Source organism: Tolypothrix sp. PCC 7601 (genome assembly GCF_025677855.1).
Taxonomy (GTDB): domain Bacteria; phylum Cyanobacteriota; class Cyanobacteriia; order Cyanobacteriales; family Nostocaceae; genus Aulosira; species Aulosira diplosiphon.
In genome coordinates this window covers 6,689,892-6,805,234 of record NZ_CP064879.1, presented here as the reverse complement: position 1 = coordinate 6,805,234, position 115,343 = coordinate 6,689,892, and the positions used below count along the sequence as shown (strand labels likewise).

The window sequence follows — 115,343 nt, the reverse complement described above, 5'->3', positions numbered from 1 at the left end:
ACCAAAGCAATTTTCTTATCGGTTAACAGAATGAAAGGCTCATCGAAGACTGCTTCCATCCGTTCTGGGTCGGTAGCGAAGTAGGGAGAAATATAGCCTTTGTCAAAGCGCATCCCTTCGGTGATTTCCAGTTCGGTGGTCATAGATTTCCCTTCTTCTAGGGAAATTACGCCTTCCTTACCTACCTTATCCATTGCTTGGGCAATCATCTGACCGACTTCTTCGTCGTTACCGGCGGAGATGGAACCAACTTGAGCAATAGCCTTGGAATCTTCTACAGGACGAGCGTGTTGAGCAATCTTTTCTACTAAGAAGTTAGCGGCTTTGTCAATACCACGCTTCAATAAAATTGCATTTGCGCCAGCAGCAACGTTCCGCAAGCCTTCTTTCACAATTGCGTGAGCCAAAACGGTAGCTGTGGTGGTACCATCACCCGCCGCGTCGTTGGTTTTAGAAGCTGCTTGGCGAATCAAAGCCACGCCAGTATTTTCAATATGGTCTTCTAATTCAATTTCTTTGGCAATGGTTACGCCATCATTGACGATTTGCGGTGCGCCAAATTTCTTCTCTAGCACGACGTTACGACCTTTAGGGCCAAGGGTAACAGCCACTGCTTCAGCTAGAATATCCATGCCTCGTTCCAGGGCGCGACGGGCGTTTTCGTTGTAGATAATGCGCTTTGCCATAATTGTTAATAGTCCTTTGTCATTTGTCTTTTGTCTTTTGTCATTTGTCCCTTGTCATTTGTCCTTTGTCATTAACTAATGACAAAACGACCAATGATCAATGACCATTACGCAACGACTGCTAGAATATCTTTTTCAGAAAGCAGGACATATTCTTCTGTGCCGAGCTTGACATCTGTGCCAGCGTACTTGGAGTACAGAACTTTGTCTCCAATTTTGATTTCTGGTTCTTGACGAGAACCGTCATCATTCCGCTTACCAGGGCCAATTGCAACTACTTCACCGACCTGGGGCTTTTCCTTGGCGGTGTCGGGCAAATAAAGACCACCTGCGGTCTTTTCTTCAGATGCGCTCACTTTCACGAAAACGCGATCGCCTAAAGGTTTTACTGTAGAAACGCTTAAAGATACTGCTGCCATATTTAATTTCTCCAGAGTTAGCACTCTCAACTCCTGAGTGCTAATTTACCGAAGAGTCGCACACAATGGCAACAATTTTGGGTGTACGGGTTTCCGAACTGCTTGGGATTGGGGGTTGGGGATTGGGGATTGGGGAACTCGGGGCCCCCTCTGGGGATAAGGGGTAATGGGGATTGGGGACTGGGAAAGGATTAACTCTTAACCTTTGTACAGACGCGATGAATCGCGTCTATGCAACTCTTGACAATTTGACTCTTGACCCTTAATTCTTCAGCCTTAATTACACATACTTAAGCATAAATACTTATTAATATTTAATCTTCAGGTTTTTTGCTGTCAGTGATGAATATTTTTATAGGAATGAATTTATTTGCAAAGCGGAGAAATTGTTATAGAACTGTAATCAGGGAGCAGCTCGATGAATAACAATATAGCGATCCAGTACAGCCGTAAAATCCCCAAAACCACTAAATATCTGGGCAATAAACCCCTGGGTAATTGTCTAGAAACTCTTGGATTTGCAAAGATTTAACGACATATTTTCATTTGTTTTAGACAGACAGTTACTAACTGCTGCTGAAAACAAGCTAGTCTGGAATCCTGGGAATACTTAAAAAAGCGACTGAAGCAGCTCAAACTCTATCAGACGCAAAATAGTCGTCCCATTTGCATTAACGAAACTAAAGCTAATTGCTTGCGGGTTTTCGGTTCTAGACGGATAATAGTTGTTTACCCGGATGGTGTCTGGTATCGTCGAGCAAACACGGAAGTGATTGAGCGGATCACACAAGAACACTTGATAGGCAAATTAAGGTGGTGGAAGAATATGTATTTTTAACCCATCCTTTGCCAGAAACTTCTCTGGTTGCTTGTGAACAACTGATAGAGGACTTAACATCCGAAGGATATCGTAATTAGGTAGTAAGCGCTCTGAAGCGGGGGTTGGTTTTGAGCTAGGGTCATCTTCAGCCATTACTGAACTTGTGAATCGGAAGGATTATTATTTAATCAGCGCTTTTTTCACCCGCCACTTTCAAAGCGATATATAATAACGCATTATAATTACTACTGCTCTACGTATCCTTACTGGACTATTGCCAATAAGCTAGTAGTCTCCTAAACAGTGGTTATCACTGATAAGACTTCCCAGAAGCAAAGGCAGGTTAAGTGGGAAAAAAGACAACATCTCAGAATAATCCACCATAGAGGATAAATATACAAGACCTTGATGGACCGAAGCGCGACAAGTGCCACTGCTATGAAAGAGCCCAGCATGAAAGATCACAAACGACTTCTACTGATTGATGATGACCCTAACCTCATCTTGCTGGTGAAGGATTACTTGGAATTCCGGGGATATGAAGTCATCACCGCCGAAAATGGAAGAGAAGCTTTAGAAATTCTAGAGCATGATGTTCCAGATATGATTATCTGCGACGTGATGATGCCGGAAATGGACGGATACACTTTTGTAGAACAAGTCCGGCAAAATGAACGTACTAGCTGGATTCCCGTTCTTTTCCTTTCAGCTAAAGGACAAAGCGCAGACAGAGTTAAAGGGCTAAATAAAGGTGCTGACGTTTATATGGTCAAGCCTTTTGAACCTGAAGAACTCGTAGCGCAAGTAGAATCTTCACTGAAACAAACCATCCGTTGGAAAGAACACCAAGCAAAAGGAGGGGAAAACGGTTCTCGTATCCAAGTTCCCTTCGATGTACAGCTAACTCCAACCGAACTGAAAGTTGTACAGTTCGTAGCTAGAGGTTTAGCTAACCGCGAAATTGCTGAAGAGTTAAACGTCAGTCAGCGTACCGTTGAAAGCCATGTGTCCAACATGTTGGGCAAAACCAATCTCCACAACCGTACTGAACTAGCACGGTGGGCGATTGAAAATCAAATGGCTTAAATAGCTATCAGCATTCAGCCGTCAGGCTTTAGCTGTCTAATTGACTGCTGATAGCTGATAGTTAAATGAGTACTAATCTGCTTGCAGGATGAATTGGCGAAAATTTCTCAATTTAATTCCTCAAATTCTCACATCCAGTTTCCCAACCAATGAATTATGAATTGTGAAGCTGATGATTAAGTTTCGTAACTTTTTTTCATAATTCACTGCTAAGAATAGAGTCCTTACTGGTTGATGCTGGCAACTCTACCATTTGGTGGAACTACTTCCGCTCACCCTCCGCTCCCTAGGTAAAGTGGTAGTTTGTTGATTGCTTGACAGTAGATGATTCTGGCTCCCCACAACATAGCGGCGATTTCTGGATGTTGGGATAGTAGAGAGTATTTAACTTAGGGTAGAAGATAACGGTAGTTTTTCCCTAGTTATTGTCTCGCCAATTTCACCATGCCATAACGAGATTACTAGGATTGAGAGTACATCACCATCATCAGTCCCACTCGCTTGCTTGTATTGAGTTCCAAGTACGCATCTCCTCACCTGAATCGCACTAAGACATTTAGCAAGCGGGTGTTTCTTTCATGATTTATTGATTGGTACTTAGTTTCACTAATGCTATGGGGATTTTGATGGCAAATTCTGTTCCATATTCAGGATGGGATATTAAGGGACTTCCAAGTAAAAAAACATTCCATTGCTATTGTTCACTGTTGAGCGTTGACTGCTGACTGTTAACTGTGAACCGTCAACAGTCAACGAATTGAACGGAATAATTTATTTTTTGGAGTTCCCTAAGTGGATATTGCCATGATGATTCTTAATAACTTGATGGCTAATAGCTAATCCTCGTAATTAAGCGTGATTAAACCAGTAAAGCTTTGCAGGGGGTAAGGGAAATTTTTTTTCCTTTCCTCCTTTTTTATGTGTATAGGTTGGAAGTGCTGTTAGCGGTAGCGGGGCGTTTAGCCCGTGCTGAGTTCTGAGTAAAAATCGCAATTCTACTTGCGTGCAAGGCTTGTGAAACTTGTGTTACCAGAACAGCTTCCTGTGCTGACATAGCGATCGCACTCTATCAGATATATAACTTTCTTAGGTTGGCAAGGTTACCATCCAAGCTTTATCCTAAAAAAACTAAGTATTTGTATTTTTAGGAAACTTATCATAGCATATCTGTGATTTTTCATACCTAAAAAAATACTAAATAACTGATGTAAAACTTCACAGAAAACAACAGTCATTAATTCATAAGTTAATTGTGACTGCTGCCAAGACACCCTTGATGCTTAAAATATGGCTTGGAACAACCTCTTACAACCGGACTTGATTTTAGAAGGTTCCATTTTAAAACTGACACCAGACATTATCCAGCAATATGGATTAAAGGGATTAGTGCTGGATGTCGATGAGACTTTAGTACCGATGAAAATAGGGGCGGCTTCAGCAGAATTACAACAATGGGTAGAGGAAATGCGTGCCTGTGCTGTACTTTGGTTAGTCAGCAATAACCTGAGTGAAGCGCGGATTGGGAGTATTGCCCGTTCCCTGAACCTACCTTATTATCTAGGTGCAGCCAAACCTTCACGGCGCAAAATTAGAGCCGCACTCAAAGCAATGAATTTACCCGTTCACCAAGTGGGGATGGTAGGCGATCGCTTGTTTACCGATGTCTTAGCAGGTAACCGCTTGGGAATGTTTACCATCTTGGTAGAACCAATTATCCATCCCGAAGTAGCTCTGCGCTCTCACCCCATCAGAAACTTTGAAGTTTGGGTGTCTGAAGCCTTGGGCGCTAGCATCAGCCCAAAATACACAAAAATTCACAAAGATTGATTTTTAGTTAAAAAACTAAATCTAAAAAAAACATTAAGGAATCTTTCGCAATGACAAAAATCTGGGATTATAAGTGTTAATAACATGGGGTCAGCCAAAAAAAGACCCTAACGTTTAATAAATACATATAAAACCGTAGAGCGTCAGCCCTCACTAATAGAGGTGCTGGCGCTTTACAATTTTTATTAGTCATTTGTTATTTGTGGCTTGTCCTTTGTCTGATAACAAATGACAAATGCCCTATGCCCCATACCCCATGTCTAAAACCATCGTCGTTAAAATTGGTACTTCTAGTCTGACTCAGCCAGAAACCGGACAGCTGGCACTTTCTACTATTGCGACTTTAGCTGAGACACTATCTGATTTGCAACGCCAAGGTCATCGCGTGATTTTGGTGTCCTCTGGTGCAGTGGGGGTGGGTTGTGCGCGGTTGGGTTTAACGGAACGTCCCAAAGCGATCGCTCTCAAACAAGCAGTCGCCGCAGTCGGACAAGGGCGGTTAATGCGGGTTTACGATGATTTATTTACCACCCTGCAACAGCCAATTGCCCAAGTTTTGCTGACTCGTAGCGATTTGGTGCAGCGCAGCCGCTATCTCAATATCTACAACACCTTTCGCGAACTGCTGGGACTAGGGGTAATTCCGGTAGTGAATGAAAATGATACGGTAGCGGTGGATGAGCTAAAATTTGGCGATAATGACACCCTTTCAGCATTAGTTGCCAGTTTAGTAGAAGCAGATTGGTTATTTTTGCTGACTGATGTTGATAGATTGTACTCAGCAGATCCCCGTTCTGTACCTGATGCTCAACCAATATCTTTGGTGAGTAGTATTAAAGAATTAGCCAAATTACAGATTCAGACAGGTTCTCAAGGTTCCCAGTGGGGTACTGGCGGGATGATCACCAAAATTTCGGCGGCGAGAATTGCGATCGCAGCTGGTGTGCGGACAGTAATCACCCAAGGAAGATTTCCTCGCAACATCGAAAAAATATTACAGGGGGAACCGATAGGTACTCACTTTGAACCACAGCCAGAACCCACCTCAGCCAGAAAACGCTGGATAGCTTACGGCCTTGTCCCTGCAGGAAAATTGTATTTAGATGCAGGTGCGATCGCAGCTATTTCCGAATCTGGAAAATCCTTATTAGCAGCTGGTATCAAAGCAGTAGAGGGAGAATTTGATACACAAGAAGCCGTGCAATTATGTGATAGCACTGGTAACGAAATCGCCAGAGGGCTGGTGAATTACAACAGTGAAGAACTGCAAAAAATTCGCGGTTGTCATTCACGAGAAATCCCTACAATATTGGGCTATGCTGGCGCTGAAACTGTAGTTCACCGGGATAATTTAGTGTTGACTTAGGGGTTGGGCATTGGGCATTGGGCATTGGGCATTGGGAAAAAGAGATTTTCATGTTTGGTTGTGGGTTTTTTCTGTGATGGACTAGTGGTGAATCAATCCAAAATCTAAAATCCAAAATCCAAAATTGACTACTTCTCAATCCAAAAATCCAAAATCCAAAATTGTTCTTGGCTGCTTGATGTTCCTGCCAGAGAGGAAAAGGGAATTCTAGGTTTAAGGAAAACGTCTATACCAAGCAGTCCCTAAACGGATGACTCCACAAAAATCTCATATAGTTCCTCATGTACTCAAGCAAATCGGATGCATTATTGTTTTGGCGATCGCCTACTATGGCATGGCGGAAATCTCACGCCATATAGCTTCTACACCGCAAGATGTGACTCCAGTTTGGCCCCCGGATGGAATTGCTAGTGGGGCTGTTTTGTTGTTTGGTAACTGGATTGGGTACGGTGTGTTGCTGGGTTCATTTTTCGCCAACTTCTGGGCGTTTCGAGATCCTACAAATTTTTTATCTCTGGCGATTTCAACGCTGCCGGTTTTCGTGATTGCGCTCGGCACAACATTGGGAACTATGTTGGGTGCTTTTCTACTGCGGAAAACTACCAATCTTCGCTATCCCTTAGACCATATTCCCGATGTGTTTAAATTTTTGATATTAACCAGTATGGTAGGGCCGACTATTAATGCAACGGTTGGGGTAACTTGCTTGACGTTGACTGGTAAAGTTCCTTGGGCAGTATATTGGACAGTTTGGTTAACCTGGTGGATTTCTAATGTTTCGGGAATTTTTATTGTCACCCCGATACTCCTTAGTTGGGGTCGATTCATTCAACAACACCGAGGTGCGATGCGGCAATGGTTAGCCTCCATTTTCACCTCAGAGATGGGACAATCCCAAGTAGCCTCACACCGTTGCAAATTTTGGCTAATTTTAGTAGATCCAGTGATTCTGATGAGTTTGGTGATTGTCATCACCAAAGTAGCTTTTGGAGATGGATATCACCTGGAGTATATGTTAATTCCCATGTTGATTTGGTCTGCATTTCGACTTGGTCAACCAGGTGCAACGTTATTAACTTTTATTGTGGCTGCGATCGCAGTCCTTGCTACGGTTAATGGCAAAGGTGGTTTTGCACATCAGGATCTCAACCAATCTTTGATGCAACTACAATTGTTTATTGGCGTAATTACACTCACGATTCTTGTACTGACAGCAACAATTGCAGAACGCACACAAGCAGAAACAAAGTTGCGTTTAGCTTTTGCTGAATTAGCCAGTACTAATGAAACTTTGGAATTTAGAGTCCGGCAGAGAACTGAAGAATTAAATGTTAAGAATACTGCTCTAAAGCAAACCCTAGAAACGCTGAAACAGACTCAATTACAGATGCTTCAGAGTGAAAAAATGTCTGCATTGGGTCAGATGGTAGCAGGGGTTGCCCATGAAATTAATAACCCCGTTAATTTCATTCATGGTAACTTAATTCATCTTTCTGAATATATCGAAAACTTGTTGAGAGCATTGCAAGTTTACCAGCAGCACTATCCTCATCCATCTCCAGCCTTGCAAGCAGAATTAGATCAATTGGAATTGGACTTTTTAGAGGAAGATATGGACAAAGTTCTTCAGTCTATGAAAAGTGGTACTAAACGCATCAGTACTATTGTGTTATCGTTACGGAATTTCTCACGCTTGGATGAAGCGGAATGGAAAGCGGTAGACATTCATCAAGGTATTGATAGTACCTTGGTACTTTTACAACATCGATTGCAAGCAACAAGCAATCACCCAGAAGTTCAGCTGATTAAAGACTATGGTGATTTACCACTAATTGAATGTGATGCTGGCTCTCTTAATCAAGTATTTATAAGTCTTTTGAGTAATGCTGTTGACGCATTAGAAGAATCTCATCAGCGGGGTTCATTCATGGATAATTCTGCTAACCTTAATTTCATCAGAATTCAAACTCGTCAAATAGATACAAATCGAGTGATGATTATGATTGCTGACAATGGTATAGGCATCAACCAAGAGATTTTATCTAAAATATTTGACCCTTTCTTCACTACCAAACCTATTGGCAAAGGCACTGGCTTGGGCTTATTTATGAGCTATCAAATTGTCACCCAAAAGCATGGCGGTAATCTTTGGTGTGACTCCATACAAGGTCAAGGGACGAAGTTTGTAATTGAAATTCCTGTTAAGGTAATTCGTAATTCGTAATTTAATTAACGCTCATCCTTAGTGCTGTTAAAAAATCTTCCTCTACATAAGGTTTCGTAAAGTAGGTAGTCGCGCCTAATTGCATAGCCAACTGACGATGCTGATTAGTGCTGCATGAACTGAGCATGATGACTGGGATTTTGGCTAATTGCGAATCTTTGAGACGATAGCTGAGAAACTCAAAGCCATTGAGATTAGGCATTTCAATATCACAAATCACCATTTGCACATGGGGATTTTGCTGTAACTGGGCGATCGCTTCTTGTCCATCTTCGGCTTGCAACACTTGATAACCTTCTCTTTGCAATGTCAAAGATACTATATGGCGCACGCTATGGGAATCATCTACCACCAGAATTGTTGGTTCTCGGTGAATAATTGCTGTGTCTGCTGGATTGAATAATTTAGTAGTGGAGTAAATCTGTTGACTGTGATTAATTGTCTGCTGCAACAGCGCCGCTACATCAATTAATGGCAGTAACTTGTCTTTCCAAATCGTACAACCATAAACGCAACTGGAAAATTCTTGGTCTGTTGGTAAAGGATTGATGACTAACTCTGGTTCTGCAATGAGGTATTGAATTTCTGGTTCTAAAGCCAAAATTTGCTGACCTAAGTTGAGTACTAACATTGGTTCTGGCTGACGATTTCCTAAGGGTTTGGCACTACCGTAACTGAGTAGTTCTGATAGTTGATAGTTAGGAATTACTTGTCCGCGCCAATGCAAAAACCGCTGTCGTTGAGAATAGATAATTTGGTCAGCTTCTGCAACTAAAAGTTCTTCCACGCTGTCGGAGTTGACTGTAAAAACATTCCCATCCGCTACCCAAACAAATAAATTAGCGGTTTTCAGTTTGTGTGGTGATGCTGGATTTTGACTGTTTTGGATGATAACCCCACTCGAATTAGAGGTTCCATTAGCCGCTTGGGGAGCATTTTTATTCAAGATAGATTCATAAGCTGCACGCCAACCAGCCAAAGCTACTTTCCCAATTGTTTGAGCCGCTTGTGGGGTTGTTTGTAGAGTCGCGATCGCAATTTGGGCGATCGCAATGAACTCAGAGATATTGTAGAATTCGCCAAAGCCCAAAAATAAATTTGCCTGTGCGATCAGTTGCTCTGGTAATTTATCAATGTCAGATTCCGCGAGAATTCTTTCTAGGTTTTCTAAAGCCTGAGCCATCTCTGTTGTTGGCATTAACTGAGATACACTTGCCTCTAGATAAGAAGTTTCTAGCACATCCGGCGCTATTTCTAGCTTATGGCTTAACCTAGCCTCTAGATAAGCAAAAATTGGTTCTGCTTTGGCTAAAACGCTGGTTAAATCATCAAATTCTTCTTGAACTTGTGCTGTTAGCAGCAATCGCAAACAATCATTAGCTTGTAAGAGCAAATTTGTTAGCTGCTCGTCAATTACCGCATTTTCCAGCGATATCAACCGAAAAATCTTCTCCAAACGATGAGCTAAGGTATGTATCTCAGTGAAATTCACCTGGTCTGCTGTAGTTTTAACTAACTGAGCAACTCGCACTAGACTACGTATCTTGGGAGCGCTATAGTTATGTGAAAGCTCTAGCAATCCTTCGTGAATTAGCTGTAGAAGCCCTGATGCTTCTTGCACAAAATTTTGAACAACGTTATTTTGTATACCAAAGTCAAGACCCATAGCTTATGCTGGTGTTTTTAACTATGATGATTTAATCAATTTATACTATTTATTTCAGTAGATGCACTTAATCGATTTAGTTGAGAATTTCCAGAAAATAAATTATCCAATTTACAAAAGAGAATCTTTTCTCTCTCCCTCCTGCTTGTTGAGATGCGATTAATCGCGTCTCTGTCCCCTGTCTACAACGTTTGGCAAATTTAGGGGATTGCTAAATCCGATACCTCCTACATTTCCTGTGCAAATATCGTTAGCTGGGCTAAAGAATCAGCCAGTGCTATGGCTTGCTCAGAAGTTTGATTGGCAATAGTAGCTACTTCTAAAATAGATTGATTTACAGAGCTAGAAGTTTCAATTTGGACAGCAGCAGCTTGGGAAATTTCTGCCACCAGAGTTTGCATTTCGATACTTAGTGCGATCGCCTGTTGAAATTTCTGTTGAGTTTGTGCAATCAATTCACTGCTGCTTTGTGCTTGTTCTGTGCTGGATTGCATAGCCACGATCGCGTGATCGCTTTCTATGTGAATATCCGCAACCAATGGTTGAATGTCTGTGATCTCTAATTCTAACTGTTGTACTAAGGAAAGTGCTTTTTGAGCGATCGCGGCAAATTTGTGACCTGCTTCTCCACTCCGCGATGCTTCCAGTGCTGTATGCATAGCTTGCAGCTTAATCTGAGAGATGACATTGCTGATCAGATTTATTTTCTCAGATAGCTGTTGCCAAGGTTCTTCAAGACGGTTAACTCTTTGGGCAGCTTGGAAAATAGTTTCTTGAATAGCATAGATGCTCTCTAAAATTTGGCTCATGGACTGATTTTCGTCCTGTACTGTCTGGCTGATCTGCTGTTCTTGAAGTTCTAGTTTTTGGGCATAATTGACCATTCTCTGAGTCAAATCACCCAACATTTGAGTTTGATTGTAGATAAATTCAATAGATTGCAACTGCGTCAGCGCCACATTTGTCGAAAGGGTTTGCACAACTACATTCCCATTTCTCAGCAGTTCGGAAACCTGTAGCTTGAGTTCTTCGTGTTTTTGAGACTGCTCAAAAGATGTCGCGGTGGCAGCTTGGTATGCTTGATCTACTTGGTTCAACAGCCTGGCGTGTTCCAGAGCAAATCCGACTTGCATGGCGACTTGAGCGAACAAATCAATCTCAGATTTTTGCCAATCACGGGGGCCAGAACATTCATGAGCAATTAATAAGCCATATAGCTGACCATCTTTGAGAATCGGTGCCACTAAATTGGCTGTGACGGCAAAAGGTTCGAGTTGACTCAGGTGACAATCAGTTAAACCAGCTTCATAAACATTGTTGACAGCTTGGACTCGACCTACTTGGTACTTTTCTATATAGCCTTCTGCAAAACAAGGGTCTCTGATAATCGCCCACAAAGCTTTAGGAAAGCCGGGAAGTACTGATTCGGCAATTACAGTGCCATACCAATCTGGATCAAAACCATAAACTATCACGCGATCGGCACTAATTGCTTTGCGGACTTCTTCCACTGTGGTTTTAAGGACATCCTCTTCATTGAGGGATTCTTGAATGCGGCGAGTAATATCTACTAGCAAATGAGTTCGTACAGCTTCAGCATCAATTCGCTGGAGTAGCCGCGCATGGTCGAGAGCAAATCCAACTTGCATGGCAATTTGAGTGAACAAATCAATCTCAAATTTTCGCCAATCACGGGGAGCAGAACATTGATGGGCAATTAATAAACCAAATAGCTGGTCATCTTTAAGAATCGGTGCAACTAAATTAGCTTTAACACCAAAGGGTTCAAGTTGCCTCAGGTGACACTCCGTTAAACCAGCTTCATAAATATTGCTGATCGCTTGCACTCGGCCAGCTTGGTACTTTTCTATATAGCCTTGGGCAAAGCAAGGATCTTTGATTTTGGCTCGCAAGGTTTTAGCAAAACTCGGCAGCACTGATTCTGCAATGACAGTACCATACCAATCGGAATCAAAACCATATACGATGACGCGATCAACGCTCAGAGTCTTGCGGACTTCTTCCACTGTGGTTTTGAGAACATCCTCTTCGTTGAGTGATTCGCGAATGCGGCGGGTAATATCTACAAATATCTGAGTTTGATCGGCTTTGCTCTCTACCTGTTCTAGGAGGTTAGTGTAGTTAAGGACAAATCCTAATTGCGTGGCGATTTGAGCAAACAAATCAATTTCTGACTGCTGCCAAAAGCGAGGTTTTGTACACTCATGGGCAATTAATAAGCCAAATAGTTGATTTTTCTGCAAAATTGGTACAACTAAATTAGCTTTGACAGCAAATCGCTCTAAAAAGTCAACTTGAGCAGCACTGAGCTCGACTTGATTGATGTCATCAATAGCAACGATGTGGCCATTTTGGTATTCTTCTATGTCTTCGCCACCAACGAAGGTAACAGAGACTGTAGTCCGCAAGGTTTTTGGTAATCCGAATCCCACTGATTCGGCAACAAAGGTGCCTTCTCTATGGGGATGAAAGCGAAAGATGGTCACGCGATCGCTATTTAAGGCTGTGCGAACTTCTTCAACGGTGGTTTTGAGAACATCTTCCTCGTTGAGACATTCTTGAATGCGCCGGGTGATATTCATTAACACTTGGACGCGTTCAGTTTCTTGTTCTTGTTTCCAGAGCAAATCTGGCAGCTGTTTTTTGATTAAGCTGATATTTTTCTCTAACACCACCAGTTCATCTTTAGAGGCGATCGCACCCCGAATTCCCGCTTGATCTGGTAGTAGCCGCCGCACAATATTATTAGAAAGGGCCGCCGCATTCAGCAGGGGACGCAAGGCGCGATTAGTCAACAAGACTGCGATCGCACCCACCAACAAAGTTGTTACCCCTGTCCCCATTAACAATAGCGATAACTGGTTTTGTAGCGCCAGTTTAGTTGCTGTTAACTGTTTAATACTTAATGGTTTTGTATAGGAAATCTGCTCGCTAATTTGCTGGCTGCCAATGTAATAAGTTGCAGACCCAACTGCTAACACGGGCAGCATACTAATAGCACAAGACCAAAATGTGGCCTTGGCTTTCAAACTCCAATCTTTCTGTGCCAAACGCTGAGAACTAGGAATTTGAATTATTGTTGGACGTTTTGCACTATCTAAATTCGAGTTCGCTATATCTTGTTGATTACCCTCTAACTGATGATTTTTTTGATGACCTACTTGCTTTTTTGGAGAATAATTAGACATAAATACAATCAGCTTGTGCGGCGAACTTTATACAACAAAAAACATCTGTTACCAGATTCATTTCATCAACATAGTTGGTAGGGTAATGCACTTGTTGCGATTGCTGCTTCGTCAAAGATAGGTCAAAAAAGCGCAACTTTTCCCTGATTATATGGGAGGCTTTTATCCAGAAAGATAGTTACCACAAAGAAGAGCAAATTTGATTTTTCTCATCTGGGTTCAAATAGCTTTATAACTCTTAAGTAGTTTGATTTTTACTTTCTGAACTTACTGCCTCTTTTATAGAGTTAGACGCACCAATTTATACTTATTAGTATTGACTATATTAGTGTTTAATTTACCAGAAGTATATTAAAAATTTTTTTTAATTGTTAATATGCAGCAAGTAGCTTGATAAAGATTTAAAATAAATATATTTATCTCTATCTAAACGATGATCAATTCAAAGCTAATCTCAGTTTAACATTGTTATTTACTAATATTGCTGAGTATAAAAAATGACTTTATATTTTAATAGTATTGTAATGTGTGTGAAAGCAATAGCACAGCACCATGTTTGCTGCTACGTAAGACTATTAAGCGCGCTTATTAAGGCTTAAGTTTTAATACAGTATCAAAGACAAAGGAAAAATATCCTCTGTATGAGGAACTTTCCAGGAATCAATTACTCAATTCCGGCATTGAATATACCAATCAGATTTCTGCTTCCTCAGCCACCTCTGTTCAATCAAGCGATTGTTTGATTTGGAAGTCCCTTATTGCACTAGCACGAAATTATAACCAGTGCTAGAAGCGCAAGGCTTACCTGACTCACAAGGCTCAATCCTGGCTAAAAATACTCCACCTTGGCGCTGACCTGATGCTGAAAACTGAATTTTACCTGTGGCTCCCATTGCAGAAAAATTGGGATTTGATAGTACTTTTTGTAAGCCTTGACGAGTACTATTTTCTTTTAAACCGGCAATAATTACTTGCATTGCATCATAGGCTGTAGCAGTTCGCGGACTGACATCTCCACCCCAAAGTTTTAAGGCTCTATCAGCAAAGGAATTACCTTTATCCATACTCCGGTTAGCATCACGATGCCAAGGTACAGGTACTACCATGCCTTTGATATCGCCTTGCCCAAACTTCAAAATTCTTTCACTGTATAGCTGTTGAGAACCAAAAAGTGTCAGCCTATTTCGATTTGCTTTTGCCACATCCACTGCTACGTTGAGGCTACTTGTACGGGGAATTAATAGTAAAGCTTCTGCGCCATCACTAATAGCCTTGGGAATGACATCATTAGCTCTAAAATTCGCAGCCCCTAAATCGCAATCTGTAGCAGTAACTTTTCCACCTGCTTTAGTGATGAACTCAGTGTATTCTTTAACAATATCTTGATTTAATCTTTCTTGATTTGACCTATCTTGATTAGATGTATCTTGGCTAGTTCTAAATGATGTATCCCGGCAAATAGCTATATTAGTGCGGCGTTCTTTTTTAACAATAAATTCAGCTAAAGCTTGATTGAAAATTTCCCGATTAGGGCTGATATTAAATACATATTTACTATCGCCATAGGCCTGTGCCTGATTTTGTCCCATTTGATTTCTGGAACTTCCCGGAGAAACTCTCACTAAACCATTCTTTTTATAGAGTTCTTCGTTCCGTCCAAAACCTACTACTGCTAACACATTAGAGTCTTTGACTAATTCATTATCTATTTTATCAAGTTGGTCAAAGCTATTTAAATTAGAAATTTCCAGTTGCAATGGTACGCCATTAATTCCTCCACTGCTATTAATTTCATCTTGCGCTTGCGCCACACCGCGTAAAGTTTCTTTAGCCTCATTTAAGCTATTACCAATGGGTACAATTACGCCTACTTTTAATGCTTTAGAGTTACCAATTTTGGCATTATTTAAATAAATTAATGTCTCTGGATCGTTCCGCATAGTTTGCAGCGATGCTTGAAATTTGATAATAGCTGTGCCAAAATCACCAGATTTGACTGCATTCACCCCAGCTTCTTTATTATCTGTTTTATCGGCGGTTACCAAAAGTTTTTCACCCAAACTCATCCATTCTGGAGTAGGTGGGCGTGAGGTTCCCCTGGGAGTAACCATAGAATTTGGTGTAGATTGAATCTCCGGCGAAAATTTACTGACTAAGCCTAAAATTACCGCTACCAGCACTCCAGCAATTCCCAGAGAGGCTAGCAAACGAATATTCTCTTGTTTAGTTGTCATCAATAATTCCTCAATTAATTAAGTTAAATTTATCTGAAAATTGCTTTTACAATAAACCGATATTCAAAAATAATCAGAAATATTTAGACATTAGTTTATTCATTAACTGTGATGTACCCGACAAAATAAATGCCAACAAGCCAGCTAAAATAATTAACAAAAACGCAACTATCAACCCATTAATGCCTGAGCGTAAAGGATTAATAATTTGCCAGCGCTGGAAGATAAACACGATAAATAAATTGGTTATTAGCGCAATTAAAAATAAATAACTCTTCTCAAATACAGGGCGAGATTGAATAAAAATTACAAATCCTAAAATTATCAACCATAACCCCGAACTAATCAACGTAGTTCCTAAAAAACTCAGTAAGACAATAGCTAAAAAAGAACTACCTGTACCTACAATCACAGCCCCAGGTAATAGTTCTGATAGCGATATGTGTGAAACACTTTGGTTAGTTTGTTGGGGAATCCGTCCCCGTGATTGAAATAACTGTTCTGGTGAAAAGATGGTATGTGGTACCTTGGGATTTAAACCTGGCTGAACATTTAAATCTAATAATACTGCCTGAGCAGATTGATAACGTTGCTCGTGGTTTTCTGGCATTAACCTATCGAGAATCAGCCCTAATTCCTGACTAATTGGTTGCGACAATTGACTGCGCCAATTATTAGTCCAGCTAAAACCTTGCTTCATCCATAGTTGGGATGGAGTCACGTTAGTCAGCAGATGAAAACAAGTGATTCCCAAACTATATAAATCGCTAGACGGGTAAGCAGTACCTAACTGCAGTTGTTCTATTGGTGCATAGCCCAAAGAACCGATAATTGTTCCTGGTGCTGTGTTTGCTGCTTCTGTTTTTTGCTTGGATACACCAAAATCAATCAACACTAACTTACCATCATGTTGACGGCGAATAATATTTTCGGCTTTAATATCGCGGTGGATAACTTGTTGTTCGTGGATGGTATTCAGAACAGGTAACAAGTCACTTAATAGCTGACGAATTTTTGTTTCATCAAATACTCCCTGCTGCTTTAACTCCTGCAACAGATTTTGTCCCTCAATCAACTCTTGCACTACATACAGGTAGTCATTTTCTTTAAAGTAAGCTAAAAGTGTGGGGATTTGGTCATGTTTTCCTAACTCTTGTAAGCGTTTAGCTTCTCTCTCAAACAACTCAGTTGCTTTTTTTTGAGCATCGCTACCGCCACCACTGTAAAATTGACCGCGAACTAGCTGTTTAACAACACATTTCTCGTTGAGCTTGTCTATATCTTCTGCTAGATAAGTACGTGCAAACCCTCCTCTGCCAATTGGTTGGATAATACGATAACGATTTCTTAGTAGATACACTAATCCTGTTCCACAGCTTAAACAAAAGTGGGAGCCTTCAGGATTTTGAGGATTTGGACAATCGGGGTTTAGGCAGCAGATCATATAGCTATCGCTGTCATTTTATTAACAACTAAAATATATCTTAAATTCTCTTGTACTCCGGTACTGATCTCTCTTTTACTAATAATTCTTATAGTTTTGCTGTTAAACGATTCCTATGGGATTTTGACAATAGACTCAGTTGCACATTTGCCTATTCGACACTTAAACTTTTAGGGTGCGTAATTTATGCAAAAAATCAACTGGATTTCTATATCTATACAGACAAGAAGACATTTATGATTGTTGCGACCAATCTCTTTTAGTTAGCTAATTTTAATTCTGCTAAAGCAACAGCACCCCATAAAGGCGCATCATCAGCTAAAGCCGCTGAAACAATTTCAAAATCAACTTCTGGTAGTGCTGTTTCTCTTGCTACCTGACGTAAAACTTCCCACCATTGAGTGCCAGCTTTAGTTACACTCCCACCTAAGATAAATAATTGCGGGTTGACTAAGTTTGCTATATTACCTATACCTGTACCTAAAGCCCAAGCAGATTTGCGTAAAACCTCTACAGCTAAATCATCCCCAGCAGCAGCCGCTTGACTGATTAATTGTCCTGTTAATAGTTCTAAATTATCCTCTACCAAACTCCGCAATATCTTTCCTTCCCAGAGTTTCGGCTGTGCTGTTAAAGCTTCCCTGGCATTTTGCACCATGTAGGGGCCGGAAGCCAAACGTTCCACACATCCACGTTTACCACATAAACATACCGGGCCAGCTGGGTCTACTACAATATGTCCAATTTCTCCAGCCATCCCCCCTGTACCGCGCCAAGGCTGACCATTAGCGATCGCTGGTGATAGGCGACGTTCATAACGCAGCCATTGTCGAGAACCAACATTTACCGTTGCTGCGGCTAACTTAGTTCCGCCAAAGTCGAGAGCTAATATTGATGTCATACAATTTTAGATTTTGAATTTTAGATTTTGGATTTGAGATTTTGAATTTTAGATTTTGGATTATTTTTTGGATTTAGCTTGTGCAAATCCATTTATCGCTATCATCTTTTACTTTGAGCAGCAGATCTCAATGATGCTCATGATTGAATTGCTCAGTTTTTTCCGAATCTAAGACTCCATCAATAAACTGTTGCAACCGTTCATAATGGGTTCCTTTCCAATAAATTTGAGCGCAGCTTTGGCAACGATGAAATTCCTGATTTTGTAATTGCACACTTTCAGGAAGTAGATGCATGATAGTTTCCTTCGCTATCGATTCAAGCAAGCCATTGCAACGCAAACATCTTTGAAAGGGTGATACTAACTTAAACAAATCAAAGCGTCGTAGTATTTCTATGATTTGCTGTTGAGGATTTGTGCTTCTAACGTAATAACCATGCGTTACAAGACTACGCATTAATAAACCCTTATCACGTGTCAAAAGAATCCGTTCTTGGCTGTGAGAAACTTCAGCTAATTCTTCATCACCATAATCATTACGATATAAAGTATCAAAACCTAACAGTCTTAAAGATGTGGCTAACTTACCTAAATGAATATCTAAAACAAAGCGAATAATACTCAGTGGTTGCGGACGCACAGAAATACTGGATGTATTTGTCTCAGAGATAGGATAAACATTGATAATGTCTCCATCCTGAACAATATAAGAAAAATCTACATAATTATTATTTACTTCAATAGCATCAACTTCTGGATGGGGAACACCTAACGACTCAATCATATCTTTAATTGAGGCTCTTTCCCCAAAATTATGTATGATTTTGACTCGCCTTTTATTGCGTGGTAAAAAATCGTTTAATTCTGCATAAAAGTGGAAATAAGTAATAGCCATAATGGTAATTGGTAATTGGTAATGGGCAATTGGTAATGGGAAATTTGCGGTATTAGTTACCTCTAATTTATTCCTCTCAGCTAAAACACATCTATTGTGCATATTAAAATTTTATCAATCTCCTTTGGGGTAGGCATCTTGCCCACTGGGTTGATGCAATTTAAACACTGATTAGCTGATACGATTTTTCACAACACTCCGTAACCTTTGATTTCTTGGAAAAATTCTCTTTCCTCACACGAACGAAGTTTAATTACCAATAGGACTTACGCAAAAGTCACGTAATTAAGTCATTACGAGCGCAGCGACATAATCGCCTGAGATTCTGGGATTGCTTCCCTACACTTCGTTCCGGTCGCAATGACAAATTTTGCTTGCGTAAGTCCTGACCAATTACCAATTACCAATTTATCAAGTAGTGTATTCGGCGTTAATTTTCACATAGTCGTAACTCAAGTCACAACCCCAAGCTTTACCAGTACCATAACCATTACCAACGCTCACAGAGATTAATACTGTATCTTCTTTGAGATAAGCACCTGCTGCGGCTTGTTTTAAATAAGCACTCGCTACTGCACGATCAAATGATAGCGGTTGACCATTTTCTAAAAGTAAAAAATCCCCTAGCTTGATTTGCAAATTTTCTTGCTCAAAGGGTACACCTGCACGTCCAGCGGCGGCGGCTATCCTTCCCCAGTTAGGATCGCGGCCAAAAATTGCAGATTTCACTAAGGATGAACCTGCAATAGTTTTAGCGATTTGACGCGCTGAAGTTTCATCATGGGCCCCTGTAACTTGCACTTCCATTAGACAAGTTGCACCTTCACCATCACGGGCGATCGCTTTTGCTAAATGCTGGCATACTGCTGTTAACATCGCTTCTAGTTTTTCCGCTTCTGTCCCCATTTCGATAATCGCTGGAGTGCGGGATTGTCCATTGGCTAAGGCGATTAAGCTGTCATTGGTGCTGGTATCACCATCAACGGTAATGGAATTAAAGCTTCTGTCGGCGGCGCGACTCAACATTTGTTGCCAAAGTGCTGGCGATACAACTGCATCACAGGTAACAAATGCCAGCATAGTTGCCATATTTGGGTGAATCATCCCCGAACCTTTGGCAATTCCACCAATTCGCACCGGGCGATCGCCTATAGTTGTCTCTAAGGCAATGGATTTAGGCACCAAATCTGTAGTGATAATTGCTCCCGCAGCTGCATCTGAGCCTGTTTCTGAAAGTGCAGCTACTAGTTGCGGAATTCCGGCTTTAAGTTTATCCATCTTGATGCGCTGTCCAATCACCCCAGTGGAAGCCAATAACACAGATTCACTAGGGATATTCAAAGCTTGGCCTACTGTCATCGCTGATTCCAAAGCATCAAACCAGCCTTGAGTACCTGTAGCGGCGTTTGCTTGTCCAGCATTACAGAGAATTGCCCGTGTATTCTGCTTGGCTTGTAAGCGTTGGCGACAATAATCTACACAGGCGGCTCTAACTTGACTAGTGGTAAACACACCTGCTGCGATCGCTTCCACATCTGACCATATCAAAGCTAAATCAGGTAATCCCGAAGGCTTTAAACCTGCGGTAATCCCTGCTGCTCGATATCCCCTTGGTGCTGTGATACCACCTGTAATCTCCTGCCAGTCTGCCATGATGATTCTCCCACAACTATCTAATGGCTCGACTGGCGATTATACCAAGTCTTATGTAATTCAAAATTCAAACTTCAAAATTCCATAGGATTGGGGACTGGGGACTGGGGACTGGGGACTTGGGGATGAGGGAGATGAGGGGAAATAACAAACACCAAACACCAAACACCAATTACCAATTACCAAATGACCCTTGACAAATACCAAAAATTGAAAAAGGAGAGCCACTTGGGCAGCTCTCCAGATCATCAGGGTGCATCTATATACCACATCATAACATATTTTTGCTGAGGGGCAATACCCCTTAATCAGGTTTTTATGAAAATATGGTGAAGTTGGCTTTCAGGTTAACACAAAAAATACAAAAGGCAACTACTTTGGCAAATTTTCAAATTATCAGGGTGCATTTACTTAGCAGATGAGTAGATTTTTAACATGAGTGATACTACTTGTTATTAAATGCCTTGATTCAAAATTCTGATGAAGACTCCTGATAATCAGCTACAGATTAGCCAGTACAGACGCGATCGCGTCTAATGTTTTGCCTAGCAGAAATTCTCAAAGATGATACTTGAGTGGTTTCTACTTTCTTTAGAGTTAAGAGACTACTAGTTAAGCTCATCTCACCCCTAAAAGTTCGTGGGCAGAGGAAAAGCTACCAATGCCCAATGCCCTAAGTAAACCTTCCCGCCGATTTTTTGTAATTCACAAAAAAAAGAGAGCTACTTGGGCAGCTCTCCAGGTCATCAGGGTGCATCTATATAACATGAGTATAGCATCTTTGTGGTGATGGGCAAGACCCCCCAATGAAAGTTTTTTGTATAAATTTTTGGCAAATTTTTTGAGGCTGGGTTTGCTCAATCAAAAGCAGCGCTACTTAGATAGCTTTTGAGAGCATGAGCGTATATTGTTAACAGAGTATAACATTTTGGTGGTGAGGGGTATAACCCATCTTCATAATCTCTTGTTATCACATTTTGTAAAGCAACTACCGAACACTAGCGATATCAGAGGGTACAAGCGTGTAGTGCGATCGCCTTAACTCTTCAATGATAATTGACAGCTGACCACAAACCAAAATTTAAACCTGAACCCGAATGCAGAATTGGTAGTATTTAAATGCCGACTTACTTAGGATAAGGAAATAATGCAACGGCTTCATACTGGCAAGTGGCGTGTCAGTATGGAAGAAATAGCGCAGGAGTTAGTGAAGCAAAAAGATGAGCGTCAGCGTCCCTATTCAAGCTATCGAACTTACTCCCGGTAGCCAGATTATGATCTCTAACCTCTCCTGGCAAGACTTTGAGCAAATTCTCACCGACTTAGGAGAAAAGCGCAGTAGTCGCGTCACTTACTACCGAGGGATTTTAGAAATCATGTCCCCACTAGCCTTGCATGAACGTCCCCACCGCATTATTGCCGATGTCGTCAAAGCTATTTTGGATATTCAAGAACGAGATTGGGAAGATTTCGGTTCAACTACTCTAAAACGTCCAGAAATTGCTGGTATTGAACCAGATACTTGCTTCTACATCCAAAACGCTGGCCGAGTACAAGGCTGTACCAATTTGGATTTAACAGAGTATCCACCGCCAGATTTAGCCATAGAGTCTGATGTTACCTCTACAACCACCCTTGATGCTTACGAAGCGATGGGTATTCCCGAAGTTTGGATTTACCGCAACAAACAGTTAAAAATATATCTTCTTTCTAATGAAGGCTATGTGGAAGCTTCCATCAGTCCCATCTTTCCGGATCTACCCTTAACCGAACTAATTCCTCAAATGGTGCAAAAAGCCATTGATAGAGGAACCAGTAAAATGTTGCGCGACTTGAAAAGCCAATTTCGCCAGCTATAAACTTTTAAGAATCAATAGAGTTAAATATTTATGTCTCAGCAATATTCAATTGAAGAAATTCCGGTTAACTTTAACAGAATTATTGAAGAAGTTGAACAAGGCGAACCGATACAGATTACACGGCAAGGTCAGCAAGTAGCAGTTATTCTGTCATCTGCAGAATACGAGAGATTGTTGAATAAAAGCCCTCGTTTTTGGGAATCTGTCACAAAATTTCGCCAAGAAATCATAGAAGAAGGCATCGATATTAATCCCGATGAAGTATGGCAGGATGTACGCGATAAATCTTCTGGGCGTGAGGTGAATCTTTGAGTCTTTTCTTATTGGATACTAACATCATCTCTGAACCATTGAAGTTACAACCGAATCCGACTATTATCTCTATGTTGCAACGGTATCAGGGAGAAGTTACTATTTCCTCAGTTACATGGCATGAATTATTATTTGGTTGCTATCGTCTGCCAGCTTCTAGAAAGCGAGAGAGAATTGAGCAGTATTTGCAAGATATAATTGAACCAAATATTCCCATTCTTCCCTACAATGTCGCCGCATCTGAATGGTTTGCCCTAGCACGAGCAAGGTTGACATTAATTGGTAAACCTCCAGCTTATGCAGATGGATAAATTGCTGCGATCGCTCAAGTGAATAATCTCACTCTGGTAACAAATAATATTTCAGACTATGCAGATTTTCAAAACTTGAAAATAGAGAACTGGTTTGTTATCTAATCAGTTAAGAAAATTAATTGATAACAAAACCAAAAAACTAGTACAGCACGGCGTAAATAGCGCAAAGTTGGCGGTGTCGGTTTCCGTCCCGCCAAACTTTGTAAGAGAAACAGACCATTCAAAATCAACAAAAAACAGAATAATAATTTTGGAGGGGGTTTGGGGGACGCAACCGTCACCCAATCGGGGGTTTGGGGGATTCTCCCCCAATTGAAAGAGCTTTTTTAATCAGTGACAAATCAATCGCTAATGAGCTTAACCTAAGCGTATTGATCTAAAAATATGGCGATCAAAGCAAACTTAGTAAAAATTTCCTATAAAAAATTCCCTCAGAAATTCTGAGGGAGGGTTGAGAAGGAGTCTATGTGATGGGAAAACTATGCAGGGTTAAATTGAGATCTGCGTTGTAGTAGTTGGATAATCGCAGCTTTCTCTAAAATTCCCACGAGTACGCCATTTTCACGAATTACAGGAAGTGCAGAGATTTGTTGTTGTTCAAGTAGCTGAACTACTTCTACTAATGGCTTGTCTGATTGGACTGTGGTAGATTCTGCAATTGGTCGCATTACTTGTTTAACTTGAGTTTCTGACCACTCGGCTGTAGGGATGGTTCGCAAATCATGAGCTGCGATCGCACCTACTAATTGTCCTTCATCATCGGTTACTAAGAAGCGATGCCATTGTTCGCCACTTAAGATGCGTTCATCAGCGAATTCTCTAAGAGTTAGGTTAGCAGAAACAATCGGACTATTTGGGGTGACAACATCCGCAGCAGTTAAACCTGTGAGTTTTTCTTGGACTCTAGCAAATTGCGCGGCGTTACCTGCGTTTTGCAGCAAGAAGAACCCGATTAACAAGTTCCAGATATTCGCAAAGCTACCGAAGAATAGTATGGGAAGTAAACCAGAAGCGATCGCAACCCAACCAAATATCTGTCCAACTCGGCTGGCAAAAGTCACGCCTTTATAAGGATTGCCTGTAATCTTCCAAACTAAGGCTTTCAGTATATTACCCCCATCTAAGGGCAAGCCAGGAATGAGGTTAAATAGCGCTAATGCCAGGTTAACAGCAGCTAACACACCTAATATTGCTGCGAGTGGCCCGGTGGCGGCTGTAGCGTAACCAATACCTGTAGTTAAACCGCAGATTAAGAGACTAACTAACGGCCCTGCGATCGCTACCCAAAAAGCTTCACCAGGGGTTTTCGATTCTTTCTCTAAGCTGGCTAAACCACCAAAGATAAATAATGTGATTGATTTAACATCAATTCCTTGGCGAATAGCTACAAAGCTATGTCCTAATTCATGGGCGACGACAGAGGCAAATAACAACAGCGCTGTCATCAATCCTAGTACTAAAGCTAGTCCTCCAGATAATTGCGGGAATTGCCCCATCAGTCCGCTGCTATAAGTCCAAGTTACTAAACCCAGAACTAAAAACCACGACGGATGGATATAGAAGGGAATCCCAAAGAGATTACCAACGCGTATTGTGCCATTCATGTCGTTCACCTTTGATTTTTGTTTCTAGAGGTTTGCTTTCATTCCTCTTGATGTTTCCAGTGTAACGAAATGTAAACGAACATTAATCTTTCTGTTGGTAGGGGTGTCCGTCTTTATAGGTGCGGTTATTTCGATTTAGCTGTGTTTACAGATGTCGGCAAAGCGTAAAAACCTAAATGATTGCCAACTGGACGTTCCCGCATAGGTAGTTTGGTATGAGCAGGAGCATTTAATATCTTTGCGCCATTAGCTTTTCCCATAACTAGTGTGACTGAACCACCACCATCCATATTGATTGCAGCATCAGCACCTAAATCTATAGCAGTCTTGGTTAATTCAGTGAGAGTCAATCCTTCACTATAGAAAGGTTGTTTGCCATCTACAGCAATTAGCCAGAGTTTATTACCCTTCTGGTTGATTGCTGCTGCTAAACGTGGGTAAGGTTTATTTTCTTGTAGATGAGAAATCACAGGCTTGCCCTCAGTAACTAACATTTCTTGCCCTGCAATGGCTTGAAATGTATCTTTTGGGCATTTGCCATTAGCAAAGATTTGCGCCAGATTATTTTGGGCAAAGCACAGCACAGCCTTATTTTCTTCTGGCTTGGAATAACGATGTCCATTAGAAATGACTTCTCCTAAAGGATAGGAAGGATCGCCGCTATGAGGATAGTAGTCCCAAGGAGATTTTTCATAAAAATGATGGAAATAACTTCCATTTACCGCCAATTGCAACTTAAATTCATTCAGAAATTCTGAGGTAGTTCGGGCGTTAGTTTTTTTACCTTTCTCAGGTAAGCCGGGAGTTACCAAAGGTTTGACTCCCGGCGCGCTCAAGTCAATAGTGACGATATGAAGCATCACTGGACGCATCTGGGAAACAGCGCGACGTTGATACACAATTCCCTGAAACAATACTTGCTGGCGATCGCTTCGGGATGGACGTAAAATACACAACCATCCATAGAACAGTGCGGGTGCTAAAAGCAAGCTAGAAAGACCTGCCAGCAAAAATCTTCTGATGTAAACTTTGTAGCGATGATGCATAGCTCAATTAAGTAACAGCAGTCAATCTCATGTTTATGCACCCCTAATATCAAAATTGCAGTCTATGTAATTCTGACGAAGAAATCTACTAACTAAAGTTATAGTGTTAGCCTAACGTACTGTCTGATAGGTTGTGGTGCGTCAGAAAACTCTCTGCTTTCGTTCCAAAGAGAAAAACTGTACTGGGAGATTTTTCTAGAAATTCCTACCTAAGACACTATCTAGATTTGTTAGTGTAGACATAATGAAAATAGTGCTCATGGTGCTGGCGTAGTTAGGCAACTTCTATCGAGCGGTAAATCGTTATTAAAATTAATACTTAGAGAAAGAATTATGACGGCATTTGAACCAAAAAGCATCCGTTCTTATAGCCAAGAAGAGGTACAGCAGATTCTCCAGTTGGCGATCGCAAGTCATGCTGAAAATATAGATAGAGAATTTTCCTATCAGGAGTTAATAGAAATCGCCGCTGAGTTAGAAATTTCTCCAGATACCTTACAACTAGCAGAACGCGACTGGCAAGTGCAACAGAGCGAAGTGCAACGTCGGCAAGTTTTTAACCTTTACCGCCGAGGTAGATTTAAAAAGCGTTTGGGCAATTATGCGATCGTCAATGCTTTTTTTATCCTAGTTGATTTAATTAGTGGTGGCGGTGTCTCTTGGGCACTGTATATTTTGCTATTCTGTAGTTTCTTGGTGGGGCTTGATATCTGGAATACCTTCCAAACTCAAGGTGAAGACTACGAAAAAGCTTTCCAACGCTGGAATCGCACACACCAAATTAAACAAACTATCAATTCAGTTTTGAATAGGTGTTTTAAAGCATTGCAGACTTAAGTAGTACGGCGAAATTAAAGAGAACTGCTAAGGGCTGTCATTTGTCAGGCTTTCTGATGGCTCATGACTTACTTGGATATCATTAAATATTTGTGGGTGAAGGACACAAGGATAAAAGGCAAAACAAGAACCTTTAACCCTTACCCTTTAACCTTTTCCCCCCAAACCTTGTTGATACTCTGCTGACTCCACCAACTCATAAGTATCTCCCAAGGCTACAGCAAACTTTTGTTCAATAGCTGCTAATTCTTCTAGCGGTATAGCTTGCCATTGCTCTTTTGTTGCCCAACGAATCACAAATATAATTTCTGTAGGATCTTGGGGATTCAGCCAAACTTCTTTACCCAGGAACCCAGAATATTGAGCAAGGGCTGTTGTCCAGATTTCCGCATCCTTCTGGATAAAGATTTCCTGCATCTGGGAAGGAATTTTAAACTTAAGGAATTCTATAACTATGCCCTGCATTCCTTGTATTTGCCAATTTGCCAAAATAGAGTTGTAGGCTAGAGTAACTACGCTTTTAGCATAGCTGATTTGCGTAGAAGTTATAGCAAGGGCTGGCTGTCTTCAAATTAGGGGCTAGGGACTAGAGAAGAGTGATTATCATGTTTGGTTGTGGGATTTGCCCGCGATTAGCTAGTTTTAAATAATTAAGAGGAAGGGAGTATGGATAATAACAATTGGATGCAGCAGTTAGTAATGCTTGGTATTGGCACAACATCTTTAGTAGCTGACAAACTGCGACAAGTCAGTGATGAATTAGTCAAAGATGGCAAGCTGAATCCTGAGCAAGCAAAAGCTGTGATGGATGATATTGTACAGCAGTTGCGATCAGAGCAAGGCACTTGGGAAACTCAGATGCAACGGCAAATGCGTAATATGATGCAAGATTTAGGAGTAGCTCGTCAGTCAGAGGTAGACGAGCTACGGGGTAGAATTGACCGTTTAGAACGTCAAGTGCGGGATTTAGAAAATAAGCTTTGGCGTTAGGATATCACTTTGTGCTTTAAACTAATTTGTGTCCTATTGGTCATTTTTTCCAAACTACCTAAGTAGGGAGGGTTAATTTTGAAAGCAATTATACTCAGCGTTGGATTAATGCTGGCGTGTGTTGTGGTTTTAGTATTAGCGCAAATTGGCGGCAGTAAACAAGACTCTGCCATTGCTGCTAATCTCAGCCAACCAACACCAGCAGCCATAGCTGTCCCTGAAAACAATACCTTGATTGCGAGCAATACTATGTCTGATGCCAATGCTGTCACTACCCCTTCTGGATTGAAGTACATTGAACTAAAAGAGGGGACTGGTGCAACTCCTCAAACCGGACAAAAGGTTGTAGTTCACTACACCGGCACTCTAAAAGATGGTACAAAGTTTGATAGTTCACGCGATCGCAATCGTCCTTTCGAGTTTAATATCGGACGCGGACAAGTGATCAAAGGCTGGGACGAAGGACTCAGTACAATGAAAGTCGGCGGTAGTCGTCAGCTAATTATCCCGCCAGAGTTAGGTTATGGCGCTCGTGGTGCTGGTGGTGTAATTCCACCCAACGCTACCCTGATTTTTGACGTGGAATTACTAGATGTTAACTAGGGATTAGGGACTGGGGACTGGGGACTAGGGACTGGGGATTGAATTCTGTTCTAGCCCCAGTAATCAATTATTTAATAATTACTAGTTAATAATTATTGGGCCTGGCTAGGTTTTTAAACTTTGTAAACTGAGGATCGAATAAAAGTTTAACTGTACCTGTTGGGCCGTTACGGTGTTTAGCTACTATCACTTCTGCAATACCGCGATCGGGACTATCATTATTGTAGTAATCGTCCCTATATAACATGATTACTAAATCCGCATCCTGTTCAATAGAATTATGAACTATGATGTTGTTTGCAATGAAATTATGTAGATTAGGAACTGTTAAATCATAAACTTCTTCTTCCCCATCAGGTTGGATTGCAACGATTTCATCCCAATAAATATCGCTATTAGCTAAAAGATTTATTTCTGCTGATTTGACAACTGTAGCCAGTCTTGAAGCTCTTTCTCGGCTCACATTTTGCTTATAAAGTGTTGTTCCACAATGAGCAACATCAGCTAAAGATTGCATTGGTAAAGCTAGGCGATCTCCTATTTCTAAACTGTCCAGTCTCTTCCAGCCATTAATAGTTAAAAATTTGTGATTACCTGTGGCTCGAATTTTACGCCCTAAACGAGTTTTTAATAAAAATATAGGCTTGACTCCTGTTGAAAAGGCATTACTAACTATTGCTTTTTCTAACTGCATTGTCGCTTCATTTAATGCCAAAACTGAAAAGCCAGATTTGCCTACTAAATTACGAATTGGTACTTGTACTCCAGTATCTGCTAAGGTCACTAAAGTATCGCCAGTTAAACATCCAGATTCTCTTAAATCTGACAGCATTGGGCGTTTATTAGTACGTGCTTCCACCCCTCGACTTAACTGAGATAAAGCAATAACTGGAACCGATAATTCCCGCGCTAAACCTTTTAAAGAACGTGTAATTTTAGATAATTCTTGTACACGGTTATCACCTGCTCCTTCCATCAATTGCAAGTAATCTATCACAATTAAACCCAGTTCCATGCCTTGTTCGGCTTGCAATCGTCTTGCCTGACTACGCATTTGGGTTACTGTAATATTTGGCGTGTCATCAATAAAAATTGGCATCTCTGAAAGCATACCAATAGCGCGGCTTAAAGGTTCCCATTGTGCTTGACTAAGTCTGCCACTTCTTAAATAACCACTTTCAATTCCTGCTTCACTTGCTAATAGACGCTGTACCAGTTGTTCTTTAGACATTTCTAAACTGAAAACAGCAACTGGCATTCTATGAGAAGCAGCAATATTATAAGCAAGGTTCAGGCAAAATGCTGTTTTCCCCATTGCCGGCCTTGCAGCCACAATAATCAAATCAGAACGCTGAAAGCCACTAGTAAGAGCATCTAAATCGTAAAAACTACAAGTAATTCCAGGTAAAGCAATACCTTGATTTCGCTCTTCAATATCCTGAAAATTACTAATTAATGTATCTGAAATATGAACTAATCCTGATTGGGCACGTTCTTGAGTAATGCCAAATACTTTTTGTTCTGCTTGATCTAAAACAATTGGTAATTCTTTCTCTGTTTCGTAACCAAGATGAACAATTTCATTACCAGCTTTAATTAACTGTCGCCGCTGGTATTTATCCATGACTAAGCTTGCTAAAGCGTCAATATTGACGGCTGACACTGTGCGATCTACAAGGGTGGCTAATTTATTTCTCCCGCCAATCCGATTGAGCAAATCGTGATCCGCTAGCCAACTTGTCACTGCTAGTAAGTCTGTAGGTTTACCCTGCGCGTGTAGTCGCAATGCTGCTTGATAAATATCTTTATGGGCGCTAATGTAAAAAGCTTCGGCAACTAAGCGATCGCTGACTCTTCCAATCGCTTCTGGATCGAGCAAAATCCCCCCCAAAATCGCTTCTTCTGCCTCAATATTTTGGGGTGGAAGGCGATCGCTACCATTGCCCTGAAAACTTAGTTCTTCAGCCATAAGCGATGTTCAACTGGCGAGCCAGATTGCTTTGTTACCTTGATGATAAAAAATTGCCAATAATTCGTAATTGTGAATTCGTAATTCTTGATTAGTCCGTAGATGAATTTAGTAACTAGAAATCAGCAAAAATATTTGTCTTGTGACCTCAACAAATCAACTTATTCTGTATCCTAAATAAATTACGAATTACCCTTTGGGTTCGGCAGTTACTTAACTTGGGGAGACCCCAAGACTGTACTGCCTCACAAACTACGAATTACGAATTACGAATTAGTAATTAATTCAGTTAGCTAGCAACAACTTCAATAGTTACTTGTGCGGTTACTTCTGAATGTAGCTTAATTTCAGCTTTGTAAGTGCCCAGGTGGTTAATATCGGGAAGTGTAATACCGCGACGATCAATTTCTTGATTTGTAGCTGCTTGAATTGCATCTGCAACGTCTTGAGCGGTAACAGTACCGAAAATAGCTTCGTTTTCACCAACCTGCTTGGCAATTTTCAAGCTGCTAATTTTTTCTAAAGCTGCTTGTTGTTCTAAAGCTTGTTGTCTCAGCTCTAATTGCCGTTGACGTTCTTGTTCACGACGGCGTTCTACTTGCTTGAGAATACCAGGAGTAGCATGAGTTGCTAATTTTTGCGGAATTAGATAATTACGAGCATAGCCAGGAGCTACATCTACTAAATCTCCTAATTTTCCCAACTTACTCACATCTTGAGTTAAAACTAACTGTACGCGTTTCACCATTGTTTTTCGTTTTCCTGTAGAATCTCATTAACTTGGGGTGCAGCCGGATAGCTCACAGATGTGTAGCTGTATCCCAAGCGGCTTGGTCAATACCCTAAAGCTTACAGATCCTAGCGAATCGCAGGGGGCGATCGCAACTATTAGGGTGCAAAAAAATTGTATTGCTTATAGCGCCGCGATCGCGCGATCTACCAAATCTAGTCCTTGGGAGACTACCGCATTCCGCCAACCCCGATCCGCAGGCACAAAAACTTCCATTAAGCGCTGGCTTGTCGATTCTTTAGATGGGTGATTTGCTGGCGAAAAGAAATGAGCGCGGTTTTCGGCTCGTAATGCCTCCACTACTTGAATGACTGAATAAGTACCAAATTCTGCGGTAAGATACCTGTAATTACATTGGGAAACTTTTGCCTGACACCAATTTCCCAAACCCCCACGAAACTTGTAAGCAACTTTTCTGGCTAGATAAGGTTCCACATAATTCGCACCAAACTTCGCAATTAGCCATTGGGTAGACTCAGACTCCGGCGAATAATCAATAAAAAGTTTATAGGTTGCCTTCTTACCTAACCCTGTATGTAAGTCAATATGTACGACATCTGTGGCATTCCCCATCCACCGAGCAAAATTATTATCCAGAATCTGATAAGTCTTTGAGGGTTGATGTCCGCCAAAAAATAACCCTTGGGGAAAATCATATTGTCCTACTGGTAGCGTGCTGGTTAAAGAATTGATGCCATAGCGGAGAATAATTGCGATCGCCTTTAACAGAAATGGCTCAAACTGAGATGGTGGTGAAGTTGGATTGAAAAAAGCATTTAACTCACCATATTTTGCCGGACTCCCACTATATACTTCGCCAGGTAGCAGAAAATTACGGTTGAGGTCGATATTCTCCTCATTCCACCGCCTGCGCCAAGCAAAGCCGTAAGGATTCAAGGCGTGTAAAAGTAATAAAGCAATCCCTTGGCTTTGGTTCCAATTTACCAGACGCTTCTCTAGCAAAGCACATTGCACAGCCGAACCAAAAAATCCCTCCACGCCATGCAATCCACTAGAGACAACTACAATTTTTTGCGAGTTGGGGTTTCCTAAAAAAGCCACATCAATAGTTAAATCTGCCCCATCTGGCCCTATTTGCTCTATGGGATATGCTTCTAAGCTACATCCCAAAGCTAACGCCGCATCCCGAAACCGCTTCCGTGCTGCGTTGTAATTAGGAGAAAAACCAGCATCATCAAGCATACAAACACCAAAAACCAAACCCCAAAACCCAAATAGCTAAAATTTATCTTTCATCCCCCTGATCCGCGCAAAAGTCTGCACCGGATCGTTACTTTTAGCCGCTGATTGTAGTGTTGGCTGTTCCCAGCGTAAAAAAGGATTGGTACTTTTCTCCACCCCTATCGTTGAAGGAATGGTAGCTTTTCCCTGGCTACGGTAGGCTTTCACTTCATCAAAGCGTTTTTGTAAGTCAGCGTTTTCACCATCAACAGTTAAGGCAAATTGTAAATTTTTTAACGTATATTCATGGGCGCACCAGACTTTTGTATTATCAGGTAGAGAGCGCAGTTTATTTAACGAGTTCACCATTTGTGCAGGAGTCCCTTCAAATATACGACCACAACCCCCTGCAAATAGAGTATCGCCACAGAATAAGTCCCCTGGTTCCCCAGCTACTTCTGGGGGAAAATAGTAAGCAATGTGCGCGCGGGTATGTCCAGGAACGAAGATGACTCCAGCGACGCGATCGCCAAACTGTACATGAGAGCCATCTTCAAGAAAAACTGTTTGTCCTGGGATTCTTCCCCGATCCTCGACTCCAGCATAGACTGTTAGCTCAGGAAATTTTTGCATCAACTGCTGATTACCACCCACATGATCGTGATGGTGGTGGGTGTTAAAAATCGCTACTAACTTAGCGTTAAGTTCGGTTAGTTTCCTGAATACAGGTTCAGCCTCTGCGGGATCGACAGCAGCGGCGATATTTTGCGTGCGATCGTACAGCAAGAATATATAGTTATCCGAGAGTGCTTCCAGACGAATGACCTGCATAAACTCAATTTCCTCAGAGCAGAACATCAGAGCTATTTGTACTAGCTATACGAATTATTTATATTTTGTTCATTTTAGCGGGAAAAATCATGAGACATCAGCGTGAAAAACCGTATTTTCCCGGTGGTGAGGGTGAAGGTACTTATTAAGTAATGAGATTAATCAGTACAATCTCTCTGGAAAGAAGCATAAATGCGACGCTAGATTAATGTTGTTCTTCTTGTCTTACGACAAAAAGAATTTCGGTCATCAGGCATCAACAATATTTGTTTAATTCAAGAAAATTTAATATTTCAAAAATTTTCCTGCCAACCTTTTGCAATACAGAGGTCTAGCAAATATTGTCATGCTCACTTGCATCTATAGGAGATTTATGAATTCCCCAGCCTTGCTTTATCCAAGCATCAGTACCCCAGCAGAAACTGCTGTGAAGAAAATTGTCGATAAAATTATTTCATCAGGCACAATGAGCCGTCAAGACCATACTTTACTGACATCTACTATTTTGGCTAATGGTGATATTTCTGAGGGAGAACGCCGCCTGATTAATCGTGTCTTCGATCATATCCAAACAGGACAACTGAAATTATTGGATTGGTAATAAACGATAAGTAATTCATTATTTTTTCTGAAAGTAATGAAACTAAACCATAAAGTTTAAGATTTAGCGAATGCTTGTTGTTTAAGCAGCAAGCATTCGCTGTTAAATAATAAATATTATATTAATTATGAATTTTGAAAGAGGATTTATTACTATTTTAACAGGAATGTATTCTTTTCAAGACTGCATTCATTTTTTGGCATCTGTGAGAAAATTTCATCAAGAGCCAATCATTATTTTAATTGACCGAGTTCCGCCAATCTTCTACCTTTTCTTAAAAGCTTTCAAAAATGTCATTTTAAAACCTGCACCAGCAAATGAAAATACTGTTTTAGCATCACGAGAAGCAAAATTAGCTTTATATGTAGCTTCGGAATTCCAAAAAACCATCTACTTAGATTCAGATATTTGCTTACTATCACCAATTAATGATGTATTTGAAGCTTTAGAAATGGAAGATTTATTATTAACCGAGGATGTACAGCCTAGTATTATTAAAGCCACAAATTTATTGAGAGGTAAACAGCAAGATATATTAGCAGATGTTCTGCCAACTTTACAAGCTATAGGTTTACCACTTCAGGAAGATAGTATTCAATACAATGGTGGCTTTATTGCTTTTCGCAAAACAGAAATAACTGCCAAATTTTTTGATGAATTCAAGCATTATTTTGAAATTATCAAGAATAATCAAGATAAATTGCTATTAAAAGACCAAGGTGCTTTTGCAGCTGCGATCGCCACTGTTAAACCAAAGATAAAAGTCTTACCTCCTACCTATAACTATCTCAGCAAATGGAAGGAATGTTACAACATTCATGAGGGAATTAAAGTATTGCACTGTACTTACCCTTACCGACCTCAATATGCTAAAGATGTGACTCGCTCTGTTTACACGAGAATATTCGATAAATTAGCTCCACTATTTATGCCAAATCAAATTACTAACCCTTGGCGTACTAAATAATTTTAATTAATTAATTAATAAATAAGTGAAAAACATTTCCCTAGTATCAATAATAGTCTCTGATTTATCAAGTGCTGCTATTATGCGTGCCTACTTGTTAGGTAAAGCTATTAAAACTTTAGATATTGAGGTAGAAATTATTGGTTTTTTATTTGGCAATAAATTATATAGCGATTTACCAGCAGAATTTAAAATCTACCATTTACCTGGAAGCAATTTTCCAGGCTTTGCTCAAGAAATCCGCAAAATTATACCCAAAATTAAAGGAGATATAGTTTATGCAATTAAGCCGAATTTAGCCAGTTTTGGAGTCGCTTTACTAAAAAAAATATCTAGCAAAAAGCCAATAGTTTTAGATATAGACGACTGGGAACTCAGTTGGCATGGTGGTGATGAGTGGAAATATCAACCCACAGTTAAACAATTAGCTAGGGACTTATTTAAACCAGATGGAGCGCTGAAAAATCCTCATCATCCTTTATATATCAAATGGATGGAGAATTGGAGAAATTATGCCGATGCTATGACAGTACATACTCAATTTCTCCAGCAGCGTTTTGGCGGTACTTTAATTCCCAATGGCAAAGATACATCTTTATTCGATCCAACTAAATATCAACCTGAAGACAGCAGAATTCGCTACGGTTTATCTGCATATAAAATTTTAATGTTTCCCGGTGCTCCTCGACCTTATAAAGGCTTAGAAGATGTTCTCATAGCGCTAGATAAAATTAATCAACCTGACTTTAAGTTAGTAATTGTTGGTGGTAGTCCTTATGATGATTACGATCAGCAACTTCAACAAAATTGGGGAAATTGGATTATCAAATTGCCTAATTATCCTGCTGAAATAATGCCTGATGTAGTGGCTGCTGCTCACATTATTGTTGTTCCCCAAAGAGATACACCCGAAACTCGCGCACAATTTCCACTGAAACTTACAGATGGAATGTCAATGGCTAAACCTGTATTATCCACAAAAGTCGGTGATATTCCCGAAATTTTGGGTGAAACTGGTTATTTAGTTGAACCTGCTAACCCAGAGCAAATTGCAACAACAATTCAATTAATATTTGACGATTTAGATTCAGCAAATGTCCGTGGTAGAAAATCACGTGAGCGATGTATAGAAAAATATAGTGTGGAATCTATGGCTTTTCATTTAAAATCAGTAATTTTTCGGTTGTGAATATATCTTTATAGAAAAATTAAATCTTTTTCACAAACTAATATTTTTTTAAATTTCTCTTTTTAAGAAAATACGTATTTACCCTGAAAAAATTGATCATAAATATGAAAATTAGCCAATGTAGTGACATCGGTAATATTCGTGTTAATAATAAATAAATTATGATACGCAGAACTGATGTCTACCAAAAAATTGCTACTCAGATTTGCCAAGCCTTATCCTGGTTTGATTATTTTGACAATAATTTTAGGCTTTTCCGGAGCATTATTTAATGGTATAAGTACAACTTTAATTGTGCCAGTAATTTTAAGAATTGTCGGGCAAGAAGTAGATTTAACCAATGCGCCAAAGCTTTTAACAGCTATTATGTCTCCTTTTGATAAAGTTCCAGAAAATTACCGTGTTGGGGTGATGGCTGGAGCGATTATTTTCACAATATTTTTAAAAAACTTAGCAAATTATACTGGAAGTTTAGCATCTAGCTCTTTAAGCAGAATGCTGACATCAGATATGCGAGAAGCTGGATTAAAGTTATTATTGGACGTTGATATAGATTATTATGCCAAAACAAAAGTTGGCGATTTAATTAATAAACTAGGTGGGGAAATTGGACGTACAGCGAGTACTTTAGGCAGTACTATTAGATTAATAATACTCTCAATTACCATCTTTGTTTTTATTGGGTTATTACTGTCAATATCTTGGGAATTGACAATTATTTCTACACTGTTGCTGTCTTTAGTAACTTTAATCAACCAGTCTGCTATTACTCGTTCTCGAAAGTTTGGCAAGCAGCTGAGTGAAATGTCTAGTGCATATTCAATTTCTTTATTAGAAGTCCTCAATGGTATTCGCTTAGTTAAGTCAACAGGCAACGAATCCAGAGAATTTCAACATATTAAAAAGCTAATTCGTGCGCGTGAAAAGGCAGATTTTCAATCTCAAGTTAACTCAGAAGCGATCGGGCCTTTGAGTGAAGTCATGGGAGTTTCAGCTTTAATGCTGATTGTCTTATTAAGTAAAATTTTCTTTGCCGATCAGATAGTATCTCTTTCTGCTGTACTTTTAACCTATTTATTGGTTTTATTGCGGGTACTGCCATTAATTTCGCAACTCAATTCCATTCGCAGTAGTTTTGCCAGCACATCTACTAGTGTGGACATGGTAAGTGAATTTTTAAGCTTCACTAACAAGCCATTCATGGGCAACGGTGAGCTGACATATACAAAATTAGAAAAGGGAGTCAGTTTTAATTCATTGTCCTTTAACTACCCTGGTCATGAAAAGTTGGTGCTTCAAGATGTGACATTAGATTTACCCCGTGGTAAAACTCTGGCATTAGTAGGCGGTTCTGGAGCAGGGAAATCAACTTTAGCAGACTTGTTACCCAGATTTTATGACCCAGTAGCTGGCTCCATTACTATTGACGGTAAAGACTTGCGGGAATTTGATGTTATATCCCTAAGAAAACGGATGGGGATTGTTAGTCAAGATACCTTTCTGTTTAATGACTCAGTACGAAATAACATTTCCTATGGCAGACCGGAAGCTAGCGAAGAGGAAATTATCGCGGCTGCCAAACAGGCGAACGCATACGAGTTTATTATTAAATTGCCACAAGAATTTGATACCTTAATTGGCGATCGCGGTGTCATGTTATCTGGAGGACAAAGGCAAAGATTAGCGATCGCTCGCGCCTTAGTGCAAAATCCAGAAATTCTAATTCTCGACGAAGCCACCAGCGCCTTAGATACTGTTTCCGAACGCCTAGTTCAAAGTGCGCTAGATGATCTCAGCCGCGATCGCACAACTTTGGTAATTGCTCACCGTCTATCTACAGTCCAAAAAGCCGATCAAATAGCAGTCTTAGATCATGGAAAAGTAGTAGAGACAGGTACCCACGAAGAATTGTTAGAAAAAGGTGGTTTTTACTCGCGCCTCTATTCAATGCAATTTAGCGATCGTCCTGATAAGAACTCGCCAAGGTTAAAAATCCTCAGTGCTATGCGGAAATACTCAGCGCAGGTTACCTATCCTGAGGTCGTTACTCAATACAATCCAAGCTTAGTCCGCATTTCGCACGAAATTCGGACACAACTGAACTCAATGATTGGATTCCTCAACTTATTACTTGAGGAGCTGATAGATGATGTTGAAGAGCGCCACGAAATCATTGAAGAAACCTACAAATCAGCCTGGAGAATTCTGAATATTATTGATATTTTTGACGATATTGTTAACTTGAAAACGAACAAAAGTTTACTTCCAGTTGTTGAGCAAAATCCGAACAGCTTAATTATCCAACCACCAAGTTTGATTCAAATGTCTTATGATTTTCGGACTTCGCTCAATCTTATCCGCAGTTCTATCCGTTCTCTTGCAGATAAAACATCAGCCACCCCAGAAGAGCAAAATCAATTACTATCAGAATCTTATCAATCTTCTATATATTTATTAGATAAATTGGAAAACCTCGAAGATATTATTACTAACTATAGTTATGAATAAAACAGCTTTAAAGAAGCACTATATATTTTTTGTTGGCGAAACCCTACCAAAACCTGAAGCTCATTTAGTGCAATCTACAAATGCAGCTAACGGAGCAGCAAATCTCGGGTACTCAACTGTTTTAGTTTATCCAGAAACACAAATCAAGACTTTAAATCCAGTTAATTTACTGCTGCCTTTTCAACCTCGACCAACACCCATAGAACTGATTAAATATTACAACCTGCATGACAAGTTAAAGGTTGCTCCTTTAGCTATGCCTTGGCCCATTGATAAACTACACTATAAATTTACTAATTCCAACACCATTGCCTGTAAATATTATTTTCCGTTTCATATCCTGCCAACTACCAAACTTGTTCATAGTCGCAACTGGAATTTTGTCAAAGCTGCCATTAAAAATGGTGTGCCAGCAATTTACGAACATCACCATCATGAAGATAAGCAATTTGAGCCGGAAATTATCAATCATCCACTGTTTCAAATTGCAGTTACCGTTGCCGATACCATTCGTGAATCAATGATTAAATATGGTATGCCACCAGAAAAAGTGATTAAGTTACACAATGGCTTTAATCGCTTATTTATGCAGAGACAACCAGAAAAGGCAGCAGAATGGCGTAATAAATTATTACAACAACATTCACATTTAGTAGTCTATGCCGGAGGTTTACGGCAATTTAAAGGTATTGATGTCTTAATTGAGGTAGCTAGCGAAATGCCAAATGTACAATTTGTTTGTGCAGGTGGTAATACAACTGAAGTCGAACATTATGAAAAATTAGCTCAAGAAAAACAAGTTCACAACATTAAATTTTTGGGCTATATCTTGCACCATGAATTAGCATCTTTACTCCAAGCCGCAGATATTTTAGCTCATCCCCATTGTTTAGGAGCAGCTGCAACTTTCACATCTCCATTAAAATTATTTGATTATTTTGCTTCTGGAACTCCCATTATCGCTACAGAAATTCCTTCATTAATGGAATTTAAAAATACCTCAGCTATTGCTGCTTGGTGTGAGCCTGATAATCCGAGAAAATTTGCTGAATCTCTGCAGCATCTTTTAAAAACTCATCCCAGGAAAGTAGAAGGTTATGCCAATAGTATAAATTTCGTTCAGCAGTTTTCTTGGGAAAATCGAGCCGCTAAAATTTTAAGTTACGTTGATAAATCTTTGCTTCCGCCCTTAATTGCTTAAGTACTTTTAATTAATTATGAATATTAAAACTATCGGGATGATTAGCAGCTATCGAGGTCTAGAAAATAGAGCCGATTGGCTGTGGCAGCAAAGTCCCAAGCCATTTGGAATGTGGGGAAATATCCAAATGCGTGCGCCAGAAGTTAAACCAGATTTTCTACTCATGTATCAGTTTGATTTTATCCAACCATCTCCCCAACAATCTTGGTTAGATAAGTTCCGTAAACGTCAAGCAGAGTCAACAACAGTAGATATTAATTCTTTACTTCGTGGTGTGAGTAAAGAAAGAATTATGTATTTATTGAGGGAACCACCGTTAGAGGAAATTATCGAGATTACTAATCGTAATTATCAGCAAGCTCAAAATTATTGTGGCTATGTTTCTGGCCCCGATGACTTTGCTCCAACTCCCGATTATATGCCTGCGATTTGGTACCATTCTAATTCCTTTCAGGATTTAGATGAAATGCCATGCCCTCCGAAAGTTTCTACTTGTAGTTGGATTACTTCTGGAATTAGTCGCACAGCCAATCATCGCCAACGTTTAGAATTTTTACGTTCTTTACAATCAAATGGATTGAAGTTTGATTTGTACGGTCGAAATTTACCTGCATGGGCAAATATTACCGGAGAACTAAGTAATAAATGGTATGGAATGGCACCATATTTTTACAACTTAGCGATTGAAAATTATACTGGTAATAATTGGTATGTCAGTGAGAAACTTTGGGATAGTTTATTGGCTTGGTGCTTACCAATTTACTATGGAGGCCCTGCTGCTGATAAATTATTACCTCCTGGTAGTTTTTTAAGATTACCTAGCTTAGATAAAAAAGGTCTTGCTTACATTCAAGAAGTAACTGCTACTCCCGATGCGTGGTATGCAGCTAAAGATGCGATCGCAGAAGCACGTCAAATCATTTTACATAAACTCAATCTGCTGAATTGGTTATCAAATTTTGTAGCTCAACACTCATAAAATATGAATGGTATTTGCACTCTGGCGAATGATTATGTTTTTGATCAATTGGTAGCTTTACTCAACAGTATTGATGCAATATTAGGTTCTGAAACTCCTGTCTGTATTTATCCTTTTGATGACCAGACACAACGAATTGCTGATGAAATTACTAAGCGACCTAATGTATTTATTTACAATAACCAAGAATCTATAAATTACTGGGATCAATTTATGGTGTCAGCTGCACCAGAAAGATTGAATCGTAGTCAATCCCGACTTTATGGCGCTCATCGTCGGTTTTGTGCCTTTGATGGCCCCTTTGAGAAATTTATATATTTAGATGCTGATACTTTAGTGATGAACTCACTAGCAACAGTATTTCAAAAATTAGATAGTTATGACTTTGTTGTCTATGACTTTCAATTTAAAGATGTTAGTAAAGTATATAATGTTGATTCTCCGCAATTACTAGAAGTTTTTGCCAAAGAACGGATAAATTCAGAGATATTTTGTTCTGGATTTTATGCTTCTAAAAAAGGTGTATTTTCAAAAGAGCAGATAAAATCTCTAATACTGTCTCTGCAAAATGATGAAAGAGACATATTATATCAAGGTGCTGGCGAACAGCCTTTAATTAACTACATGGTGATGAAATCTCACCTTTCTATTTATAATTTTGCTCAACAATTACCATCTCATGAAGTAACAGGATGTTCTGTCGGCTCTAAGCACTTTGAAGAAAAAGAGCATATTCTTTATGACAAAGGTAATCGACTAACTTATCTTCATTATATTGGTGTACCTCCTAATATCCATCAAGCTGTATGTACTGGTGAGAATATTGATTTTCCTTATAGAGATTTATTTCTCTACTATCGCTACTTACATGAGCCAGAAAAACGTCCACTATTTCATGATCACCCTAGACCTTATGACGCTCCACCACCAAATTTATTCACTAGAGCTTTGAGAAAATTAAAATTAATTAACCAAGGATAATTTATGAGTAGGGGAATTTATATCGTTGCTAACGACCGAGTAATGGATAATGCGATCGCTTTACTCAATAGTATTCGATTTTACGATCCGGAAGTTCCAGTTTATCTCATACCTTTTAATGAAAACTATCACAAAGTTGCAGAGAAACTTAGCACTTTACATAATGTCCAATTGTTCCCAAACTTAGAATTGATTGAGCAATTCACCAACCGCATAGGTGAAATATTTGATCGAGATTTTCTGGCTTTACCCAACAAAATGCGTAAGCTGGTAGCATGGTTTGGCCCTTTAGATGAATTTATTTATATTGATACAGATATTGTCGTTTTTGAAAAAATTGCTGACAATTTAGACAAACTTGCAGAAGTCGATTTTTTCTGCTGCGATTATCATCATGCTAATGACAAGTTACGCAACATTTTTTCGCCATTAGTAATAGAACAGCAAATTTTTTCTGATACGCAATTAGAAGATGTTTTTAACAGTGGCTTTTGGGCTTCATGCAAGGGAGCTATTACTGAGCAACAGATGGATGAAACTTTGCGTGAATGTGCTGCTCATCGTGAATATTTCGATTTTACCGAAGGAGTTACAGACCAACCAATTTTAAATTATTTGGTTCTCAAACTTATTGCCAAACGCGGTAATCTTGTGAAAATTCCTGGCGGGGGGCCTGGTAGTTGGGCTGGTTCTCGCAATTTTCAACAGCAAGGATATACCCTCCATGACAGAGGACAACGACTGAAATATCTACATTGGGCGGGAACTAAGATAAAAGCTGGTAGCCCTTATTGGGAATTGTGGGAACATTATCGCTACCTTCATGAGGGGAAATTTGCTTTTATCCCCAAACTCACTCGCCGTTTCTTTCCCTTTGTTGCTACTCGCAATTAATATCAGGAGTACTTTCATGGTAGATGGTATTTATACCCTCGCTAATGATGTGGTTTATGACCAATTAGTTGCTTTACTCAATAGCATTGAAGCTAACGCCGGCAGAAAAATTCCGGTTTGTGTCATTCCATATAATGAGCAGTTAGATAAAGTTAAGGCAGAGGTTGCAACTAGAGATAATGTAACTTTATTTGAGGATTATACTTCTATAGATTACTGGGATAATTTTGCCACACAGGTATGGGAGAACTATCCCAGAGCACAAAAAACTTGGCGAGAATGGGGATTTCCAGAACTCTATCGTCTACCTATGCATCGCAAATTATGTGCCTTAGATGGTGGATTTGATAGATTTATTTATTTTGACGCTGATACTCTATTAATGGGGCCTATTGACTATATATATTTAAAGTTAGATCAATATGATTGGGTAACAAACGATTTTCAGTATAAATCTGATTTGAAATATGTGTTTGATGGCCCATCAGAGTTAATCCAACAGATTTTTCCAACAGAAAAATTACCATCTCATATATTTTGTGCAGGATGGTTTGGTGCAAAAAAACAAATTTTTACCCAAGCCACTTTAGAAAGTTTATTAAATAAACTAAAGTCTGGTGAAGCGGATGTCATGGCTTTAGGAGGCCCTGACCAATCTTTATTTAACTACTTAGTATTGAGAAGTGGAATTTCTTATTATAATTTTGCTTGTCATGAATATGAGAAGGCAACTGGTAATCACTGGAGTTCTAAATTTGATGTTCTAGAAAATGTTCTTTACGACCAAGGAAGAAGGCTAACATACTTACACTATATGAGTATCGGTGCATCAGCTTTTAGTAAACTTTGTGCAGGTGAATATATCAATATTCCGTATCGAGAAGTGTTTTTACATTATCGTTATTTAAAATCACCAGAAACTAGACCACAAAGCTTTAAGCGTCCCAGCTTGATTTTAAAGTTGCAACAAAATACTACAGATTTCTTCAAGCAAAAAATCGCCAATATTAAGCTCAATTATCGCAATTTTAGAGATAGTATCACTTGATAGATAGGATGTCATAGATTGTAAAATGAATGCTCAGTCAGGTGCGTTAGCGTTGGCTAACGCACCTGAAAGATTATAGACTATTATTAGTGGTAATTAGCGGTAATAAAAATTAAAATTATTCAAACTTACTATTCTTAAATAGAGATAACGATAATAATAACCAATAAATTTTTTAAGTCTGCGCTTTATTTTTTGCAATATAGAGCTTTGGCGATATTCAATCGTTTCATGTTGCTGAAAATAAATTAAAGTATCATCTGCATTTGCTTGACCTTTTTTGATTTTCTGCCTTTGCACCCAATCTTTAAAATAAACAATCCCCTGCATAGCATCCCATTGAACTTGTAACCCCGCCTTAGCAGCAGCCATTCCTATTGCATAGCCTTCTGCACCATAAAATCCATTTAACTCACAGTAAAGTGCGATATTGTTCCAGTGTTTGAGAAATTCTATTTCTTTTCCATCTTGCCTCGTAATGACAAATAGCATTTCCATCACAAACTGGATGTTAGTATCTTCTAAATCTAAATCTAGCTTTTTCGCTAACTTTCGCAGAATTTCTATATCTCTACTTCGCTTTGGTTTATATTTATCATTTACTGAATCAATATAAACTTGATTATGCTTGGCAATACTAGTGCAACTTACAGCAGTTATACCAGGCAGCCATGTCATTTCTGATAGAAACTTATCTAATATTCTGATATCTGCATCTACAAATATACAAGTATTAAATAGTGATATAGCTTTGGCAATTACAAATCTTTTATCATGGTAACAACCAATACTCTGCTGCTGATGTTTAAAAGCTAGAACATTAGGATATTTACTAAATTCTTGGGGCTTATCTGTTAAAATAAGTAAATATATGCCTGGTAAATTTTTCTCAATATCTTGAGCCAATAGGAGAGCATGAGAGCGGTATCTTTCACCTAAGGCTAAAGTACAAAAACAAACTTCTTGTTGCTCTTGCTGCATTGGTTTTAAGTTGCTATATAACATACTAAAAGTATGAATTTTTATTGTCTGAGCATCTAACTAAGTATTATTTTTACATAAACAATACATTCATGCTATGGTGATATTACGTATTGTGCAACTATTTTGAAACTTGAATTTTCATTAGTCAGCAATAATAAATATCAAAATAGTAAATATTTAAAAAATTAAATTACTACCCAGTAATTTATCATTTCAGTTAATAAGTAATAATTATCAAAGCCTTTTTTCAAAATGGTATTAGATGATGGGAATTCATTTATAACAAACAAAAATAGCTGCTAGATACTGATGTCTAGCAGCTATTTTTATTAATAGTAGGAGTAAATTTTGCGGTCTCTAAGATAAAGAATCTAAATCCAGAGATTGCATACCTTGGCGTTCTACAAACTCCAGCATACTTCCCAATTGCCACCAAACTAACAAACAAGTGAACAAACTCATTGGCAAGCCAATACCTAAAGCTAGGATTGGGGGAAAGCCAAATATCTCGAAACCGGAACAAAGAAACAGGCAAACACCACCTGTGATGCCCAAAAATGGGACAATCAGTTGCTTCCAGGCGGAAGGCGGTTTGATATTTTCTGCGCTCTTGTTTGGCCATTTCTGAACAATTACTTTTAAAGTACCAGATAAGGCGATTCCAGAAGTTATAGCGATTAATAAACCAACAACTAGTAGGACATACGGTGGATGCAGAGGGTAATAGTACATGAAAACTCCTTATTGGCAGAGAAATTTAAAAGTAATTGTGGTTTGAGTTGTTAGTTTTGGTTTAGTGCTGAATTACCACCAAAAGTCATAAATGATGTTGCTCTTGGTAGAATTGCGGCTGCACCTTCTCTCGATAACTCTGTTAAAAAGCCGATCGCAACATTCAATAAACGATTTGGCTGTAAGTCATCTTTGACTAGGTTCCACAGACGTTGAACTTCTTCTGTATGCAGACGGTCATCTTCCGTGATTGCTAGCACCAATTGCTGACGCAGAAATTTACCTTCTTCAGACAGCAGAAACTGCAGTCCCATTTGGGCTGTAGGTAGCACATCAAAACTGCCGTCGGTACGTGCGATCGCAATTAGATTTTCTAAGCGCTGCCACTGGAATTTACCATCTTTAAACAGCACATTCAGTAACCGTCGGCGTAGTTCGGGAGATTCGCCTGTTAGTAAGCGGCGGGCAATATAGGGATAGCCTACCTCCACAATTTTGAAATTGGGATTGAGACTGAGAGCAATACCTTCTTGGGTAACTAGAGAACGAATAATTAAAGCAAACTTCGCTGGTACCCGGAATGGATATTCATACATCAATTCCGAAAATTCATCGGTAATAGTTTTGAAGTTAAAATCTCCAACATTTTTACCGATGGCGTTGCCTAAGACTGATTCTAATGCTGGGACAATCGGGCAAATATTTGTGTTTGGTGTGAGAAAACCTAACTTTACGAAATCTGCTGCTAAGTCAGAGTAGTCTTTGTTCACCAAATGCACTAATGCATCTACTAGAGTTTCTTTAGTGGTTTCCTCTAGCTGATCCATCATCCCGAAATCTATGTAAGCCATCCGACCATCAGGCATCGCAAACAAATTGCCTGGATGCGGGTCTGCATGGAAAAATCCATGTTCTAATAGCTGTTGCAAACCGGAGGTCACACCAATTTTGATGATGTCCTCTGGGTCTAAACCTGCGGCGCGAATGCTTTGAGTATCTGTTAGCTTGAAGCCGTTAATCCATTCCAGGGTTAAAACACGGCTATTAGTATAACGCCAATAAATACTGGGGACTTTGACGCTGGGGTCGTCGCGGAAATTGTGAGCAAATTTTTCCGCGTTGCGACCTTCATTGATGTAATCGATTTCCTCAAATAACTTGGTGCCAAACTCGTCCACAATTAAGGTGAGGTCGTGACCGAGATTTAGGGGTAACCAAGGCGCTAGCCAAGCAGCCGCCCAGCGCATCAGATACAAGTCTTTGGTCAAAATTGGCCGTAAGTTAGGGCGTTGCACCTTTACTGCGACTTCTTCGCCACTTAGCAAACGTCCACGATACACTTGACCCAAGCTAGCTGCTGCTACAGGTTGAGGTGACAGTTCACTAAATGCTTCTTGAACTGGGCGATTTAGCTCCGCCTCGATAATTCGGTAGGCTAAATCATTATCGAAGGGCGGTAACTGGTCTTGCAGCTTGACTAATTCTTCTAAGAAATCCTTACGTATTAGGTCAGGCCTAGTCGATAGGGCTTGACCAACTTTAATGAAAGTGGGGCCAAGGCGAGTGAGCAGTTCTCGTAATTGAGTGGCGCGTTTACTCTTGTTCTGCTCTTCTAGATTTTGCCATTCATCCCACTTCAAACTAATAATAAATCCAGCAAAAGACCAGATAATTGTCAGTATTCGCCCCCAGGCTAGCCAGGGACGGTAACGATAATAACTAGCGATCGCGTCTGGATTGTAGCGCCTTAGCTGAGCAGATTGATACTGACCCACGCTTTTATTTGCCTCTTCAACTGGGAAATTGACACTTTTTCTTGGTTTCCAAGACTACATAATAAATGCAGGTATAGGATACCGATATTTTTTATAATGCACAATAAAGGCTTACCCATTTCTGAGTAGTTTTTCCGGCTATATTTTGCCTACTTTACTGTTGCGGTTTTGTTATCTTTTTCTTAATTATACTTTAGAAAACTACAAATATTCCTGCTGTGTAAGGATTTTGGGTACTTGTGTAATTTAAAATACAATTTTGTCTGTGGGAGTACTTGGGCATTGGGTATTGGGCATGGGGCATTGGGCATTGGGCATTGGGCATTGGTAATTTATTCTCCCCCTGCCTCTTCATCTCCCTCATCTCCCTCATCTCCCAGTCACCAGTCACCAGTCACCAGTCACCAGTCACCAGTCACCAGTCACCAGTCACCAGTCACCAGTCACCAGTCACCAGTCACCAGTCACCAGTCCCCAGTCCCCAGTCCCCAGTCCCCAGTCACATCTACAGCCACTCTCCGCCGCGGAAACGCCAACGAGGGAAAATGATCCGCATGAGGCTTTGGGAGGAAAAGAACACTGCTAGCCATACGATACTGTAATGCAAAAGAAAAATATGTGGTGGAAGTTCTTCTTTGGGTATGGGGATTGGTAAAAAGCCAAACAGTTTTACACCACAATAAACAAAGATAAATTCCCAAATTCCAGCAAAGAGTTGATAAGCTGCGGGCCAGTCTCTATCCCAACGGAATTTTTGCAGATAGTTATAAAGTACATCCCAACCTAAACCGAAAATGGCAACATAGGTAAGTATCAAGAAATAAACTGAGTTAGGCCCAGGGCCAATTAAACCCATTGCAAAGGGTAATGATACTAATACGCCTACTGTTGCTAATAGTAATAATCGAGTTTGCCAACGACCAAATAATGTGGGAGTCACGTCGCTTCGCTCCGAAGTCAAAAGTCAAAAGTCAAAAGTCAAAATTAACAATACATACAAAGTACTGTCAGCACTTGAATCATACCCATATTAAAAAACTCCACAGGATTGTGGAGCTTTTCGTAAAAATAAATGGAAAATATTGTTTAAACTGCTACAGGGGAATGATAGGTGCTGAGTGCGTCCCAAGTGATGACATCGTCTAGCAAAGCTTGATAACCCAAGGTATTGGGATGGAGTCCGTCGTCACTGATGCGCTTGCGCCACCAGGTTTCACCACGTTCTATCCATTGGTCGAAAATATCGAGATAAGGAATCCGGCGTTGATCGCAAGCTATTTTCGTAGCTTCTTTATAGCGATACTGATCGGCGTGATTGTAGTAGAAACAATCGAGAAAGGGCATTTTGGCTTCATCAACTGGAACCATACCCACAAATACTACAGAACAAAGTTGTTGTGCTTGTTCTAGTAATTCAGCGATTTGAGATTCAAATAAAGCAAAATCTGTATAATTACGTCCATTAGGGCGAGATAACCGCGCTGAATCATTTACCCCTACAGACAAAATAATTAAATCAGGGACACGATTTCGCAGTTCACCCCGATGGCGAAATTCAACTTCTAGCCTTTGGGCGACTTGTTGAGTGCGATCGCCTCTGACTCCCAAGTTATAAAGAATATGGCCGGAACTATTGGGTAACATCCAGTATCGCCTTAGTTGTTCTACCCAGCCTCCTCTTTCCGGATCGCCAAAGCCATAAACTATGCTATCTCCTAGTGCGATAATCTTCAAAGGCTGACAATGGGTTGGTGCTATGGACAGCTGCATTGAGGAAGGTCGCTCGAATGTTTGCATCTTAAAAAGACTTTATTTTATATCTTTACAAGATTCTATACATTTCTACACCATTACAAAGTATATTTCTACTCTCTACTTTGGAAAGAGTTGATGAAGTTGGGGACTTCCAAGTAAAAAATATGCCATCCCTGCGGGACGCTACGCGAACACTATTTAGGCAGGGAAGGGGAATAACTCTTGACTCTTGTACAGACGCGATTCATCGCGTCTCTTCAACTCAGCACTAAATTGGCGACTGATTAAACACCCATTTCAACCACTGGCTAAAAGAATTGAAGGCGTTTAGATGCTTGACTCCTGGCGCACGGGAATTAGCGAGTGCTTCCACAGCGACTAAGGCGGCGTACTGCAAACCCAAGAAACTATCAACTGCTGCATAGGGGCCACCAAGGGTAATTGCGCCAGCCGCATACATTTGACCTTTGGTGTTACGCATTTGGGCTAACTCAAAATTGTTGGCAACAACTAATCTCCCTAGGTGATTAAGTGGTAAGTTGTAATGCTTTACTAGGTCATCTAATAGGGGATTGGTTTGGACTTTGGCATCTAAACCTGTAGCATCAACAATAAAATCAGCCTCCAGCTTCATTTCTCCCAAGCCTTTTTCACGGATGTGGCTAATAGTGCGGTTTTGGCTTCCCCGTTCTACATCCAGCACATCCCCAAAGGTAATTTGATACCAACCTTCCCTTAAACCTTGTTCGGTAATCTGCTGCCAATCATGGCGATCAGCAGTAGTAGTACCACCCCAGTCTGCGAGTAGACTTTTGCGTTCATCAGGAGTGGCTTTTTCTAGCATTACCCGTAGTTCCCCACTCCAACAGGCTTTAGGCCAGTTAAAGGGTTGAAATTCGTAATGATTTTTGACTAAACGTTGGGCTTTTTGGAATTTGTTACCTTGGGGTTTAGGCGATCGCATTAAATGCAAAACTGTAATATTGCGATTTTTCTTGCGTGCCTCATAAATTCGCTGCACAATCCGCGAAGCCACAATTCCCCGCCCGCGCAACAATACAATTCCACCCTGTTGTTCTAGCTGTTGATAAACATGATCATGTTCCTCATAAGCATTCACAACAGCTTTGAAGTCTTGATATTTTTCTCGATAAGCTTGTAAATCTGGTAAAAACTGAATTGCGGGATAACCTGTTGCTAAGTGTAAATAACGCGATACAAAAAAAGCATAATCTCTCGTCCCGCGAGAATAGGCTACGCAATATCTACCATCTGCAGTTTTGCGAATAGCTCTAACTCGCCCATAACGATAAATTTGTTGCCAACCAATGCGTCGGCATTCCCTATCTATAGAATCAAAAACATTACCAGCTCTTGGGGTATAAGTTTCTATAAATGTAGGTTCTGCAAATACTTGCCATAAATACCTGAATGCGGAATTGGGTTTGCCTTGAGTAATATCATGCCAAGCTTCCCGTAAAGCATAACTAGGCCAGCCCCAAATGTTATCAGGGCAAGAATCAGAATTAGACCTTAATCTTTCATATAAAGGAATTTGCGAATTCAAGCAGAGGCGCTTGTATCGTGCATAAGGCTCTGCTTCTAATCCCAAAGCAACAATTTTGTCAGCACGCACACCGCTAATTCGCAGTAAATCAGTCCAAATAAAACTGCCAAGTCCCGCACCAACTGCCAGATAATCACATTCATCCACAGGTAAGCCTGTAGCATGAAGTGCTTGCACGTCAACTTGTTGCGCCTGAAATGCTGGAGGTGGAAAATTACTACCTAGCGGTGTTACAGGCCGTACAGACGGCAAACTAGGATCTGGAATATTGGTATTGGGATTAAAGTGAATAGTTGAAGGTGGGCTAGTAACTGGTGCGGGTGCTAGTGCATTAATACTAAAGTTCACGGTGATCATGTATGGCCCAATTTGTAGGGTATCACCGTTATTCAAAACAGAGCGTGTTTGTCGTTGACCGTTGACAGATAAACCATTGACACTACCTTGATCAATCACCACCAGTTGATTTTGTTCCCAATCAATCAAGGCATGATAGCGCGAAACTTCATTACTATTCAGCAGCATTCGCGAGACACGCTCTCCCCTGAGTTGATCTGGTAACCTAGCGAATTCTCGCCCAAAAGCGATTGGTACACTCAACCTGGGTTCTCGCCGTTCCCCCGTAGCTGGATCATCCCAACTTAATAGAATTTGTAAATTTGGCATTTGGTCTTTGGCATTTAGTGTTTGTCATTGGGCATGGGGCATTGGGCATGGGGCATGGGGCATGGAGTATTAGTCTTCTTGTACGCTCCCCTGCTCCGTCTGCTCCCTCTGCTTCCTCTGCTTCCTCATCTCCCTCATCCTAATGATTCGGTGCAACTAGCACACTAACTGCTGCTGCTAAGGATGTTCCACACCAGGGACAGCCAACTTGCAGATTTTCCGGGGGAGAGACTTTGTGGCATTTGGGACATTCTAAGCCATAAATTCCTGGTGGGGGTGCGGGTGGGTGCTGGTGATATCTCGGTTGCACCTGTGGCTGCTGGTTGATTGGTGGCCATGTAGGCTGGTTACTGACTACTGGCGGGGTTGGTGGTGTCAAAATTGTGGGCGGAATACTGTTAATTAAAATATTAGTGACTCTAAGTTCCATTTGCCCCAATTGGATCATGCTACCTTCTCTTAAAGGCAGTTCACCTTGGGTTAGTTGTTGTCTATCTACTAGGGGCGGATTTTGCGATCGCAAGTTTCTAATGTAAAACTTTTGCTGTTGGCTATTAAAAAATATTTCTACGTGTAAACCTGATACGGTAGGGTTACTGACAACAATGTCGCACCGGAGTGGATCTCGACCGATGCGGACAGTGCCAGGGTTCTTGCTAGGCTGTTGTTCGTAAATATTCTGGGTTTTATCTTGACCTGCATCATGCCACTGTAAAGTTAGTGCATTCATCGTTATAACTAGTAACTTTTATTTAGTTACTTCAACTCCTTTCTGTGCGATTCCTAACACGATTGGGCACAAGCAAGCAAGTGTTTAGAAAAAACTTTAAATCAGATTTGTGTTTAGTTCTAACGCTGATCGTCAAAATTTCTGCATATTTCTACTGATGGGGTCAAAATCTTTAGAGAATCGGGTGGTTTCGTCATAATAAGCACCTGTTAAATCTGCTCCATACAACTTGGTGAAGTTGAGTTTAGCGCCTCGCAGATTTGCTTCATTTAGCTTTACACCGCACAAATTAGCTCTAGTCAAATTAGCGTTGGCTAAGTTGGCTCTACTCAAATCTGCTCCCCAAAGTTTAGCTCTAGCTAGGTTAGCACTACTCAAGTCTGCTCCCCATAAATTTATCCCAGGTAAAGAAGCTCCAATCAGTTTAGCTTTAATTAGGTTGGCAGCAGGAAAATATCTCTCACCAGCAGCATAAAGCTGTTTAATCTTCTCAGCATCCATGAATTGTATTGACCTTTTCACAAGTGGTTGTCATCGCTTTATCTTGAAGATGCTAACTTGTCAGCAATGCGTGTAGTTTCTGGCAGTCGATATTTAGTGGTGCAGCGTAGTACATAGTCGATTGCTGTAGGCAAGCTAATTCGATGACCACTAGAAATATATAAAGGTTTTACGCCTGTGCGCGTGCGTAAAACTGCGCCAATTGTTTCACCTTGGTGTATTAAAGGTTGCCAGCTGCCTTTGGTTTCTGGAACTTCGTCATACTTGCCAATCAATAAGGATTTTGCTACGCCGATTGTTGGCATATCTATTAACAATCCTAAATGGCTAGCTATACCCAGTCTGCGGGGATGAGCTATTCCCTGACCGTCGCAAAGAATTATATCTGGTAGAATTTTTACCTTTTCTAAAGCATCCAGTACAGCTGGGATTTCGCGAAATGAGAGAAAACCGGGAATATAAGGAAAGGAGGTAGGACGGCGCGCTACTGCTGTCTCCACTATTTGCAAATCGGGGAAACTCAGCACTGCTACAGCAGCATGGCTAATTGTACCGTCCGCTTCAAAGCCCATGTCTACCCCTGCAACATATTTAATGGTTTCTGGCAGTTTATCTTCTATTATTGTTTGGTTTCGCAATTTTTCTTGGATTGCGATCGCTTCTTCTAGAGTCTGGGGCCAATCATGTTGTTGATAAATCTTCATAATAAATATTTTACTTAACAAAAATTAAAGGCTATTTTACCGAAATCTCCCTTAGCAACAGTGTAGCTACTGTTGTCATCAACTTAAAATTCTTTGTACCCTTTGGCTAAAGTTAAACTATCAAAATTATTTATTTGTCTCACTGTGAGAATCGGCAAACTATTAACTAGTTTAGGTTTGATAATGTTAACTTACTGAGGTTAGTAATTAGTCAAAAATTACTATTAAAAAATAGCCATGCGTAACCACATCCCAAATCCGGCAAATGCTTTCCAGTTCAGTTCCTATATTGTTGGTGGCATATTTCTATTGATAGTGGCATTTATTTTTCGTCCTTTCACGATTGTAAATGCTGGGGAACGAGGCGTTGTCATGAAGTTTGGTAAAGTCCAGGATCAGGTTTTAGATGAGGGACTGCATCCTATGATACCAATGGTGACCTCAATCAAAAAACTAAGCGTGCGGGTACAGCAAAATACTTTTGAATCAGACGCAGCTTCTAAAGACCTGCAAAAAATTACTACCGAACTAGCTGTTAACTGGCACGTTGATCCAATACGAGTCAATAAAGTTTTTCAACAAGTCGGAGACCAACAACAAATTATTACTGGGATTATTACGCCTGCTGTATCTGAAGTTTTGAAAGCAGCCACAGCCAAAAAAACAGCAGAAGAAATCATTACTAAAAGAACAGAACTGAAAGAAGAGATTGATAGCAATCTCAAAAATAGACTATCAGCTTATGGTTTAATGGTTGATGATGTTTCTCTAGTCAATTTTTCCTTTTCGCCAGAGTTTAGTAAAGCTATTGAATCAAAACAAATAGCTGAACAAGAGGCTAAACAAGCAGAATTTATTGCTAAAAAAGCGACTCAAGAAGCACAAGCAGAAATTAACCGCGCTAAAGGTCAAGCAGAAGCACAAAGATTACAGCGACAAACCTTAACCGCAGAATTATTGCAGAAACAAGCAATTGAAAAGTGGGATGGACGTTTTCCTACAGTGATGGGTGGTAATGGTTCAGTGCCATTAATCAATATTAATCCTAGTAATCTCTCTAGCACGCCAAATCGATAGTTTTGTTTACGATTTGTAGAGACGCGATTAATCGCGTCTCTAACGTCAAAATACAAGGGTGAACGCTACTTTTCATCAATGTCCAAGTGAAATATCGGATAGTGCTCACCCTACAAACATTGTTTCTTTTAGATGGTAGGATGCGTTAGCGATAGCGTAACGCATCCTACGTTTATTTCTAGCGATAAATATTTAACCGAACAAAATATTAGTTCTTCTTTTCTGTTTCCTGTTTTATTTCTCAGCAAACAGTTTCAGAAATCAAATCAAATTTAGCAGATTTTGTAGAGGATGTAACAAACAATAGTGATTCATATTATTCATTACATCCATTACACCATCCATTAACATATTTTCATTGTATTGCCACATAATTGGGCAACAAAGAATCTAGCACATTCTCAATACTACAATCCGATAAATCGGGAATCGATAAAAATCTGTAAGCTTTACTAAAATAACTCTTTGTTGAGTGGTTATAAATGGGGTCGTAATAGCAATCCAATATATCTTGCACTAAAGATTCCCAATTACCAGCATCAATTAATTGATACCACTGACTTAATTTCTCCCAACCACAGCGATTTTTGAGTTTCTCTAGCTTGCGTTTTAAGACATCAGGATGGGTAATTAAGTGGGGATATTCTTGTAACAAGAACTGGACTCTAGCAGCTATTGGTAGTTGAATTTCTACACAATTAGCCTGTCTCATTTTCTGCCACAAGGATTGAGGTAAATATATTTGCCCAATTTTGATACTTTCTGATTCAATCCAAACTACTTGCTGCGGATTAAACTGTTGCAGATGTTGTACTAGGAGAGATTCAAAGTATTTTTGTGAAGGTTGGGATATCGGCTTACCTGGCCATTGTCCGCCCAAAAGAGAACCGCGATGATTAGCTAAACTTTCTAAATCTAAAACTTGTGCGCCACGTTGACGGATTTTTTCTAAAATATGGGTTTTACCAGTACCAGTTAAACCACATAACATCTGATAGTTAAATTGTGCTGGTAAATGTTCTATTTGCTGGCGGACGTAGTTACGATAAGTCTTGTATCCGCCATCAATTACAGTCACTTGCCAACCAATTTGTGTCAGTACCGCAGCCATGCTAATGGAACGCTGCCCACCTCGTCCACAGTACACTAAAGGATGATAGTCTGGGTCTTTAGCAGCAAAGTGCTGGCTGAGATGTTGGTAAATATTTCTCGTTACTAAAGCCGCACCAATTTTTCGCGCTGTAAAAGTGCAAACTTGTTTATAAATTGTTCCGACTTCAGCGCGTTCAGCATCATTCAAGACTGGTAAATTAATCGCGCCAGGAATGTGGTCTTCTATAAATTCACTAGGCGAACGAACATCAATAATTTCACTGTAAGTTTCAGCCCAAGGCAGACGCGTATATGTAACTGAAGATGACATAGTCTTTAAATTCTCGCTTCTTCAATTGTGGCACTCCCATAAGTTTAATGGGGGTATTCTGTACTTAGGTAAATTTAAATGAATCTATGTAAAGTCTCAAAACAAAACTTGGAAGACTTAAAAATCTTGTTTGCAAATACCAAGGGAAAATTTTTAACAGAGAAAATAATTTTTGCGGTTTTGACTTTTTCGGGGAAAGCACAATTGCATCTTTTAAAACTCACTATATAGCCTCTGTTATCAACTATTTATGGTCAGCAAAAGATACTACTGCTAAATTTATTAACATCATAAATAGTTAATGAGGCGATCGCACTTCTGGCTCGGTGATAATAATTGGTAAGAATAGGGCTAACACCAGAAGCTTCGATAGATTATGGAAATTTTAGTGGTGAAATCTAACTAGCGATCGCCAATGGAAATTTAGCAGCTTCAATGAACTAGTTTTAGGATAAAAAACAACTAAAGTCATTGTATCCGTAGTCAGCGATCGCGGTATTAGGGGTCAGACCAATTCTCTCAAAAAAGAAAAAGCTACGCTTCAACAATCAGATTGTATAAAATTTGTCCTAGAAATTTTATACAACTCTACGATTAGCTTCCCAAGCTAACAGAATAGTCTTTCGCTCCAAACCCCAACGATAGCCACCAAGTTCTCCAGACTCGCGAATCACACGATGGCAAGGGATGAGGTAGGAGATGGGATTTTTGCCTACAGCATTGCCAACGGCTCGCGCAGCAGTTGGGAGGCCAATTATTTCCGCAATACTTTGGTAAGTTGTCAGACCCCCAAAGGGGATTCTCAAAAGTGCGCGCCAAACTTGAATCTGAAAATTAGTGCCTTTAACCAAAAGCGTTAAGGGTTTTTGTTCTGTGAAGCTCACTGAGTCAAAAATCAAGTCATGCAATGGTTGAGTTACTTGTTGATTTTGGATAATCTCAGCTTTTGGCCATTCTTGCTGAAGTGTTTGTTGGACATTTGGCTCATCTGTGCCATTTAAAAAATACAGATTGCAAATACCGCGATCGCTCGTAGCGATCAGAGCTTTGCCAAACAGCGTTTCATGAATACCATAGCGAATTTGCAAGCCTGCTCCGGCTGCTTTAAATTCACCAGGGGACATTGCTTCTAAGTTGACAAATAAGTCATGTAATCTTCCCGGACTCGACAAGCCTACATCTAAGCTTAAATCTAGTAAGCTTTTGGTTCGGGTAATTTGTGATTTAGCATATTCAACTGTGAGATATTGCAAAAACCGCTTAGGGCTTATGCCAACCCACTGAGTAAACATCCGTTGGAAATGATACTCACTTAAACCTATGTGCTGGGCAACTGTAGCCAGATCCGGCTGGTGGAGATGGGATTGGCGCATAAATGCGATCGCCTGAGCAATCCGCTGATAATCTCCGCTGTCATGGGCAGTTACAGTCTTCATCGCAATCATCTAGGTTGAATTCAAGAAGTCTTGGCATTCTTCAATTTACCGATGTTGTCAATAGAAAGCCACCCGTTTCTTGCGGTTGATATGCGTAATAATTCTTAAGGATATGTGTAGCCGTTAATCTGCACTCCACCATAAGGCCCAGGTGTGGGGCGAGGAAGAGATATCTGAGACTGCTGTACACCATAATTGCCATATACTGACGAGGTTGAGTTATTGACAACGTTAGGAATTTGAGATGGCGTAGAGTATGGTGAAATGTTGGTGGTTGTAGTCGAACTAACGGATGGTGTCACTGATGTTGTTTGTATTCCATTAGTTAATGTCTGACTGTTATTAAAGTTAGCGTAAGAATTTTGGGGCAAGTTTGTGGCTGTTGGTTGAGAGTAAACTGTACCTGTATTTAAGTTATTGTTAACAGGTAAAGGCTGACTATATATATTGCTAGTGACTGGTGTTGCATTGTTGTTAGAGCTAGTTCCCATCATACTTGTAGGATTGGCAGCACCAGAGAGATTTTGATTGGTTGATGTGAAATTGCTGTAGGCAGAAGTTCCCATGATATTTGTGGAACTAGAAGCTGTGTTGTTGTAACCAGAGAGATTTTGAGTTGGGGCTTGATTAATAGCAGTTTGTAAAGGGCTGATAGTAGCAGGATTTTGATTTTTTTCGCTTTGATTAACTAATGTCATCCCTTGATTCAAAGGGGTGGTGACGCTTGCTGTTTCTTCTAAGGGTGCAGTTACAGATTTAGCACCTAACAAATGACTACCACCATAACCAGACTTCATCTGCAATAAATTTTCGGTTTGTACAACAAAGGGATTGTTATTCTTTGGTGCAGATGTGTCATTTACTGTTGGTAAAACTGGATTTGATTTAGCTTCATTGGTGGTAGAAGATTGTTTACTGATAACATCCTCAAACAGACTGGGGCTATTTTGGGCTGCTGGTTTTTCCGGTGGGAGACTTAAAGTGGCTGCCAAAATAGCTTGTTCATAGTCTTTAATTAACACGGGAAAATTATCAATGTCTGCAACCATAGCTCTGTCTTCATCTGACAGTGCTGAGTCAGAAACTTTTGGCGAGGCTACTTCTGATTGTGACTTACCAGCCAAAACATTTGGATTGGACAAGTATTGCCACATTCCTATCCCAAGCACAACTAAAAAAACTCCTGTACCCCAAAAGCTAGGTCTGCTGAGATTCCGTAACCTGGCTTTAAGATAACGTAAGTATGCCGGGGGATAATTTCGGTTTTGCATATGTTTGGATATAGTAAATTTACTGAATTAGCGATCGCGCTTTGCGTATTTTGTCAGTAGTGCTGTTGTGGGGAAGTTCTGCTTTAAAAGAAAATTCAAACAAAGTTTAAGGATGATTTCATCCTAACTGTTCAATCTTTATGAGTCATTAGTGCTGGACAATTATTCGTAAAAAATTTATCTTCTGCTCATCTGAGTTATGAGGGAGTGACAAATAAACACAGAGGTTGAAAATATTTGGTTACGGTAAAAAAGAAGAACGGGTGAAAGAATTCTTTCTTTTTTTTTCATAAATAAATTGAGAGGCTTAAAACCTTATTGGCAAAGGAAAAAATTATTTTCTTCAACCTTCTTCACCCTACAATCAGGCTTATGCCTTTCTTCGGTCACTTTCGATATCATCAGGAGTTGAAAGCTAGTCTAAGGTTATTGTTGTAGCTGCCTAAAAGACTGCTGAGTTCAAAGTTCAACTGTAAGAATTACTCACCATTCAGCAACGCCACTTGCTTGAAGCCGGGAAACCCGTAAAGGCGCAGTGGTTCTACCCTGCGGGAAGTCGCAGAAGCGTCTACCGCACTCATTACTTAGCAATATTGTGTGCGCTGTCGCCTGGCGCTTGCATCGCATTACTATTTACCAGGAGACTACAGCAATGATGAAAGCTGAAGATATCATGACCAGGAACGTAGTTACCATTCGCGGTTCGGCGACTGTTGCTGAAGCGGTGGGGCTAATGAAGGATAAAGGATTGCGCGCTTTGGTTGTGGATCGTCGTCATGAGCATGATGCCTATGGCATAGTCACAGAAACGGATATTGTTTACAAAGTTACAGCTTACGGTAAAGATCCAAAACAGGTCAGGATTTACGAAATCATGACTAAGCCCTGCATTATCGTTAATCCTGAGTTGAGCGTGGAATATGTGGCGCGGTTGTTTGCTAATACTGGGATTCGTAGAGCACCTGTGATTCAAGGTAAGTTATTAGGGATTATCTCGATTACCGATATTCTGACAAAAAGTGACTTTGTAGAATCTCCCAAAGCCATAGTCTTAGAAGAGAGAATTCAACAAGCGATCGCACAAGCTCGTGGTATTTGTACTGAACAAGGAGCCTATTCTAAAGCCTGCGCCGCCGCTTGGGATGAAGTTGAAGAACTCCAAGCCGAAGCAGCTCACCAAAAAGCTGAAGGTATGGAGTCAGCTAAAGTTTCTTTTGAAGAATACTGTAAAGACAACCCCGAAGCGCCGGAATGTCGGCGACAGTATAAGGCTTGAGGGGACTGGGGATTGGGGACTGGGGATTGGGGATTGGGGATTGGGGATTGGGGATTGGGGATTGGGGATTGGGGATTGGGGATTGGGGATTGGGGATTGGGGACTGGGGATTGGGAGACAAGGAGAGATTACCAATTATTCATGCCCTATGCCCCATGCCCTATGCCCCATGCCCCATTTCCTACCTTTGAGCAACTCGCATTAATAAAAATAACCCTGTTCCCAAGCCGATAAAGTTGGGTAGCCAAGCTCCCATAAAGGGAGATAGGACATTTGCTTGTCCTAAAGCACCAGTAATAAAGCTGAGAAAGTAATAGGAGAAAATTACAATCACGCTAATACCAAAACTGGTACCGCGTCCTGTGCGCTGGGGTATGCTGCCCATTGCTGCGCCTACTAAGCCAAAAACTACACAAACAAAGGGTAAGGCAATTTTTTGCTGAATCCGTACTTCCAATTTCCGAATTTTTTGGCGATCGCCACCGAGACGTTCTACGGCTAGCTGTTCTACAGCTTCGGAAATATTCATCTCACCGTAGTCACGGCTTTTTTCTGCCAAACTTAATGGTGTGCGGGGAAGTCGCAGTTGTTGGTGTTCAAACCGTAAAATGTTGCGATAAGAGCGATCGGGAGATACTAAATAAATAGTGCCGTTATAAAAATCCCAAACGTTTTGCGAACCGTTCCATCGCCCTGATTCTGCTACAACAATTTGGTTTAAACCTTCTTCGGAACGGTCAATAATTGTTAAACCTTTCATCTGTTGACCATCAAATTGGTCAGCATAAAATAAGCGTGTCAGTATCCTGGTATTACTACCATCTCGCTCTTTTACATCCCGATATTCGGGGTAAAAAATATTTTGCTGCTTCAAAATTGGCTTATCTGACTTTAAAGCATTCTGTAAAGTCATATTTGCTTGATAACTAGCAGCTGGTGCGATTTGCTCATTAAACAAAAATGTCAAGCCTGTCACTACCAAACTTAACATTACAGCAGTCAAAACCATGCGATAAACACTTACCCCACAGCCACGTAAAGCAATTAATTCACTCTCGCTAGAAAGACGACTATAAGTCATCAAAGTAGCTAGAAGCGTGGACATAGGAAAGGCTAAAACAATGAAAGTTGGTAGTTTTAATAAAAAAACCTGAAGAGCAATATCTATTGGTAGACCGGATTCTACAATCTTTCTAACTAAGTCAAATACGGCATCAATTGTCACACCAATTGACGAAAAAGCCCCTACACCAAATAAAAATGGCGGTAGCAATTCGCTGGTCAGATAGCGATCCATGAGCGTAAAAGGCATCAGCGAATTGAGGCTATAAAAAGATGTGAGCTTTTTTGATACCATAAGCTAACTTGAGAATGAAATATTTATGTCATTGGGCATTTAATATTGATGATTTAGAATTGATATTTAAATTAATTAAAAACTCTAAATTGGCACTAAATCATTAAGACGAAAAATTTTTGAGCAGCTATTATTGAATATCTATCATTTTAAACTTGGAAGTTATCCCCCAAATAATATTGACGCACGAGGGGGTTGGTATAAAGCTCATTCGCATTACCAAAAGCCAGAATTTGTCCTTCGCGCATGATATAAGCACGATCAGTAATTGCTAGGGTTTCGCGGACATTGTGATCTGTGATTAAGATACCCATGCCGCGATCGCGTAGTCGGGCTACAATTTGCTGAATTTCCGAAACAGCAATGGGATCGACTCCCGCAAAGGGTTCATCTAAAAATAAAAACTTTGGCCCTTCTCTACCAGATGCTAAAGCTCTAGCTAATTCAGTCCGCCGTCGTTCCCCACCAGAAAGTTGAATTCCTTTACTGTTTGCCACTTTTTCTAAGCGAAATTCTCGCAGTAAATTTTGTACTCGTCCCGACCATTCCCAGTTTGGCACATTAGTTTGTTCCAAAACTAGAAGTAGATTGTCTCGTACTGTCAGCTGGCGAAACACGCTCGCTTCCTGGGCTAGATAGCCAATGCCCAATCTTGCCCTTTTGTGCATTGGTAGCGCTGTAATATCCAAATTATCCAGCCAGACTTTTCCTTGATTTGGTTTTTCTAAACCTGTAGCAATATAAAAGGTTGTGGTTTTACCAGCGCCATTTGGGCCTAGTAACCCAACAATTTCTCCTTGGGTAACAGAAAGACTAACACGATTGACAATCTGGCGCTTGCCGTAAGATTTGTGGATGTTCTCTAAGACAATTTTCACGCTAGAGATGCCCCTTGAGAGTAACTACTACTAATTAGAACCTTTGAGTGGTGGGGTTTTTGGGGCAGATCTGGCAGATTGTCCGCCAATTTCACCGTCCTGTACCATATAAATCGACTCTACCTGACGGTTAGATTGCGGTAAAGCCACAAATCTGCCCTCATCAATCAAATATGTCACCTTCTCTGCGCGAATACTATTGCCACCTTGTTGCAAAATATAGACATTGCCACTGAAATCTATGCGGCGTTCCTTGCTAAAGTATTGTGCTTGGGCGGCTGTGGCTTGAATCTGACGCGAAGGATACAACATTTGCACATTGCCACGAGCAGTTACTACTTGACTTTTGGCATCATACTCTTGAACATCCGAGCGAATTGTTAACGGGCGGTTTCCTGTGGATGTTTGAGCAGTAACGGTTTGCACTTGGTAGGGAAAAGCTACTGCGCCAAAGATTGTAGCAGGTAACACCAAGGCTAAGAGTAAGCGCCGGATTTGCGATCGCGGAAATTTATAGGACAGTATCATAGCAATTTACAATTTAGAGTTTTAGCTTGTATTTTAATTATCTCAACTACTTTATCCAACAGTAAAAAATAGCATCTGGACTAATTTCGCATAAATGCTGACGCTATTGACGCTTACCTTACCATTAAGGTTTCGTCCAAATATCTGTTTGTAAAGTCTAATTCCAGAACTTTCCAGATAAATGGCTAACTGGGAAAGGATGAGGGGGATGAGGGGGATGAGGGGGATGAGGGAGATGAGGGAGATGAGGGAGATGAGGGGGATGAGGGGGGATGAGGGGGATGAGGGGGGATGAGGGGGATGAGGGGGATGAGGGGGATGAGGGGGATGAGGGAGATGAGGGAGATGAGGGGGATGAGGGAGACAAATAATTCAAAATTATGACCTGTTCCATGTTTACTTTTGGCTCAGAAAACTGGAAAAAGCGCAGATTTTTGTTAGGGGCTAATTTTTTTTGGGAAATCTAAATTCAGTAGGAAATCAATGTAATCACTAGCTATTTTGTGTTAAATCAAAAAAGCTAAAGTAAATTTTTTGTCAGATTGCGATCGCTAGCAACCTCTAACAGCTTTGAGGATAGAGTCGGTGTGAAATTGTTATTGATAGAGGATGATGAAAGTCTTGCCCAATTGCTCAGAGCCACTCTCATTGCTCAGAACTACCAGGTAGAATTAGCACCAGATGGGCAACAAGGTTGGGATCTGGCGCAAAGTTCCGTTTATGACCTGATTGTACTGGATTTAATTTTACCCAAGCTTGACGGGATCAATTTCTGTAAACGCATCCGGCTACAAAATGGCAATGTTGCGCGATCGCCAAATCAAAATACGCCAATCTTGTTGTTAACTGCACTCGACAGCGTGATGAATAAAGTCATTGGGCTAGATGCTGGTGCTGATGACTATATGGTGAAACCAGTGGATCTCGATGAATTTATGGCTAGGGTGCGATCGCTGCTGCGGCGTAGTTACATTACGCGATCGCCTCTGTTGGAATGGGGTGAATTATGCCTCAATCCTAATAATTGCCAAGTCACTTATCAAGGGCAGCCTATTCTTCTCACAGCCAAAGAGTATGCCATCTTAGAACTGTTTTTAAGAAATCCAGACCATATCTTCAGTGCTAGTTTATTAATTGATCGGCTATGGACGAGTGATGAAGCTCCCAGCGACTGGGCTGTGCGAACACATGTCAAAGGCTTGCGGAATAAATTAAAAAAAGCTGGCGTAGGAGAAATTTTTGAAACGATTTATAAGTTAGGATATCGCCTCAAACGCAGAGAACAGGAAAGCCCCAAAGAACAAGTTGCAACTTCGCCAATTTTGACCCCATCATCACTCACCACATTTATTTCAGATGTGTGGGAAGAGATGCGCGAAACTTATTGCGATCGCCTCATGATTATTCAACAAGCTGTGACAGCATTGAAAAATGGTCAAATTTCCCCAGAATTGCAGCAGGCGGCAGAATATGAAGCGCACACTCTGATTGGTTCATTGGGTAGTTTTGGTTTAGGCGAAGCTTCCCGAATATCACGACAAATTCAGCAGATCCTCACGCAAGCAGAATCCATTTCTTCTTTACAAATCCAGCAACTAGTCCACTTGGTAAGTGCATTACAGCAGGAAATGCAATCAGCCGCAGCTCGAACCCATCCAGCACAGACAAGTGGCTCAAAGGTTGTTCATGGAACTAGCTTGCTGATTGTGGATGACGATGCAGTGCTGGCAAGGCATCTAGCCACGAAAGCCGCAATGCAAGGAATTGTTGTAGAAGTCGCCACAGATTTGCAGCAAGCCGAAAGTTTCTTGGTTGACCAGCTTCCAGATGTGATATTACTGGATCTCAACTTTCCTGGTGCCCCAGGTAGCGGTTTAAATTTTCTCGCCACGCTATATAATCAGCACCCTAACCTACCAGTTCTGGTTTTAACGGCAAAGGAAGATTTTGCCCATCGCTTAGAAGCAGCTAGATTAGGCAGTAAGTTATTTTTGCAGAAACCAATTGCTGCGAATCAAGTTTTAAGAGCTGTTACTCAAGTACTGCAACAGTCAAGCCCAATTCCGCAAAAACTGCTGATTATGGAAGACGATCCGCAAATGTCGCATCTTTTGCGTCATATTTTGCAGCCTTGGGGTTATCATCTGACGCTAGTTGATTCACCACAAAATTTTTGGACAACTTTGGAGCAAACAGATCCCGATTTGTTGATTTTAGATATCGAACTATCTGACTCAACTGATTCTCTATCTTCAACAATTAACGGACTTGATTTATGCCAAGTAATTCGTAATGATTTTCGCTGGCAGAAATTGCCTATTTTATTTTTATCAGCGCATACAGAGGCCGAGATTGTACAGCAATGCTTTGCTGCTGGTGGAGATGACTTTCTTTATAAATCCGCGATCGCAGCAGAACTCTTAACCCGTGTACGCAATCGACTAGAGCAGCGCTAAGGGACTTCTAATTAAGCTCATCCCACCCCTCAAAGGATGAGGCTGAGGCATGGGAAAAGCATCCAATGCCCCAAGTCGGCTTTCTGTCATCAAGGTAAATTATGAAACATTAATTATTTATTAACTTGTGTAAAAGCTATGAAGCCTATAGCTATTAAGTAATGTAAATCTCTTCTGCAAAAAGCTATAGGCTTGAAAATTATGCTTACTCACAGATTCCTCAAAAATTTTTTATATACTCTCGCTTAAATAGGCTCAAAGTGGAACACTTAGATAAATGTCGCATTTTTAAAAATATTTATATCAAACTAAAAAATAGGAGATGATATTAATAATTTAAAGCTATGTTCCAGTAATATTTATCTGAATAATTCATGAAAAAATATATTTATGTTATGTTTTACCACTACTTTTTAAAAGTAAATATATTTTTTCCATAAAATAATCAGCAATATTTAATATTCAATTTTACTTGTATGTATAGTGTATATATTTAGAGTTTATATATGACTAAACATATATGTCATACGACAAAAATTTTTGTCTAACTAGTCATGTGATTATTAACACATTATTAGAAGATGAGCAACATCAAGATAATATGCAAGAAATGAGTTTATATCCAGAGTTTCTACTTCAGATACTTCATGGTATATCCGATCCAGTATTTGTTAAAGACAGCCAACATCACTGGGTATTCCTTAATAATGCCTATTGTCGTTTGATTGGATTTCATGAATCAGAATTAATTGGTAAGTCAGAATATGACATCTTTCCTAAAAAACAAGCAGATAGGCTGTATGAGAAAGATGAATTTATATTTAATACTGGCATAGTTCAGGAAACAGAGGAATGTTTGACCAATTCTGATGGCTTAACTCGTTTTTTCTTAATTAAAAAATCTCGAGTTGAAGATGAATATGGTAATCATTTTTTAGTAGGTATTATTCGTGATATTAGCAAAGAAAAATTGCAATCAGCAAAAGTTTGCTCATCAAAACAAGTATTAGAACAAGTAATAAATAATATCCCTCTCGCAACTTATTGGAAAGATTTTAATTCTGTTTATTTAGGTTGCAATCAACAATTTGCGGAAATTATGGGTAAAGATTGCCCAAATCAGATTATTGGCAAAACTGATTATGAACTAATGCAACAGCAAGACAATGTCAACTTATTTTGGGAGTCAGATTTCCAAGTTATAGAATCCCAAAAACCAGAGTATGGTATTGTCCAATGCTATATAAAAGCAGATGGTAAACAACTATGGTTAGAAACTAATAAAATTACCTTAAAAGATGAACAAAACAATTTCATTGGCATTTTAGTTACTTGTCAAGATATTACTGCGCGTAAAGAAGCAGAATTAGCACTTGCAGAAAAAGTATCCTTAGCTGCATTTCATGTAGCAGTTAATACTGCTATTACTCAAAGCTCTACACTTAAGGAATGTTTGAAAGGTTGTACTGATGCTATAGTCAAACATTTGAATGCTGCTTTTGCTCGCGTCTGGACGTTGAATGCTCAAGAAAACGTACTGGAACTACAAGCTAGTTCGGGAATGTATACCCATATAGATGGGCCCCACAGGCGTGTTCCTGTAGGGATGTTTAAAATTGGATTAATTGCTGAAGAACGTCAACCTCACTTAACTAATGCAGTGTTAGAAGATCCGCGTGTGGGGGATAAAGAGTGGGCAAAGCGTGAAGGTATGGTGGCTTTTGCGGGATATCCTTTAATCTTGGACGGGAATTTAGTCGGTGTAATTGCCATGTTTGCCCGTCATCCCCTAACAGAATTAACCTTGGATGCTTTGAAATTAAGCGCTAATGAGATTGCTTTAGGTATCAAGCGCCTGCAAGCTGAGGAAGCTTTACAAACAAGTGAGGGTAAGTATCGTCATTTAGTGGAAACTTCCCAAGACATGATTTGGTCAGTGGATGACAAAGGATACTTTATCTTTGTCAACCAGGCCGTGCAAACTATCTATGGTTATGAACCAGAAGAAATGATTGGTCGTCACTATAGCGAGTTTGAGCCACCAGAACAAATTCATCAAGGCCTCAATATTGTGCCTCAAACACTAAGCGAAGAGTCAGTTTTCCACTATGAAGCTGTTGTTCTGGCTAAAGATGGTAGGCGGTTAAATTTGTTGTGTAATGCTTGCTTATTGCGAGATGAAATTGGGAATATTATCGGTACCACTGGCACAGCTACTAACATTACGCAACATAAGCAAGCAGAACAAGCCTTACTCCGCAGTCATGCTATATTGCAAGCACAACAAGAAGCTTCCATTGATGGCATTTTGATTATTGATGAGAATCGCTTAGTAGCATCATATAATCAAAATTTTGCTGACTTATGGCAAATTCCGCCAGAAGTACTAGAAACAGGTGACGATCGCCAACTTCTACAATGGGTACTAGAGCAACTAAAGAATCCCACAGAATTTTTAACCAAAGTTGAGTATCTCTATCAGCATCTCGAAGAATACAGCCGTGATGAAATTTTACTCAAATCGGGACGGATTTTTGATCGCTATTCCGCACCAGTGCGATCGCTTGCTGGTAACTGTTACGGTAGAATTTGGTATTTCCGCGACATTACCGAACGCAAGCAAGCTGAAGCAGCACTGCTAAATTCAGAAGCACGACTACGACAACAAGCACAACAACTCCAAGCTGCATTGCGGGAACTACAACAAACCCAAACCCAGTTAGTTCAAAGTGAAAAAATGTCTAGCTTAGGACAATTAGTTGCAGGTGTCGCCCACGAAATTAACAATCCGGTAAATTTTATCTATGGAAATCTCAACCATGCCAATACATATAGTAAAGATTTACTAACGCTATTGGAACTCTATCAAAAATACTATCCCCAACCTGTGCCAGAAATTGCAGATTTTGTGGAACTGATCGAACTGGATTTTCTCAGGTCAGATTTTCCCCAAATACTTAAATCTATGGAAATTGGCGCTAACCGCATTCGGGAAATTGTACTTTCGCTGCGAACTTTCTCGCGTTTGGATGAAGCTGAGATGAAAGCAGTTAATATCCATCAGGGAATAGATAGTACGCTGATGATTCTGCAAAGCCGCCTCAAGGGTAACAATCAAGTACCAAAAATCACTGTGATCAAAGAATACGGCAACCTGCCCTTAGTTGAATGTTACTCTGGGCAGCTAAACCAAGTATTAATGAATATTTTAGTGAATGCGATCGATGTATTAGAAGATGCCGTTATCAATAATCAGTTGTCAACGGCAGAATTATTATCTATCAAAAATCCCCAAATTTATATCCAAACCGAATTTCTAGACAATCATCAAGTAAAAATTATTATTGCCGATAATGGTGCAGGAATTCCAGATAATATTAAACAGCGAATATTTGACCCTTTCTTCACCACTAAACCTGTTGGTAAAGGTACAGGTATGGGACTTGCTATTAGCTATCAAATTATTACCAAAAAACATGGTGGTTCTTTGGAATGTACTTCACAGCCTGGACAAGGCACTAAATTTGTAATTACAATTCCTTTAACTCAAAAGTCTAAAGTTGTAATTTAAGGGTCAAGGGTCAAGTGTGATTGATAATTTTTCTCTACCTTTTTCTGATTTTTCACATCTTTACCCTTTATTTTTAAAACATAATATAAACTGTAAATCGCACGAGATTATCCTGTCCAAACTGCAATAAATTTTCATTGCGTAGACTATATTGCATACCCGGATTTAAGAGCTTGTTATTTAAATAAATACCATTTGTACTCATATCAACAATCATGTAGGTATTTTGCTGCCAGTCCCAATAAATGCGTGCATGACGACGAGAAATTATACCTTCATGAGGCAAACCAGTTAAGTCAATTTCTGGTGGAAGGGTCATGCTTTGACTGCGGCGACCAATAAAACCGACTTCTCCAGACCATTGAAACTCTCTACCTGTAGTATGAATCAGTTTGATAATAGGTAATCCGGGTGGCGGTGGGGTATAGACAGGTTGTACTGCTGAGACAGGGGGATTAACCCGTTGTTGATCATCCTTGGGATAATTAACAACGGGTTGATAGTTAGGTGGATTAACTACAGGTTGTACGGGTAGCGGTGGCGGTGGTGGGGGTGGCGGCGGCGGCGGTGGCGGTGCAGTAGGTCTACTTGGTGTAGGGGTAATTAAATTAGCCAAAGGAGTAGAACACCAAGGACAAACTTTCGCATTGTTGGGCAAGGCGCGGTTAAAATATTCGCAATTTGGGTTAGGGCACCGATTTGCAGGCATAAGACCTTACTTAATCAGGTATAGGTTGTAAAGGGACAGTGCAGGAGGGTTACTTTACTAAGTCAACACTGGCCATGACGATTAATTAGTATCTCAGCAAATGTAGACCCAGTTAGTTAGTGATTTTTGTCTTGAGACTACATACACCACAAATATAAAGTATCTTAAACTGAATTTTCACCACAGAAAAATTAGCTAACTATTGCCCTGAGAGGCTTTTACTAGTTTTTAAATCATTAAAATTAAAATTTTTGAGCTAGTATCTCTGCGCGGAATTCAAAAATCAAAGAGTGACACAACAGGGATAAGGTGCATTACACTACCCTTCTCCTGCAGAGACGCTACGCGAACGGGAAGCCACTACCCTGCGGGAACGACTTTGTCGACAATATAATTAACTCTCTAACATCTGCAATAACTGAGCTTCTGTTAACTGGGTAATACCTAAAGCTTCAGCTTTAGCCAATTTAGAGCCAGCATCTTCTCCTACCACTAAATAATCTGTTTTCTTACTCACGGAATCTGTAACTTTACCGCCAGCTTTTTGAATTAAAGCTTTGGCTTCATCTCTTTTTAAAGTCGGTAAAGTCCCTGTAACTACAAAAGTCTTGTCTGTAAATTGGGGATTACTATCAGTAATTGTTGATGTTTCTGCGGAATTTGCTAATTGCAAACCAGCTGCTTGGAGGCGAGAAATTAAAGTTTGATTAGCATGAATTTGAAACCATTGGTGTACTGATTCTGCAATTTCTACACCAATACCGTAAATCCCGGCAATATCTGACTGTCTGGCTTGAGTTATCTTCTCAACATCAGAAAATTTCTCGGTTAATAGTTGAGCGTTGACACTGCCAACATGACGGATGCCTAAACCATACAATACCCTTGACCAAGGTTGATTTTTTGATTGGGCGATCGCATCAATTAATTTCTGCGCTGATTTCTGCCCCATCCTTTCTAATACATATAATTTTTCTTCTGTCAAGTCATATAAATCGGCTACGGAATGCACCAAACCCTTATCTACGAGTTGATGTACTAGCTTTTCGCCCATCCCTTTAATATCTAAAGCATCGCGGCTAACCCAATGTTCTATTGCACCTTTGAGGATAGCGGCACAGGAAGCATTAACACACCTAGTCACGGCTTCACCCAATTCCCGCACCACTGGCTGACCGCAAACTGGGCAATTGCTTGGCATGATAAAGGGTTGGGTGTTTGGGGGACGGAGTTCTGTGAGTACTCGTACCACCTCTGGAATAATTTCCCCAGCTTTGCGAACAATTACAGTATCACCGATGCGGATGTCTAATTGGGCGATGCGATCGCTATTGTGTAAGGTAGCGCGGGAAACTGTTGTTCCTGCTAATTGTACGGGGCGCATTTCTGCTAATGGTGTTAAAGCGCCTGTTCTACCAACATTTACTGCAATATTTTCTACACGGGTAGGTGCTTCTTCGGCTGCATACTTCAACGCCACCGCCCAACGGGGAAACTTTTGCGTAAATCCTAGCTGTTCCTGAAGCTTAAAGGAATTGAGCTTTACGACTACCCCATCAGTCATGTAGGGTAAATTCAGCCTTTCTGTATCCCAATAGTTATAGTATTCAGCAACTTCCGCTAAAGAAGGGCATAGCTTATGGTTGGGGTTAACCCGGAAGCCCATCTTTTGTAGTAATTCCAAAGCTTCCCATTGAGTATTGGCAATACTAGCATCATCTCTGCCAGGAATATGCAGGGTGTAAGCAAAGAAATCTAAACGCCTGCGGGCAACAATTTTGGAGTCTAATTGTCTGAGTGTACCAGCTGCGGCATTGCGGGGATTAGCAAATAACTGTTCGCCGGCTTTTTGCCGTTCTTCGTTGATTTGTTTAAATACATCTAAGGGTAAAAACGCCTCACCCCTGACTTCTACCTTTTCTAAAATTTCTAAGCCTTCAAAATTTAAGCGCAAGGGAATTGAGCGAATTGTCCGCACATTTTGGGTGATATCTTCCCCCATTACTCCATCACCACGAGTTGCGCCTCTGGTGAGGATACCATTTTGATAGGTAAGTGCGATCGCAGAACCATCAATTTTCAGTTCCGAGACATATTCTGCGGCTGCAATTTTTGGCGCTTGTCGCCGCCAACGCTGATCCCATGATTGCAATTCATCAATATTAAAAGCATTCTCCAGACTGTACAGCGGGATATTGTGCCGCACCGAAGTAAACTGTGTTGCAGGTCTTTCACCCACGCGCTGAGTAGGACTATCGGGTGTAATTAACTCTGGATACTGGATTTCTAATTGTTGCAATTCCCGATATAGCTGGTCATAGACTGCATCCTCCATAATGGGTGCATCTAAAACGTAATAAGCATAACTAGCTTGCTGCAACAATCGGCGTAGTTCTTCTACACGCTTGGTTTCTGGCTGACTCTGTATCATTGATTTTTTGCAAAATACTTAGCGAATAGAATTTCACGTTCAGGCCTATCTAGGCTATGTGTTGCTAGTATAGCTACTCGCTTTGTAATTGTGTGTATCCAAAAGTAGTTAGCTTGGCTAGGGACTTCCAACTAAAAAAATATTCCATCGCTTTGTTAGCAGAGGAAGCAGAGGAGCAGGGAGCAGGGAGCAGGGGGAGAATAAATTACCCATTACCCATTACTCATTACTCATTACTCATTACTCATTAACCAATGCCCCATGCCCATATTCAAGCAATTATACTGCCACATTTCAATAGCAGTATCTACCTTATCTGCATACATCCTTAAGGTAGATTTACTCGCAATGGTTAAGAATGATTTAATTGACTTGAGTCTTTCACTTCTATTCATAAGGTTTGGTAATTAGCCAAACCTTTTCCCTGAATATACCAGTACTCAGTCACTAATCGCAAATATTTTTGAATAGTTTTGATAGAAAATTCTTATAAGCCAGGTGAACAAACAGAATTGGCATAAATCGCGAGTTGGGCGCGATTTTTAATGTTTAGACGGTTAAAAATGCTATTGATATGGGTTTTAACTGTACTTTCTGAAATAAATAGCTGTTGAGCAATTTCTTGATTCGTTGCACCAACTGCAACTAACTTTGCTACATCTAATTCTCTGGGTGTTAATGAAGATAATGCTGGGTGAATAGGTTGAGGTGGCGTTGGTTGGGCTTGTTTTTGCATAATTACTCGTTCTAACAGCCCAGGTGCGAGTTGTGCATATCCGCGATGAACGCTGCGAATCGCGTTAACAAGTTCTTCTGAAGGCATATCTTTTAAAAGATAACCTTTTGCACCAGAGCGAATGGCTTCATTCACATCATGGTCATCATCGTAAGTGCTTAAAACTAAAACTTTAACTTGAGGAAATTTTTCGCAGATGATGCGGGTAGCAGTAGCACCATTCATCACTGGCATTCGCACATCCATTAATACGATATCTGGCTGTAATTTTTCAACTTGTGCAATTGCCTCTTCTCCATTTTCTGCCATACCCACAATTTCTAAGTCTGATTCTAAACTCAGCATTGCTTTCAGACCTTGGCGAACTAAACTTTGGTCATCTACAAGTAATAAGCGAATCATCATAATTTTGGATTTTGGGTTTTAAGATTGTAGAGACCAATTACAAAAGTTAAATATTTTTGTTATTGGTCATGGGTAATTTGCCTTTTTTCTGAAACTAAAAGTCTGATATTGGGCAGTATATCAGATTTTTCATAGGTGGGTTGAATAAAGTAACTCCAACAACTTGGGAGATTTTGGCTTGGGTTTGACTCTAAGCAAACTACAGTATTTACTGTATCCATGCTTCTGACAATTTGTCGGACTTCTCGCATCAATTCTCCACTTAATTGGTAAGCTTCAGTCAGCGATTCTTGTGCTTCTATTGGCTTGACTGTCCACAGTTTTTGCGCTGCTTGCAGTTGGATATTTAAAGCCATCATCGACTGACCTAAGCCTTTATACAAATTAATTAATTCATAATTCTTATCTTTAATTAAAACTAATTGTTGAGATTTCTCTCGATAGATTGATAGTGCGTTTACTAATTGGCAAACTAGTATCAAGCACCCTAGGGTCAACAACAGAACAGGAATCATATATTTGGGGCTTTGGTTGACAAAAGGTTATATGCATTATTAAAACCTGATTTTAATTATTTGACTATCTGTTGTTGAGTTTTTCCTACTTTAGTTGAGCGTCAATCGCTGGTATAGATAAAAAGTATGAGGTTATCTTTAGGGGTCAGACCAAAGTTGTAGGTTGGTCATTTGTCATTTGTCATTTGTCATTTGTCATTTGTCATTGGTAATAGAGATTTCTCCCAATCCCCAATCCCCAGTCCCCAATCCCCACTCGCTACCCTCTATCTTCTAACCATTCATGTAAATTGAGCGGTTGCCATTCACCAATTGTTACTTGCTGGTATTGAAGTATGGGCTTTGATTCTAGGGAAATGGATATTTCAGGTATTAGTGATATGTTTGATAGTTCTTGTATTTGAGGTATTTGAGGTATTTCGGGTATTTCATCTAATTGATGAGGCATTTGGGGGAGTTGGGGTAGTTCCCGAATTGCACCTAAGTTATTAGTTATTTCGTGAATATTATATATTTGCATAGGGATTTCAACAGTTATGCAACAACCTGCTCCAGGCTGCGATACTAATTGAAAATGTCCTTGTAAAACGGCGATGCGTTCTTGCATTCCCCGCAGTCCATAACCATTGGCTACTTTTTGGGCATCAAATCCCCGGCCGTTATCTTGAATAGTTAAATAAACTCCATTTGCTGTTGTGGAAAGATGAATTTGTACTGCCGTTGCTTGAGCGTATTTACGAATATTATTGAGTGCTTCTTGGATAATGCGATAAAGGGGAGCAGTAAACTGAGGTAATAAAGCGATCGCTAAATTCATCTCAACTTCCGGTACAATCCCCGTGGTTAGATGAAAATCCCGTACTAACGATTCAATCAGGGTTTCGAGAGATTTACCAGCCAAGGGATCGCTGCGTAAAGCTTTCACAGATTGTCGGACTTCTTGAGTGGCGATCGCAACTAATTTATGTGCTTCATCTAGAAACTCTTGCGCTTGATTGGGATCGGGTTTGCAAAGTTTACTTGCTGTTTGTAGTTGAATGTTCAGCGCTGTGAGGGCGTGTCCGAGAGAATCATGTAATTCTCGCGCAATACGGTTACGTTCTTGCGCGGCTGAAAGATTAGCAAATTCTAAGACGCACTGCCACAACTGCTGATGCATCTGACTGAGTTGTTCCGGTGTATACAGATCTTCTAGCAAGGTAATCCCTCCGTAACTTTCAGCTAATTTCTTATAGTTCTGGGTGGGGGAGACTTATGCAATATTGGGGATGGGGGATAGGGTAATGAGTAATGAGTAATGGGTAATGAGTAATGAGTAATGAGTAATGGGTAATGAGTAATGGGTAATGGGTAATGGGTAATGGGTAATGGGTAATTGGTAATTGGTAATTGGTAATTGGTAATTTATTCTCCCTCTGCTCCCTGCTCCCTGCGCCCCTGTTTCCCCTACTTCCTCTGCCCCCTGCGTCCTTATTCGGGAATATTAGCCTGTAATGTTAATGTATCGACTTACATAGCGATTGTATCGCGTAACATCGTTAATGTATCGATTTACATTGCGATTGTATAGGTTCACATTGTTAATGTATCGATTTACATTGCGATTGTATGGGGTCACATTGTTAATGTATCGACATACATTGCGATTGTATGGGGTCACATTGTTAATGTACGCGATGCAAAGCTTTACTAAGAGGTTGTTGGAAAAGTTGCCCACCCCACAAAATGGATAATGAAGTCTATAAGTCCAATCCTCAATCCCCATTACCCCTTATCCCCAGAGGGGGCCCCGAGTTCCCCAATCCCCAGTCCCCAGTCCCCAGTCCCCAGTCCCCAGTCCCCAGTCCCCAGTCCCCAGTCCCCAGTCCCTAACTAAGTCCAATTTCCTAGCAATACGAAGGCTCCCCAGTAGTAAGGTGATTGATAGTCTGGGTTCTTTAAAATTGAAAGTTGGGCAAGTCGGAGGGCTTCGGCTTTGGAGATACCTGTTTCCTTGGCTTTGACTAGTTGATCGTAAAAGTTGCTCATGAGTTTGGCTGTGGCTTCATCGTCAACGCGCCAGAGTGTTGCTACTGTACTGCGTGCGCCGGAACGTACGGCTACGCCTGCTAATCCTAGGGCGGAACGATCATCACCGGCTGCAGTTTCGCAAGCGCTGAGTACTAAGAGTTCCAGGGAGTTGCTGCGGGATACTTCGACTGTTTTTAATACACCACTGAGTTCGTTAACTTTGATTCTGCCATCCCAGGTGAGAATAAAGGTTTCATCGGCTTGAGAACTAAATTGCCCGTGGGTTGCTAAGTGGACAATGGGGAAGGAAACAGCAGCAATTTGAGATTGAAAGGCGGAACTAGTAAATTTTTGGTTAATCAGAACTTCAGAAGGTAGTTCTGATTTGATTTTTTCGACTTCTTGCTCAACATTGGGTAGGGCTTCAAATCCCGAACGCGCTTCACTCAGTCCACCTACTAATGCTCCCAAGCGTTCTTGTTTTAGCGATCGCGGTGCTAATAATTGTAATCCTGGTGTGAGGGCTATGCTGTATTTCTCTACGAGATACTGTTTACCATCATGCAGTGCTGCTATGGGAATGTTCCGCAAAACTCCATCTAGGACAAATACCAATGTCTCTACCTGACTTGCGGCTAAGTCCTCTGCTTCTGGGCGAACTACTAAATCATACATTTTTTGCAGTTGCGGCAGTGTCAGGTCAAGTACTGTATCTTGGTTTAGACTTCTGCGGAGACGAGATGCGCGTTTCTCAATCTCGTCGCGGCTGATAGGAGTTTTATAGTAGCGAAAATCGCGGCTATCTTTGGTTTCGGCTTTGTTTTGGGAGTTGGGTAAGCTGGCAATAATCGCGAGTTGATTTTCTAGAATAATCGGGTAAATGACTGCGGCTTTTCTATCAACTTGATCTATTTGTGCAGGGTTTCCATTCAGACAAGCTTCGCGGAAGAAGTTATCGAGTTCGACTAATTGCAATCCTTCAATGACATCGCGCGCCGTCTTTAAATTATCTTTTTGATTGGATTCTATAAGTAAGGCGACGAGTTGACGGTGAATAGGTTCAACGGCTTCGCGGAAGGAAAATTGCACATCAGGGTTAGCGGCGGCTAAGTCTGCACGCAGAGATTTAATTGTACCGACGGCTTCTTTATAAGCGGCGATCGCACTTTCTGTTTTTCCTTGAGCTTTCAACACTCTACCTAATTGCCATTGCCAACGGTAGGCGATATCGCCAGCGTTGATTTGTTGTCCTAATTGCACTGCTTGTTGAGTTAATTTTTCTGCATCTGCCCACAGTTGTGTTTGTTCGTAAACGTGACCTAAACTACCTATGGCATCAGCTTGTATCCGTACATCGCCTAAATCTTTAGCTTGTTGCACCGCTATCGCCAGCAGTTTAGCGACTTCTTGCCAGTCAATCTGCTCAACCGCTTGCTTTTGCATTTGGATCATTGTTTGCGCCAAATTTACCCGTGATGCGATCGCACTCCGGCTAGCAGGTAATACTGCAATTTGTTGTTGTACCTGTGGTAACAAGGCTGTGGCTGCATCTGGCTGCTTTGTCTCTACTAACAAGCTGAGTTGGTTAACTTGCGCTTGCACCCTTAAATCTGGTATTCCAGACGCGGCGGCTTGTTGGTAGTAATTGAGTGCAGTCTGAGGATCAATCTCAGTCTTGTTCGCTTTATTCAAGCTGATTTGCGCGCGGGTGAGATTACCGAGGCTGATTTGGTTGAGAGTGACGATTTCAGGTAACTTTAACTGCTGTGCGATCGCTAAACTGCGTGACAAAATTAAATTAGCTGGAGCAAAATTCCCCACCACCCGCAACGACTCACCCAAAGTTCTTAACGCCGTTGCTGTTTCTGGTGTTGCAGCTACTTTTTCTATCGCTGGTTTGAGTTGTTCAGTTTTACTACTAGAAATCTGCGGTAACTTTAAAGCTGTTTCCAGTAGAGAAATTGCTTTTTTATAAAGACCTAAATTTTGAAAAGCCTGTGCTTGATTAACTTGACTTGTCAGCACCTTACTTGGTTTCTGCAACTGAGTATATAAAGATGTTGCACCTTCCCAAGATTTCAAAGCTGCTTCCGCTTGACCGCGTGCTAATTGTAACCCACCTTGAATATCTAAAGCTTGAGCCAAAGCCAATGATTTCTCAGCTTTTATCTCTTTAATAGTATTTAAAATAGCAACACTTTCAGTAATTGCCCGGTTCGCATCATCCCACTGTCCCAACTGTTGATAACACAGCGATAGATTACTCAAACTCAAAGCTTGACGGATTGGATCTTTAGCCGCTTGATAACCCTGTGCTGCTTGTTGAAACAACTGTACCGCCTCTGCAAATTGCCCTTTAGCGTATGAATTTCGCGCCTGCTGTTCCACCGATAAACTCGGAACTTGAGCAATATTTGCCACTTGCGCTAACCCTGGCGATGACATGGATAATAAAGCTGCGATCGCCATCAACACCACAAACCTTTTAATCCTTTTCATACTCCTCTTTGCACCTTTGCGCTTTTGCGTGAAATAAAATCTATTTACCTCGAAGTCTGCAGATTTTGTTGATTAAGATTTGGGACACATAGCAGAACTACTCGTAGCAGCAGGTGTTGCTGTTGGCGCTTCGGCAACTAACATAATATTACCGTCAGACGTTTTCACTAACCCTTGCGCCTCAACAATTTGTGAAGAATTCCCCCCATCTTCCTTGACTCGCTTCTCTGCGTCAGTCTCTACAATTCTCTGTAATTTAATATCAGCATTTTCTCCATCCAAACTAGCTAAAGGACTGAGGCTAGTTGTCAAAGCCAGTGGTTGCAAAACATTAGGTGGTAAACTACCGCGTCCAGTGACGACAAAGCTACCCAAAGGTTTTGCGTTGTAGTCTCTAGGGCAAATTTGAGCAAATTGAGTAGTAGCGTCAATTAATCCTGTAGGCAGTTCCAGCAGTTTTTGTGGCGGTTGAATATCTGGCTGAGAAATAGTGATTTGTCCCTGTACGCCTAATTCAGAACTTGCAGTGATATCGCTTTGATTTGTCTGCTGGGGACGTGCTTCAGTTCCAAAAATATTTTGCACATTGATGTTAACATTACCACCTTTACCACTAAAGGCATTGGCGGAGATATCGCTGTTTTCATTAGGTAAAGCGACAATGAAGGGTGAATTGATAGTGATGTTACCGCCATCGCCACCAGCTTGTTGAACGCCTGCTGTAGTTGTTACAAAACCACCGCTGCGTAAAAGTAAGAAATCACGGATATCAAGAGTTATATTGCCACCGTTACCAGCCAAAGTAGCAGCTGTGATCCCTGCTTTATTGGAAATGCGGACATTACCAGCTTTGATATCAATATTTCCAGCATTACCAGTAGCACCAATACCGACTGCACTAAAGATACCGCTTAAACTACTGCGACGCTCGATATTCTCAAGGTTAAGAATATTACCACGACCCGCGCCATCGAGAATTATCGTATCACGGGCTTTAATGGTAATATTACCTGCATCGCCTTTGGCTGAGGTAGTACTACTAATTGCTCCACCAAATACAGACAACGAACCAGTTGTGAGGTTAATCTCACCTCCCTTACCCTCACCTTGATTTTCGAGAGTGGTATAAACTCCACTGGGCAATCCATTGCTGCCAACACCCTCAAAGGTAATACTGTCAACAGCATTAATTGTAATGTTGCCTGCATTGCCATTACCCACACTGCTGGCAATCATTATCCCACCGTTACGTGCTGTCAAGGAGTTAGTTGTTACTTCTATGTCTCCAGCCTTACCAATACCTCCATCAAATAGAATACTCAAAAGACTACTGGAAAATCCATCTCTATCTACACCATCAACAATAACAGCATCATGAGCATTGATAGTGATATTACCTGCATTTCTAAGCGCAGCAGTTAAAAAAGTACCACCATTTGTTAATGAAAATGTTCCAGTATTTACTTGAATTTTGCCGCCATTACCACTTTCTGTTGCATAAGAATTTAAACTACTGCCATTGTCAATCACAACTCTATCAAGAGTATTAATAAAGATGCTGCCAGCATTACCTTGTCCAGCACTAAATGTATCTATTTGTCCACCATTGTTTAACAATAACGCCTTTGCATTGACCTGAATATTACCACCATTACCAATGGCATCAGACAGTACTACACTACCAGCGTTACTCATAAAACCATTGCGGCTTACACCATCAAACGTTACTGTATCACGAGCGTTAATCGTAATATCACCTGCATCTCCTTTCCCACCTGTATTGCTAGAAATTTGTCCACCATTAGTGACTGCAAGTGAACCAGTTGTAATTTGAATCTCTCCGCCCTTGCCTTCACCACTAAATAAGTTACTTTGCAAGCCACTACCAATATCAACAACAGTACCACTAGGTAGAGTAACGTTAGAAATGAAACCATTAACTTCAACAGTATCACTGGCTTCTATGGTAATATTACCTGCCTGTCCTTTTCCTAATATACTGGTGGACATTCGACCACCATTGGTTAAAAACAGCGCTCCAGTTTTTACCTGAATACCACCAGCATCGCCATTATATGCATAAGTAACAGCAGCGCTGTTTAAACCGTTACCATCAAAACCGTCAAAAGTTATGCTATTTTTAGCCTCAAGAAATATATTGCCTCCATTACCTTCACCACCGTTAAAAGCTTGTAGAGTACCGCCGTTTTGGAACAACTGCGTATTTGCACTAATGCGAATGTCACCGCCATTACCAATACCCCTCAAATCAACATTGCTTGAGGCTTGACTATAGATCGAAGTTTCACCAGCAAAACCTGCAAAAGTAACCGTATCGCGGGCGTTGATGGTAATGTTACCTGCATTCCCCTGGCCGCTTGTACTGCTAGATATATCCGCACCATTAGTAACAAAAAGTGAGCCAGTTGTGACGCTAATATCTCCAGCTTTACCAACTCCTCCAGTAAGTAGACTACTACTTAGTCCACTTGTGCTATCAAAGACATTACCATTGACTTCACGAGTTGTTACACCATCAAGTTTGACAGTATCACGGGCTTCGACTGTAATATTACCTGCGTTGCCTTGGCCTAATACATTAGTAGATATGTTACTGCCATTCGTGAACAAAAGTGACCCGGTTTTTACTCGAACATCTGCGCCGTTACCTACTGCATCAGTAAAAACATTACTCATAACACGAGCATTTGTATCAAAGCTGATGGTGTCAAAAGCATCGATGATAATGTTGCCCGCATTCCCTCTTCCTGAAGTACTAGCGCTGATCAAAGCACCGCTTGTCATTGAAAGACTACCAGTTGTTAGCTGAATGTCTCTAGCATTTCCTACACCTGAAGGATTAACAGCACTAATAATGCGGCTAAATATATTGCTATCATTCCCAAACCCATCTAAAGAAATCGTATCACGGGCATTGATGGTGATTTTTCCGCCATTACCTTCTCCCAGAGTTCTGGTGTTGATTTCTGAACCCTCAATTATCGACAGCGAACCAGCTTGAATATCTATGCTACCGCCGTTACCCACCGCACCTGTTTCTACAGAACTATAAATACCAGTAGCATTTTTAAGTAAAACACTATCTTTTGCTTGGATTAAAATATTACCAGCATTACCTTGTCCATAAGTGCTTGCACTAAGTTCACCGTTATTTAGGAAAAGTGAGGCAACATTGATATTGATATTGCCTCCATTTCCTCGCCCAACGGGAAATTCCTGAGAAACTCCACTGACATCTGTTGATAATGTCGCACCATCACTGAGAGTTAGGGAATTGGCTTTGATATGAACACTACCAGCATTACCTACACCTCCACTCGCCACGCTGCTATAAATAGCTGTATCGCTACCTAGAGTTACAGCATCAGATGCTTGTATAAATATATTGCCTGCATCACCTTGCCCAATAGTGCTGACATTAATTATTGCTTCTTTATCTAAGGTCAACAAACCTGTGGTGATATTAACATCACCAGACTTACCAAATGCTCGTTCGCGCACAGAGTTGCTGATAATGCTTTTCTCAGTTACATTTGTTGTCCCTGTGGCATTAATTACCACATCTCCACTTTGACTATTTGCTGTACCTAAACCGATTTCTATGCCGGCACGCAGTTTACTGTCCCCAGTTAAGTTTACATTTCGCCCATTAATTTTGATGTTCCCGCCATCGGCACCCCGGACGTTGACTTCTGCGCCATTGCTGAGAGAAACATCTGCACGTTCTACGCTATCGGGTATCGCTAAACTGGGTAAATTATTAGCAGCAATATTCAATCCTACTGTTGCGGGTGCATTCATAGCCGCTAATTCAATATTGCCACCGTAAGCCCGCAGTCCCCCACCATCAATGTTGATATTTCCACCAATTAGCAATAGATTCTGATTATCTGCGACTCTTAATCCTGTAACATTTTCACCCGCAGGACTGATACCCGCTGCGGCTTGGGATTGATTGGTAATTGGTTTGGGATTTATCTGATTAAACAGCAACGCGGAAGGATTAACAGTTAATAAAGGTGGTGCTTCGGGATTTGTGGCGCTGAAAATTCCTTGATTGCCAAATTGCACAGCATTGGCGGTAGTTCCCACAAACGAACCGCGCACATCTAAGCGCGCATTTTGACCAAATAAAATGCCGTTGGGATTAATTAAAAATAAATTGGCAATCCCATCTACTCCCAATGTGCCGAGAATATTTGAAGCTTGTCCACCCGTCACCCGCGTGAGAATATTTTGCACGCCTGCAGGGTTGCCAAAATATACTCGTTGCCCATCATTAATATTAAACTCGCTAAAACTGTGAAACAGATTGCTACCACGTACAGCACCGCCATCAATTTTGTCTGCATTTGCACCATTAATTAAAACATTGGGTGTGATGCGAGAACTTTCTGCGCCTAAAGTATTATCGGGGTTGATTTGACTGTAGGCTGGGGCGCTGCTGAAGAAGATGAAGCTGCATAATATGAGCTTTGGTTGCCCAATTATCATTGCGAGTATTCGCCAAAAACCATTTTGAAAAGAAGTGCGATCGCATTTAGCTCCCTTTATTCTACGTCGTTTCACTAGCAACTTAGGATCACAATTACCTTGGAGCCAGTTTTGTATCTGATTCATTGCTGATTGCTGGGATTATAGGCTACATAGAACTCACACTATCAGTATTTCTGAGGAGGTGTAACTTATGCAGTAGTCACAATAATTTGCAGAATATTCTTAGTTTCTGCGATCGCACAACAAACGCTGCGATTAAGATCCGGGACATACAGCAGAACTACTAGTAGCCGCAGGTGTTGCTGTTGGCGCTTGGGCAACCAACATAATCTTACCGTCAGCCGTTTTCACAAAACCTTGTGCCTCAATAATTCGCGAAGTATCTGGCAGATTTGCTGTTGGGGATGCATTCGATATATTGCTGAAACTTTCCCCATCCAAACTAGCTAAGGGACTGAGGCTAGTTGTACCTGTTAATGGTTCAAAGGAATTGGGCGGTAAACTACCGCGTCCAGTAATAACAAAGCTACCCAAAGGTTTTGCATTGCGTCCGTTGGGGCAAATTTGGGCAAATTTAGTACTAGCGTCAACTAATCCTGTTGGTAGTTCGATGAGTTTTTGTGGCGGTTGGACTTGTGGTTGAGTGAAGATGATTTGTCCCTGTAAGCCTAATTCCGAACTTGCTGTGATATCACTTTGATTTGTCAGTTGCGGACGGGGTTCGATCCCAAAGATAGCCTGAGTGCTGAGGCTAACATTACCACCTTTACCAGTGAAGGCATTAGCGCTAATGTCGCTGTTCTCGTTGGGTATTGCCACAATAAAAGGTGAATTGATGTTGATGTTACCGCCATTGCCACCAGCCTGTGCCCTACCTGCGGTGGTAGAAATTAAACCGCCACGGCGCAACAGTAATAAATCACCAATTTCGAGAATGATGTCTCCACCGTTACCTGCATTTGTCAAAGATGCGATCGCACTTCCTTGACCATTAATTTCTACAAGATTAGCCTTAATTCTCATATTTCCGGCATCACCATTACCTGTACTGCCGGAAAAAATTTCAGCATCATCACGGACAACAAGGCGATTGGTAGTAATATCTATCTCACCACCTTTACCATTAGCTCTTTCGTCAACGGATGTGATTAAGCCAGTTATCAACTCGCTGTCTGAACCTGTCAGGATAATATTATCAGCTTGTACTGTTAAATTACCCGCGTTGCCATTTCCTTGAGTTCCTGATGATATCTGCGATTGTTCTTGTACATTTAATAGTTGAGTTTTGATGCTGATATTGCCAGCATCGCCTGTAGCAACATTATCTACTTGAGTGATAATGTTGCTACTTCCACCCATATTAATTTGCTTGGCATTAATCGTAATTTTTCCTGCATTACCTTGATTAAAGGTGGTGGCAGAAATTTGTCCTTGATTGCTGAGGTTTAAGCGTCCTGTTGTTACATCAATGTTTCCCCCAGAACCAATGCCTCCAATTTGCAAGTCGGCAAATAAACCTGATGGCGCAAAAGAATTATCAATTCTTTGGGGGCCAAACCCAGAAATATCAATAGCATCAGTGGCACGAACCAGCAAATTACCCCCTTGTCCTCTTCCCAGAAGTACTGAAGTCGATATGTTTGCACCATTACTCAACCGCAACCTTTCTGTATCAATAGTTATCGTGCCACCATTTACATCTACATTACTGCCGTTAACCTCAGAGGAGATTCTACTGATAAAGCTGAAACCACCAAAGCGAGATAAAGTTTCTTGTGCTAACGGCTTAGACAAAACTGCTTGCACAGTAGGGTAATCTAGGCTTATCAACTGTTCCTGAGGTACGAAAACAAACCCATCTAGTTCTAAATCCTTGGCGCGGATAGTAATATCTCCAGGATTACTACTGCTTGTAGAATCAGTGCTGATATTTCCCCCTTGAGTTAGGCTGAGTCTGGGTGTTTGTATCGTGACATTACCTCCATTCCCCTTTGCCTCAAAACCTGTTTGACTTGATACACCACTCAAGTTTAGAAATGTTGCAGAAACACCACCAATCTCTACAGACTCATCAGCTTGGATAAAAATGTTACCTGCATTCGCACTGCTAAAAGTGCTTGTACTAATATAGCCCCCATCTTTGAGACTAACTCGTTGGGTTTCAATGGTAATATCCCCCACGCTTGCTTGAGATGTACTTCCGGGTTGAACACCTGTAAGGATGCTGCCATTAGTCACCTCAACTGCATTCCTAGCTTGAATAGAAATAGAACCCACCGTTCCAGCACTAGTATTTGCTGTGATTCCTCCTTCTGGGGAGGTATTTTGAACTCGCAAAGTGCCAGTTTCAATTCGCAGGTTACCTGTTGAACCTGAACTCAAGCTAGAAAGTCCTAAAATAGCTTTGTCGGTTATATTTACAGCATCTTTTGACCGTACAGTGAAGTTTCCCGCTTTACCTACACCCGCAGATATAACAGAGACAGCACCGCCATTGACATTAACAGACTCAGTAGCATTAAGGTTCAGGTTTCCTCCATTACCTGCACCAGTGGTATTTACTGAGATAAAACTGGTAAGACCGGTATTTTGTAAGATTCCATCTCCGGTAATTGTGATTTTTCCAGCATTGATAGTAACATCGCCACCCGTACCCGTAGCTGAAGGATTGTTAGTGGATAAAATCGAGCTACCGTTAGCAAGAGTAACTGCATCGCTGGCTTGAATTTGAATATCACCCCCGTTCGCTGCACCAGTAATAGCGCTCTGAATTGAAGACTTTTGATCTAAACTCAGTTGTGTTGCATCAATCACAATTGAGCCGCCATTGCTCCCAAACATAAACGAATTGTTGAGCTTAATGTCACCTCCAAATAGTTCACTTTCACTATTGCCAATTGCCAGGATGAAGCTACGATTATTTAAGTTGATGGATTCCCGTTGTAAATTTTCTGGGTAGTTGAAATTTAAGGATGAGTCATTAACATCCAAGCCAACTGTTGTATTTCCCGCCACAGATCCTAGTTTCACTTGTCCATCGAAGGCAAATAATATACCTCCATCCAAGATAATTTCACCGCCTACTAGTGCTAGGGTACTTCCAATAACACCTAAACCGTTAACAGCTTGATTAGTAATACTTGCAGGTTGAGAACCAAACTGCAAACCAATTGGAACATTGATAGCTAATAAAGGTGGTGCTTGGGGATTGGTGGCGCTAAATTCAACTCCATTGGGAAAGACTAAGCTATTGGCTGTAGTTGCTGTAAATGCTCCCCGAATATTTAACTGAGCATTTTGCCCAAATACAATGCCATTGGGATTAATTAAAAATAAATTGGCATTACCATTAACTCCCAATGTGCCCAAAATATTCGAGCCTTGTCCACCTGTCACCCTTGTGAGAATATTTTGTACGCCTGCAGGGTTGCCAAAATACACTCTTTGCCCATCATTAATATTAAACTGAGTAAAACTATGAAACAGATTACTACCACGTACAGCGCCACCATCAATTCTGTCGGCGTTTGCACCATTAATCGGAACATTTGGTGTAATAAGAGAACTTTCTGCCCCTAAAGTATTATCGGGGTTAATTTGACTGTAGGCTGGGGTGCTACTCAGTAGAATGAGGCTGCATAATATGAGCTGTGGTTGCACAGTAATCATTGAGAATATTCGCCAAAAGCCATCTTGAAAGGAAGTGCGATCGCATTTAGCTCGCTTTATTCTACGTCGTTTCACTAGCAACTTATGATCACAATTACGTTGGAGCCAGTTCTGTATCTGATTCATCGTTGATTGATAGCGTTATAGGTTGCATTGCACTTACACTTAAGTATTTCTGGGGAGGTGTAACTTATGCAGGAGTCAGAATAATTTGTAGAAGATTCTTATACCAATTTGCAAAGAAAATGCGACAGATTGTAGGGGCAAGGCACTGCCCATTGGTGTCAACTTAACGTGAAACCCGCTTTGTAGCAAGGTTTTTGCCCTCACCCCCAGCCCCTCTCCCGCAGGGAGAAGGGAGCAAGAGATTTAGTTCCCCTTCTCCTGCGGGAGAAGGGGTTAGGGGATGAGGGCGCGAGGTATTTGTACAACGCCCGCCCTATATCGCTTTAAGCTTAAGTTGACACGTATGGGCACTGCCGTGCCCTCTAGAATATTATTGATGTATCGCAAAAATTATTTGATTTGGTATTAGTTTTTGCGATCGCCATCAACACCACAAACCTTTTAATCTTCCTCATACTCCTCTCTGTGCCTCTGCGTTAAATAAAAAACTTGTGTTCACTGAATTACCGGACACATAGCAGAACTACTAACACCAGCAGGTGTTGCTGTTGGCGCTTCGGCAACCAGCATAATATTACCGTCAGCAGTTTTCACTAAACCTTGCGCCTCAATAATTCGCGAAGTATCTGGCAGATTTGCTGTTGGGGATACATTCGATATATTGCTGAAACTTTCCCCATCCAAACTAGCTAAAGGACTGAGGCTAGTTGTACCTGAAAGTGGTTCAAAGGAATTGGGCGGTAAACTACCGCGTCCAGTCACGACAAAGCTACCCAAAGGTTTTGCATTTGGCCCTCTAGGACAAGTTTGAGCAAATTTTGTAGTCGCATCAACCAATCCTGTTGGTAGTTCAATGAGTTTTTGTGGAGTTTGAACTTGTGGTTGAGTGAAGATGATTTGTCCCTGTACACCTAATTCAGAACTTGCAGTGATATCACTTTGATTTGTCAGTTGCGGACGCGCTGCAATACCAAAGATAGCCTGAGTGGTGATGTTAACATTACCACCTTTACCAGTAAAAGCATTGGCTGAGATGTCGCTGTTTTCATTAGCTACAGAGACAATGAAGGGTGAATTGATGGTGATGTTACCGCCATTACCACCAGCTTGGGCTAAACCTGCGGTGGTGGAGATACTACTATTGCGACGCAATAATAAAAAATCTGAGATGTTGAAGTTTATATTGCCGCCATCTTTGGAATTAGTAACAGCAGCAATCTTGCCATTATTATCAAGCTGAACAAAATCAGAATTGATAAAAATGTCTCCGGCGTTGCCTTCAGCAAAGCTACTAGAACTTACTTGGGCATTATTGGTAATCAATAAATCACGGGCATTTATATCAATATTTCCGCCTTTACCTGTACCAAAAAAGAAGTTTTCTTCCCCTACAGTACTCTGTATTCCACTTTTCAAACCATTGGCATCCACACCATCAAATAACACTTGACCACCTGCGGTAACTTTGACATTTCCAGCATCTCCTTGTCCACTAGTAGATGTTACTGCTTGAGCACCATTCTTGAAAGTAATATTATTAGTAGTATTGATTTGAATATTACCTGACTTTCCTTGACCTACTGTATTAGCGAGTAATTTTGTACCGTCAGCAAATAGGTTAAGAGCTTGAATTTCAATATCACCACCCTGACCAACTCCATTTACTTCTACACCGCTAAATAGGCTGCTACCTAAACTAATATCTGAGCTATTTACATTACCCAATATGTAAATATTTTCTCCTGCTTGCAGTGCAATTTTACCTGCATCTCCTTGACCGTTGGTGGTAGTAGCCAAAATTCCTTTATCAATATTTAAGTTTTCTATTGTCTTAATAGAGATATTACCAGCATTACCTTTTCCTGTAGTTCTGGTTTGTAAAATCCCTCCATCATTTAAAGAGAAATTCTTAGCTTGGATAGCAATATCACTACCATTCCCAATTCCTAATTTATCTACACTCCCAACAATGCCACTTCCACCAGTAATAGAGATATTACCACCTGCTTGCAGAGTAATTTTACCTGCATTGCCTTGCCCTGATGTCAATGTAGCTATAGATGATTCTCCAGCAAAATCAATATTATTTTCTGTGCTAATTGAGATATCACCTGCCAAGCCTTGACCGCCTAAATTGGCAGCAACGATTGTAGAAACAGTATCTAAAGAAAATGCTCCAGTGAGTATATTTATATCTCCACCATTACCGACTGCTGTAGATAAGATGCTGCTGAAAATAGAACTTTTATTTATTAAATTAAGAGAATCTATTGCTTGTACTGAAATTTTGCCTGCATTACCAACTCCCCCTGTAGGAGAAAATAATAGAGAGTTATCTAGCAGAATCGTCTTAACTTTAATATCAATATTTCCACCATTACCTATAGCAGAATCTTCAACATTACTGAAGATTCTGCTGTTAATTAGAGATGCAGTATCTTGAACATCAACAACAATATTGCCTGAGTTTCCTTGACCTAAAGTGGTAGTGAGTAACGCTGAATTATTGAGTAGGAATTTTCCTGTTTGAATATTGATATTACCGCCCTTACCTGTAGAACCGAAAATGTCTCCCAAGAAACCGCTGCTAATTTGTGACGAGAAAGCACTAAATTCTGGGCTAGAAAGAGAAACTGTATCTAATGCTTGGACAAATATGTTCCCTCCATCATTCCCGCTAATAGCATCAGCGTTGATTCTGCCAGCATCTTTTAAGAAGAGATTTTTCGTATTGATCCGAATATTACCACCATTAGCTGTTTCACTTAAAGTAGAACTACTAATGTTACTAGGTAGCCAAGCCTCTTGGATAATTTCTCCATTTTCAGTCACTCTTGTTTGACAAATTACGGAACCAGAGCAGTCAAAAACTAGTCTTTTTCCAAACCCATCAACTGTGACTTTATCCTGTGCGTTAACGATAATATCACCTGCATTTCCTTGCCCACCAGTCGTTGTATTTAAGGTTGCTCCATTAGTTAAAGATAGTGAATCAGTTGTGACTTGAATGTTGCCACCTTTACCTGCATTAGCTGACCTTGATTGGCTGGTAATACCAGTAATTAGCGTACCGACTATACCATCTAATTGAACTGATTCACGGGCATTAATTGTAATATCACCAGTATCACCCAGCCCGAAAATATCATTGCTTATTTGAGAGCCATCACTCAAGGAAAGTATTCTAGTTGTGATGTGAATTTCTCCTCCGTTACCTACTGCTTCTGGAGATGTTGAACTACTGGTAAAACTAGCATTTTCAAAAGTAATGCGATCACGAGCATCAATTGTAATATTTCCTGCATTTCCTTTACCTAAAGTGATACTAGAAATAAAAGTGCCATTCTTCAACTCGAGAGAACCTGTGGTGATTTGAATATCTCCAGCTTTGCCTACACCATCATAATCAACACTACTAATAATTCGTGCTGGTTCATCATTACCAACTCCAACATTTAAATTAATTACTTCTCCCACATTAATACTAATATTTCCTGCATCTCCCTGACCAAAAGCTTTAGTTCTGATTTCAGACGATGCCAGTGATAAAGAACCTGCTTCTATTTTAATGTCGCCACTATTACCAATGGCAGTATTTTCTATACCACCATAAATGACACTAATATTGCTGAGATTTATGTCATTTTTTACTTTCAAAAAAATATTTCCACTGCTTCCTTGTCCGTCGCTGGCCACATTTAATTGACCATTATCAAAAATCAATGAACCTGTATTAATATTGATATCACCCGTTTTACCAAAAGCTTCTTCTAGCAGAATATTGGCGATAAAACTGCCTTCTTTAAGAGTTGTTACTCCCGTTGCATCAATCACAACATCTCCGCCTTGACTGTCTGGCGTACCCAAACCGATATCTATCCCCGCCCGCAATTTACTTTCTCCTGCTAACTCTACATTGCGAGCATGAATCTTGATATTGCCACCATTATCACTGCGGACATTCGCTACTGCGCCATTAGTGAAAGATACATCTGCTCTTTGTACACCAGCCGGCATTGTTAAGCTGAGGTTATCGTCTACAAAATTCAGCCCCACGTCACCTGGTGCAGACAATCCTGCTAACTCAATATTTCCACCAAAAGCCTTAAGTTCTCCGCCATTAATGTTGATATCTCCACCAACCAGCAGCAAACTTTCACCATTTGGGACTCTTAAACCTGTGGCAATTCCACCAGTCGGACTAATACCTGCATTCGCCTTTGATTGAACAGTAATTTTCCCTTGGTTGAGTTGATTAAAAAATAACGCCGAAGGATTAACATTCAACAGTGGCGGTGCTTCTGGGTTAGTGGCGCTAAATATTCCTTGTTCGCCAAATCTTACTCCGTTAGCAGTAGTGGCCACAAATGAACCACGCACATCTAATCTGGCATTTTGCCCAAATACAATACCATTGGGGTTGATGAGAAACAGATTTGCATTACCCAAAACTCCCAAAGTACCGAAAATATTAGAAGCGCTTCCACCAGTCACCCGCGTCAGGATATTTCCTACTCCAGATGGATTTATAAAATATACTCGTTGCCCATCATTAATATTAAACTGGCTAAAACTGTGAAATAAATTAGCACCTCGTTGCGCTCCCCCATCGATAAAATCATAGTTAATACCATTAATGGGAATATTGGGTGTCAAGCGAGAACTTTCTGCGCCTAAAGTGTTGTCGGGTGTGATTTGGGCTGTGGCTGCTGAAAAAAGATGGAAACAAGATTGAAAAAGACAGAAAAAAAGAATGCGTTTGATAAATGCATATTTTTTTTGATGTCTGGCGTTCATAAAAACTTGGTTCAAAGAAATTTTATTAACGTCTTGTAAAAAATTTAATTTTTGTAGGAATGCAGCAAGAAATATCCTATAATGCTGACATTTATTGATGTCAGGTTCAGACAATCAAAAGTCTGTCATAGGAGCAATGATTCCTAATTACTCAGTTTTATGGAATTTGTAAAACATTCATGGTCATATTAGGGCACAGCAATGCTATGCCCTAACAACGGGTTTGATTCAAGAGAAAATATTTGTAATTACTATAATTAGTAATTAAATATGGTTTAACTATATCACCAAAATTAATTACAAATTACGAATTACAAATTACAAATTACGAATTACGAATTACGCATTATTTAGCTTGATTTCGCGCTGCTGATGCTGGTTTACAGACATTAGCAACAAATTCAGTACGTTGTTTTACAAAAGATGCAGAGGGTTTTTCTACTTGGTAAAGAATTTGGAAAGCATCAGACCAAGGGTGAAATGTTCCTGTTTCTGTTGTGTGTTGAATTTCATAGTTGATAAAGAAATCAGCTTTTTTCAAAGCGATTTCTTCTGGTGAAGCTTTATCCGATTTCAGTTGTTGTTCTAATGCTTGCAATCCGCTTTGAATTTTTTGGCGATCGCTTGCTTCCATTACTTGGAATGTTGTCCAATTATTACTACCGGATAGTTGCCATTGGTAGAATTTACCTGGTTCTAAAGGCTTTTCAGCATCGTAGGTGGCTTGTTGGTCGGCTATTTTGACCGATTTTTGCCAAACTACTTCTTGAGAGTCGTAATCGCGGATAACTACTTGAGCATCTTGATTATTACCAGGACTGTGCCATAAAAATAAAGGGCGATCGCTCCACAATTTATATGTGTCTACTAAACCAGGGGAAATCGCACAGACTGGTTGCACTACCCCTCTAGAGGCTAGGCGTTTTTTGGGGCGACGTTGCCAAAATAAGCCTGCCCAATCTACAGATTGCGCTAAGATTTGTTGTGTTTGCCGAATATTTTGAGCGTTGGCGAGGTTTTCACTGACGATACTACCGGAAGCGATCGCTAAAGGGATGAGTGCAAAGCCCAAAAGTGACTTGCGATGATCAATTTTAAACATGATTATTTTCTCCTTGTAGCTGGTAAAACGTAGGCTAAAAACACCGACGAGGGTAAAAACCAGGGTAGTAAAATTGCGGCTGTTATATAAATTTGCAGTCCCAGTAAACCATATACAATCACAGCACCGACTGCGCCGGAGGTGATTTGGCGACGACGCGTGAGACTTAAACGCGATTGGCTTTTAATCACAAAGACTGTGATTTTACCAAGAATCATGGCAATCCCAATCAGCAAAATGCTGGGGATGGGAATTACCAAACGATTGCTGACGAAATGATGAATCATATATGCCAATGTTTCACCACCTGTCAGCCAAGGTTGTTTTGTCCAATAGCTGTATGCTTGTGGCGCTGGGGAACGATCTGGTTGTCCTGGTGCTATTCCTAAACGATCATCGCTACCCACCGCAATCAAAACTACCTGTTTGGACACTAAAGGAAATTTGTTGATATCGGGATTTTCGATTAATTGCCAAGCAGGAATTGTTGTATAAACTTGGCTGGGAGGAATTGAGTAATCGAGAATTGGTTGGATATTAAATGGTGCTTTCCATTGCCATAATTTTGATAAGTTCCCTTTTGTTGAATGCTGCTGCACCACATCCAGAAATTCCGCCCGTAAATTTTGCTCGCGGTTGGTTTGCGGCTGAGGTAAATCGGTGATTTCTTGCTTGGCTAGCTGTACCAGCGATAGCAAATATGCAAAGGGACAAACTTGACGACAATCGCTGTCGGCTTCTGGGAATTCTAGTAAGTCGGGGTAAGCATCAATGTATCCTTGCAATGTCCAATTCCACTTGTTAATCCCTAATGCTTCGTTTGTCCCGACTTCTCTTTTGGGTTCTTGCACCGCCGCAAACATTAACCATGTCTTCGCATCCACAGCCTGACGCACGGCTGTAGCTAAATCTGCATCAGCCTTTGGCGGATCGGTTTGGGGTGTATCAAAAATAAAATCTAAGCCGACAACAGAAGCATTTAATTTACGCGTACTATCCAGCAGCTTGGCCAGATAACTGCGGTTCATGGGGAATAGTTGGGAATTTGGCAACTGGGCGCGGTAAATTGATTCAGTATCAATTTGCACTAGAGCCACGGGCGGAGCTTCTTCGGCATCAACTTGGGCGGTAGCACTGCGGTAAACTGCCTGAGTAAAGGTGCGTCCATCTAATAACAGTGATTGTATAGGTGTCAGCACACTACACAAGACCCCTACAGTTAGCGCGATCGCCTCTAAGCGGTTGGGTATACTTTGACGCAGCCGTTGTTGCCAATGAAAGGGGGGAATGCGGTAGAGGTGAGCGCCTGGATGACAGAATAAGGAAGGTAAAAGGTAAGATGAGGGGTAGGTGTGGCTTTTATCCATACGTAAATATTGCCTGGCTGCAATCACCGATTCGTAGACATTCTGGTGTTTGCCTAACCCTTGCAAAAACCTCACTAAAAAATCTTGGGCGACGCGGTTATGAATCGGTTCGCGCATTACCACAACTTGTCCAAAACCCAAGTCAATTAAAGATTCTGCCAGATTTAACCCGCTACAGGAATTAAAAATTGCTACTTGCAATCCGCGTTTTCTGGCGGCGCTGAGTTGGGATGCAATTTCGCTAATGGAAATTGACACCCCAGGCGCAATCCCCAATTCTCCGCCTGTCATTTCGGTTTCGTTGCTGTGTCCCGCGAAAAATAAGACATTCCAACCGCGTTCATCTGCGATCGCATCGGCAATTTTCTCGATAATTTCTGTGGGAGTTTCTTCTAGCTTCCAACTGACAAACTCCACATCAGCAATGCGGAACAGCGATTTTAAAGTTTTCTTTTCTTCTTGAAAATCCAACCCTGTATCATCACCTAAAATTGCTAAAATCCGGGCGCGTCCTTGGCGTTTATCAGGATGATGTGAACCTGTTTCCTGAGAAATATTTAAGGGAGTGCGGATAAACTGAATCGCCCCAGTGGTAGCAAATTCAGTTCCTAATTCCCAAGCTTCCCAAGGAAAACGATCCAATTCCACAGGCGCACAGGTGAGAAATACTTGCACCGCCTCATCCGTCTCGGGATTTTCCTTAACAAGTTGTTGGCTAGCTTGAGCAATTTGGGCGCGAATTTCATATAATTCAGCACTGCGTAACCAGCGATGAAACTCGTACATTAATTTAGTTTCCGCCTTCACCAGTTCCGCGTGCCAATCTATCCCCAGCTTGGCAATACCACCATCAACCGCCCGTCCGCGCATTTGATCGGAACGATAAAAGTTCAAATATGCCCGTCGCCAGTCTTGATACAACTGACCAAGGGCAGAAGGATAATTAACCTGTGCAGTTAATCTTTGCCCTTTGCCCCAAGATAGTTCAAATAAACAAATTTGTTCGATTTTTTGAACTTTCAGATTAAAAATATCAGAGTTAAGTTTCATATTAGCTAATTTACTTTTTTCGCAACGAGGCGAAAAATCAGAACACAAAAACTCAGTTTTTGTCAATTAAAACTGTTAATTTTTAATTAATTTATTCAGGCTTTAGTACAGCACAGTGTAAATAAACATACCATTCCAGATGACACAAAATCCGAGAATATGAGACGTGATGAATCGCATCTCTACAAGGTTTGTAATTCCAAACCAAAAGGTGGAATTTCAAAGACAACCTCATCAGTAACGACGGTTACCCAAAATTTTTCGTTCCAATCGCCAATAACTTGAGCGTAAAGAATTCCTAAGCTGGTATCTGATAAAGTTTCATCAAATAATATTTGTGTTGCATCACGTACCTCTAATGTTAATGTATGTGGCATAGGTCTTTGTGGTTGTGAACCTACAGCAACTAACAACATCCATTCAGGGTTGGCAGCATCTTCCGATAACACCCACATAATTGCATATAATCGCAAACTCCCTTCTTCACAATCCAAATCACGAAATGCACCCCGCGCTGTGTTAGGAATATAAACACCTTGCTGTTCTAATCCGGCACGAATTTGCTCGAAATCATCTTGCAAAGAGCGTAATTGTGAAGAGCGTAATTGCGAAAATGCTGGTAATGGCATCAACATCCATCCCAACTCTTGAGCAGCTTGGTCTATTTGATTATTTAACCACAAACCGACATTAATTAATGGTTGAATTAAGGAAGGATTAGCAGCTTTGTGAACCCAATTAATTAATTCTGGGTTACTCAATAATGTTATCCCTTCACTCACCGTGAGTAATTCCCAAGGCTGCTGTTTTTGCAGTTGTGGTTTGATGGTTGTTAACTTTTGTTTTAAAGGTGTGGAATTAGTTGGTTGTGATGTTAGAGGTAGTTTAATAGCTGCTGGATTTAAACAGCGTAAATTAAGTAATAAATCGTTAGCATCTGGATTAAACCAGAGTTGTGGTAAAGTATAAGTCCAATCTTCTGCTACAGGTAACTGTGCAGTAGCTTGATATTTTTGGTATTGCTCATAGTTCATAAAACCAGATACAGCCACCTGATTTTGTTCCTCTTCTACCTGCATCAGCACATAAAAATGGGCAGCAAAATTGGGAATATCAAAAACTGCATTCGGCACCCGATGTTCATCAGTTAAAACGCTAGCAGTGATAATACAAATTTTGAAAGCTCCCACTTGAATATTGCAAGCTGCTGATAATAAATCTGCTGTTGCTGCTTGCCAAATCGAAGCAGAATTAATGTTAATTTCTAAATCAGATGCGCGTTGTTTTAGCCATTGTTCAAATCCTAAAACACCTAACGCACATAGATAGACTTGCCAGCGTTGTTGGGAAAAATGTATTGATTGGCTTAAACTGGCAGCACGTTGAAAATGTTCTGGTAATAATTCCGTGCGAGTTTCGTTGAGTGAATACCAATCTGGGTAATCTGTGTCTAAATATGAAGTAGGTTGGTTAATCATGGTCAAAAGTCAAGAGTCAAGGGTCAAAAGTTAACAAATAAAATTAATAATGTGTCGAAATATAGTGTTGTTATCTGGTATTTTTGAGTTTAAATAATCTTTATCCTATCTCCCCTCTATTATCTAAATAACGGCAAAGACGACGAGCTAAAAGACCAGATAAAGGCTGATTGCGTACAGGGTTTTTTACTTCAGATTCAGCTTCTTGCATCACTCCAGAAATTTGTTCGTCTAAAATTACTTCCAACTGCTGATCTAAACGTTGCAACCGTTCAAAATTTGTAAACTCTTGCGCTATTTGCAAAACGCGATCGCGTAAAATCAGCAACATACTTTGGCGAATATCAGCGCGCAGTTCATTTAACTTTAATAACCGGGTAACTTCATATTGTTTCTTCATTCCCAATTGCGGTGCGATTTGGCTCATCGGTTGACCTTGGCAATGAAAAAGATGTAAACCAGTCATAAATAATCGCTTTATTTCTTGACTAGTATTGCGCTTACTTTGCAGTTTACCGAGAGCAACTTCCACCACATGAGAAATAGCTGCGTCTAAGGATGTCAAAAATTCTTCTTGATATAAATTCATAAAATCAGCTTTGTCATCCCCTTCCTCGGTTAAGAGCGATCGCTCTACAATCGGTTGAATCTCCGGTTGATCGTAAGCAACTGACGCAACATAACCGCCTTGTGCTGCAATCCGGTATTGTCTCAGTTTGCTAGCCATTGCTTGCAATTGGTTTAACATCGCTTCCTGACTCAGCTTGCGATTCGTCCGACTTTGCAAATCATTAATCATGCGAGTTAACTGTTCTGCTGTCGGGATTTGACAGGGTAGGTTTACCCCCGCTAATTTTTGCTGCAAGCGGTCTTCGCGGTAAACTGCGTGATAACTGATCAACAATTGGCCAACTTGCTCAATTTCCATCGGCGTTAAGTGATACATATCCGCGAGAATGCGTTGTAATTCCTTCGGGTTCGTATCATTCAACAGCGCCCAATCGCTAATCAAAAATACACCATGCTGGAGTAAAAATCGCTTGATTTCTGCATTCTGCTTCACATAGCGACTCACCCACGCATTCAGAGAACCTTTAACTGGATCGAATGTTTTTAACAGCTTGGTAGCTAAAGATTCATAAGTGGATTTGCGGACTCTGGGTTTATCAGAAGTTGCTTCTATGACTTGGTCATCTAAAACAAAAGGCAATAATTCCTCACTAGTAAAGCCGTGGCGATTGCCAAACCGCATTGTCAAGTCCAGACAAACTCGATATATTTGCTGAGATATATAGCACCGCAAACAAATTTCCGCTAAGTTAGCTTCCTCCGTAGCACCCGCTTTACCCTGTTGCATTTGTTGCCACAGATAACGTGCGATCGCCGCATCAGAAACCTCGCCCTTACCGGCAAATTCTTTTTGAAAATAAGTTTGAGCCGCTACTATCATTTCCACCCGGCGCTTACTTGTAGAATCTAACTTGACAAATTCCCAGTACTTTGATGATTGAACCACGGGATTTTTCGTTAATTGCAGCTAAATTACTCTCAATTTTTTCACCTCCTTTCAGGAAAAGCAATTTGCTGAGTATCTGTGACTCTATTTCCTTATATTTCTGAGGATGGTGAACTTATGCAAAATCAATGAAAGGTAGCAGAGAACAGTCAAGAATTACCTACCGTACCACCCACCACCTGAAGGCGAAATCTAAAATTTATAGCAGATGATAGCTAAATCAGGCATCTTGCCCACTATATATCTTATATATCTTACAAAGATTAGTTTGAATTGGTATTATCTTTAACTTCATCTGACATCTCCAAAAAATAATCAAACTTTCCCTAAAACTATTGTAGAGACGTTATAACTAACGCCTCTACATTCATTTTTGGAGATACCTATAACTGAAATCCAAACTTAAGAGGTTATTGATAAAGAAATACAGTGCTGTTAAGAATATGATTTACGCAAGTGTCACATTTTTTCGTTGAGGCTGTCAAAAGTCAAGAGTCAAAAGTCCAAAAGACTTAAATTTTTGACCCTTGACTCTTAAATCAGAAGATGTGTGTACCAGTTGCGTAAGTCCTGAAGAAAATTAATTGCTAACAAAACTAAAAAACTAGTTACTCAACAAAAAAAACAGAACAATAATTTTGGAGGGGGTTTGGGGGACGCAACCGTCCCCCAATCGGGGGTTTGGGGGAGAATCCCCCAATTGATCTGGCTTTGTTACACATATTTGATTTTTGAAATTACGCGCGTGCGGTGCGTTACCCTATCAATAACGCACCTCTGGTAACTTTTGACTTCCGCCCAGCGCTACTAGCGCACCTCTTTCAAGCTATCAACTTGCTTCGTAAACAACTCAGTAAACAGACTCATCACTGAGCGTTCTTCGCGCACTTTAATATTAGCTGTGATCGACATACCCGACTGCAGGGTCACGGGATGGCCTTTAATCTCCAAATATTGTTTATCTAAACTCACCCGTGCAGGGAAGCGATAAAACTGATGTGTTTGATCTGGGGGTAATGCATCAGAACCAATACCAATAACTTTTCCTTTAATATCACCAAACTCGCTAAAAGGAAAAGAATCAATTCTGACATCAACATTCATCCCTTCCCGCACAAAACCAATATCTTTGTTAGTAATAAAAACTTCTGCAATATATTTTTCATTAGGAACAATTTGCATCAGTTTTTGAGTAGGGTTAGCTACATATCCAGGATATTTAGCTTGCAAATCAAAAATTGTTCCCGCCACCGGAGCGCGCAATTCTTGATATCTGACATTCACCTGCGTTTGCGATATTTTACTAGTGATATCTGCCAAACGCTGTTCATTGTCCAGAATCACCTTCATGAATTGAGTATCAATTTCTGCAATTCGCTGTTTATTCTCCGAGATTTTCTCTAAAATCCCTTTATCCGAAGCAGCTATAGTATTAGTTAACTGCTGCTGACCTTTCTCAATATCAAATTGCAGACGTTTTTCTTCTTCAGCTAATTGAGCAACTTCTGCACTCAAATTTTGCACTTGCTGTTGCTGATTGAGATATTGCAGTTGGGAAATACCACCTTCTTCTGAGAGGATTTTGAGTTTATTCAAAATCTTTTGCTGAATAGCTAAACTTGATTCTGTATCTTGCTTTTTAACTTGAGTTTGTGAAAGTTGTTTGCGGGTTTTTTCAACCTCTAATTGTGCGGCTAAAGAGCGAGATTCTAATTCTTTTTTCGCAACTGCTAAACGTTGTTGCTCATCAGTACCTAATCCAGCTTCTGAACTATATTTTTTTAATTGGTTCCGCAATAATTCATTTTCGGAAACTAATGCTGCGCGACTTTTCAGCAAAAAGTAAGTTTCTTGGGGTAAGCGACTCCGCAAGAATTCTAACTCCGTTCCTGAAGCAGTACTTACTTCCATCAAGCGGCGATAAATTTGGTTTTCTTGAATTAACGCAGCGCGAATTTTATTTAAAGAATTTAATTCTGCACGGGTAGCCACAGAATCAAAAGTTAATAGTAAATCGCCCGCTTTGACTTTTTGACCATCTTTCACATAAACTGCTTTCACAACTCCATTCACAGGAGCCTGAACTTCTTTATTAGTTCCTTCTGGCTTTAATTGTCCTGCGGCGGGTACAACTTGCTCAATTTTGGCATAATAAGCCCAACCAACACCAAAACAGGCCAAACACATCAGCGAGATCATAATTGTCCGCGACCAAACTGGAGATTGACGCAGAACAACAGCTTGCTCAAAGTTAACTTCTTGAAAGTTCAGTGGAGATTGTTTCGGTGTTTTACCAGTAGATGTGGCTACGTGTGAATCTGTCGGTTGTTCGTTGTTATACCTACCGTTACCATTTCTATCACTAAAGTTAGTGCCATTAAGTTGAGTCATAGCTATTTTAGATTTTGAATTAGTAATTGTTTTTAGTGATTCAGTTACTCACTGAGCAGTTATCCATAATTAATTGTGGCTGGATAACTGCTCATAGCATCATTACAGATTGACTTCTTGCTGCTGATACAGGTAATGATAATGACCTTTAGCAGCCATTAACTCTTGATGGTTTCCTTGTTCTGTAATTCTGCCGCTATCCATGACGATAATTCTATCTGCATGGCTCACAGTAGTGAGACGATGAGTAATAAAAAATACTGTATTTCCTTTGAACTCTTGAGCTAAATTCAGACAGACTTGGCGCTCGGTTACGTAATCTAGAGCGCTGGTTGCTTCATCTAACACTAATAATTTGGGTCGTTGTAATACCGAACGTGCGATCGCAATTCTTTGTCTTTGTCCACCGGAAAGTCCTGCACCCCGTTCACCCACACGTGTATTGTAACCGTTGGGTAAACCCATAATAAATTCGTGGGCAGCGGCGACACGCGCTGCTTCGATAATTTCTTCGGTGGTTGCATCTGGGTTAGTTAAAGCAATGTTGTCTTGAACTGTACCGTCAAACAACAAAGGATCTTGAGGAACTACCCCCATCTGTCGCCGCAGTGAATAAAGTTCAACTTTACCAATATCATAACCATCAATTAAGATGCGCCCAGACTCCACATCATAAAGTCTCAGGAGTAATTTCATCATCGTACTTTTACCAGAGCCACTCTGACCGACAATGCCTACAAATTCTCCCGCCGGAATTTCTACACTGACATTAGAAAGTTGCAGGGGGCCGCTAGGTGCAAAGCGGAAGGAAACATTTTCATATTTCACTGCTCCCAAAATTGCAGGTAAGGGAATATTTTGGCGATTGCTTTCGGCTTCTTCTGGTGTATCAACAATATCGCTTAACCGCTCTAAAGATAAAGCTGTTTCTTGGAAGCTTTGCCAAAGTTGAGCCAAGCGCAAGATAGGACTAGTAACGTAACCAGAGATAATTCTAAAGGCGATTAATTCCCCTAAGGTTAATTCTTGTTTAAGTACTAAATAAGCTCCCACCCACAACACTAGTAAACTACTCAATTTATTGAGAAAGTTACTAGTTGAGTTAGCCAAGGTAGAAGTCACAACAGTTTTGAATCCAGCCGCTACGTATCGAGCATAACGTTCTTGCCAAGAAAAGCGCGATCGCAATTCGATATTTTGCGCTTTCACTGTTTGAATCCCGGACATTACCTCAACTAAATAGGACTGTGTTTCGGAGTTCCGTTCGGCTTTACTGCGTAACTGTCTTTGTACAGTCGGAGAGGCAATTAATGTCAGAATTACAAATACGGGAATTGTACCCAAACCTACCAAGGTAAGTTGCCAACTGTAAAACAGCATAACGATGATATAAACCACCGAAAATACTGCATCTAAGCCAACAGTTAAAGCTGTACCTGTGAGGAATTGCCGAATATTTTCTAGTTCGTTAATTCGAGTTGATAATTCCCCAACTGGACGCTTTTCAAAATAGCGTAGTGGTAGGCGGAGTAGGTGGTCAATAATTTGTGACCCCAAACTCATATCAATGCGGTTGGTAGTATCCACAAATAAATAAGTCCGCAATGTTGTGAGCACTGCTTCAAATATGCCTACTACCAATAGCAAAACGCCCAAAACATTGAGCGTGCTAATACTATTTTGGACAATGACTTTATCAATAATTAGCTGAATAACCAGTGGGTTAGCTAACGCTGCTAATTGGACAAAAAAGGAAGCAATAAAAACTTCAATTAGCACCCGACGGTGGCGTGACAAATAAGGAATAAACCACCGCAACCCAAAGCGTTCTTGAGGGGTTTCTTTAGTAGTGGAAACCAGCAATACCCGCACCTGAGGCGGCATCTTACTGTCATCAACTTCTAATCTCGCTACCAATTCCGCTGGTTTGCAACGCACTATCCCTTGAGTGGGTACACCCACAACTGCACTATTGGCATCAGCTGCATATAAAACTGCATAATTTTCGCCATAGCGAATTAATGCTGGTGTGGGAATGCGAGTAATTGAGGTAGCGGGTATATCTACCAGATGAACTTTGAGTCCAATTAATTCTGATAAATAAGCACAAAGTTGAAACGAGAGATTACCTTGTCGTTTAATTTGCTCATTTAAAATGCGGCGCACTACTTCCTTGCGAAACGGAATTTGTAAGTGCTTGGAGAGCATTTGAAAACAAGCAAAGGTGGCATTTATTTCCCCATTACCACGGAAAAATGGGTATTTCTGGTTTTTACCTTTACCTTTTGCAGCCGTAGCTGGTTGATATTCTTCTTCTGTAGCGTAAGGAATATCTAGTTCGTCAGCAATTTGAGGTTGGCTATCCCGCACTTGCAGCTGTACTGGTTCATTCTTCTCCACAAAGAATAAATCAGATGGGGATAAACCAATCAAACGCACAGAATTTGGCCCTTCGGCTTCAATTATGCCGCCATTACTGACATCTAAGCGCGAACCATTGGTGAGATTTTTGATTGTACCGCCACCACTCACAAACCAAATACTATTGCTATCAAGTTGGCTAAGTGAGCTTCTTCCCGGATTCAAGTAATTTACTTGTGCTTGTGGTAAAGCTTGTTCCGATATTTCTTTGAGATTAGCACTAGCTAAAGCTTGCTTTTCTAATTCCGACCCGACAACATCAAAAATTTCGATGATATGAGGGCGGTTTTTACGCACATGAGCAAAAGTGGAGTAAGAAGAAAGGAGGCGTAAATATTCAACTGCACTTAAGGTTAAACATACTACTTCCGTGGAAGCGATCGCCGTCTCACAGCCCAGTTGACGTAAAAAGCCAATCTCACCTAAAATTTCCCCAGGTTGCAATAACCTTAAGGTTACTGGCATCTGTGTTTGAGGGTCGTATCCCAACAACCGCACTTGTCCTTCATAAATAATTGTTAATTTTTCGGGGATTATTTCTTTACCAATAATTTTTTGGCCTATGCGGTAGCGCCAAGCTTGCAGTTGCTGTGATACATTGGCGATTTCCTCATCAGGTAGTTGATCAAATCCTTCAACAGAGCCAAGAAATTCTTGAAAGGAGTTTTTAATATATGTCATGCCTAGTTCTGGTAATCAGCGCTAAATATATGTATTGTTTGTTGGTTATTAGCTAGTGGTAATTGGTTACTCAGTCATAGGAAGGTTTCCGATGACATAGTACATTATCCGGCTTAAAAGTTACTTTGATTGCGAAGTTTTACTTAATATAGTTGCTATATTTGCCATTTTCGGTATAGATTTGCTAATTCTCATCAGAGATTATTCAGCCACCTCTGGCACTATCCGTCAGGCAACTGTGGCAATCACTGCTTTTGAGCAAGTTTCATCACCAAGCATGAAAGCGTGACTGAGATTTATTTGTACTCAGGACTTTCAATCCAGGCATTCACGAAAACAACTCACTTCTCTCGAATTTTTCACCAGATTAGTAGGTTGGCTTAAGCACAGCGCAACTCAGGACACCTCCCTTTAGGTAAATTTTTCGGGTACGCTGTGTGAGCGCCTGTCGCCAATGGAGTAGGACAGTTCCTAGGAAACCCTCCTGCAGTGCTGCTCTCACTGCACGTAACTGGCTCCTCTTGAGAGCCACGCCCCGAAAATATTTGTGCTAGTTGCGTAAGTCCTGTTACAAAAACTTCATCAGACAGCAAAAATATAGTTTGTTAGTTGAGGGAGTGTTAGCTATCTACCCACACATCCTCTAGGATTGAAATTACTGAGGCATTTTGCTCAAACAAAATTTTCATGGGGATTTCCACAGTATTTTTGCGGAATATTCTGAAATTACTTAGATAAATATCAATATTATAGTAGTTTAATTTTCGGATTTTAGAGATAGTATCAGTAATTCAACTGAAAGAATATACCTTTTAAAAATAAGATGAATTAACTGAGTTGCATCTACTGTTTATTGAATAATTAGAGTATTTATAGAATAAGGAAACCTATAAATTAAAGTACTGAATCACACTGTGTCATGCTAGAAAAAGCTTTTAAAACCAGGGCATTTACTGTTATCTGTTTGGCATTGCTATTGACTTGTTCTTGGGCTATTCCTCAACAAGCACTTGCAAATTCTGAAGAGCAACCAAGACAGGGTATACCCAAACGCAAAATGGGAGGTGGAACTCGCGGTCAGTGCTTTAGTAGTGTTGGGCATTTAATGGCTTTGGTACCAGAAAACAATTTAGGATTTACCAAAAAAGCTTATCCCAACATTTTATTCTATTTACCACCAACCTCAACATCAGCAATGGTGGAATTTGTACTGCAAGATGAAAATCGTCAATCAGTTTATGAGACTACTTTTACTAAAAGCAGCGCTGGCGGAATTATCAATTTTAGTTTGCCTGAATCTAGCTCCTTACCTCCACTAGGCATCAATAAAAAATACAATTGGTATGTGTCACTCATTTGCGATCCGGAAAACAGAGCCAACGATATTGTGGTCAATGGCTGGATTCAAAGAGTAGAACTAGACTCAAACTTCAATAAACAATTAGAGCAAACAACATCACCTTTAGGACTTGTAGCTCTTTATGCCAAAGCTGGACTTTGGCAAGATGCATTAGCTACATTAGCAGAACTGCGAGCCACTCAACCGAATGATTCTAGACTGGCTGTTAATTGGACACAACTCTTAAAAACTGAAAAATTGGATGCGATCGCACAGGAGCCTTTTTTGGAGATCCAAATCCCCAACACCCCCTAGTTACCATCAAGTACTTTTCTCATCCCACAGCAAATTGGAAAAAATATTTCTTGCCAGACAAACTAAAACACAGATAAGATCTGGCAGATAAAAATTTAAGTAGTCTTTTACTCAACTCTTTATCTATTGTCAAAAGCCAACTCTATCAATCTACAGCTTTTGTGATTGCTAAATACTCCCATAAGTTTTGCAAATTAGTATCTTTAGTTACTAAGTATCTTAACTATCAGATCAACCCATCGATTACCACACTGACTTTAAAGCAATCAGTTGTCATTGCTAGTATCTTGATTACAGGATTGGTAATGGGTGTGAAACAACTGGGGTGGTTGCAACTTTTAGAATTGGTCAGCTATGACCAAATGGTGCGCCTCCAACCTGATGCTGGTTATAACCCACAGCTGTTGGTAGTAACAATTACAGAAGCTGATATTAAAGAACAGAAACAATGGCCTTTGTCTGATAGCGTCCTTGCTCAACTATTAGCCAAGCTGCAACAAGCTCAACCTACAGCTATTGGTTTAGACCTCTATCGGAATATCCCCCAACCTCCAGGTCGTGACGCGCTGATGCAGCAACTTCGGGCTTCTAATGTAATTACTATTAATTATCTCGGGGATCAAGAAGCAGAAGGAGTATCTCCTATTTCGGGTTTAGCCCCAGAACAAATAGGCTTTAATGACTTTGTAGTTGACCCAGATGGCGTTGTCCGTCGAAATTTGATTTATGCCCAGCAAGGAGAGGAGAAATTCTACTCCTTTTCTTTGCAGTTGAGCCTGAAATATCTTGCCAAGCAGGGAACTACTCTCAAAGTAAAATCAGAGGCTTTGCTGTTAGGTAATGGTGTATTTCCTACTTTAAATAATAATTCCGGTGGGTATCACGATATTGATAGTGCAGGCTATCAAGTGATGATTTCTTACCGTTCACCTGAAAACATAGCGCGACAGCTATCATTAACTCAAGTACTGCGGGGTGAATTTGAACCTAACTGGATTAAAGACAAGGTTGTACTGATTGGGACAACAGCCCCTAGCTTAAAAGATTTGTTTTTTACTCCTTATAGTGCTGGTAAACCTGCAAACCCAGGTTTACCAGGAGTATTACTCCACGCTCAATTGGTCGGACAAATTCTTAACACAACTTTAGATCAACAACCTGTATTTTGGTTCTGGCCAGAATGGGCAGAATTCCTCTGGGTGTGGACTTGGGCGTTGGTAGGTAGTGTACTTGCATGGCGACTTCGCCATCCCCTCTCTTTAGGAGTAGCTGGGGTAATTTGTTTGGGTGGTCTATTTGCTATTTGCTTTGGGATCTTCACTCAAGCAGGCTGGATACCGCTTGTCGCACCAATTTTGGCATTAGCGATCGCAACTGGCACGCTTCTGGCTTATAAGCTATTACACAATACATTGCATGATAGCCTCACTGACCTGCCCAATCGCAGTTTGTTTTTGAAGCAATTGGAATGGGTAATTGCTGAAACAAAACTACCTAAAAGCTCACGATTTGCCATCCTATTTTTAGGGATTGACCGCTTCAAATTTATTAATGAGAGCTTTGGGCACCAATTTGGCGATCAATTTTTAATGAATGTCACTCAAAGATTAAAAGCTTGCCTAGGAAATAGAGGAATATTAGCCAGAGTTGGTGGTGATGAGTTTGCTGTTCTACTGAAAAATATCAATGATAGTAGTGAAGTGACTGCTATAGCTGACCAGCTACATCAGAAAATGTCCTTACCCTTTAAAAATAACGGACAAGAAATTTTTACTAGCATCAGTATTGGTATAGCTTTAAATCAGACTGAACTCGATTATGAACCAATAGCTTTGCTGCGAGATGCCCATACAGCTATGTATCGCGCTAAAGATTTGGGTAAAGGCCGTCATGAGGTCTTTGCTACAGGTATGCATACCCAAATTGTCAAGCGGTTTCAGTTAGAAATAGACTTGCATCGAGCTATTGAACAGCAGGAATTTGAGCTTTACTATCAGTCAATAATTTCTTTAACCACGGCTAGAATAGTTGGGTTTGAAGCACTTGTGAGGTGGAATAATCCTCAATATGGCTTTGTTTCACCTGCAGAGTTTATTCCTCTAGCTGAAGAAACGGGGCTGATTATTCCTTTAGGAAAGTGGATTTTGCAAGCAGCCTGTCAACAATTGGCTGTTTGGCAAGCTCAATTTCCTACAACTCCTCCGTTGATGATGAGCATCAACATTTCTGGACATCAGTTAACTCAATCCGATTTGGTGGACTACATTGAGCAAACTCTCCAAGAGACAGGATTAAATGGCGAAAGTTTAAAATTAGAAATTACTGAAACCGTAGCCATGAATGACGTGGAAACGGCAATTAGCATCATGCTGCGATTGAGAACTTTAAATCTCAGGTTAAGTATTGATGATTTCGGTACAGGCTATTCTTCTTTAAGCTATTTACATCGCTTCCCTGTCAACACATTGAAAATAGATCGTTCTTTTGTCAGCCGTATGGAAGATACTGACGAAGATGCTGCGATCGTTCAAACGATTATCATGTTGAGTCATGCATTGGGTATGGATGTAGTTGCAGAAGGGGTGGAAACTGCTGCACAGCAAGCTAAATTGCATAGTTTAGGTTGTGAGTATGGACAAGGCTATTTCTTTTCTAAGCCTGTAGATCAAAAAACTGCAACTGCATTACTAGATAAGCAATTCAATAAATAATATGATGTTCGCTTCAATACTATACTTTGGCATAGGCTGGTAATTGGTAAAACCAATGCCATCTGCAATTAACAATTAACAGGAAAAATTTGTTACTAAATAATCGACCAAGCAATAAAAAAGCGCCTCAATTTTGGAGGCGCTTTTTTATTAAGCTAAAGGTTTAGGATTAGCCGTTGATTGCAGGAGCAGTCAACGCAACAGGAGCAACTTCACCAGCAGCTAAGTCTAAGGGGAAGTTGTGAGCGTTACGCTCGTGCATAACTTCCATACCCAAGTTAGCGCGGTTGATTACGTCTGCCCAAGTAGCGATGACGCGACCTTGAGAATCAATTACTGATTGGTTGAAGTTGAAACCGTTCAAGTTGAACGCCATTGTGCTGACACCCAACGCGGTAAACCAGATACCGACTACAGGCCATGCAGCCAAGAAGAAGTGCAGAGAACGGCTGTTGTTGAAGGATGCGTATTGGAAGATTAAACGACCAAAGTAACCGTGAGCAGCTACGATGTTGTAGGTTTCTTCCTCTTGACCGAACTTGTAACCGTAGTTGAGAGATTCGGTTTCGGTGGTTTCACGCACCAAGGAGGAGGTTACCAAGGAACCGTGCATTGCAGAGAACAAGCTGCCACCGAATACACCAGCCACACCTAACATGTGGAAGGGGTGCAACAGAATGTTGTGCTCTGCTTGGAACACGATCATGAAGTTGAAGGTACCGGAGATACCCAAAGGCATACCATCAGAGAAGGAACCTTGACCAATGGGGTAGATCAAGAATACTGCGGTAGCAGATGCCAAAGGTGCAGAGTAAGCTACGCAGATCCAAGGACGCATACCCAAGCGGTAAGACAATTCCCACTGACGACCTAGGTAGCAAGCGCAACCTAGCAAGAAGTGGAAAATTACCAATTGGTAAGGGCCGCCGTTGTACAACCACTCATCTAAGGAAGCTGCTTCCCAGATGGGGTAGAAGTGCAAACCGATAGCGTTAGAAGAAGGAACAACTGCACCAGAGATGATGTTGTTTCCGTAAATTAAAGAACCTGCAACAGGTTCACGGATACCATCGATGTCTACTGGAGGAGCAGCGATGAAGGCGATTACAAAGCAAGCGGTAGCGGCTAGCAGTGTGGGGATCATCAATACGCCGAACCAACCGATGTAAATCCGGTTCTCGGTGCTGGTGATCCACTCGCAAAACCGATCCCATACACTGGTGCCAGAGCGCCGTTGTAAGGTTGTTGTCATTGTTTTATGAGTGCGATTAGTTGTAAAAAATTATTGAGTTTGGATGAAGTAAATTTTCACCCGTACTTATTAACTCTACATGAATTTACTGTAATCATGTGATTTATTTTCTTATATTTTTATTAAGAAATTTTCGATAATGCTTAATATAACTCAACATTATCTACTACTTTTATTGCTGAGTCCGCTTAATGAGAAAATGCTTGATATAAGCTGTAATAATGTTTGCAATACATAATAGGGGCACAAACATTTTTGTACCCCTATGCATCTGTCACATTCTTTTTTCAGTTGGTGTTACTTTGCAATAACTTGCTGATAGGTGTTGAGCCAAAAATTTATGTGTGCCTACCCTACCGACAGGGCTAATCAAAAATCAAAGTAGATATATGGCAAGCTACCTTCAGGAGCTAATAACCAAACTGCATAGAAACAAAGAGGCACAAATACCAGCTTGACAGGCCAATTAAACTCTAATTTGAGCCGACTCTTGAACATATAAGCCAAGGTCATCAAAATACCTAAAAGTAGCAGTCTGCCAGCCATTTGGGATTGGCTAATGTTGAGAGCTTCTATATATACTTTTTGGGCAAACTGAATATCAGCCGGATAACCCAATAAATGCCTAAATACTAAAGAAGAATCCTGGAAATTAGGTAATCTGAACCATATCCAAGAAGTGAAAACCATCAATTGGGTTAACAACCAAGCAGAAAAAATACCTATAGGGTGTTGCCAAAAATGTTCTAAATTTTCAAAGCGATCGCTCAATGCATCTGTTAGGCGATGGACTATCAAAGCTAACCCGTGGTAAGCACCCCAGACGACAAAACCCCAAACAGAACCATGCCAAATCCCAGCAATTAGCATCACAATCATCAAATTCCAGCAGGTGCGTACTAAACCCTTACGAGAACCACCCAAAGGAAAGTAAACGTAGTTACGCAGCCATTCACCTAAAGTCATGTGCCAGCGTCGCCAAAAATCCGCAATACTGGTGCTGAAGTAAGGAAAATCAAAATTCTCTGGTAATACTAAGCCAAAGAGTAAAGCACTACCACGAGCAATATCTACATAACCGTTGAAATCTAAATACAACTGTAAACCGTAGGCAAATATCGCTAGCCACAGATCTGTACTACCTGCTCTTTGCAAGTTCCCAAAACATAAATCAACAAAAATACCCAAATGATCTGCCAATATGCCTTTTTTAACTGCACCCCTAGCAATTAACCACAGCCCTTCTGCTACTTGATCGGGAGTAGGTAATTGTAGTGTATTAATTTGAGTTGCTAGGTTGTGATAGCGAGTAATCGGCCCAGAGATTAGTTTGGCGAAAAATAATTTGTAAGCAGCAAATTTCAGAAATTGACCAGTAGCAGGCGCACCACGATAGACATCAATTAAATAAGAAATACATTCAAAAGTAAAAAATGAAATTCCTAAAGGTGCAACAAATTTAAAAGCTCCATCTTGTGAGGTAATTGATACATGAAAAATAGCATTAATAATAAATGGCAAATATTTAAAGCCTAAAAGCAGTATCACATTTAAACCAACACCTAGCCATAAAAGCTTCCGGCGGCGAAGGTTCCAGTCAGCTTGGTAGAACTGCCATTCTTCAGAAATACGTCTATTAGAATAATTTTTTCTCGGAGTGTTATCTTTACCTATTTCTAAACCGAAGCGAAAGTTAATAAAAGTAAGCGCTAATAATAAAGGTATGTACTGAGCATTTAAAGATGCATAAAATATCAGGCTGGCAATTAAAATTGTCCATAAACGCAACTTTTGCTCTGACAAAGTCCAGTAAATTCCCAGCACACTTAATAAAAAAAGACCGTAGAAAATTGAAATAAAGTTCATTTGTTAGTCATTTGGGGTTTGGGGTTTGGTGTTTGGTAATTGGGGTTTGGGGTTGGGTTGTGCTCATTTCCCCTTGTCCCCTTTTTTCCCCTGCTTCCTCTGCTTCCTCTGCTTCACGGACAGTTTGCTCAAGTCGGGAAACCCGCCCACGCAACTGTCCTCCTCTGTTCCCCTGCTCCCTCATCTCTCTACTTTGCTGGCCAGGGAATCATGGGATCGTGAGCTAGCTTTTTCGAGACTTCGTAGGCTCCGAAACGGTTGAGGTGGCTGGGGTCAGAAAAATAGTTATGATTTTTTGGCCACAGCTGACTTAAATCTCGGTAGATAAAATTGGGATTGTTCACCTGCGACATATATTGTTGAAATTCTTGCTCATATTGTTGACGCACAGAATCCAGATAGTCAGCAGTTAGAGGTGTATTGACAAAGACTAAAGGAATTTTTTTGGCTTGGGTAAAACTCAGCAATGCTTGAAAAGCAGTGTCTTGTTCCCCTTGAACTTTAAAAGATTGATAGTCGTTGTCATAATTTCCGGGAACTTTGGGGTGTTTTTGATAGTACCTCGTGGGATGAAAGCGGATTGATAAAGGTAAAAAGCCATCAAAGTCAACAGACATCTGAGAAGTATCTTCTTCTGGAGCATCATTGCTTAACTGTGCAGAGGATGTATTTCCAGGATTGCGATCGCTAATTAAAGGTAACGAGTTAAGCTGCTTTTGCAATAACTCTTTAACGCGATCGCGGTTGGCGTAGCTGGCGGAAATATTAGCTACAGCCTCGTTTAACCATTCATTAGCTAGCTGATAGCTGCTCATTTCTGGCTTTTGAGCTTTGGTTTTGGTTGCGTCTGAAGATTTTGCTGGATCTTTGAGCAACTCATCAGTTGTACCCGTGGCGATCGCTTTTTGCAATACCTGTTTATAACCTGGTGAGGCGGCAATTGATGCAAAGGTGATGTCTTTACGACCGCTATTAAAGGCACGGGTACCATCTGCCCAGATAATTAATTTTGGTAGTTCTGTCGGTTCTAGAACGCGGCGCACAATAAAATCTACAACTTGAGCGGTAGCACCATTGACTCCAAAGTTAAATACATCAACATTGGGATAACCCTGAGTTGCTAAAGCTTGTGAAAGTGCAGCCGGATCGACTCCTCTGAGGGCACGGGAGGAACCTATAATCAACACATGGGGAGGTCTACCTATTTTGGCTAACCTTTGCTTATACAAGGCAATTTGCTCGTCTAACTGCCTTGCATTAAAACTGGGCATTTGCGATCGCGCTGCCAATAAAATTGCAGTGGCGGTAGCTTTGCCTTTTAAAGGTGCGGCTTTTAAGTTTTCTGTTTCGGTGTCGTCATCATTTTGGGTGAAGCCAGAAGCATTGAATACACCACCTTTACGCTGATTTGGTTTAGTTTTACTAGTATCAGCAAAGAATGCACTCATCTGGCTGGGATTCGCCTCAGACTTTGGAGATGTCTTGGCTTTAGGGCTAGATGATGCGGTTACTTGCGGTGTAGAACTTGGTAGGTTGCGGTTAACGATTTGCCCCAATACCCAGTCAGTTTGCATAGTGAGTAATAATCCCAGGGTTCCCCAAACTAAGGCAACCTTAATGCCTTGAGCTTCTGGGTTATACTCTGTGGGTTGGTCAATTTCGCTAAATAGTTGCGTTTGTAACAGTAATTTTTTGAAAGTGAGCTTGGTTGTGGTTACCCAATCCCGCGCTACTTCTGTAATAAAAGTTTGAACTTCCTCTGTCGTCAAATCAGGACGCAAGATTGGTTCATCTGTAGGAGTAGTGACTAGGTCGTTAATGTAGATAGATGTAGCCGCAAATTCGGGAGTAGCTTCTGGGACTAACCGTTGGCGAGGCTGAAAATCTTCGCCGTGATGCCAAGAGGGTTCCTTATTCCCTGCACGTCGTCCATAGACACGGACTCCCATGACTCCAGGGATTTTGAACTGGCGCAGTAACTCTACTACTTTGTTTGCCACTTTCTTGCGAGATGGGCATACAGGTGCATCACACATGACGTGAAACAAATCACCTTTGTGCAACAAAGTAATCTTGGCTCCACCTGTTTTCAAGCGCCAATCTAAATCAGGATTCAGTAACCGTTCTAATAAATAATTAATTGCTGGTTGATCACCAGAATTAGCCAATTCTAAGGCTGTTGGGGCGAAAGGTTCATGTATAGCGGCTGGCAAGGTAAGCCAGTCAATCCACGCTGGCTGCTTGTCGGCAATTTTTTGGCCGTAAACAGTAGCAGCTTTGATCCCTTGGGGAGCGATCGCTTCTAATTTAGATTTGATTTTATGTAAGCATAATTGTTTTTCTGGGGCTGTTTCTAAAGCATCAGAACTGGGAGTACAAAAAATATGTAGAGTTGACTCTTGCAGTGAAGTTTGCACAGCAACTTTGGCATTTGATAACTCCTCAGTTAACAGCCTGGCAATAGACTGTACATCCCCCCAACGTGCCCATTCCTTGAGCATCTCTTCGGGTGGTGTTAAATCCACCCGCAATCGCCACTCGGGTTTATTTTCGCCCTTCACCTGGGAAAAAATCACCGCATCATGGTAACCTGTCAACTTGAGATTGCGTAACTTCTGAGCGATGGGCTCTGCTAATAGTGAAGGATCAGGGCTATAACTCGACTGACAAAATATCCACAGGCGTTGTTCTTGTACTTGGTTATTTTCTGTGCTTGATTGCGGCTTGACTTTTACCTCTACAGCCACACCAAAAGTACTCAGAGTTTCGCTGAGATAACGGGCAATGGCATCGGGATTTCCTTTTCTTGCCAAGCTTTCGTTAGATAAAATCAGCGCTCCGCCTGGTTGAGATTTTAGCTTATCCTCTAATAAACCCTGCTTCGCCTCTTCCAAATGTCGTTCGAGCTGATTTAAATAAACTCGATGGCACCACTGGGGTCGCCCATCGCCTTTTTTTCGGCCGTAGACAAATACTTGGTATATTGAGGGTTGTTCGCCATTTGTGAGGACATCCAAGTCTGTTTGCTGGATTGCTTGTAGCAAGTCATATAAAGTGCGCCAACGTCCTGGACACTCTTTGCCTTCACAAAGGATATGTAAGTCATTTCCCCGTAACTGGACTTTCACCCCGAAAGTGCTAATCCCAGTTGCTTGGCTTACCCATTGCACTAGGGATTTTTGGCGATCTAGTAATGCTGTTTTCATGGGCAGTTAACTTTTAGAGAAAGCGAGTATTGGGGGATAGTGCCTGCGCTTGTAAACTAGAACCATACATTTATCACACCCTGACGTTTGGTTTTAACACTTTTGTTACCTTATGCGCTTGCAAAATTGGCAAAGATTTTAGATGTCTAGTTGTGAGCAACGTCTATAGTTGGATTTTTTGTTTATTTTACTAATCTGCAAACAAACGAAAATTAGCGATGTCACCTGCAACCCAAAAACCTTCACCAAACCCAGAATTAAATCTGTTGCTGTTTAGCATTCCCCAATCTTTGCTTTTACAAATAGGTACAGCGTCTATACTACTGCTGTGTACAGCAGGAAATGCCTCAGTAAAAGCCCTAGAAGCTATGGGCCAAGCCAGTGAAGAATTATTTCGGGGCGATCGCCTACCCATACTCGACTTCCCAGAAGATAACGAATTCAATCACAGTTAAAAATTTTACTCTAAAAAATGCTCCATTCTGGACAGATGCCAGAAGTTTGGACTACACCACAAAGAATTCTAAACAATAATCGTTTTGGCACAATATAGCAAATATGAGTTCTGTTTTATACTCTTTGTCTCAGGCAGCGAAAATCTACCCCGCCTCAGAGTTATTTTTACGCCATCGTCTCCAAGTAGTGGAGGAACTGTGGGAAGCGGTACTCCGGCAGGAATGTGGGCAGAAAATGGTGGATTTGTTGGAACAATTGCGCGCTCTGTGTTCGCCAGAAGGTCAAGCTACTCATGACCAAGCTGAATCTGCGGTAAAGTTGATTGAACAACTGAACATTAATGAAGCTATCCGGGCGGCTCGCGCTTTTGCACTGTATTTCCAGCTGATCAACATCATAGAGCAGGAATATGAACAACGGCAGCAATTAACCCGCTATTCTGAGGCGGAAACAGAGCTAGAAGATCCAGAAATCTTACCCAATATTACCTATTCATCCAATCAGCTAGAAAACGATGCACCTGTAAATCGGGGAATTGGTGCGGATTTATTAGCTAAGAGTTGGCTAGCTAAAGAAAAAGACAAGCACAAAGGTACTTTTGCCGCTTTATTCCCCCATTTATTCAAACTCAATGTCCCGCCGCAGCAAATTCAACGTCTAATTGCTCAATTAGATGTGCGTTTAGTGTTTACAGCTCATCCCACAGAAATTGTGCGTCATACAATCCGGGATAAGCAAAGACAAGTTGTCAATCTATTACAACATCTAGATACGGTAGAAAACCGTTCTGGGAGTACATTAGGGGGCTATCCTTGGGAAGCAGCAGAAATCCGCGAAAAGTTACTAGAAGAAATTCGCCTGTGGTGGCGCACGGATGAACTACACCAGTTCAAGCCGACAGTTTTAGATGAAGTAGACTATGCTTTGCACTACTTCCAAGAAGTGCTGTTTGATGGGATTCCCCAACTGCATAAACGGTTTACATACGCCCTGAATAAAACCTTTCCGTGGCTGGAACCGCCACAGAAAAACTTTTGCTCTTTTGGTTCTTGGGTAGGTTCCGATAGAGATGGTAATCCCTCAGTTACACCAGATGTTACCTGGCAAACAGCTTGTTATCAGCGCAAAATGGTGTTGGAAAGATATATTAAATCAGTCAAGCAATTGATTGAGTTATTAAGCGTCTCGATGCACTGGAGTGATGTCCTCCCTGATTTACTGGAATCTCTGGAGTTGGATCAGTCGCAGTTAAGCGAAATCTATGACGCTTTAGCACTCCGTTATCGCCAAGAACCATATCGCCTGAAGTTATCCTATGTCTTAAGAAGGCTGGAAAATACCCGCGATCGCAATTTGGCTTTGTATAAGCGGGAAACGCCCAAGAATGAAGACAAGCCAATGTATCTGTCAGGAGCAGATTTTCTGGCTGAACTGCGAATGATTCAACGCAACTTGACCGAAACAGGTTTAAGCTGTCGAGAATTAGATAATTTAATTTCTCAGGTAGAAATTTTTGGTTTTAACCTCACACAGTTAGATATTCGTCAAGAATCTTCACGTCATTCGGATGCATTGAATGAAATTCTGGAATATCTCCAAGTCTTACCTCAAAGTTATAACGACCTGACAGAAGAACAGCGCGTAGCTTGGTTAACAGGAGAATTACAAACTCGTCGTCCCTTAATTCCAGCAGAGTTACCATTCTCCGAAAAAACCAACGATGTTATTCAAACCTTCCGTGTCTTGCGATCGCTACAACAAGAATTTGGCGTGCAAATCTGCCAAACTTACATTATCAGTATGTGCCGCCAAGTTAGCGATGTACTAGAAGTTTTGTTATTAGCCAAAGAAGCCAGACTTTTTGACCCTGCGATCGCCGTTGGGACAATTCAAGTTGTACCTTTATTTGAAACGGTAGAAGACTTGCAACGCTCCAGAACTGTGATGCGGCAACT

General features: G+C 40.7%; 77 protein-coding genes and 1 pseudogene (2 of these 78 cut by a window edge). 28 read left to right on the top strand and 50 right to left on the bottom strand.

Translation table 11 applies throughout. The features are described from left to right. From groL to HG267_RS27390, 3 genes are all read right to left on the bottom strand, one after another. On the bottom strand, window positions 1-686 hold the start of the coding sequence (groL, locus tag HG267_RS27400) for a chaperonin GroEL (protein ID WP_045872371.1). It extends 952 nt beyond the left edge of the window; the window shows 686 of its 1,638 coding nt (coding positions 1-686); the start codon lies at window positions 684-686; its stop codon lies beyond the left edge, outside the window. Window positions 687-793: 107 nt separating this feature from the next. After that, on the bottom strand, window positions 794-1,105 hold the full coding sequence (gene groES, locus HG267_RS27395; RefSeq protein ID WP_045872370.1) for a co-chaperone GroES: 312 nt from the start codon (window positions 1,103-1,105) through the stop codon (window positions 794-796). 808 nt (window positions 1,106-1,913) lie between these two features. After that, window positions 1,914-2,078: a hypothetical protein gene (locus HG267_RS27390; protein ID WP_155539447.1), complete on the bottom strand. Its 165-nt coding sequence runs from the start codon at window positions 2,076-2,078 to the stop codon at window positions 1,914-1,916. Window positions 2,079-2,333: 255 nt separating this feature from the next. Between HG267_RS27390 and HG267_RS27385 the strand changes: the two genes are divergently transcribed. The 4 genes from HG267_RS27385 (at window position 2,334) to HG267_RS41770 (ending at window position 8,428) form a co-directional block, all read left to right on the top strand. Continuing rightward, window positions 2,334-3,011: a response regulator transcription factor gene (locus HG267_RS27385; protein WP_010997804.1), complete on the top strand. Its 678-nt coding sequence runs from the start codon at window positions 2,334-2,336 to the stop codon at window positions 3,009-3,011. A gap of 1,287 nt (window positions 3,012-4,298) precedes the next feature. After that, window positions 4,299-4,838: a YqeG family HAD IIIA-type phosphatase gene (locus tag HG267_RS27380; RefSeq protein ID WP_045872369.1), complete on the top strand. Its 540-nt coding sequence runs from the start codon at window positions 4,299-4,301 to the stop codon at window positions 4,836-4,838. Window positions 4,839-5,094: 256 nt separating this feature from the next. After that, a complete protein-coding gene (gene proB / locus HG267_RS27375) occupies window positions 5,095-6,204 on the top strand; it encodes a glutamate 5-kinase (protein WP_045872452.1) in 1,110 nt (369 codons plus the stop codon). A gap of 250 nt (window positions 6,205-6,454) precedes the next feature. Then, window positions 6,455-8,428 (top strand): MASE1 domain-containing protein, encoded by a 1,974-nt coding sequence (locus tag HG267_RS41770; protein WP_045872368.1) that lies wholly within the window; start codon window positions 6,455-6,457, stop codon window positions 8,426-8,428. Between the two features lies 1 nt (window position 8,429). On the opposite strand, the gene HG267_RS27360 is transcribed toward HG267_RS41770, so the two are convergent. The 7 genes from HG267_RS27360 to argJ form a co-directional block, all read right to left on the bottom strand. After that, entirely contained in the window at window positions 8,430-10,094 is a 1,665-nt protein-coding gene (locus tag HG267_RS27360) for a response regulator (RefSeq protein ID WP_052335310.1), read from the bottom strand. Window positions 10,095-10,321: 227 nt separating this feature from the next. Further along, window positions 10,322-13,303 (bottom strand): GAF domain-containing protein, encoded by a 2,982-nt coding sequence (locus HG267_RS27355; protein ID WP_045872367.1) that lies wholly within the window; start codon window positions 13,301-13,303, stop codon window positions 10,322-10,324. Between the two features lie 755 nt (window positions 13,304-14,058). After that, window positions 14,059-15,537, bottom strand: coding sequence for an ABC transporter substrate-binding protein (locus HG267_RS27350; protein ID WP_052335309.1), 1,479 nt, complete (start codon window positions 15,535-15,537; stop codon window positions 14,059-14,061). 73 nt (window positions 15,538-15,610) lie between these two features. Then, window positions 15,611-16,981: a serine/threonine-protein kinase gene (locus HG267_RS27345; RefSeq protein WP_045872366.1), complete on the bottom strand. Its 1,371-nt coding sequence runs from the start codon at window positions 16,979-16,981 to the stop codon at window positions 15,611-15,613. 259 nt (window positions 16,982-17,240) lie between these two features. Beyond that, window positions 17,241-17,882, bottom strand: coding sequence for an ROK family protein (locus HG267_RS27340; RefSeq protein WP_045872365.1), 642 nt, complete (start codon window positions 17,880-17,882; stop codon window positions 17,241-17,243). 127 nt (window positions 17,883-18,009) lie between these two features. Then, a complete protein-coding gene (locus HG267_RS27335) occupies window positions 18,010-18,777 on the bottom strand; it encodes a Mut7-C RNAse domain-containing protein (protein ID WP_045872449.1) in 768 nt (255 codons plus the stop codon). Window positions 18,778-19,188: 411 nt separating this feature from the next. Then, on the bottom strand, window positions 19,189-20,430 hold the full coding sequence (gene argJ / locus HG267_RS27330; RefSeq protein ID WP_045872364.1) for a bifunctional ornithine acetyltransferase/N-acetylglutamate synthase: 1,242 nt from the start codon (window positions 20,428-20,430) through the stop codon (window positions 19,189-19,191). 1,220 nt (window positions 20,431-21,650) lie between these two features. On the opposite strand from argJ, the gene HG267_RS27325 reads away from it, so the two are divergent. From HG267_RS27325 to HG267_RS27315, 3 genes are read left to right on the top strand one after another with little or no spacing between them, the layout of a single operon-like run. Beyond that, window positions 21,651-22,289 (top strand): Uma2 family endonuclease, encoded by a 639-nt coding sequence (locus HG267_RS27325; protein WP_045872362.1) that lies wholly within the window; start codon window positions 21,651-21,653, stop codon window positions 22,287-22,289. A gap of 30 nt (window positions 22,290-22,319) precedes the next feature. Continuing rightward, the gene (locus HG267_RS27320; RefSeq protein WP_045872361.1) at window positions 22,320-22,601 is read left to right on the top strand and encodes a type II toxin-antitoxin system Phd/YefM family antitoxin; all 282 of its coding nucleotides are present in this window, start codon (window positions 22,320-22,322) and stop codon (window positions 22,599-22,601) included. Continuing rightward, window positions 22,598-22,912, top strand: coding sequence for a PIN domain-containing protein (locus HG267_RS27315; protein WP_309227632.1), 315 nt, complete (start codon window positions 22,598-22,600; stop codon window positions 22,910-22,912). Before HG267_RS27320 ends, HG267_RS27315 begins: the two co-directional genes overlap by 4 nt. Window positions 22,913-23,394: 482 nt before the next feature. On the opposite strand, the gene HG267_RS27310 is transcribed toward HG267_RS27315, so the two are convergent. Both HG267_RS27310 and HG267_RS27305 read right to left on the bottom strand, forming a co-directional pair. Continuing rightward, on the bottom strand, window positions 23,395-24,519 hold the full coding sequence (locus HG267_RS27310; RefSeq protein ID WP_045872359.1) for a site-2 protease family protein: 1,125 nt from the start codon (window positions 24,517-24,519) through the stop codon (window positions 23,395-23,397). A gap of 125 nt (window positions 24,520-24,644) precedes the next feature. Beyond that, window positions 24,645-25,565, bottom strand: coding sequence for a phosphodiester glycosidase family protein (locus HG267_RS27305; RefSeq protein ID WP_194007730.1), 921 nt, complete (start codon window positions 25,563-25,565; stop codon window positions 24,645-24,647). 333 nt (window positions 25,566-25,898) lie between these two features. Between HG267_RS27305 and HG267_RS27300 the strand changes: the two genes are divergently transcribed. Beyond that, window positions 25,899-26,402, top strand: coding sequence for a 2TM domain-containing protein (locus HG267_RS27300; RefSeq protein WP_045872358.1), 504 nt, complete (start codon window positions 25,899-25,901; stop codon window positions 26,400-26,402). A 147-nt stretch (window positions 26,403-26,549) separates the two neighbouring features. Here the strand turns inward: HG267_RS27300 and HG267_RS27295 are convergent, their stop codons facing one another. Beyond that, window positions 26,550-26,858 (bottom strand): TIGR03792 family protein, encoded by a 309-nt coding sequence (locus HG267_RS27295; protein WP_045872447.1) that lies wholly within the window; start codon window positions 26,856-26,858, stop codon window positions 26,550-26,552. Between the two features lie 210 nt (window positions 26,859-27,068). Here HG267_RS27295 and HG267_RS27290 point away from each other — a divergent pair, with 210 nt between their 5' ends. Together HG267_RS27290 and HG267_RS27285 are read left to right on the top strand one after the other, a co-directional pair. Continuing rightward, on the top strand, window positions 27,069-27,392 hold the full coding sequence (locus tag HG267_RS27290) for a phasin family protein (protein ID WP_045872357.1): 324 nt from the start codon (window positions 27,069-27,071) through the stop codon (window positions 27,390-27,392). A 78-nt stretch (window positions 27,393-27,470) separates the two neighbouring features. After that, a complete protein-coding gene (locus HG267_RS27285; protein ID WP_045872356.1) occupies window positions 27,471-27,995 on the top strand; it encodes an FKBP-type peptidyl-prolyl cis-trans isomerase in 525 nt (174 codons plus the stop codon). 85 nt (window positions 27,996-28,080) lie between these two features. Here the strand turns inward: HG267_RS27285 and dnaB are convergent, their stop codons facing one another. From dnaB to gloB, 4 genes are all read right to left on the bottom strand, one after another. Further along, window positions 28,081-29,964: a replicative DNA helicase gene (gene dnaB / locus HG267_RS27280; RefSeq protein ID WP_045872355.1), complete on the bottom strand. Its 1,884-nt coding sequence runs from the start codon at window positions 29,962-29,964 to the stop codon at window positions 28,081-28,083. A gap of 289 nt (window positions 29,965-30,253) precedes the next feature. Then, window positions 30,254-30,712, bottom strand: coding sequence for a 50S ribosomal protein L9 (rplI, locus tag HG267_RS27275; RefSeq protein WP_045872354.1), 459 nt, complete (start codon window positions 30,710-30,712; stop codon window positions 30,254-30,256). Between the two features lie 165 nt (window positions 30,713-30,877). After that, window positions 30,878-31,957: a DUF2817 domain-containing protein gene (locus HG267_RS27270; RefSeq protein ID WP_045872353.1), complete on the bottom strand. Its 1,080-nt coding sequence runs from the start codon at window positions 31,955-31,957 to the stop codon at window positions 30,878-30,880. A 36-nt stretch (window positions 31,958-31,993) separates the two neighbouring features. Continuing rightward, window positions 31,994-32,767, bottom strand: a complete 774-nt coding sequence (gene gloB, locus HG267_RS27265; RefSeq protein WP_045872352.1) for a hydroxyacylglutathione hydrolase — start codon at window positions 32,765-32,767, stop codon at window positions 31,994-31,996. 373 nt (window positions 32,768-33,140) lie between these two features. Here gloB and HG267_RS27260 point away from each other — a divergent pair, with 373 nt between their 5' ends. The 9 genes from HG267_RS27260 to HG267_RS27220 all read left to right on the top strand — a co-directional run bounded on the left by HG267_RS27260 (window position 33,141) and on the right by HG267_RS27220 (window position 43,135). Further along, entirely contained in the window at window positions 33,141-33,368 is a 228-nt protein-coding gene (locus HG267_RS27260) for a hypothetical protein (RefSeq protein WP_045872351.1), read from the top strand. A 127-nt stretch (window positions 33,369-33,495) separates the two neighbouring features. Then, a complete protein-coding gene (locus HG267_RS27255; RefSeq protein ID WP_045872350.1) occupies window positions 33,496-34,335 on the top strand; it encodes a hypothetical protein in 840 nt (279 codons plus the stop codon). Window positions 34,336-34,417: 82 nt separating this feature from the next. Then, window positions 34,418-35,524, top strand: coding sequence for a glycosyltransferase family 4 protein (locus tag HG267_RS27250; protein ID WP_045872349.1), 1,107 nt, complete (start codon window positions 34,418-34,420; stop codon window positions 35,522-35,524). 177 nt (window positions 35,525-35,701) lie between these two features. Continuing rightward, on the top strand, window positions 35,702-38,032 hold the full coding sequence (locus HG267_RS27245; RefSeq protein WP_045872348.1) for an ATP-binding cassette domain-containing protein: 2,331 nt from the start codon (window positions 35,702-35,704) through the stop codon (window positions 38,030-38,032). Then, on the top strand, window positions 38,025-39,233 hold the full coding sequence (locus HG267_RS27240; protein ID WP_045872347.1) for a glycosyltransferase family 4 protein: 1,209 nt from the start codon (window positions 38,025-38,027) through the stop codon (window positions 39,231-39,233). The genes HG267_RS27245 and HG267_RS27240 overlap by 8 nt, the downstream gene beginning before the upstream one ends. A 16-nt stretch (window positions 39,234-39,249) precedes the next feature. Then, window positions 39,250-40,212, top strand: a complete 963-nt coding sequence (locus tag HG267_RS27235; protein WP_194007731.1) for a glycosyltransferase family 10 domain-containing protein — start codon at window positions 39,250-39,252, stop codon at window positions 40,210-40,212. Between the two features lie 3 nt (window positions 40,213-40,215). Further along, a complete protein-coding gene (locus tag HG267_RS27230) occupies window positions 40,216-41,193 on the top strand; it encodes an Npun_R2821/Npun_R2822 family protein (protein ID WP_045872346.1) in 978 nt (325 codons plus the stop codon). Window positions 41,194-41,196: 3 nt separating this feature from the next. Beyond that, complete coding sequence (locus tag HG267_RS27225) at window positions 41,197-42,087, top strand: Npun_R2821/Npun_R2822 family protein (RefSeq protein WP_045872345.1); 891 nt, start codon at window positions 41,197-41,199, stop codon at window positions 42,085-42,087. A 16-nt stretch (window positions 42,088-42,103) separates the two neighbouring features. Further along, on the top strand, window positions 42,104-43,135 hold the full coding sequence (locus HG267_RS27220) for an Npun_R2821/Npun_R2822 family protein (RefSeq protein ID WP_045872344.1): 1,032 nt from the start codon (window positions 42,104-42,106) through the stop codon (window positions 43,133-43,135). Window positions 43,136-43,231: 96 nt separating this feature from the next. Here HG267_RS27220 and HG267_RS27215 read toward each other — a convergent pair whose 3' ends face one another. The 9 genes from HG267_RS27215 to nfi form a co-directional block, all read right to left on the bottom strand. After that, entirely contained in the window at window positions 43,232-44,116 is an 885-nt protein-coding gene (locus tag HG267_RS27215; RefSeq protein ID WP_045872445.1) for a hypothetical protein, read from the bottom strand. 360 nt (window positions 44,117-44,476) lie between these two features. Further along, complete coding sequence (locus tag HG267_RS27210; RefSeq protein ID WP_045872343.1) at window positions 44,477-44,851, bottom strand: hypothetical protein; 375 nt, start codon at window positions 44,849-44,851, stop codon at window positions 44,477-44,479. 50 nt (window positions 44,852-44,901) lie between these two features. Beyond that, window positions 44,902-46,626 (bottom strand): ABC1 kinase family protein, encoded by a 1,725-nt coding sequence (locus HG267_RS27205; protein WP_045872342.1) that lies wholly within the window; start codon window positions 46,624-46,626, stop codon window positions 44,902-44,904. 505 nt (window positions 46,627-47,131) lie between these two features. Next, window positions 47,132-47,566, bottom strand: a complete 435-nt coding sequence (locus HG267_RS27200; RefSeq protein ID WP_045872341.1) for a hypothetical protein — start codon at window positions 47,564-47,566, stop codon at window positions 47,132-47,134. Window positions 47,567-47,712: 146 nt separating this feature from the next. Further along, window positions 47,713-48,423: a GDSL-type esterase/lipase family protein gene (locus HG267_RS27195; RefSeq protein ID WP_194007732.1), complete on the bottom strand. Its 711-nt coding sequence runs from the start codon at window positions 48,421-48,423 to the stop codon at window positions 47,713-47,715. Between the two features lie 226 nt (window positions 48,424-48,649). After that, on the bottom strand, window positions 48,650-50,614 hold the full coding sequence (locus HG267_RS27190; protein ID WP_045872339.1) for an FHA domain-containing protein: 1,965 nt from the start codon (window positions 50,612-50,614) through the stop codon (window positions 48,650-48,652). A 139-nt stretch (window positions 50,615-50,753) separates the two neighbouring features. Next, complete coding sequence (locus HG267_RS27185; RefSeq protein ID WP_045872338.1) at window positions 50,754-51,344, bottom strand: FHA domain-containing protein; 591 nt, start codon at window positions 51,342-51,344, stop codon at window positions 50,754-50,756. Between the two features lie 132 nt (window positions 51,345-51,476). Beyond that, window positions 51,477-51,845, bottom strand: coding sequence for a pentapeptide repeat-containing protein (locus HG267_RS27180; protein WP_045872337.1), 369 nt, complete (start codon window positions 51,843-51,845; stop codon window positions 51,477-51,479). Between the two features lie 38 nt (window positions 51,846-51,883). Then, window positions 51,884-52,549: a deoxyribonuclease V gene (gene nfi, locus HG267_RS27175; protein ID WP_045872336.1), complete on the bottom strand. Its 666-nt coding sequence runs from the start codon at window positions 52,547-52,549 to the stop codon at window positions 51,884-51,886. 237 nt (window positions 52,550-52,786) lie between these two features. Between nfi and HG267_RS27170 the strand changes: the two genes are divergently transcribed. Then, window positions 52,787-53,626: a prohibitin family protein gene (locus HG267_RS27170; RefSeq protein ID WP_045872335.1), complete on the top strand. Its 840-nt coding sequence runs from the start codon at window positions 52,787-52,789 to the stop codon at window positions 53,624-53,626. A gap of 355 nt (window positions 53,627-53,981) precedes the next feature. Here HG267_RS27170 and mnmH read toward each other — a convergent pair whose 3' ends face one another. The 3 genes from mnmH to HG267_RS27155 form a co-directional block, all read right to left on the bottom strand. Next, the gene (mnmH, locus tag HG267_RS27165) at window positions 53,982-55,049 is read right to left on the bottom strand and encodes a tRNA 2-selenouridine(34) synthase MnmH (protein WP_045872334.1); all 1,068 of its coding nucleotides are present in this window, start codon (window positions 55,047-55,049) and stop codon (window positions 53,982-53,984) included. 578 nt (window positions 55,050-55,627) lie between these two features. Continuing rightward, the gene (locus HG267_RS27160) at window positions 55,628-56,485 is read right to left on the bottom strand and encodes a methylated-DNA--[protein]-cysteine S-methyltransferase (RefSeq protein WP_228045384.1); all 858 of its coding nucleotides are present in this window, start codon (window positions 56,483-56,485) and stop codon (window positions 55,628-55,630) included. Between the two features lie 104 nt (window positions 56,486-56,589). Next, complete coding sequence (locus HG267_RS27155) at window positions 56,590-57,639, bottom strand: hypothetical protein (protein WP_155539445.1); 1,050 nt, start codon at window positions 57,637-57,639, stop codon at window positions 56,590-56,592. A gap of 769 nt (window positions 57,640-58,408) precedes the next feature. Here HG267_RS27155 and HG267_RS27150 point away from each other — a divergent pair. Both HG267_RS27150 and HG267_RS27145 read left to right on the top strand, forming a co-directional pair. After that, window positions 58,409-59,032, top strand: a complete 624-nt coding sequence (locus tag HG267_RS27150; protein ID WP_194007733.1) for a CP12 domain-containing protein — start codon at window positions 58,409-58,411, stop codon at window positions 59,030-59,032. A 26-nt stretch (window positions 59,033-59,058) separates the two neighbouring features. Then, window positions 59,059-59,223, top strand: coding sequence for a hypothetical protein (locus HG267_RS27145; RefSeq protein WP_210403123.1), 165 nt, complete (start codon window positions 59,059-59,061; stop codon window positions 59,221-59,223). On the opposite strand, the gene HG267_RS27140 is transcribed toward HG267_RS27145, so the two are convergent. The 3 genes from HG267_RS27140 to HG267_RS27130 form a co-directional block, all read right to left on the bottom strand. After that, window positions 59,214-60,329 (bottom strand): LptF/LptG family permease, encoded by a 1,116-nt coding sequence (locus HG267_RS27140; RefSeq protein ID WP_045872332.1) that lies wholly within the window; start codon window positions 60,327-60,329, stop codon window positions 59,214-59,216. The two genes, HG267_RS27145 and HG267_RS27140, sit on opposite strands and share 10 nt — an antisense overlap. A gap of 209 nt (window positions 60,330-60,538) precedes the next feature. After that, the gene (lptB, locus tag HG267_RS27135; RefSeq protein ID WP_045872331.1) at window positions 60,539-61,267 is read right to left on the bottom strand and encodes an LPS export ABC transporter ATP-binding protein; all 729 of its coding nucleotides are present in this window, start codon (window positions 61,265-61,267) and stop codon (window positions 60,539-60,541) included. A 30-nt stretch (window positions 61,268-61,297) separates the two neighbouring features. Continuing rightward, window positions 61,298-61,795 (bottom strand): LptA/OstA family protein, encoded by a 498-nt coding sequence (locus tag HG267_RS27130; RefSeq protein WP_045872330.1) that lies wholly within the window; start codon window positions 61,793-61,795, stop codon window positions 61,298-61,300. A 587-nt stretch (window positions 61,796-62,382) separates the two neighbouring features. On the opposite strand from HG267_RS27130, the gene HG267_RS27125 reads away from it, so the two are divergent. Together HG267_RS27125 and HG267_RS27120 are read left to right on the top strand one after the other, a co-directional pair. Beyond that, window positions 62,383-64,251 (top strand): response regulator, encoded by a 1,869-nt coding sequence (locus tag HG267_RS27125; protein ID WP_045872328.1) that lies wholly within the window; start codon window positions 62,383-62,385, stop codon window positions 64,249-64,251. A gap of 520 nt (window positions 64,252-64,771) precedes the next feature. Beyond that, window positions 64,772-67,822, top strand: a complete 3,051-nt coding sequence (locus HG267_RS27120) for a PAS domain S-box protein (protein WP_081584085.1) — start codon at window positions 64,772-64,774, stop codon at window positions 67,820-67,822. 73 nt (window positions 67,823-67,895) lie between these two features. Here the strand turns inward: HG267_RS27120 and HG267_RS27115 are convergent, their stop codons facing one another. The 15 genes and pseudogenes from HG267_RS27115 to HG267_RS27045 form a co-directional block, all read right to left on the bottom strand. Beyond that, window positions 67,896-68,531, bottom strand: coding sequence for an FHA domain-containing protein (locus HG267_RS27115; RefSeq protein WP_045872327.1), 636 nt, complete (start codon window positions 68,529-68,531; stop codon window positions 67,896-67,898). A gap of 394 nt (window positions 68,532-68,925) precedes the next feature. Continuing rightward, window positions 68,926-70,962 carry an NAD-dependent DNA ligase LigA gene (gene ligA / locus HG267_RS27110; RefSeq protein WP_045872326.1) on the bottom strand — a complete coding sequence of 679 codons (2,037 nt, stop codon included), beginning with the start codon at window positions 70,960-70,962 and terminating at the stop codon, window positions 68,926-68,928. Between the two features lie 487 nt (window positions 70,963-71,449). Continuing rightward, window positions 71,450-72,100 (bottom strand): response regulator transcription factor, encoded by a 651-nt coding sequence (locus tag HG267_RS27105; RefSeq protein ID WP_045872325.1) that lies wholly within the window; start codon window positions 72,098-72,100, stop codon window positions 71,450-71,452. Window positions 72,101-72,162: 62 nt separating this feature from the next. Further along, complete coding sequence (locus HG267_RS27100) at window positions 72,163-72,618, bottom strand: histidine kinase dimerization/phosphoacceptor domain-containing protein (protein WP_045872324.1); 456 nt, start codon at window positions 72,616-72,618, stop codon at window positions 72,163-72,165. A 259-nt stretch (window positions 72,619-72,877) separates the two neighbouring features. Continuing rightward, entirely contained in the window at window positions 72,878-73,816 is a 939-nt protein-coding gene (locus HG267_RS27095; protein ID WP_052335305.1) for a sensor histidine kinase, read from the bottom strand. Window positions 73,817-74,490: 674 nt separating this feature from the next. Beyond that, window positions 74,491-77,127 (bottom strand): CHAT domain-containing protein, encoded by a 2,637-nt coding sequence (locus tag HG267_RS27090; RefSeq protein WP_045872323.1) that lies wholly within the window; start codon window positions 77,125-77,127, stop codon window positions 74,491-74,493. Window positions 77,128-80,811: 3,684 nt separating this feature from the next. Beyond that, window positions 80,812-81,642, bottom strand: a pseudogene (locus tag HG267_RS42000) (filamentous hemagglutinin N-terminal domain-containing protein); the annotation flags it as partial. 258 nt (window positions 81,643-81,900) lie between these two features. After that, a complete protein-coding gene (locus HG267_RS27080; RefSeq protein ID WP_263419982.1) occupies window positions 81,901-85,389 on the bottom strand; it encodes a filamentous hemagglutinin N-terminal domain-containing protein in 3,489 nt (1,162 codons plus the stop codon). Between the two features lie 546 nt (window positions 85,390-85,935). Next, window positions 85,936-90,237 (bottom strand): filamentous hemagglutinin N-terminal domain-containing protein, encoded by a 4,302-nt coding sequence (locus HG267_RS27075; protein WP_045872321.1) that lies wholly within the window; start codon window positions 90,235-90,237, stop codon window positions 85,936-85,938. Between the two features lie 346 nt (window positions 90,238-90,583). After that, entirely contained in the window at window positions 90,584-91,339 is a 756-nt protein-coding gene (locus HG267_RS27070; RefSeq protein WP_045872320.1) for a DUF928 domain-containing protein, read from the bottom strand. A gap of 2 nt (window positions 91,340-91,341) precedes the next feature. Beyond that, window positions 91,342-93,756: a CHASE2 domain-containing protein gene (locus tag HG267_RS27065; RefSeq protein ID WP_045872319.1), complete on the bottom strand. Its 2,415-nt coding sequence runs from the start codon at window positions 93,754-93,756 to the stop codon at window positions 91,342-91,344. A gap of 182 nt (window positions 93,757-93,938) precedes the next feature. After that, window positions 93,939-95,234: a DUF1822 family protein gene (locus tag HG267_RS27060; RefSeq protein ID WP_045872318.1), complete on the bottom strand. Its 1,296-nt coding sequence runs from the start codon at window positions 95,232-95,234 to the stop codon at window positions 93,939-93,941. Between the two features lie 100 nt (window positions 95,235-95,334). Beyond that, window positions 95,335-96,750, bottom strand: a complete 1,416-nt coding sequence (locus tag HG267_RS27055) for a hypothetical protein (RefSeq protein WP_045872317.1) — start codon at window positions 96,748-96,750, stop codon at window positions 95,335-95,337. Window positions 96,751-97,557: 807 nt separating this feature from the next. Then, on the bottom strand, window positions 97,558-99,141 hold the full coding sequence (locus HG267_RS27050; protein ID WP_045872316.1) for an HlyD family efflux transporter periplasmic adaptor subunit: 1,584 nt from the start codon (window positions 99,139-99,141) through the stop codon (window positions 97,558-97,560). Window positions 99,142-99,243: 102 nt separating this feature from the next. Continuing rightward, the gene (locus HG267_RS27045) at window positions 99,244-102,243 is read right to left on the bottom strand and encodes a peptidase domain-containing ABC transporter (RefSeq protein ID WP_045872315.1); all 3,000 of its coding nucleotides are present in this window, start codon (window positions 102,241-102,243) and stop codon (window positions 99,244-99,246) included. Between the two features lie 919 nt (window positions 102,244-103,162). Here HG267_RS27045 and HG267_RS27040 point away from each other — a divergent pair. Both HG267_RS27040 and HG267_RS27035 read left to right on the top strand, forming a co-directional pair. Continuing rightward, window positions 103,163-103,897 (top strand): DUF928 domain-containing protein, encoded by a 735-nt coding sequence (locus HG267_RS27040; protein ID WP_052335302.1) that lies wholly within the window; start codon window positions 103,163-103,165, stop codon window positions 103,895-103,897. A 161-nt stretch (window positions 103,898-104,058) separates the two neighbouring features. Next, window positions 104,059-106,608, top strand: coding sequence for an EAL domain-containing protein (locus tag HG267_RS27035; protein WP_045872314.1), 2,550 nt, complete (start codon window positions 104,059-104,061; stop codon window positions 106,606-106,608). A gap of 169 nt (window positions 106,609-106,777) precedes the next feature. On the opposite strand, the gene psbA is transcribed toward HG267_RS27035, so the two are convergent. From psbA to HG267_RS27020, 3 genes are all read right to left on the bottom strand, one after another. Further along, window positions 106,778-107,860: a photosystem II q(b) protein gene (gene psbA, locus HG267_RS27030; protein WP_045872313.1), complete on the bottom strand. Its 1,083-nt coding sequence runs from the start codon at window positions 107,858-107,860 to the stop codon at window positions 106,778-106,780. Between the two features lie 369 nt (window positions 107,861-108,229). After that, window positions 108,230-109,726: an MBOAT family O-acyltransferase gene (locus HG267_RS27025; protein WP_045872312.1), complete on the bottom strand. Its 1,497-nt coding sequence runs from the start codon at window positions 109,724-109,726 to the stop codon at window positions 108,230-108,232. Between the two features lie 188 nt (window positions 109,727-109,914). After that, window positions 109,915-112,932 (bottom strand): DUF1574 family protein, encoded by a 3,018-nt coding sequence (locus HG267_RS27020; protein WP_045872311.1) that lies wholly within the window; start codon window positions 112,930-112,932, stop codon window positions 109,915-109,917. Between the two features lie 218 nt (window positions 112,933-113,150). Here HG267_RS27020 and HG267_RS27015 point away from each other — a divergent pair, with 218 nt between their 5' ends. Together HG267_RS27015 and ppc are read left to right on the top strand one after the other, a co-directional pair. Further along, window positions 113,151-113,387 (top strand): hypothetical protein, encoded by a 237-nt coding sequence (locus HG267_RS27015; RefSeq protein ID WP_045872310.1) that lies wholly within the window; start codon window positions 113,151-113,153, stop codon window positions 113,385-113,387. A gap of 103 nt (window positions 113,388-113,490) precedes the next feature. Next, window positions 113,491-115,343 carry the 5' portion of a phosphoenolpyruvate carboxylase gene (gene ppc, locus HG267_RS27010; protein WP_045872309.1) on the top strand. The gene runs 1,210 nt beyond the window's last position, so the window shows 1,853 of its 3,063 coding nt (coding positions 1-1,853); the start codon lies at window positions 113,491-113,493; its stop codon lies off the right edge, out of view.

What these genes read in the sequence shown, in the direction of transcription:
- groES (WP_045872370.1), bottom strand. Translation starts at nt 1,105, where the DNA reads ATGGCAGCAGTATCTTTAAGCGTTTCTACAGTAAAACCTTTAGGCGAT.
- HG267_RS27390 (WP_155539447.1), bottom strand. Translation starts at nt 2,078, where the DNA reads ATGGCTGAAGATGACCCTAGCTCAAAACCAACCCCCGCTTCAGAGCGC.
- HG267_RS27385 (WP_010997804.1), top strand. Translation starts at nt 2,334, where the DNA reads ATGGACCGAAGCGCGACAAGTGCCACTGCTATGAAAGAGCCCAGCATG.
- HG267_RS27380 (WP_045872369.1), top strand. Translation starts at nt 4,299, where the DNA reads ATGGCTTGGAACAACCTCTTACAACCGGACTTGATTTTAGAAGGTTCC.
- proB (WP_045872452.1), top strand. Translation starts at nt 5,095, where the DNA reads ATGTCTAAAACCATCGTCGTTAAAATTGGTACTTCTAGTCTGACTCAG.
- HG267_RS41770 (WP_045872368.1), top strand. Translation starts at nt 6,455, where the DNA reads ATGACTCCACAAAAATCTCATATAGTTCCTCATGTACTCAAGCAAATC.
- HG267_RS27360 (WP_052335310.1), bottom strand. Translation starts at nt 10,094, where the DNA reads ATGGGTCTTGACTTTGGTATACAAAATAACGTTGTTCAAAATTTTGTG.
- HG267_RS27355 (WP_045872367.1), bottom strand. Translation starts at nt 13,303, where the DNA reads ATGTCTAATTATTCTCCAAAAAAGCAAGTAGGTCATCAAAAAAATCAT.
- HG267_RS27350 (WP_052335309.1), bottom strand. Translation starts at nt 15,537, where the DNA reads ATGACAACTAAACAAGAGAATATTCGTTTGCTAGCCTCTCTGGGAATT.
- HG267_RS27345 (WP_045872366.1), bottom strand. Translation starts at nt 16,981, where the DNA reads ATGATCTGCTGCCTAAACCCCGATTGTCCAAATCCTCAAAATCCTGAA.
- HG267_RS27340 (WP_045872365.1), bottom strand. Translation starts at nt 17,882, where the DNA reads ATGACATCAATATTAGCTCTCGACTTTGGCGGAACTAAGTTAGCCGCA.
- HG267_RS27335 (WP_045872449.1), bottom strand. Translation starts at nt 18,777, where the DNA reads ATGGCTATTACTTATTTCCACTTTTATGCAGAATTAAACGATTTTTTA.
- argJ (WP_045872364.1), bottom strand. Translation starts at nt 20,430, where the DNA reads ATGGCAGACTGGCAGGAGATTACAGGTGGTATCACAGCACCAAGGGGA.
- HG267_RS27325 (WP_045872362.1), top strand. Translation starts at nt 21,651, where the DNA reads ATGAGCGTCAGCGTCCCTATTCAAGCTATCGAACTTACTCCCGGTAGC.
- HG267_RS27320 (WP_045872361.1), top strand. Translation starts at nt 22,320, where the DNA reads ATGTCTCAGCAATATTCAATTGAAGAAATTCCGGTTAACTTTAACAGA.
- HG267_RS27310 (WP_045872359.1), bottom strand. Translation starts at nt 24,519, where the DNA reads ATGAATGGCACAATACGCGTTGGTAATCTCTTTGGGATTCCCTTCTAT.
- HG267_RS27305 (WP_194007730.1), bottom strand. Translation starts at nt 25,565, where the DNA reads ATGCATCATCGCTACAAAGTTTACATCAGAAGATTTTTGCTGGCAGGT.
- HG267_RS27300 (WP_045872358.1), top strand. Translation starts at nt 25,899, where the DNA reads ATGACGGCATTTGAACCAAAAAGCATCCGTTCTTATAGCCAAGAAGAG.
- HG267_RS27290 (WP_045872357.1), top strand. Translation starts at nt 27,069, where the DNA reads ATGGATAATAACAATTGGATGCAGCAGTTAGTAATGCTTGGTATTGGC.
- dnaB (WP_045872355.1), bottom strand. Translation starts at nt 29,964, where the DNA reads ATGGCTGAAGAACTAAGTTTTCAGGGCAATGGTAGCGATCGCCTTCCA.
- rplI (WP_045872354.1), bottom strand. Translation starts at nt 30,712, where the DNA reads ATGGTGAAACGCGTACAGTTAGTTTTAACTCAAGATGTGAGTAAGTTG.
- HG267_RS27270 (WP_045872353.1), bottom strand. Translation starts at nt 31,957, where the DNA reads ATGCTTGATGATGCTGGTTTTTCTCCTAATTACAACGCAGCACGGAAG.
- gloB (WP_045872352.1), bottom strand. Translation starts at nt 32,767, where the DNA reads ATGCAGGTCATTCGTCTGGAAGCACTCTCGGATAACTATATATTCTTG.
- HG267_RS27260 (WP_045872351.1), top strand. Translation starts at nt 33,141, where the DNA reads ATGAATTCCCCAGCCTTGCTTTATCCAAGCATCAGTACCCCAGCAGAA.
- HG267_RS27255 (WP_045872350.1), top strand. Translation starts at nt 33,496, where the DNA reads ATGAATTTTGAAAGAGGATTTATTACTATTTTAACAGGAATGTATTCT.
- HG267_RS27250 (WP_045872349.1), top strand. Translation starts at nt 34,418, where the DNA reads ATGCGTGCCTACTTGTTAGGTAAAGCTATTAAAACTTTAGATATTGAG.
- HG267_RS27245 (WP_045872348.1), top strand. Translation starts at nt 35,702, where the DNA reads ATGTCTACCAAAAAATTGCTACTCAGATTTGCCAAGCCTTATCCTGGT.
- HG267_RS27240 (WP_045872347.1), top strand. Translation starts at nt 38,025, where the DNA reads ATGAATAAAACAGCTTTAAAGAAGCACTATATATTTTTTGTTGGCGAA.
- HG267_RS27235 (WP_194007731.1), top strand. Translation starts at nt 39,250, where the DNA reads ATGAATATTAAAACTATCGGGATGATTAGCAGCTATCGAGGTCTAGAA.
- HG267_RS27230 (WP_045872346.1), top strand. Translation starts at nt 40,216, where the DNA reads ATGAATGGTATTTGCACTCTGGCGAATGATTATGTTTTTGATCAATTG.
- HG267_RS27225 (WP_045872345.1), top strand. Translation starts at nt 41,197, where the DNA reads ATGAGTAGGGGAATTTATATCGTTGCTAACGACCGAGTAATGGATAAT.
- HG267_RS27220 (WP_045872344.1), top strand. Translation starts at nt 42,104, where the DNA reads ATGGTAGATGGTATTTATACCCTCGCTAATGATGTGGTTTATGACCAA.
- HG267_RS27215 (WP_045872445.1), bottom strand. Translation starts at nt 44,116, where the DNA reads ATGCAGCAAGAGCAACAAGAAGTTTGTTTTTGTACTTTAGCCTTAGGT.
- HG267_RS27210 (WP_045872343.1), bottom strand. Translation starts at nt 44,851, where the DNA reads ATGTACTATTACCCTCTGCATCCACCGTATGTCCTACTAGTTGTTGGT.
- HG267_RS27195 (WP_194007732.1), bottom strand. Translation starts at nt 48,423, where the DNA reads ATGCAAACATTCGAGCGACCTTCCTCAATGCAGCTGTCCATAGCACCA.
- HG267_RS27190 (WP_045872339.1), bottom strand. Translation starts at nt 50,614, where the DNA reads ATGCCAAATTTACAAATTCTATTAAGTTGGGATGATCCAGCTACGGGG.
- HG267_RS27185 (WP_045872338.1), bottom strand. Translation starts at nt 51,344, where the DNA reads ATGAATGCACTAACTTTACAGTGGCATGATGCAGGTCAAGATAAAACC.
- HG267_RS27180 (WP_045872337.1), bottom strand. Translation starts at nt 51,845, where the DNA reads ATGGATGCTGAGAAGATTAAACAGCTTTATGCTGCTGGTGAGAGATAT.
- nfi (WP_045872336.1), bottom strand. Translation starts at nt 52,549, where the DNA reads ATGAAGATTTATCAACAACATGATTGGCCCCAGACTCTAGAAGAAGCG.
- HG267_RS27170 (WP_045872335.1), top strand. Translation starts at nt 52,787, where the DNA reads ATGCGTAACCACATCCCAAATCCGGCAAATGCTTTCCAGTTCAGTTCC.
- mnmH (WP_045872334.1), bottom strand. Translation starts at nt 55,049, where the DNA reads ATGTCATCTTCAGTTACATATACGCGTCTGCCTTGGGCTGAAACTTAC.
- HG267_RS27160 (WP_228045384.1), bottom strand. Translation starts at nt 56,485, where the DNA reads ATGAAGACTGTAACTGCCCATGACAGCGGAGATTATCAGCGGATTGCT.
- HG267_RS27155 (WP_155539445.1), bottom strand. Translation starts at nt 57,639, where the DNA reads ATGTGGCAATACTTGTCCAATCCAAATGTTTTGGCTGGTAAGTCACAA.
- HG267_RS27150 (WP_194007733.1), top strand. Translation starts at nt 58,409, where the DNA reads ATGATGAAAGCTGAAGATATCATGACCAGGAACGTAGTTACCATTCGC.
- HG267_RS27140 (WP_045872332.1), bottom strand. Translation starts at nt 60,329, where the DNA reads ATGGATCGCTATCTGACCAGCGAATTGCTACCGCCATTTTTATTTGGT.
- HG267_RS27130 (WP_045872330.1), bottom strand. Translation starts at nt 61,795, where the DNA reads ATGATACTGTCCTATAAATTTCCGCGATCGCAAATCCGGCGCTTACTC.
- HG267_RS27120 (WP_081584085.1), top strand. Translation starts at nt 64,772, where the DNA reads ATGTCATACGACAAAAATTTTTGTCTAACTAGTCATGTGATTATTAAC.
- HG267_RS27115 (WP_045872327.1), bottom strand. Translation starts at nt 68,531, where the DNA reads ATGCCTGCAAATCGGTGCCCTAACCCAAATTGCGAATATTTTAACCGC.
- ligA (WP_045872326.1), bottom strand. Translation starts at nt 70,962, where the DNA reads ATGATACAGAGTCAGCCAGAAACCAAGCGTGTAGAAGAACTACGCCGA.
- HG267_RS27105 (WP_045872325.1), bottom strand. Translation starts at nt 72,100, where the DNA reads ATGATTCGCTTATTACTTGTAGATGACCAAAGTTTAGTTCGCCAAGGT.
- HG267_RS27100 (WP_045872324.1), bottom strand. Translation starts at nt 72,618, where the DNA reads ATGATTCCTGTTCTGTTGTTGACCCTAGGGTGCTTGATACTAGTTTGC.
- HG267_RS27090 (WP_045872323.1), bottom strand. Translation starts at nt 77,127, where the DNA reads ATGAAAAGGATTAAAAGGTTTGTGGTGTTGATGGCGATCGCAGCTTTA.
- HG267_RS27075 (WP_045872321.1), bottom strand. Translation starts at nt 90,237, where the DNA reads ATGAACGCCAGACATCAAAAAAAATATGCATTTATCAAACGCATTCTT.
- HG267_RS27070 (WP_045872320.1), bottom strand. Translation starts at nt 91,339, where the DNA reads ATGTTTAAAATTGATCATCGCAAGTCACTTTTGGGCTTTGCACTCATC.
- HG267_RS27065 (WP_045872319.1), bottom strand. Translation starts at nt 93,756, where the DNA reads ATGAAACTTAACTCTGATATTTTTAATCTGAAAGTTCAAAAAATCGAA.
- HG267_RS27060 (WP_045872318.1), bottom strand. Translation starts at nt 95,234, where the DNA reads ATGATTAACCAACCTACTTCATATTTAGACACAGATTACCCAGATTGG.
- HG267_RS27050 (WP_045872316.1), bottom strand. Translation starts at nt 99,141, where the DNA reads ATGACTCAACTTAATGGCACTAACTTTAGTGATAGAAATGGTAACGGT.
- HG267_RS27045 (WP_045872315.1), bottom strand. Translation starts at nt 102,243, where the DNA reads ATGACATATATTAAAAACTCCTTTCAAGAATTTCTTGGCTCTGTTGAA.
- HG267_RS27040 (WP_052335302.1), top strand. Translation starts at nt 103,163, where the DNA reads ATGCTAGAAAAAGCTTTTAAAACCAGGGCATTTACTGTTATCTGTTTG.
- psbA (WP_045872313.1), bottom strand. Translation starts at nt 107,860, where the DNA reads ATGACAACAACCTTACAACGGCGCTCTGGCACCAGTGTATGGGATCGG.
- HG267_RS27025 (WP_045872312.1), bottom strand. Translation starts at nt 109,726, where the DNA reads ATGAACTTTATTTCAATTTTCTACGGTCTTTTTTTATTAAGTGTGCTG.
- HG267_RS27020 (WP_045872311.1), bottom strand. Translation starts at nt 112,932, where the DNA reads ATGAAAACAGCATTACTAGATCGCCAAAAATCCCTAGTGCAATGGGTA.
- HG267_RS27015 (WP_045872310.1), top strand. Translation starts at nt 113,151, where the DNA reads ATGTCACCTGCAACCCAAAAACCTTCACCAAACCCAGAATTAAATCTG.